At 72.7% G+C, this 114,284-nt stretch carries 108 protein-coding genes, 1 pseudogene and 1 riboswitch (2 of these 110 only partly in view); of the genes and pseudogenes, 70 read left to right on the plus strand and 39 right to left on the minus strand.

The features are described 5' to 3' along the window. Positions 1–797: the 5' portion of a BTAD domain-containing putative transcriptional regulator gene (locus AB0B14_RS12855; protein ID WP_357079809.1), read on the minus strand. The gene continues 1 nt to the left of window position 1, outside the view; 797 of the gene's 798 nt are visible here — the first part of the coding sequence; it begins with the start codon at positions 795–797; its stop codon straddles the left edge of the window (only 2 of its three bases are visible, at positions 1–2). A gap of 431 nt (positions 798–1,228) precedes the next feature. Between AB0B14_RS12855 and AB0B14_RS12860 the strand changes: the two genes are divergently transcribed. From AB0B14_RS12860 to AB0B14_RS12910, 11 genes are all read left to right on the plus strand, one after another. Further along, positions 1,229–1,567 (plus strand): TcmI family type II polyketide cyclase, encoded by a 339-nt coding sequence (locus AB0B14_RS12860; protein WP_357522515.1) that lies wholly within the window; start codon positions 1,229–1,231, stop codon positions 1,565–1,567. Beyond that, positions 1,564–3,315 carry an acetyl-CoA carboxylase carboxyltransferase subunit alpha gene (locus tag AB0B14_RS12865; RefSeq protein ID WP_357522516.1) on the plus strand — a complete coding sequence of 584 codons (1,752 nt, stop codon included), beginning with the start codon at positions 1,564–1,566 and terminating at the stop codon, positions 3,313–3,315. The genes AB0B14_RS12860 and AB0B14_RS12865 overlap by 4 nt, the downstream gene beginning before the upstream one ends. Positions 3,316–3,365: 50 nt before the next feature. Then, positions 3,366–3,827, plus strand: coding sequence for an acetyl-CoA carboxylase biotin carboxyl carrier protein (accB, locus tag AB0B14_RS12870; RefSeq protein ID WP_357522572.1), 462 nt, complete (start codon positions 3,366–3,368; stop codon positions 3,825–3,827). 19 nt (positions 3,828–3,846) lie between these two features. Then, entirely contained in the window at positions 3,847–5,277 is a 1,431-nt protein-coding gene (locus AB0B14_RS12875; protein WP_357079817.1) for an acetyl-CoA carboxylase biotin carboxylase subunit, read from the plus strand. Then, positions 5,274–6,029, plus strand: coding sequence for an SRPBCC family protein (locus AB0B14_RS12880; protein WP_357079820.1), 756 nt, complete (start codon positions 5,274–5,276; stop codon positions 6,027–6,029). The genes AB0B14_RS12875 and AB0B14_RS12880 overlap by 4 nt, the downstream gene beginning before the upstream one ends. Further along, positions 6,022–6,426 carry a cupin domain-containing protein gene (locus AB0B14_RS12885; protein ID WP_272611493.1) on the plus strand — a complete coding sequence of 135 codons (405 nt, stop codon included), beginning with the start codon at positions 6,022–6,024 and terminating at the stop codon, positions 6,424–6,426. The genes AB0B14_RS12880 and AB0B14_RS12885 overlap by 8 nt, the downstream gene beginning before the upstream one ends. Before the next feature lie 115 nt (positions 6,427–6,541). Further along, positions 6,542–7,834 carry a beta-ketoacyl-[acyl-carrier-protein] synthase family protein gene (locus AB0B14_RS12890; protein ID WP_357522517.1) on the plus strand — a complete coding sequence of 431 codons (1,293 nt, stop codon included), beginning with the start codon at positions 6,542–6,544 and terminating at the stop codon, positions 7,832–7,834. 20 nt (positions 7,835–7,854) lie between these two features. Continuing rightward, a complete protein-coding gene (locus tag AB0B14_RS12895) occupies positions 7,855–9,105 on the plus strand; it encodes a beta-ketoacyl synthase N-terminal-like domain-containing protein (protein ID WP_357079834.1) in 1,251 nt (416 codons plus the stop codon). Beyond that, positions 9,102–9,419, plus strand: coding sequence for an antibiotic biosynthesis monooxygenase family protein (locus AB0B14_RS12900; protein WP_357079828.1), 318 nt, complete (start codon positions 9,102–9,104; stop codon positions 9,417–9,419). Before AB0B14_RS12895 ends, AB0B14_RS12900 begins: the two co-directional genes overlap by 4 nt. 280 nt (positions 9,420–9,699) lie before the next feature. Continuing rightward, entirely contained in the window at positions 9,700–10,431 is a 732-nt protein-coding gene (locus AB0B14_RS12905) for a M55 family metallopeptidase (RefSeq protein ID WP_357522518.1), read from the plus strand. A 295-nt stretch (positions 10,432–10,726) separates the two neighbouring features. Beyond that, on the plus strand, positions 10,727–12,076 hold the full coding sequence (locus tag AB0B14_RS12910) for a class I adenylate-forming enzyme family protein (protein ID WP_357522519.1): 1,350 nt from the start codon (positions 10,727–10,729) through the stop codon (positions 12,074–12,076). Here the strand turns inward: AB0B14_RS12910 and AB0B14_RS12915 are convergent. Beyond that, positions 12,004–12,201 carry a hypothetical protein gene (locus AB0B14_RS12915; protein ID WP_357522520.1) on the minus strand — a complete coding sequence of 66 codons (198 nt, stop codon included), beginning with the start codon at positions 12,199–12,201 and terminating at the stop codon, positions 12,004–12,006. The two genes, AB0B14_RS12910 and AB0B14_RS12915, sit on opposite strands and share 73 nt — an antisense overlap. A gap of 14 nt (positions 12,202–12,215) precedes the next feature. On the opposite strand from AB0B14_RS12915, the gene AB0B14_RS12920 reads away from it, so the two are divergent. From AB0B14_RS12920 to AB0B14_RS12960, 9 genes are all read left to right on the plus strand, one after another. Beyond that, positions 12,216–12,482, plus strand: coding sequence for an acyl carrier protein (locus AB0B14_RS12920; protein ID WP_357076620.1), 267 nt, complete (start codon positions 12,216–12,218; stop codon positions 12,480–12,482). Next, a complete protein-coding gene (locus AB0B14_RS12925; RefSeq protein ID WP_357076623.1) occupies positions 12,482–12,727 on the plus strand; it encodes an acyl carrier protein in 246 nt (81 codons plus the stop codon). Before AB0B14_RS12920 ends, AB0B14_RS12925 begins: the two co-directional genes overlap by 1 nt. Beyond that, complete coding sequence (locus AB0B14_RS12930) at positions 12,720–13,829, plus strand: beta-ketoacyl synthase N-terminal-like domain-containing protein (protein WP_357522521.1); 1,110 nt, start codon at positions 12,720–12,722, stop codon at positions 13,827–13,829. The genes AB0B14_RS12925 and AB0B14_RS12930 overlap by 8 nt, the downstream gene beginning before the upstream one ends. A gap of 89 nt (positions 13,830–13,918) precedes the next feature. Beyond that, on the plus strand, positions 13,919–14,416 hold the full coding sequence (locus AB0B14_RS12935; protein ID WP_357522522.1) for a beta-ketoacyl synthase chain length factor: 498 nt from the start codon (positions 13,919–13,921) through the stop codon (positions 14,414–14,416). After that, positions 14,413–16,029, plus strand: coding sequence for a class I adenylate-forming enzyme family protein (locus AB0B14_RS12940; protein WP_357522523.1), 1,617 nt, complete (start codon positions 14,413–14,415; stop codon positions 16,027–16,029). The genes AB0B14_RS12935 and AB0B14_RS12940 overlap by 4 nt, the downstream gene beginning before the upstream one ends. 156 nt (positions 16,030–16,185) lie before the next feature. Further along, positions 16,186–17,424 carry a beta-ketoacyl-[acyl-carrier-protein] synthase family protein gene (locus AB0B14_RS12945; protein ID WP_357076636.1) on the plus strand — a complete coding sequence of 413 codons (1,239 nt, stop codon included), beginning with the start codon at positions 16,186–16,188 and terminating at the stop codon, positions 17,422–17,424. A 149-nt stretch (positions 17,425–17,573) separates the two neighbouring features. Beyond that, positions 17,574–18,545, plus strand: a complete 972-nt coding sequence (locus AB0B14_RS12950) for a thiamine pyrophosphate-dependent dehydrogenase E1 component subunit alpha (RefSeq protein ID WP_357522524.1) — start codon at positions 17,574–17,576, stop codon at positions 18,543–18,545. Between the two features lies 1 nt (position 18,546). Beyond that, positions 18,547–19,515: a transketolase C-terminal domain-containing protein gene (locus tag AB0B14_RS12955; RefSeq protein ID WP_357076642.1), complete on the plus strand. Its 969-nt coding sequence runs from the start codon at positions 18,547–18,549 to the stop codon at positions 19,513–19,515. Further along, positions 19,512–20,870 (plus strand): hypothetical protein, encoded by a 1,359-nt coding sequence (locus AB0B14_RS12960; protein ID WP_357076645.1) that lies wholly within the window; start codon positions 19,512–19,514, stop codon positions 20,868–20,870. Before AB0B14_RS12955 ends, AB0B14_RS12960 begins: the two co-directional genes overlap by 4 nt. Before the next feature lie 144 nt (positions 20,871–21,014). On the opposite strand, the pseudogene AB0B14_RS12965 reads toward AB0B14_RS12960, so the two are convergent. Continuing rightward, a pseudogene (locus AB0B14_RS12965) lies at positions 21,015–21,674 on the minus strand (SGNH/GDSL hydrolase family protein); the annotation flags it as partial. Positions 21,675–22,065: 391 nt separating this feature from the next. On the opposite strand from AB0B14_RS12965, the gene AB0B14_RS12970 reads away from it, so the two are divergent. Beyond that, entirely contained in the window at positions 22,066–23,037 is a 972-nt protein-coding gene (locus AB0B14_RS12970; RefSeq protein ID WP_357076648.1) for a pentapeptide repeat-containing protein, read from the plus strand. Between the two features lie 24 nt (positions 23,038–23,061). Here AB0B14_RS12970 and AB0B14_RS12975 read toward each other — a convergent pair whose 3' ends face one another. Then, the gene (locus AB0B14_RS12975) at positions 23,062–24,285 is read right to left on the minus strand and encodes an MFS transporter (protein WP_357522525.1); all 1,224 of its coding nucleotides are present in this window, start codon (positions 24,283–24,285) and stop codon (positions 23,062–23,064) included. After that, positions 24,282–25,847, minus strand: a complete 1,566-nt coding sequence (locus AB0B14_RS12980; protein ID WP_357522526.1) for an AMP-binding protein — start codon at positions 25,845–25,847, stop codon at positions 24,282–24,284. The genes AB0B14_RS12975 and AB0B14_RS12980 overlap by 4 nt, the downstream gene beginning before the upstream one ends. A gap of 313 nt (positions 25,848–26,160) precedes the next feature. On the opposite strand from AB0B14_RS12980, the gene AB0B14_RS12985 reads away from it, so the two are divergent. The 6 genes from AB0B14_RS12985 (at position 26,161) to AB0B14_RS13010 (ending at position 31,634) form a co-directional block, all read left to right on the plus strand. Beyond that, complete coding sequence (locus AB0B14_RS12985; RefSeq protein ID WP_357076897.1) at positions 26,161–27,438, plus strand: SGNH/GDSL hydrolase family protein; 1,278 nt, start codon at positions 26,161–26,163, stop codon at positions 27,436–27,438. Between the two features lie 68 nt (positions 27,439–27,506). Next, entirely contained in the window at positions 27,507–28,718 is a 1,212-nt protein-coding gene (locus AB0B14_RS12990; protein WP_357076900.1) for a cytochrome P450, read from the plus strand. Between the two features lie 7 nt (positions 28,719–28,725). Then, a complete protein-coding gene (locus AB0B14_RS12995; protein ID WP_357076657.1) occupies positions 28,726–28,878 on the plus strand; it encodes a hypothetical protein in 153 nt (50 codons plus the stop codon). Continuing rightward, complete coding sequence (locus AB0B14_RS13000) at positions 28,871–29,974, plus strand: alpha-hydroxy acid oxidase (protein ID WP_357076660.1); 1,104 nt, start codon at positions 28,871–28,873, stop codon at positions 29,972–29,974. Before AB0B14_RS12995 ends, AB0B14_RS13000 begins: the two co-directional genes overlap by 8 nt. Positions 29,975–29,977: 3 nt before the next feature. After that, a complete protein-coding gene (locus AB0B14_RS13005) occupies positions 29,978–31,306 on the plus strand; it encodes a PLP-dependent aminotransferase family protein (protein ID WP_357522527.1) in 1,329 nt (442 codons plus the stop codon). A gap of 67 nt (positions 31,307–31,373) precedes the next feature. After that, the gene (locus AB0B14_RS13010; RefSeq protein ID WP_110566555.1) at positions 31,374–31,634 is read left to right on the plus strand and encodes a hypothetical protein; all 261 of its coding nucleotides are present in this window, start codon (positions 31,374–31,376) and stop codon (positions 31,632–31,634) included. Positions 31,635–31,694: 60 nt separating this feature from the next. On the opposite strand, the gene AB0B14_RS13015 is transcribed toward AB0B14_RS13010, so the two are convergent. The 5 genes from AB0B14_RS13015 to AB0B14_RS13035 form a co-directional block, all read right to left on the minus strand. After that, a complete protein-coding gene (locus tag AB0B14_RS13015) occupies positions 31,695–33,131 on the minus strand; it encodes a glycine hydroxymethyltransferase (protein WP_357076667.1) in 1,437 nt (478 codons plus the stop codon). A gap of 19 nt (positions 33,132–33,150) precedes the next feature. Next, a riboswitch (ZMP/ZTP riboswitch) is annotated at positions 33,151–33,240 on the minus strand. Positions 33,241–33,343: 103 nt separating this feature from the next. Beyond that, positions 33,344–33,844, minus strand: a complete 501-nt coding sequence (locus tag AB0B14_RS13020; protein WP_357076670.1) for a hemerythrin domain-containing protein — start codon at positions 33,842–33,844, stop codon at positions 33,344–33,346. Between the two features lie 80 nt (positions 33,845–33,924). Further along, the gene (locus AB0B14_RS13025) at positions 33,925–34,794 is read right to left on the minus strand and encodes an NAD(P)H-hydrate dehydratase (RefSeq protein WP_357076673.1); all 870 of its coding nucleotides are present in this window, start codon (positions 34,792–34,794) and stop codon (positions 33,925–33,927) included. Further along, complete coding sequence (locus AB0B14_RS13030; protein ID WP_357076676.1) at positions 34,778–35,509, minus strand: histidine phosphatase family protein; 732 nt, start codon at positions 35,507–35,509, stop codon at positions 34,778–34,780. The genes AB0B14_RS13025 and AB0B14_RS13030 overlap by 17 nt, the downstream gene beginning before the upstream one ends. A 43-nt stretch (positions 35,510–35,552) precedes the next feature. Then, positions 35,553–37,112 (minus strand): glycosyltransferase family 39 protein, encoded by a 1,560-nt coding sequence (locus AB0B14_RS13035; protein ID WP_357522528.1) that lies wholly within the window; start codon positions 37,110–37,112, stop codon positions 35,553–35,555. A 209-nt stretch (positions 37,113–37,321) separates the two neighbouring features. On the opposite strand from AB0B14_RS13035, the gene AB0B14_RS13040 reads away from it, so the two are divergent. From AB0B14_RS13040 to AB0B14_RS13055, 4 genes are read left to right on the plus strand one after another with little or no spacing between them, the layout of a single operon-like run. After that, positions 37,322–38,197, plus strand: coding sequence for a glycosyltransferase (locus AB0B14_RS13040; protein WP_357522573.1), 876 nt, complete (start codon positions 37,322–37,324; stop codon positions 38,195–38,197). 23 nt (positions 38,198–38,220) lie between these two features. Further along, a complete protein-coding gene (locus AB0B14_RS13045; protein WP_357522529.1) occupies positions 38,221–39,198 on the plus strand; it encodes an NAD(P)-dependent oxidoreductase in 978 nt (325 codons plus the stop codon). A 22-nt stretch (positions 39,199–39,220) separates the two neighbouring features. Beyond that, positions 39,221–40,525, plus strand: a complete 1,305-nt coding sequence (locus AB0B14_RS13050; protein WP_357522530.1) for an acyltransferase — start codon at positions 39,221–39,223, stop codon at positions 40,523–40,525. A gap of 38 nt (positions 40,526–40,563) precedes the next feature. Further along, on the plus strand, positions 40,564–41,535 hold the full coding sequence (locus tag AB0B14_RS13055; RefSeq protein ID WP_357522531.1) for a DNA primase small subunit domain-containing protein: 972 nt from the start codon (positions 40,564–40,566) through the stop codon (positions 41,533–41,535). Positions 41,536–41,554: 19 nt separating this feature from the next. On the opposite strand, the gene AB0B14_RS13060 is transcribed toward AB0B14_RS13055, so the two are convergent. Both AB0B14_RS13060 and AB0B14_RS13065 read right to left on the minus strand, forming a co-directional pair. Continuing rightward, positions 41,555–43,726 carry an acyltransferase family protein gene (locus AB0B14_RS13060; RefSeq protein ID WP_357522532.1) on the minus strand — a complete coding sequence of 724 codons (2,172 nt, stop codon included), beginning with the start codon at positions 43,724–43,726 and terminating at the stop codon, positions 41,555–41,557. A 73-nt stretch (positions 43,727–43,799) separates the two neighbouring features. Beyond that, positions 43,800–44,273 (minus strand): Lrp/AsnC family transcriptional regulator, encoded by a 474-nt coding sequence (locus AB0B14_RS13065; RefSeq protein WP_357076906.1) that lies wholly within the window; start codon positions 44,271–44,273, stop codon positions 43,800–43,802. Positions 44,274–44,379: 106 nt separating this feature from the next. Between AB0B14_RS13065 and pdhA the strand changes: the two genes are divergently transcribed. The 4 genes from pdhA to AB0B14_RS13085 all read left to right on the plus strand — a co-directional run bounded on the left by pdhA (position 44,380) and on the right by AB0B14_RS13085 (position 49,949). Next, a complete protein-coding gene (pdhA, locus tag AB0B14_RS13070) occupies positions 44,380–45,579 on the plus strand; it encodes a pyruvate dehydrogenase (acetyl-transferring) E1 component subunit alpha (RefSeq protein WP_357522574.1) in 1,200 nt (399 codons plus the stop codon). Beyond that, a complete protein-coding gene (locus AB0B14_RS13075; RefSeq protein WP_357076912.1) occupies positions 45,576–46,580 on the plus strand; it encodes an alpha-ketoacid dehydrogenase subunit beta in 1,005 nt (334 codons plus the stop codon). The genes pdhA and AB0B14_RS13075 overlap by 4 nt, the downstream gene beginning before the upstream one ends. Continuing rightward, on the plus strand, positions 46,577–48,052 hold the full coding sequence (locus tag AB0B14_RS13080) for a dihydrolipoamide acetyltransferase family protein (RefSeq protein ID WP_357522533.1): 1,476 nt from the start codon (positions 46,577–46,579) through the stop codon (positions 48,050–48,052). The genes AB0B14_RS13075 and AB0B14_RS13080 overlap by 4 nt, the downstream gene beginning before the upstream one ends. Positions 48,053–48,269: 217 nt before the next feature. Further along, positions 48,270–49,949 carry a right-handed parallel beta-helix repeat-containing protein gene (locus AB0B14_RS13085; RefSeq protein WP_357522575.1) on the plus strand — a complete coding sequence of 560 codons (1,680 nt, stop codon included), beginning with the start codon at positions 48,270–48,272 and terminating at the stop codon, positions 49,947–49,949. Between the two features lie 165 nt (positions 49,950–50,114). Here AB0B14_RS13085 and AB0B14_RS13090 read toward each other — a convergent pair whose 3' ends face one another. Continuing rightward, positions 50,115–52,202: a PQQ-dependent sugar dehydrogenase gene (locus AB0B14_RS13090; RefSeq protein WP_357522534.1), complete on the minus strand. Its 2,088-nt coding sequence runs from the start codon at positions 52,200–52,202 to the stop codon at positions 50,115–50,117. A gap of 20 nt (positions 52,203–52,222) precedes the next feature. Beyond that, positions 52,223–53,173, minus strand: a complete 951-nt coding sequence (locus AB0B14_RS13095) for a sugar phosphate isomerase/epimerase (protein WP_357522535.1) — start codon at positions 53,171–53,173, stop codon at positions 52,223–52,225. A 662-nt stretch (positions 53,174–53,835) separates the two neighbouring features. Between AB0B14_RS13095 and AB0B14_RS13100 the strand changes: the two genes are divergently transcribed. Further along, the gene (locus AB0B14_RS13100; protein ID WP_357522536.1) at positions 53,836–55,104 is read left to right on the plus strand and encodes an Ig-like domain-containing protein; all 1,269 of its coding nucleotides are present in this window, start codon (positions 53,836–53,838) and stop codon (positions 55,102–55,104) included. Between the two features lie 52 nt (positions 55,105–55,156). Here AB0B14_RS13100 and AB0B14_RS13105 read toward each other — a convergent pair whose 3' ends face one another. Further along, positions 55,157–56,173, minus strand: a complete 1,017-nt coding sequence (locus AB0B14_RS13105) for an SMP-30/gluconolactonase/LRE family protein (protein WP_357522537.1) — start codon at positions 56,171–56,173, stop codon at positions 55,157–55,159. 268 nt (positions 56,174–56,441) lie between these two features. On the opposite strand from AB0B14_RS13105, the gene AB0B14_RS13110 reads away from it, so the two are divergent. Beyond that, complete coding sequence (locus AB0B14_RS13110; protein ID WP_357076709.1) at positions 56,442–56,828, plus strand: STAS domain-containing protein; 387 nt, start codon at positions 56,442–56,444, stop codon at positions 56,826–56,828. Between the two features lie 122 nt (positions 56,829–56,950). Here the strand turns inward: AB0B14_RS13110 and AB0B14_RS13115 are convergent, their stop codons facing one another. After that, complete coding sequence (locus AB0B14_RS13115) at positions 56,951–57,343, minus strand: FKBP-type peptidyl-prolyl cis-trans isomerase (protein ID WP_357076712.1); 393 nt, start codon at positions 57,341–57,343, stop codon at positions 56,951–56,953. A 297-nt stretch (positions 57,344–57,640) separates the two neighbouring features. Between AB0B14_RS13115 and AB0B14_RS13120 the strand changes: the two genes are divergently transcribed. Beyond that, on the plus strand, positions 57,641–58,585 hold the full coding sequence (locus tag AB0B14_RS13120) for a TerC/Alx family metal homeostasis membrane protein (protein ID WP_357076715.1): 945 nt from the start codon (positions 57,641–57,643) through the stop codon (positions 58,583–58,585). A gap of 19 nt (positions 58,586–58,604) precedes the next feature. Here the strand turns inward: AB0B14_RS13120 and AB0B14_RS13125 are convergent, their stop codons facing one another. From AB0B14_RS13125 to AB0B14_RS13145, 5 genes are all read right to left on the minus strand, one after another. Then, the gene (locus AB0B14_RS13125; RefSeq protein WP_357076718.1) at positions 58,605–59,330 is read right to left on the minus strand and encodes a helical backbone metal receptor; all 726 of its coding nucleotides are present in this window, start codon (positions 59,328–59,330) and stop codon (positions 58,605–58,607) included. A gap of 65 nt (positions 59,331–59,395) precedes the next feature. Continuing rightward, entirely contained in the window at positions 59,396–59,956 is a 561-nt protein-coding gene (locus AB0B14_RS13130) for a hypothetical protein (RefSeq protein WP_357522538.1), read from the minus strand. Further along, a complete protein-coding gene (locus tag AB0B14_RS13135) occupies positions 59,953–60,474 on the minus strand; it encodes a DUF6286 domain-containing protein (protein ID WP_357522539.1) in 522 nt (173 codons plus the stop codon). Before AB0B14_RS13135 ends, AB0B14_RS13130 begins: the two co-directional genes overlap by 4 nt. A 1-nt stretch (position 60,475) precedes the next feature. Beyond that, positions 60,476–60,796, minus strand: coding sequence for an Asp23/Gls24 family envelope stress response protein (locus tag AB0B14_RS13140; protein WP_357522540.1), 321 nt, complete (start codon positions 60,794–60,796; stop codon positions 60,476–60,478). Continuing rightward, entirely contained in the window at positions 60,793–60,984 is a 192-nt protein-coding gene (locus AB0B14_RS13145) for a hypothetical protein (protein WP_357522541.1), read from the minus strand. Before AB0B14_RS13145 ends, AB0B14_RS13140 begins: the two co-directional genes overlap by 4 nt. Positions 60,985–61,146: 162 nt before the next feature. Here AB0B14_RS13145 and AB0B14_RS13150 point away from each other — a divergent pair, with 162 nt between their 5' ends. Continuing rightward, on the plus strand, positions 61,147–62,028 hold the full coding sequence (locus tag AB0B14_RS13150; protein ID WP_357076733.1) for a DUF2726 domain-containing protein: 882 nt from the start codon (positions 61,147–61,149) through the stop codon (positions 62,026–62,028). A gap of 293 nt (positions 62,029–62,321) precedes the next feature. Then, entirely contained in the window at positions 62,322–63,587 is a 1,266-nt protein-coding gene (locus AB0B14_RS13155) for a hypothetical protein (RefSeq protein WP_357522542.1), read from the plus strand. 132 nt (positions 63,588–63,719) lie between these two features. Here AB0B14_RS13155 and AB0B14_RS13160 read toward each other — a convergent pair whose 3' ends face one another. Then, positions 63,720–64,067, minus strand: coding sequence for an Lsr2 family protein (locus AB0B14_RS13160; protein WP_357076739.1), 348 nt, complete (start codon positions 64,065–64,067; stop codon positions 63,720–63,722). Between the two features lie 105 nt (positions 64,068–64,172). Then, positions 64,173–64,583, minus strand: a complete 411-nt coding sequence (locus AB0B14_RS13165) for a LuxR C-terminal-related transcriptional regulator (RefSeq protein WP_357522543.1) — start codon at positions 64,581–64,583, stop codon at positions 64,173–64,175. Positions 64,584–64,723: 140 nt separating this feature from the next. Here AB0B14_RS13165 and lon point away from each other — a divergent pair, with 140 nt between their 5' ends. Together lon and AB0B14_RS13175 are read left to right on the plus strand one after the other, a co-directional pair. Continuing rightward, positions 64,724–67,054 (plus strand): endopeptidase La, encoded by a 2,331-nt coding sequence (lon, locus tag AB0B14_RS13170; RefSeq protein ID WP_357076741.1) that lies wholly within the window; start codon positions 64,724–64,726, stop codon positions 67,052–67,054. Between the two features lie 132 nt (positions 67,055–67,186). After that, positions 67,187–67,591, plus strand: coding sequence for a DoxX family protein (locus tag AB0B14_RS13175; RefSeq protein WP_357076744.1), 405 nt, complete (start codon positions 67,187–67,189; stop codon positions 67,589–67,591). A gap of 48 nt (positions 67,592–67,639) precedes the next feature. Here AB0B14_RS13175 and AB0B14_RS13180 read toward each other — a convergent pair whose 3' ends face one another. After that, positions 67,640–69,385, minus strand: a complete 1,746-nt coding sequence (locus AB0B14_RS13180) for a DEAD/DEAH box helicase (protein ID WP_357522544.1) — start codon at positions 69,383–69,385, stop codon at positions 67,640–67,642. 73 nt (positions 69,386–69,458) lie between these two features. After that, positions 69,459–70,373, minus strand: coding sequence for a DUF6010 family protein (locus AB0B14_RS13185; RefSeq protein ID WP_357522545.1), 915 nt, complete (start codon positions 70,371–70,373; stop codon positions 69,459–69,461). Positions 70,374–70,503: 130 nt separating this feature from the next. Between AB0B14_RS13185 and AB0B14_RS13190 the strand changes: the two genes are divergently transcribed. From AB0B14_RS13190 to AB0B14_RS13200, 3 genes are all read left to right on the plus strand, one after another. Then, a complete protein-coding gene (locus tag AB0B14_RS13190) occupies positions 70,504–71,658 on the plus strand; it encodes a histidine kinase (RefSeq protein WP_357522546.1) in 1,155 nt (384 codons plus the stop codon). Beyond that, complete coding sequence (locus tag AB0B14_RS13195) at positions 71,655–72,260, plus strand: response regulator transcription factor (RefSeq protein ID WP_357076756.1); 606 nt, start codon at positions 71,655–71,657, stop codon at positions 72,258–72,260. The genes AB0B14_RS13190 and AB0B14_RS13195 overlap by 4 nt, the downstream gene beginning before the upstream one ends. A 503-nt stretch (positions 72,261–72,763) precedes the next feature. Next, on the plus strand, positions 72,764–73,282 hold the full coding sequence (locus tag AB0B14_RS13200) for a 2'-5' RNA ligase family protein (protein ID WP_357522547.1): 519 nt from the start codon (positions 72,764–72,766) through the stop codon (positions 73,280–73,282). An 80-nt stretch (positions 73,283–73,362) separates the two neighbouring features. Here the strand turns inward: AB0B14_RS13200 and AB0B14_RS13205 are convergent, their stop codons facing one another. Continuing rightward, on the minus strand, positions 73,363–73,680 hold the full coding sequence (locus AB0B14_RS13205) for an adenylyltransferase/cytidyltransferase family protein (protein WP_357076761.1): 318 nt from the start codon (positions 73,678–73,680) through the stop codon (positions 73,363–73,365). 301 nt (positions 73,681–73,981) lie between these two features. Between AB0B14_RS13205 and AB0B14_RS13210 the strand changes: the two genes are divergently transcribed. Next, positions 73,982–74,440: a hypothetical protein gene (locus AB0B14_RS13210; protein ID WP_357522548.1), complete on the plus strand. Its 459-nt coding sequence runs from the start codon at positions 73,982–73,984 to the stop codon at positions 74,438–74,440. On the opposite strand, the gene AB0B14_RS13215 is transcribed toward AB0B14_RS13210, so the two are convergent. Continuing rightward, positions 74,437–75,126, minus strand: coding sequence for a hypothetical protein (locus AB0B14_RS13215; RefSeq protein ID WP_357522549.1), 690 nt, complete (start codon positions 75,124–75,126; stop codon positions 74,437–74,439). The genes AB0B14_RS13210 and AB0B14_RS13215 overlap by 4 nt on opposite strands. 160 nt (positions 75,127–75,286) lie before the next feature. Next, positions 75,287–76,000 (minus strand): PIG-L deacetylase family protein, encoded by a 714-nt coding sequence (locus AB0B14_RS13220; RefSeq protein ID WP_357522550.1) that lies wholly within the window; start codon positions 75,998–76,000, stop codon positions 75,287–75,289. 190 nt (positions 76,001–76,190) lie between these two features. On the opposite strand from AB0B14_RS13220, the gene AB0B14_RS13225 reads away from it, so the two are divergent. The 6 genes from AB0B14_RS13225 (at position 76,191) to AB0B14_RS13250 (ending at position 84,502) form a co-directional block, all read left to right on the plus strand. Further along, positions 76,191–77,159 (plus strand): DUF5715 family protein, encoded by a 969-nt coding sequence (locus tag AB0B14_RS13225; RefSeq protein WP_357076773.1) that lies wholly within the window; start codon positions 76,191–76,193, stop codon positions 77,157–77,159. Between the two features lie 4 nt (positions 77,160–77,163). Beyond that, on the plus strand, positions 77,164–78,765 hold the full coding sequence (locus AB0B14_RS13230) for an asparagine synthase-related protein (RefSeq protein ID WP_357522551.1): 1,602 nt from the start codon (positions 77,164–77,166) through the stop codon (positions 78,763–78,765). A 48-nt stretch (positions 78,766–78,813) separates the two neighbouring features. Then, complete coding sequence (locus AB0B14_RS13235) at positions 78,814–79,638, plus strand: MerR family transcriptional regulator (protein ID WP_357522552.1); 825 nt, start codon at positions 78,814–78,816, stop codon at positions 79,636–79,638. Positions 79,639–79,944: 306 nt separating this feature from the next. Next, positions 79,945–82,635 carry a fibronectin type III domain-containing protein gene (locus tag AB0B14_RS13240; protein WP_357522553.1) on the plus strand — a complete coding sequence of 897 codons (2,691 nt, stop codon included), beginning with the start codon at positions 79,945–79,947 and terminating at the stop codon, positions 82,633–82,635. 65 nt (positions 82,636–82,700) lie between these two features. Beyond that, complete coding sequence (locus tag AB0B14_RS13245; protein WP_357522554.1) at positions 82,701–83,579, plus strand: hypothetical protein; 879 nt, start codon at positions 82,701–82,703, stop codon at positions 83,577–83,579. Continuing rightward, positions 83,576–84,502 carry a nucleotidyltransferase family protein gene (locus tag AB0B14_RS13250; protein WP_357522555.1) on the plus strand — a complete coding sequence of 309 codons (927 nt, stop codon included), beginning with the start codon at positions 83,576–83,578 and terminating at the stop codon, positions 84,500–84,502. Before AB0B14_RS13245 ends, AB0B14_RS13250 begins: the two co-directional genes overlap by 4 nt. Positions 84,503–84,568: 66 nt before the next feature. Here AB0B14_RS13250 and AB0B14_RS13255 read toward each other — a convergent pair whose 3' ends face one another. The 7 genes from AB0B14_RS13255 to AB0B14_RS13285 all read right to left on the minus strand — a co-directional run bounded on the left by AB0B14_RS13255 (position 84,569) and on the right by AB0B14_RS13285 (position 90,581). Next, on the minus strand, positions 84,569–84,850 hold the full coding sequence (locus AB0B14_RS13255) for a PqqD family protein (RefSeq protein WP_357076792.1): 282 nt from the start codon (positions 84,848–84,850) through the stop codon (positions 84,569–84,571). Beyond that, positions 84,847–85,992, minus strand: a complete 1,146-nt coding sequence (locus tag AB0B14_RS13260) for an asparagine synthase-related protein (RefSeq protein ID WP_357522556.1) — start codon at positions 85,990–85,992, stop codon at positions 84,847–84,849. Before AB0B14_RS13260 ends, AB0B14_RS13255 begins: the two co-directional genes overlap by 4 nt. Positions 85,993–86,001: 9 nt before the next feature. Further along, positions 86,002–86,844, minus strand: a complete 843-nt coding sequence (locus AB0B14_RS13265; protein WP_357522557.1) for an ABC transporter permease — start codon at positions 86,842–86,844, stop codon at positions 86,002–86,004. Further along, positions 86,841–87,485, minus strand: a complete 645-nt coding sequence (locus AB0B14_RS13270) for an ATP-binding cassette domain-containing protein (RefSeq protein ID WP_357522558.1) — start codon at positions 87,483–87,485, stop codon at positions 86,841–86,843. The genes AB0B14_RS13265 and AB0B14_RS13270 overlap by 4 nt, the downstream gene beginning before the upstream one ends. Positions 87,486–87,519: 34 nt before the next feature. Next, a complete protein-coding gene (locus tag AB0B14_RS13275; protein WP_357076804.1) occupies positions 87,520–87,675 on the minus strand; it encodes a lasso RiPP family leader peptide-containing protein in 156 nt (51 codons plus the stop codon). 128 nt (positions 87,676–87,803) lie between these two features. Further along, a complete protein-coding gene (locus AB0B14_RS13280; protein ID WP_357522559.1) occupies positions 87,804–89,015 on the minus strand; it encodes an SLC13 family permease in 1,212 nt (403 codons plus the stop codon). Between the two features lie 129 nt (positions 89,016–89,144). Beyond that, positions 89,145–90,581: a hypothetical protein gene (locus tag AB0B14_RS13285; RefSeq protein WP_357522560.1), complete on the minus strand. Its 1,437-nt coding sequence runs from the start codon at positions 90,579–90,581 to the stop codon at positions 89,145–89,147. A 138-nt stretch (positions 90,582–90,719) separates the two neighbouring features. Between AB0B14_RS13285 and AB0B14_RS13290 the strand changes: the two genes are divergently transcribed. From AB0B14_RS13290 to AB0B14_RS13305, 4 genes are all read left to right on the plus strand, one after another. Continuing rightward, the gene (locus AB0B14_RS13290) at positions 90,720–91,415 is read left to right on the plus strand and encodes a DUF305 domain-containing protein (protein WP_357076812.1); all 696 of its coding nucleotides are present in this window, start codon (positions 90,720–90,722) and stop codon (positions 91,413–91,415) included. A 67-nt stretch (positions 91,416–91,482) separates the two neighbouring features. Next, entirely contained in the window at positions 91,483–92,694 is a 1,212-nt protein-coding gene (locus tag AB0B14_RS13295; RefSeq protein ID WP_357522561.1) for a sensor histidine kinase, read from the plus strand. Further along, the gene (locus AB0B14_RS13300) at positions 92,691–93,356 is read left to right on the plus strand and encodes a response regulator transcription factor (RefSeq protein ID WP_357076817.1); all 666 of its coding nucleotides are present in this window, start codon (positions 92,691–92,693) and stop codon (positions 93,354–93,356) included. The genes AB0B14_RS13295 and AB0B14_RS13300 overlap by 4 nt, the downstream gene beginning before the upstream one ends. Positions 93,357–93,503: 147 nt before the next feature. Next, complete coding sequence (locus AB0B14_RS13305; protein WP_357522562.1) at positions 93,504–95,975, plus strand: ABC transporter permease; 2,472 nt, start codon at positions 93,504–93,506, stop codon at positions 95,973–95,975. Between the two features lie 126 nt (positions 95,976–96,101). Here AB0B14_RS13305 and AB0B14_RS13310 read toward each other — a convergent pair whose 3' ends face one another. Next, complete coding sequence (locus tag AB0B14_RS13310; RefSeq protein WP_357076823.1) at positions 96,102–97,364, minus strand: nucleotide sugar dehydrogenase; 1,263 nt, start codon at positions 97,362–97,364, stop codon at positions 96,102–96,104. 123 nt (positions 97,365–97,487) lie between these two features. Continuing rightward, entirely contained in the window at positions 97,488–98,864 is a 1,377-nt protein-coding gene (locus AB0B14_RS13315) for a serine/threonine-protein kinase (protein ID WP_357522563.1), read from the minus strand. Positions 98,865–99,389: 525 nt separating this feature from the next. On the opposite strand from AB0B14_RS13315, the gene AB0B14_RS13320 reads away from it, so the two are divergent. From AB0B14_RS13320 to AB0B14_RS13365, 10 genes are all read left to right on the plus strand, one after another. Further along, entirely contained in the window at positions 99,390–100,022 is a 633-nt protein-coding gene (locus AB0B14_RS13320) for an RNA polymerase sigma factor (RefSeq protein ID WP_357522564.1), read from the plus strand. A gap of 16 nt (positions 100,023–100,038) precedes the next feature. After that, on the plus strand, positions 100,039–100,827 hold the full coding sequence (locus tag AB0B14_RS13325) for a hypothetical protein (RefSeq protein WP_357076829.1): 789 nt from the start codon (positions 100,039–100,041) through the stop codon (positions 100,825–100,827). Positions 100,828–100,985: 158 nt separating this feature from the next. Further along, positions 100,986–102,224, plus strand: coding sequence for an ergothioneine biosynthesis glutamate--cysteine ligase EgtA (egtA, locus tag AB0B14_RS13330; protein ID WP_357076832.1), 1,239 nt, complete (start codon positions 100,986–100,988; stop codon positions 102,222–102,224). Continuing rightward, positions 102,221–103,558 carry an ergothioneine biosynthesis protein EgtB gene (gene egtB / locus AB0B14_RS13335; protein WP_357076835.1) on the plus strand — a complete coding sequence of 446 codons (1,338 nt, stop codon included), beginning with the start codon at positions 102,221–102,223 and terminating at the stop codon, positions 103,556–103,558. The genes egtA and egtB overlap by 4 nt, the downstream gene beginning before the upstream one ends. Positions 103,559–103,598: 40 nt before the next feature. Beyond that, positions 103,599–104,345, plus strand: a complete 747-nt coding sequence (egtC, locus tag AB0B14_RS13340; protein ID WP_357076838.1) for an ergothioneine biosynthesis protein EgtC — start codon at positions 103,599–103,601, stop codon at positions 104,343–104,345. 50 nt (positions 104,346–104,395) lie between these two features. Further along, on the plus strand, positions 104,396–105,361 hold the full coding sequence (egtD, locus tag AB0B14_RS13345) for an L-histidine N(alpha)-methyltransferase (protein ID WP_357522565.1): 966 nt from the start codon (positions 104,396–104,398) through the stop codon (positions 105,359–105,361). Between the two features lie 217 nt (positions 105,362–105,578). Further along, positions 105,579–106,166, plus strand: a complete 588-nt coding sequence (locus tag AB0B14_RS13350) for a TMEM165/GDT1 family protein (RefSeq protein ID WP_357076844.1) — start codon at positions 105,579–105,581, stop codon at positions 106,164–106,166. A gap of 39 nt (positions 106,167–106,205) precedes the next feature. Then, positions 106,206–106,568, plus strand: a complete 363-nt coding sequence (locus tag AB0B14_RS13355) for a DUF1622 domain-containing protein (RefSeq protein ID WP_357076847.1) — start codon at positions 106,206–106,208, stop codon at positions 106,566–106,568. Further along, the gene (locus tag AB0B14_RS13360) at positions 106,565–106,897 is read left to right on the plus strand and encodes a hypothetical protein (protein WP_357522566.1); all 333 of its coding nucleotides are present in this window, start codon (positions 106,565–106,567) and stop codon (positions 106,895–106,897) included. Before AB0B14_RS13355 ends, AB0B14_RS13360 begins: the two co-directional genes overlap by 4 nt. After that, on the plus strand, positions 106,894–107,091 hold the full coding sequence (locus AB0B14_RS13365) for a hypothetical protein (RefSeq protein ID WP_357076853.1): 198 nt from the start codon (positions 106,894–106,896) through the stop codon (positions 107,089–107,091). Before AB0B14_RS13360 ends, AB0B14_RS13365 begins: the two co-directional genes overlap by 4 nt. A 29-nt stretch (positions 107,092–107,120) precedes the next feature. Here the strand turns inward: AB0B14_RS13365 and nhaA are convergent, their stop codons facing one another. After that, entirely contained in the window at positions 107,121–108,482 is a 1,362-nt protein-coding gene (gene nhaA / locus AB0B14_RS13370; RefSeq protein WP_357522567.1) for a Na+/H+ antiporter NhaA, read from the minus strand. Positions 108,483–108,810: 328 nt separating this feature from the next. Between nhaA and AB0B14_RS13375 the strand changes: the two genes are divergently transcribed. Next, positions 108,811–110,274, plus strand: coding sequence for a polysaccharide biosynthesis tyrosine autokinase (locus AB0B14_RS13375; RefSeq protein WP_357522568.1), 1,464 nt, complete (start codon positions 108,811–108,813; stop codon positions 110,272–110,274). Here the strand turns inward: AB0B14_RS13375 and AB0B14_RS13380 are convergent. Continuing rightward, on the minus strand, positions 110,255–110,809 hold the full coding sequence (locus AB0B14_RS13380) for a low molecular weight phosphatase family protein (RefSeq protein WP_357522569.1): 555 nt from the start codon (positions 110,807–110,809) through the stop codon (positions 110,255–110,257). The two genes, AB0B14_RS13375 and AB0B14_RS13380, sit on opposite strands and share 20 nt — an antisense overlap. 168 nt (positions 110,810–110,977) lie before the next feature. On the opposite strand from AB0B14_RS13380, the gene AB0B14_RS13385 reads away from it, so the two are divergent. The 3 genes from AB0B14_RS13385 to AB0B14_RS13395 all read left to right on the plus strand — a co-directional run. Beyond that, entirely contained in the window at positions 110,978–112,225 is a 1,248-nt protein-coding gene (locus AB0B14_RS13385; protein ID WP_357522570.1) for a glycosyltransferase family 4 protein, read from the plus strand. 97 nt (positions 112,226–112,322) lie between these two features. Next, positions 112,323–114,107: a DUF4012 domain-containing protein gene (locus tag AB0B14_RS13390; protein ID WP_357522571.1), complete on the plus strand. Its 1,785-nt coding sequence runs from the start codon at positions 112,323–112,325 to the stop codon at positions 114,105–114,107. A gap of 13 nt (positions 114,108–114,120) precedes the next feature. Further along, positions 114,121–114,284: the 5' portion of a hypothetical protein gene (locus AB0B14_RS13395; protein WP_357076871.1), read on the plus strand. The gene runs 466 nt beyond the window's last position; 164 of the gene's 630 nt are visible here — the first part of the coding sequence; its start codon is at positions 114,121–114,123; its stop codon lies off the right edge, out of view.

Raw genomic sequence — 114,284 nt, forward strand, 5'->3', positions numbered from 1 at the left:
CACGTACGCCGGCCCGCCGGTGACGGGCGGTCGGTGACGGCGTCGCGGGTGGCCTGCCGGATCGGGGCGAGCGTGTCGTCGAGCAGGGCGCTCATCGCGGGGCTCGGCTCCAGACTCAGCTCCCTGCGCAGCAGGTCCCGGTAGACGTAGAAGGCGTGGACGGCCTCGAAGGCGTTGCCCTCGGCCAGGTGGATGCGGACCACCAGCCGGTGCGGTGTCTCCCGTAACGGCTCGGCGGCCATCGCCTCCAGCGCGGCTTCCAGGGCCTCGCCGTGTCGCCCCGCGGTGAGGTGTTGCCCGGCGACCTGTTCCAGCATGTGCAGGCGGAGTTGGCGCAGTCTCTCCCGGTCCAGCAGCACCCAGTCGTCGTACCAGCCGGGCAGGAGGTCGTGTCGGCCGGCGGCGAGTGCTCCCGCGGCGATGCCGGGGTCGTCGCCGTCGCGGACCCGGGCCGCGGTGCCGACCAGGTCGTCCACGTCGAGCCGGACCGTCGGGTCGAGCCGTACGGTGTCGCTGGCCACGGTCATCGGGCAGCACGGGTCCTGCCGGAGTCGCCACAGCGCGGTGCGCAGTGAGGACAGCGCTCGTTCCTCCGAGGCATCGGGCCAGAGCAGGCCGGCGAGTTGGCTGCGGGTGGCGCCCGGGCGCAGCCCGATCAGCGCGATCACCCGTTGCAGCCCGCGGGGCACCACGACCGGCATCGCCTCGCGCAACAGCCGGAAACCGCCGAGCAGGTGGAGTGCGACGCCCTCTCCGGGTGGGCCCCCGGCGGTCGGCACGGACGGGTCAGCGGTCACGGCGGCACCCCCTGCGGAACGCTCGTCCCGACTGTCTGCTGTGGCCCGGATCGGTTGCCCGTGACGCCACTGTCGGCCCCACCGGTGCAGGCGCGGCCCTCGGCTGCCGGGCGCGGCCCCGCCCGCCGAGGCTGCCGGGCTGACCACGGTGAAGATTATCAATAACAGTCACGTTGAGTCAACGGCGCGGTGGGCCTGCTGTTGGCGACAGTCAACCTGAGATCGCTTCCGAACTGCGCAAACGCTGTGAGGGGATACAACGCTCGCATAGCTGATACACAGGTTGCGTCAACGCAGCGTCACCAAGGGGCGTCGCTGATCGGTGTGGCCCGGTGACGCCGCCGTGACGAGGACTGCCGCATCGTGTCGGCAGTCGTCCAGCGTCCGGGGGCGACCCGTCGCCGGCCGGACGCCGTGGGGGGAGGCCCAGCATGGACCGATCGCTGATCGTCGCGAAGGTGGATCCGACCGCCGAGGAGCGGGTCGCCGAGATCTTCGCCGAGTCGGACGCGACGGAACTGCCGCGTCTGGTCGGTGTCCGGCACCGCTCGCTGTACCGGCTGCACGACCTCTACGTGCACCTGCTCGAGACCGAGCAACCGGCGGAGAGCGCGGTGGAGGGTGCCCGGGGCCACCCCGAGTTCATCCGGGTCAGCGACCGTCTGCGCCCGTACGTGTCGCCGTACCTGTCCACCTGGCGCTCACCGCGCGATGCGATGGCGCGGTGCTTCTACCGGTTCGACGCCCCGGACACCCGGCGGCGGCCGTGACCGCCACCGCACCCCGCGAGGAACAGCTCTGGTCCCGCTGCGCCGGCTGCGCCAGCCTGCTCTACCGCAAACGGCTACGCCGCAACCTGGACGTCTGCCCGGAGTGTGGCGAGCACGCCCGCCTCGGCGCTCCGGAACGCCTGCGCCAACTCGTCGACCCGGGGTCGCTGCGCCTGCTGCCCGACCAGCTTCCCGAGGCGGACCCGATCGACTTCGTCGACGTGCTGCCGTACCCGCACCGGCTCAGCGCCGCCCGCGCCAGCACCGGCCTCTCCGAGGCGGTGGTCTGCGCCACCGCCACCATCGGTGGTCACCCGGCCGTGTTGGCGGTGATGGACTTCCGCTTCCTCGGCGGCAGCCTGGGCTGCGCGGTGGGCGAGCTGATCACCCGGGCCGCCGAACGGGCGCTGGACGACCGGATCCCGCTCATCCTGGTCACCGCCTCCGGCGGGGCACGGATGCAGGAGGGCGTGCTGTCGTTGATGCAGATGGCCACCGTCAGCCAGGCCATCGCCGCGTTGCGCGAGGCGGGCCTGCTCACCGTGAGCGTCCTCACCGACCCGACCTACGGCGGGGTGGCCGCGTCGTTCGCCACCAACACCGACCTGGTGCTCGCGGAGAGCGGCGCGCGGATGGGCTTCGCCGGCCCCCGGGTGATCCGTCAGGTCACCGGCCGGGCCCTGCCGGAGGGTTTCCAGACCGCCGACGTCCTGCTCCGGCACGGGCAGGTCGACATGGTGGTGCAGCGCCGGTCCCTGCGCCCTCGGCTGGGGGCGCTGCTCGCCGCCACCCGCGCCACCCGCCCGAGTCGTCCGCCCGTACCCCGGCAGGAGCCGGCGCCGCGTCGCGAGCGCCTCGCCGAGACCGGCCCGACGCCCGCGCGCCCGGCCGACCCGACGACCGTCGGGGTCGAGCCGACCAACCCGGCGGTACGCGACGCGTGGGACACCGTCCGGATGGCCCGGCACCCCGGGCGACCCACCACACTGGACTACCTCGACTCCGTCTTCGACGGGTTCCTGCAGCTGCACGGCGATCGGCTGGGCGCGGACTGCCCGGCCGTCGTGGGCGGGGTGGCGCGGCTGGCCGACCGGCACGTGATGGTCATCGGCCACCAGAAGGGGCACACCACCGCCGAGTTGGTGGCCCGCAACTTCGGCATGGCCAGCCCGGCCGGGCATCGCAAGGCGCTGCGGTTGATGCGCCTCGCCGCCCGCCTCGGCCTGCCCGTGGTCACGCTCGTGGACACCCCCGGCGCCGACCCCGGGGTGAGCGCCGAGGAACAGGGCCAGGCGGCGGCCATCGCGGAGAACATCCTCACCCTCACCGTACTGCCCACCCCCGTGCTCGCGGTGATCACCGGAGAGGGCGGCAGCGGCGGTGCCCTGGCCCTCGCCGTCGCCGACCGGGTGCTGATGCTGGAGAACGCCGTCTACTCGGTGATCAGTCCGGAGGGCTGTGCCGCGATCCTCTGGCCGGACCGGTCCGCCGCACCACAGGCCGCCCGCGCGCTCCGACTGACCGCGCCGGACCTGTGCCGGCTCGGGGTTGTCGACGAGGTCGTACCGGAGCCGTCCGGTGCCGCCCACGACGACCCGGCGGAGACCGCGCGCCGGCTGCGTGCGGCCCTGCTGACCAATCTGCTGCCGCTGCTGGACGTGCCGCCCGCCATGCTGGTACGCCTGCGCCGACAGCGCTTCCGACGCTTCGGCACGACCCGTGCCGGCTCCCGGGCGGGTGCCCGGTGACCGCCGGTGAGGCGACGGTGTCGACGGTCGGGACGCCCCACGACACCGGGATGGGTGACGAGGAGGCGCTGGCCGGGCTGCGCCGGCAGGCGCACCACCTGATCGCCGAACTGGCCGGGCCGGTGCGCCGGATCCGGCTGCGCAGCGGCCCGGCGGTGCTGGAGGTCGAGTGGCACCCGGAGGAGCCGGCCCGTGCCGACACACCTTCGGGGCCGGCCGATTCGGCGGCACCGGGCGCCGGCCGGTCCACGGCACCGGACCGGCCGCCGGTGGCCGCGGCGGTCCGGGCACCGCTGGTCGGCACCTTCTACCGGGCGCCGGAGCCCGGCGCGAAGCCCTTCGTCGCGGTGGGCGACCTGGTCCGCCCGGGCCAGCCGGTCGCCATCGTCGAGGCGATGAAGCTGATGAACGAGGTGACCGCCGACCGCGCCGGCCGGGTGGTCGCGATCCTCGTCGAGGACGGCCACCCGGTGGAGTACGACCAGCCGCTTGTCGAGCTGGACCCGGCATGACCGCACAGGGTGGTTGACCATGTTCGAGACCGTGCTGATCGCCAATCGGGGCGAGATCGCGCTGCGGGTGCTGCGCGCCTGCAAGGAGCTGGGCGTGCGGACGGCGGTGGTCTACTCCGCCGCGGACGCCGACTCGCCGGTGGTCCGCCTCGCCGACCAGGCCGTCCGGATCGGGCCGGCGTCGAGCCGGCGCAGCTACCTCAACGCCGCCGCGATCGTGGAGGCGGCCCGACAGGTGGGCGCGCAGGCCGTCCATCCCGGCTACGGATTCCTCTCCGAGGACGCCGACTTCGCCGAGATCTGCGCGGACAACGGACTGATCTTCATCGGCCCGCCACCCGCGGTGATGGCCGCGCTGGCCGACAAGTCCTCGGCGCGGGCGCTGCTGAGCCGCGCCGGCCTGCCCCTGTCGCCGGGCAGCGTCGCGCCGGTGCCGACCGCCGCCGCGGCGGCCGAGGTGGCCGAGGCCGTCGGCTACCCGGTGATCGTGAAGGCCGCCGCCGGGGGAGGGGGCCGGGGGATGACGGTGGTGCGCAGCCCGGGCGAGCTGCGCCGGGCGTACGCCCGCACCCGGGCCGCCGCGCAGGCCGCCTTCGGCGACGACCGGGTGTACGTCGAGCGCTACCTCACCGAGGCGCGCCACGTCGAGGTGCAGGTGCTCTGCGACTCCCACGGAAACGGGGTGCACCTGGGCACCCGGGACTGCTCGGTGCAGCGCCGGCACCAGAAGCTGGTCGAGGAGGCACCCGCCCCGGCCCTGTCCGCCGCCGTCCTCGACACCATCGCCGAGGCCGCCCTGCGCGGCGCGCTGCGTGTCGGTTTCGTCGGCGCCGGCACGCTGGAGTTCCTGGTCGACGCCGAGGAGCAGTTCCACTTCCTGGAAATCAACTGCCGGATCCAGGTGGAGCATCCGGTCACCGAGATGGTCACCGGGATCGACCTGGTGCACGAGCAACTGCACATCGCCGCCGGGGTGCCGCTGCGCTGGCGGCAGGAGGAGATCCGCCTGCACGGCGTCGCGATCGAGTGCCGGGTCAACACCGAGGACCCCGAACGGGACTTCGCACCGACCCCCGGCCGGTTGGCGCGGTTCACCCCACCCGGCGGCCCGTTCACCCGGGTCGACACCCACGCCAGCGCCGGCTACCTGGTCGGCCCCTGGTACGACTCGCTCCTGGCCAAGGTGATCGTCTGGGCGCCGGACCGGGAGCTGGCCCTCAACCGGCTGGAGCGGGCCCTGGACGAGTTCGACATCGCCGGGCCGGGCGTGCACACCACCATCCCGTTCGTCCGGCGGGTGCTCGACGACGCCGCGTTCCGCAAGGGCCGCTACACCACCGGCCTGGTCGACCGTCTGCTCGGCGCGTCCGCGCAGCGGCCCACGGCCACCCCCGCACCGCGCCCCGCGTCCGCCGCGGAGCCCGACATAACCCTCAGGAGGACCCGATGACCGTCACTCATGGTCGAGGAATGACCGCCGAGATCACCGACATCCTGGTGGCGCACTGCGGGCTGGACGCCGACGCGGCGGCCCGGTCACCCGCCGCGTCGCTGGAAGAGCTGGGGATGGACTCCCTCGCCCTGCTGGAACTCTCCGCGGTCGTCGCCGACCGGTGGCAGGTGAGCATCCCCGAGCAGGCCAGCGAGCTGAGCATCCCGGCGGTGGCCGACCTGATCGCCCGCCGCGCCGACCCACCCGGGCACACCGAGAACAGCGTGTTCCTCGACGCGCCGCTCGCGCTGGTCTGGGACGTCACCAACGACGTGGCGAACTGGACCGAACTGTTCACCGAGTACGCCGTGGTGGAGATCCTGCACCGCGAGGGGTACACCGTGCGGTTCCGACTCACCATGTACCCCGATGAGAACGGGGTGGCCTGGAGCTGGGTCAGCGAGCGCACCTCCGACCCGGTGAGCAGGCAGGTCCGGGCGCACCGGGTGGAGACCGGGCCGTTCGAGTACATGCGGATCCACTGGCGCTACACCGAGGAGGCCGGTGGTACTCGGATGACCTGGACGCAGGACTTCGCGATGAAGCCGACCGCGCCGCTGGACAACGCCGGGATGACCGAGCGGATCAACACCAACAGCGTCATCCAACTCGCGGTGATCAAGGATCGGGTGGAGCGGATCGCCCGGCAGCGCGCCGACCAGGACGCCCCGGCGGCCGGCGCCGACCCGACGGAGGCCGACGATGAGTGACCTGAGCACCCGGCCGATCGCCGCCGGGGACGTACCCGCCGACCGGCGACGCGGCGGTGAGCTGCGGGTGTTGCTCGGCCCCCGCACCGTCGGCAGCACCTCGGGCTTCCTCGGGGTCGCCGCCCTCGCGCCGGGCGAGCGTATCGCCGAGCACTACCATCCGTACAGCGAGGAGTTCCTGTACGTGGTGCGCGGCGCGATCACCGTCGACCTGGACGACCAACCGACACTCCTGGCCGCCGGTGAGGCGCTATTCGTACCGGTGAACGTGCGCCACCGACTGCGCAACACCGGCGTCGAACCGGCCGAGGTGGTCTTCCACCTGGGCCCGCTCGCCCCCCGCCCGGAGCTGGGGCACGTCGACACCGAGTTGGCCGAACAGCGCGGTGGGTCGTGAGCGCGAGGAGTGCGCCGGGGTTGCGAGCCCCGCAGTCGCGAACCGAGGTGGCGTGGGTGAGCGCGAGGAGTGCGCCGGGGTTGCGAGCCCCGCAGTCGCGAACAGAGGTGGCGTCGTGAGCGGACGCCGCACGGTGGTGACCGGGATCGGGGTGGTCGCCCCCGGGGGTGCCAGTCGGGACCGGTTCTGGAAGACCATCACCGAGGGGCGGACCGCCACCCGGCGGATCAGCTTCTTCGACCCGTCGGCGTTCCGGTCGCAGATCGCCGCCGAGTGCGACTTCGACCCCGTCGCCGCGGGGCTCACCGACGCCGAACGACGCCGGGCCGACCGGTACGTGCAGTTCGCACTGGCCTGCTCCGCGGAGGCCGTCGCCGATGCCGGGTTGGTGCTCACCGACGTCGAACGGGACCGGGCCGGCGTGGTGCTCGGCACCGCCGTGGGCGGCACGATGGCGTTGGAGCAGGAGTACGTCACGGTCAGCGAGCACGGCCAGCGCTGGCTTGTCGACGCGACGCGCGGTGGCCCGTACCTCTATCAGGCGCTGGTGCCCAGCAGCCTCGCCGCCGACGTGGCCTGCCGGCACGGGCTGCACGGCCCGGCGCAGGTGGTGTCCACCGGCTGCACCTCCGGCATCGACGCCATCGGCTACGCCCACCAGATGATCGTGGACGGTGAGGCGGACGTGATGCTGGCCGGCGCGGCGGACTCGCCGATCTCGCCGGTCACCGTGGCCTCCTTCGACGCGATCAAGGCGACCAGCCCGGACAACGACGACCCGGCGCACGCCTCCCGTCCGTTCGACGCCGACCGGCACGGGTTCGTGCTGGCCGAGGGTGGGGCGGTGCTGGTGTTGGAGGAGCTCGAGCGTGCCCGCCGGCGGGGTGCGCACATCTACTGTGAGGTGGCTGGCTATGCCAGCCGCAGCAACGGTTACCACATGACCGGGCTGCGTCCGGACGGCCTGGAGATGAGCCTCGCCGTCACCGACGCGTTGAAGCAGGGGCGGATCCTCCCCGAGCAGGTGTCCTACATCAGCGCCCACGGCTCGGGTACCAAGCAGAACGACAGGCACGAGACGGCCGCGTTCAAACGGGCGTTGGGTCAGGCCGCGTACCGGGTGCCGATCAGTTCGATCAAGTCGATGGTCGGGCACTCGCTGGGTGCGATCGGGTCGATCGAGATGGCGGCGTGCGCCCTCGCGATCGAGTTCGGTGTGGTGCCGCCGACGGCCAACTGGAGCACCCGGGACCCGGAGTGCGACCTGGACTACGTACCGAACGAGGCCCGGGAGGTCCCGGTGGACGTGGCGTTGTCGGTGGGCAGCGGGTTCGGCGGCTTCCAGTCGGCGATGGTGTTCCGCCGGCTGCGCGGCCCGGCGGCGGCGTCCGGCCCGGTGGCGGCGTGAGCGCCACCCGGCCCGGCGGTGTGAGCGCCGCCCGGGCGGTGGTGACCGGCATCGGGGTGGTCGCGCCGAGTGGCATCGGCGCGGACGCGCACTGGCGAACGGTGCTGGCCGGCACCCGCCGGACCGGGCCGATCACCCTGTTCGACCCGGCCGGCTATCCGACCCGCCTCGGCGGGGAGGTGCCCGGCTTCACCGCCGACTCCTACGCCGACAGTCGGCAGGTGGTGCAGACCGACAGGTGGACGCACCTCGGCTTCGCCGCGACCCGGCTGGCGTTGGCCGACGCCGGCTTGCCCGACCGGGCCCCCGACCCGTACGGCTACGCGGTGACCCTGGCCAGCTCGTCCGGGGGCAACCTGTTCGGCCAACGGGAGCTGCAACGGCTGTGGGGTGGCACGTCGCGCACGGTCGGGGCGTACCAGTCGATCGCCTGGTTCTACGCGGCCAGCGTCGGGCAGCTCTCCATCCACCACCAGTTCAAGGGCCCCAGCGGGGTGCTCGTCGCGGAGGCGGCCGGCGGGCTGGACAGTCTCGCGCACGCCGCCCGCGCGGTACGCCGGGGCACCCCCGTGGTGATCGCCGGGGCCACCGAGTGCCCCCTGAGCCCGTACGCGCTGGCCTGCCAGCTGCGCTCCGGGCTGCTCAGCGACGTCTCCGACCCGCAGCGGGCGTACCGGCCGTTCGACGCCTCGGCCAGCGGCTACCTGCCGGCCGAGGGGGGTGCGGTCTTCGTGGTGGAGGAGCTGGGGCACGCCCTCGCCCGGGGCGCCCGGGTCTACGGCGAGGTGAGCGGGTGGGGCTCCACCCACGACGCCGCGCACACCACGGCGGACAGCGCCGGCGACCCGATCCAGTACGCGCGGGCGATGCGGCTGGCCCTGGACCGGGCCGGCGTCACGGCGGCCGGGATCGACGTGGTGCTGCCCGACGCCCTCGGCGTACGCCGTTACGACCGCAGCGAGGCCGAGGCGCTGCGCGCCGTGTTCGCCGACCGGCCGGTCCCGGTGACGACGCAGAAACCGTTGACCGGGCGGGCGTACCAGGGCGGCTCGGCGTTGGACGTGGCCACCGCGCTGCTCGCCTTCGCGCACGACACGCTGCCCGCGTCGGCCGGCCCGCAGGAGGTCGCCGAGGGGTGCGAGCTGGACTTCCTGCGCGAACACCGCCAGCCGCGCAGCAGGCTCGCGCTGGTCTGCGCGCGGGGCTTCGACGGGTTCAACAGTGCGCTGGTCCTGCGCGGGGCGGTGCCGATGAGGGGAGAGACGCCATGAGCGGACAGCGGGCGCGGGTGGTTTTTCTGGTGCGGGTGCCGGTGCCGCGCACCGAGGAGTTCCTCGCCGCCTACGAGGACGTGCGGCACCTGGTCGCCGGTGGGGTGCCGGGGCACCTGGTCGACCAGGTGTGCCGCTCGTCGACCGACCCGGAACAGTGGTTGATCACCAGCGAGTGGGCGAGCCTGGCCGACTTCGAGGCCTGGGAGCGCAGCCCCGAGCACCGGGAGCTGGTGCGCCCGATGCGGGAGTGCTTCACCGACGCCCGCTCGCTGCGCTTCCAGATCCACGCCCAAACCCCGGCCCTGACCTGAGGTCCACCGCCCCCCACCCCGCCCTGCCGCGCCCCGCCCCGCCGCCCCCCTGTCGATCATGGAGTTGTGGTGGGCGACAAAGTGCCCGAATAGCACCAAGCTAGGCACCACAACTCCATGATCGACGGACCCCCCCGCGATCTTGCACTTACTGTCGCGATATCGGGGGCACTTCACGCATCTCGACGACCGAAAGTGCAAGATCGGCGCGGCGGGACGACGCCTTGGCTGCGCCGCGCGGGGTCGACATCGGGTCGGGAGCGCGTAGGGTCCGGTAGCCATGAAGGTGCTGATCTCGGTGGACCTCGAAGGCGGCGCGGGGTTCGTGCATCCCACCGAGACGAATCCGGATCGGTACGACTACGAGCGCGGCCGGGCGTTGATGACGGCCGAGGCGAACGCGGTGATCGCCGGTGTTCTCGATGCCGAACCCGACGCCGTGGTCCGGGTCGCCGACGCGCACGGAACGTTCCGGAATCTCCTGCCGGAGGACCTCGACCGCCGTGCCCACCTCGTGCGGGGCACACCCCGCCCGCTGGGCATGCTCGCCGGGCTGGACGGGCACACCGACGCCCTTCTGCCCGTCGGCTATCACGCTCGGGCCGGTGCCGGGCCTGCCGTGCTGGCGCACCCGATGAGTGATGCCATCCTCGACGTGCGGGTGGCCGGACGATCGGTGGGCGAGATCGGCCTCAACGTCGCCACGGCCGGGCACCTGGACGTGCCCGTCGTCCTGCTCAGCGGGGACGACACCGCCTGCGCGGAATTCAGTGAGCTGGTGCCTTCGGCAGTCACCGACGCCGTCAAGCAGACCCTGGGTCAGGCCGCTGCGGTCACGCTGCATCCGCAGGAGGCACGGGAGCGGCTGCGCCACGCTGCCGCCGACGCCATCGCGCCCGACGAGGTCCGCTACCGGCCTGCTGCTCGTACCCTCGTCGCCGAGATCGCGCACAGTTGCCGCGCGGCCGCCAGCGTGGCGCGACTGGCCACCCTCGTCGGGCTCAGCCGGTGACCGCGACACCATCGGCCGTCCGGGTGGGGCCGCGCGACGGTTGTACGAGGCGTCATGTCTCGGTGACGTTCCGCCGTATCGCCTGCCCGATCCTGCCCGCCGAACGGGCTGTCGGCAATCCGGCTTGCCGCTTCTTCTGATCCATCCATTCGCATCTGGCGATGGTGTGGTGGGAGTCGTATGGTTCCCCGCAGCACCCCGACAAGCGTTCGTGATGGGCGGTTTCGCCCCTTTTGATGCTGGGCGGTGAACGGCAGTGACGGCAGAAGATCCTACGGCGACAGACCCCGGATGGGTGGACGAAGTCCTGTTCGCAGGCCAGCCGACGGACGTTTGTCTCCGTTTGCCCGAGCCTGTCGACCGGGCCACCCTGCACCGGTTGGTCACCGCCGCGCAGGAGCGGCTCACCGCCGTCGGACTGCGCCCCGGTGGCGCTGCGGCGCTGCGGCTGCCGCCGTCCCTGGCGTACGTGGTGAACCTGCTGGCCACCTGGCGGGCCGGGGCGCAGGCCATCCTGCTCGACCACCGGCTGACCGAGCACGAGGTGGACCGCGCGTTGCTCCGGTTGACCCCGCAGGTGGTCATCGCCCCGGTGCGTACCGGTGGCGGCGCGCTGAAGATCTTCGTCGACGTCACCGAGGGCGTCACCCGGTACGCCGACCGTCCGGCGGTCAGCGGCCACGCCGTGATCCAGCTCAGCTCCGGCTCCACCGGCCCGTCCAAGGTGATCGGTCGCACCGCGGCGGACCTGGTCGCCGAGGTGCATCGCTACACCCGGATCGACGGGGTGGCGTTGCCCGGCGAGCGGATCATCCTGCTGCCCTCGATGGTGCACGTGCTCGGTCTGGTCGGCGGCCTGCTCTACGGACTGCACGCCGGTGTCGAGCTGGTCCCGCCCCAGCGGCTCAGCGGTGACGCCGTGCTGGCCGCGATCAGCGCCGGCACCACACCGGCCACCGTGCTGGGTGTTCCGTTCCACATCGGACTGCTCGCCTCCACCCGACCGACCGGGCCACTGCCGCAGCTACGGCGGATGACCACCGGGGGCGAGCTGGTGCCGGCCGCCGTCGCCCGGGCGTTCACCGACCGGTACGGAGTGCCGCTGGGCAACATGTACGGGATGACCGAGGTCGGAGTGATCGGCACCGACCTGTACGGCGTACACCGGTCGTCGATCGCCCCGGCGCCCGGCATCGAGGTCCGCGAGACCGGCGGTGAGCTGTGGGTCTCCTGCCCGGCGTCGCCGTACGTCGGACCGCACGACCCGACCCGGTGGTCCGACGGTTGGCTGCACACCCGCGACGCCGGCACCGTCGATGCGGACACCGGCCTGGTCACGGTGCGCGGTCGGCTCGATTCGCAGGTCTCCGTCGGCGGGATGAAGGTCGACCTGACCGAGGTGGAGGCCACCGTCGCCGAGCTGACCGGGGTGGCCGCGGCCGTGGTGGTCTGGGACGGCGGCATCACCGCGTACGTCCAGCCGGACGGCCCGCTGTCGGAGGAGACGCTGGACAAGCTCCTCGCGGAGCGGTTGGCCGGCTACAAGCGCCCGCGCGTCCTGCACCTGGTCGATCAGTTGCCCCGCACCACCACCGGCAAGCTGGTGCGCGCGACCGACGCGCTGCGCTCGGCGGTCACCCGGTGACCGGGACCGAGCAGCAGGGCACCCGCCCGCCGCAGCGGCACCGCGGCCGGATCCGGCTGACCGCCGGTGTCCTGGCCGACCCACACGTAGGCGGTGTCCCGACCGGACACCGTCAGCTGACCCACCAGAGAGGGTATCCATGAGAGCCGAGGTCCGCGCCTTCGTCGTCGAGCAGCTCGTCGACATGAACTACGACATCGAGGGGCTCGACGACGACACCACGCTCGGCCCGTCCGGCGTCGACCTGGAATCTCTCGCCCTGGCCGACCTGTCCAGCCGGGTCGAGGACCGGTACGGCCTGACGTTCGCCGACGACGAGTCGGAGCAACTGGCCCTGATGACCGTCGGTGAGTTCACCACCATGGTCGCCAGTCGCGTCACCGCGGCGACGAGCGACAAAGCCTGATGAGCGGTCAGCCCGATCTGGGGCGAGCTGACCTGATGACCATGCTCGCCGAACTCACCGCGACACCGGCTGCCGAGGTGTCCGACCGGATCGGCTCGATGGAGCTTGCCTGGCTGGTGCACCTCGTCGAGCAGCGCTACGAATGCCGGCTCGACCTCACCGACGACGAACTGTCCGGTATCCGTACCGTCGACGACGCCCTGGTGGTGTTCCGGGCGTCGCTGAGCGCCTCCGCAGATGGTTGAGGCGCGCGTCGCCCAGCTCACCGGCGTGTACGCGGTCAGCGCCCTGGGCCGGGGCGCCGACGCGCAGCTCGCCGGTGCGCTGGCCGGGGTGCCGGCGTTCGGGCCGGTGGACCGGTTCGACACCGCCGCCCGCCGGGTCACCGTGGCGGCCACGGTGCCCGAGGTCGGCACGCTCCCCGACGAGTTGGCCGCCGCGATCGACGCGGCCTGCCGGGCGGCCGGCCTGGACCGGGTGCGGCGCGCGGGGTGCGCCCTGCTGCTCGCCGTGCACGGCGGGCCAGCCCTCGATGCCGGCCCGGCGCCGGCCGTACTCGCCGACCGGCTCGCCGCCCGCTGTGGACTGTCCGGCCACACCCGGGTCTACACCAGCGCCTGCGTGTCGGCGAGCACGGCGGTGGCCGACGCCGCCGCCCGGATCACCCGCGGTGACGTCGATCGGGTGGTCGTCGCGGCCGGCTACCTGGTGGAGTCGGACCAGTTCGCGCTCTTCGACGCCGGTCGTGCCCTCGCGGTCGACGGGGCGGTGCGCCCGTTCAGCGCCGGCCGCCGGGGGCTGCTGCTGGGCGACGGCGTGGCCGCGGTCGTGCTGGAATCGAGCACCGGCCGGCGGCGCGGCGTCGATCCGGTGGCCACGGTGGCCGGTTGGGGACGGGCCGGTGACGCGTTCCATCCCTGTCAGCCGGAGCCCGGCGGCACCGGGCTGGCCCGCGCGGTCGATGCCGCGCTGCGCCGGGCCGGGCTGCCCGCACAGGCTGTCGGCTACGTCAACGCCAACGCCACCGGTACCGCGCGCAGCGACGCCGCCGAAGCGGCGGCGCTGCGTCGGGCCCTCGGCGCGCACGGCACGCGCGTCCCGGTCAGCTCCACCAAGTCGGTGCACGGGCACGCGTTGGAGGCGTCCGGGTTGCTCGAACTGGTGGTCACCGCGCTCGCGCTGCGACACGGCGAGCTACCGGTCAACGCCGGCTGGCTGGCCCCCGACGAGGCCTGCCCCCTCAACGTGATCAAGCACCGTCCCGAAAAGTCGGAAGCCACCCACGCCCTGACCCTCAACGCCGCCTTCGGCGGCGCCAACACCGCTCTCCTGGTCGGCGTCGGATGACCACCCCCAACCTCCCGCGATCTTGCACTGTCTGCCCCGACGAATCCCACCAAGCACTTCAAACGGCGACCGAAACCGCACGATCGCCGGTGGAGCGGGCTCGGGCTTCCTGGCCCGAGGGTGGGGACGTCGGGGTCAGCGCGGCGGGGGTGCCGGGGTTCGTGCACTCGGACTTCGCGCCGGTGGTGGTGGCCGTCGCGGAGCGGTGTCTGCGGCGGGGATACGGGTCGGCGGCGGCGCCCGCCGAGGTGCGCACGGGGATCGTGCTGGTCAGCGCCAGTGGCGATCTCGCCAGCGCCGAGCACGTACGGGCGACCGTCGAGGCCGGCGGGCGGATCGGTCCGCTGTTCTTCTTCCAGTCCGTGCCGAACAGCGTCGCCGGACACATCGCGGCCCGCTGGGACCTGCGCGGCCCGGTGGTCTGTCTCAGCCCGACCGGTGACCCGTACGCCGACGGCGTCGCCGAGGCGGACCTGCTGCGCGACGACGGCGACGCCGACGAGGTGTTGCTGATCCTGATCGAACAGGCACCCGACGGGCCGACCGAGCCGGTCGCGGTGCTGCTGGGGGGAGGAGCACGACCATGAGGACACGGGGACTGCGCGGCACACTGGCCGTCGACACCGAGGTGGGTGCGGGCAACGTCCTGGCCCGGGTACTGGCGCACGGCGCGGACCCGGACGGGCCGGGCCTGACCTTCGACACCGCCGTCGACGGGCACCCCGCCGAGACACCCCTGACGCTGGGGCAGCTCAACGAGCGGGTCGCCGCCCGCGCCGCCTGGCTGCACGAGCGCGGGGTACGCCCCCGCGACCCGGTCGCCGTCTGGGCCACCGCCGCCGCCGACATGGTGCTCAGCTTCCTGGCACTGACCCGGCTCGGGGCGATCCCGGCGCTGATGAACGGCAAACTCCGCCCGGAGATCGCCGCCGAGTACATCCGCCGCCTGCGAGGCGTCGGTGTGCTCGCCGACGACGCGCACACCGCCCTGCTGGCCGGGCACGACCTGGGCGTACCGCTGCTTGGCACCCTCGCGCGGACCGGCGCGGGCGACCCGGCGGCGGCCCCGGCGCACTACCGGCACCACCCGGACGACCCGATCGTGATCACGCACACCTCCGGGACGACCGGGGTGCCCAAGGCGGTGCTGCACTCGCACGCCAGCCTCTTCGCGGCCACCCGGCACCTGCTCAGCATGCCGCAGGCGCAGGGCACCAGCCGGATCCTCAACGCGCTGCCCGCCCCGCACACCGCCACGGTGCTGATGGTCAACCAGGCGCTGGGCAACCGCGCCCAGATGCTCCTGCTGTCGGAGCAGGACGGCGAACGGGTGCTGGACGCGATCCAACGCTGGCGCCCCGACGGGGTGTTCGGTTTCTCGGTCACCTGGGCGGAGCTGGCCCGCTTCGACCTGTCCGGGTACGACCTGGACTCGGTGCGGTTGTGGTTCAACACCGGCGACGCCTCGCACGAGCCGCACATCCGCCGCCTCGTCGCGGTCGGCTGGCACGACATCGTCACCCGCGACGGGGTGGCGAGGGTGCCCGGCTCGGTCTTCATCGACGGGCTCGGTTCCAGCGAGATGGGGCACTCGATGTTCCACGTCACCCATCGCGCCGACACCGACTGGTACGGCCGCTGCATCGGTCGCCCGTACCAGTTCACCAGGGTCGCGGTGCTCGACGCCGACGGCGAGCCGGTGCCGGTCGGCGAGGTGGGTTTCCTGGGCATCGACTCGCCGTCACTGTTCCGGGGCTACTGGAACGACTCCATCACCACCTACCGCTTCCGCCAGCGCGGCTGGTACCTGACCGGTGACCTGGTGCGCGTCGACGCCGACGGCCGCTACTACCACGTGGACCGGGCGGTGGACTCGGTCGACGCCGGTGACGGGCGACGCTTCTACACCGCGCTGTCCGAGGAACGGGTCCTCGCCGCCTGCCCGGACGTCACCGACTGCACGGTGGTGATCGTCGCCAAGGCCGGCGGGGTGGTCACCGACGTGCTGCTGGAGTTGGCCGCCGGCGCCGACGCGGCAGAGGACCGCACCGAGCGGGTCCGTGCCGCCCTCGGCCCGGACGTCGGCGCCACGCTGCGCCGGGTGGTGCCGGTGGCCTCCGCCGACATCCCGGTCACCGTGACCGGGAAGGTCCGCAAGGTGGTCCTGCGCGAGCGCTACCTCGCCGAGGCGTCGTCGTGAGCGAGCGGAGCGAGCGAACCAGGCAGCTCAGTGGGGTTGCGGCTCGCGCCGCCGTGGAGCGAAGCGGAGCGGTGGCGTGAGCGAGCGGAGCGAGCGAACCAGGCAGCTCAGTGGGGTTGCGGCTCGCGCCGCCGTGGAGCGAAGCGGAGCGGTGGCGTGACCGCCCTGATCACCGGGATGGGTCTGTTCACCCCGGTCGGGCGGGGCGTCGAGGAGACCTTCGACGCGCTGACCACCGGCCGGTCCGGGCTGACCCGTCCACCCCAGGGGCACCCGGCGAGCGAGTCGCTGCACGTCGCCGGCCTGCTGCCCGACATCGACCCGCGCACCGTCACGTCCGGGCCGGAGACCCGGGTGCTGGACCGGATCGTCGTGCTCGCCCTCCTCACCGCCGCCGACGCGCTCGCCGACGCCGGCATCGAGGTGGGCCGCGACGTCGACCCCGACCGGATCGGTGTGATCGTCGGTGGGGTCGGGGGGATGGCCACCCTGGAGTCACAGGTGCTGGCCCGGGCGGCCCGGGGTCGGGCGGCGGTCAGCCCGTACCTGCTCACCGGGATCCTGCCGAACATGCCGGCGGCGCGGATCGCCATCGCGCACGGCATCCGGGGCTACAGCTCGTCGGTCGGCACCGCCTGCGCCTCCGGCGCGCAGGCGGTCGCCGACGGCGTCCGGCTCATCGCGACCGGGGAGGCCGACGTGGTGCTCTGCGGGGCCAGCGAGGCGCCGCTCTTCCCGACCTTCGCCGACACCTTCGGCAACGCGCGGGCGTTGGCGCGCGCCGGCACCGACCCGAGCCGGGCGAGTCGGCCGTTCGACACCTCCCGCACCGGGTTCGTCCTGTCCGAGGGTGCCGCGCTGCTGGTCCTGGAGAACGCCGAGCACGCCGCGGCGCGCGGCGTCGCCGGGTACGCCGAGGTGGCCGGGCACGGTGCGACGACGGACGCGTACCACCTGACCGCCCCCCGCCCGGACGGCGCCGGCGCGGCGGCGTGCATCCGCCGGGCGCTGCGCAGCGCCGGTGTCCCGGCGGCGGCGGTCGGTTACGTCAACGCGCACGGCACCGGCACGAAACTCGGTGACATCGCGGAGACCACCGCCCTGGCCGACGTCTTCGGTGTCGGCGGTGTGCCGGTCAGCTCCACCAAGGCGCTCACCGGTCACCTGCTCGGCGCCTCCGGGGTGCTGGAGGCGGCGGTCACCGCGTTGGCGCTCGGTCGGGGGCTGCTGCCCCCGACGTACCACCTCGACGACCCGGATCCGGCCTGCCCGGCGGACCACATCCGTGGCACGCCCCGCAAGGCCGACCCGGAGTACGCGGTCACCAACTCGTTCGGGTTCGGCGGCCAGAACGTGAGCCTGCTGCTGGCGCGGGTCGCCGAGCCGAGGGGGTGATCGACGCGGCGTCCCGGGCGGGGCGCGTCCGGACGGGCGGGGAACCGGGTGGGAAGGGCTTCAGGAGACATGGACATCCGTGGTATCGACCACATCGAACTCTACGTGGGGGACGCCCGACCGGCGGCCTTCTCCTTCAAGGTGCCTGCGTGACCGCCGCCGACCCGGTCCGGCTCTACCGCACGGTCCGGCTGATCCGCCGATTCGAACAACGGGCGGTGGAACTGGTCCACGGCGGGCAGATCGTCGGCGGCATCCACCCGTACCTCGGTCAGGAGGGGATCGCCGCCGGCGTCTGCGCGGCGCTGGGTGCCGACGACGTGCTCGCCGGCACCCACCGTGGGCACGGGCACGTCCTGGCCCGGGGCGCCGATCCGGCGCGAATGATGGCCGAGCTGTGCGGCCGGGTCACTGGCCTCAACGCCGGCCGGGGCGGTTCGATGCACGCCGCCGACCTGAGCATCGGCGTGCTCGGCGCGAACGCGATCGTCGGCGCCTCCGGGGCGATCATCACCGGCGCGGTCTGGGCGCACCGCCGCCGGGGCCGCGACACCGTCGGGGTGAGCTTCTTCGGCGACGGTGCGGTCAACGAGGGGATGCTGCTGGAGGCGTTCAACCTGGCCGCGCTCTGGCGGGTGCCGGTGCTGTTCGTCTGCGAGAACAACGGCTACGCCACCACCATGCCGGTCGCCGGCGCGGTGGCCGGCAGCATCGCCGGCCGGGCCGCCGCGTTCGGCATTCCGGCCGTCCAGGTCGACGGCCAGGACCCCGAGAGGGTACGCGCCGCCGCGGCCGAGGCCGTCGACCGGATGCGCTCCGGCGGCGGCCCCGAGCTGATCGAGGCCCGGACCTACCGCTTCGACGCCCATCACACCTTCGAACACGCGGTACGCCTCGACTACCGCCCACCCGACGAGGTGACCCGGGGTCGGGCCCGAGACCCGGTCCGCATCCAGGGCGAACGCCTCTCCGACGTCGACCGCGCCGCAGTGGACGCCGAGGTCGAGGAAACCCTCGACGCGGCCGTGCGGTTCGCCCTGCACAGCCCGGAACCCGACCCGGCCGACGCCCTGGCGTACCTGTACGCCAGCGGCCTGACCGCCCGCACCGGAGGTGGTTGAGGTGCCCCGACTGTCGTACCGCCGGGCGCTGACCCGGGCCCTCGCCGACGAGTTGGCCCGCGACGAGGCGGTGTTCCTGCTCGGTGAGGACGTCCAGGTCGGGGCGTCGCTGGTGACCACCGGGCTGGCCAAACGGTTCGGCACCGATCGGGTCCGCGACACCCCCCTGTCGGAGCAGGCCTTCACCAGCTTCGCCACCGGGGCGGCGCTGGCCGGGCTGCGGCCGGTGATCGAGTTCCAGATCCCGTCGCTGCTGTTCCTGGTCTTCGAGCAGATCGTCAACCACGCGCACAAGTTCCCGCTGATGACCGGCGGGCAGTGCAGCGTCCCCGTCACCTACCTGGTGCCCGGCTCCGGCTCGCGTACCGGGTGGGCGGGGCAGCACTCCGACCACCCGTACAGCCTCTTCGCCCACGTCGGCGTGGTCACCGTCGTGCCGGCCACCCCGGCCGACGCGTACGGGCTGCTGGTCACCGCCATCCGCCACGACGACCCGGTGGTGGTGTTCGCGCCGGCCGCGGCGATGGACGTGCGCGAAAACGTCGAGGACCCGGCACCGGTGCCGCTGGGCCAGGGCCGGATCCACCGCTCCGGCGACGACGTGACGGTGGTCGCGATCGGGCACCTGGTGCACGACGCGCTCGCCGTCGCCGCGGAGCTGGCCGACCAGGTATCGGTGGAGGTGTTCGACCCCCGCACCCTGTACCCGTTCGACATCGACGGCCTCACCGAGTCGGTCGCCCGCACCGGGCGACTCGTGGTGCTCGACGACGCCAACCGCTCCTGCGGAATGGCCGCCGAGATCATCGCCTCGGTGGTGGAGCGGGTCCGGCTGCTCGCCCCACCCCGCCGGGTCACCCGCCCGGACGGGGCGGTGCTCCCGTTCGCCCCGGCACTGGACCGGGCCGTCCAGCCCGGCCGGGACCAGCTCGCCACCGCCATCCACCTGACCATGAAGGACGGATCATGATCGACCCGAACTACGCGTGGCCGACGGCTGACCGGGCCTGGACCGACCTGCCGGAGCCGGCCCGTTCGGCCATGGTGGCCGGTGGGGCGGCAGCCTGGGAGCAGGTCTTCCACGGCCGGGCCACCTACAACAAGCAGTGGCGGTTGGCCCGCCCCCCGGTGCTCACCGCCGACGCCTGGCGGGAGCTCAACGAGGTCTGCGACCGGCTCGCCCAGCTCATCCTCGACGCCTGCCGTCGGCGGACCGGCACCGCCGGTGAGCTGCGCCGGCTGCTCGGCGTACCGGCGGGGGAGACCCGCCTGCTGGACGAGGCCGAGCCGCTGACCGAGGCGCTGCTGGCCGCGTACCGCCCAGATGTGATCTTCTCCGGCGGGGTGCCGAAGTTCGTCGAGTACAACATCGACAGCAGCCTCGGCGGCGGGTTCGACGCCGACACCGTCATCCAGCGGTTCGCGCGCCTGTACCGGGAGCGGGGCATCCTCGACGACCTGCCGGTGCGGGCCGCCCCGTCGCTGCTCGACCAGCGGTTCGTGGCGATCCGCGAGGAGCTGCGGCTGCCCGACGGCGCCCGGGTGGCGCTGCTGATGGACTTCGACGCCGACTACCCGGGCCTCGACGACCCGCAGACGTTCATCCGGATCCTCGACCCCCTCGCCGTACGGGCCCGGGACTTCGGCATCGACCTGGTCATCGCGCCGGTGTCCAGCGCCACCCTGGACGCCTCCGCGCGGTTGGTGGTCGACGGCGCGCCGGTCGACGCGCTGTTCCGGTTGTTCGTGCCCAACCGGGTCACCCCGACCGCCGGCCTGGACGCGGTGGCCGGGGCCCTCGCCGCCGGCACCCTCCCGATGTTCGTGTCGGCGGCGGCGTGGCTGCTCGGCAACAAGACCATTTTCGCCTGGCTGTGGGAGGACGTGGACGGGCTACCCGCCGACGACCAGGCGCTGATCCGCCGGCACGTGCCGTACACGGTGCCGTTGACCGCCGCGGTGCTCGACCGGGCCATCGCCGAACAGGCCGAGCTGGTGGCGAAACCCGCCGACGGCTCCGCCGGTCACGGCGTGCTGCTCGGCCCGGAGCTGAGCGCGGCGGACTGGGCCGAGGGTGTGCGGGCCGCCGTCGATCGGGGCGGCGCGATCCTGCAGGAGTACCTGCCGACCGACCGGGTGTCGATGGACTTCGTTCAGATCGAGACCGGCGAGACGGTCACCGCCGACGTCCCGTTCTCGCTGGCCCCGTACCTCTTCGGCCGCCACGCCTCCGGCGGCCTGGCGAGAGTCGGCTACCCCGGCTGCGACGGAGTCCTCAACCTGGCCCACGGAGTTCTCCTAACCGGAGTCCTCCTAAAGCACTAACCCACCCCCGCTTTGCCCTGGTTGATCATGGAGTTATTGCTCCCCGCATCGGCGTGTCGGGGCAATAACCTCATGATCAACGGGGGCTGGGCGGAGGGGAGGGGGTGGGGGCTGGGAGGGGGCTTCGGGGCGGGAGAGGGAGAGGGAGAGGGTGCGGAGGGTTTGGGCTGTTGCTATGGCGTCGCTGCGGGCGCTGCCGTGGCGGCCGTCGGTGCTGTAGAGGGTGGGGTCGGCCGTCAGGGGGTGGTCGGTCAGGTGCACGTGGATTGTGTTCAGGCTCTCGGCCAGGTTGGCGCTGTGTGCCGACAGGCGGCGCATTCGTTCGCCCAGGCCGGGCCGGAGGTGCTCGGGCACCGCGGGGCTGTGCGAGACGTCGAACATGCCCACGGTGATCACGTCGGCCCCCACGGCGCGCAGCGCGGTGATCATCGTGGTCAGCTCGGCGTCCACCGCCTCCGCGTCGTACGCCGGGTGGAAGGCGTCGTTGCCCCCGCAGACGACCAACGCCAGGTCCGGTGCGAAGGCGAGTGCCGGGGCGAGCTGGGTGGCCCGCACCTGGTGCGCGCGCAGCCCGCGTCGACCCAGATTTTGGTACGCCAGCCCGGGGCGCACGGCGGTCAGCTCGGCGGCGACCCGGTCGACCCACTGCACGTCCGGGTAGCCCGGCGTCGGCTCACACATGCCCTCCACGACGCTGTCGCCGAGCGCCACGAACCGCCGCCACGGGTGCCCACGCAGCAGTTCGGTGGCCTCTCCGGGGCGCAGACAGTACGGGTCCGTCGATTCGGTGAGCGTCGATGGCATGTCGGCACGCTAGCCGACCGCCGGACCGTCGGGCCAGGCTCAGTCGGTCACGCTGGCCTCGGCCAGGCCGTCGCTCTGCTCGGCGAGGAGTTCGCCGAGCACCGACGTCCGGAGGTGCGAGCAGGAGTGGCACAGGTCGGGTCAAATGGAGGTCGTGGCGACCATCCGCGCTCGACTAGCCGCCGTCCGCGCCGCCTGGCGTGCCGGCACCCCCACCGCGGCCCCCGGCCGCCCGACGCGGGAGAGACGGCCTCGGCCGACTACCGTCGCGTCGCGCGCCCTACGCCCTGGCCGACCGTCGACAACCCGGTTGGAGCTGGCTCCGGGCGCCCCCCTGGAACTCAAACCGGACCCCTGGCAACGGTTACTCGGCCTGGGGAGCATCCTGTCGGTGATCGTCCTCGCGATCGGGCTGTACGTCACCAACGCCGCCAACCGTGCGCAACAGGAGGCCAACCGCGAGCAGCAACGCCTCACCGCGCAGGGGCAGATCACCGACCGCTTCACCGCGTCGATCGAACAGTTGGGGCAGCCCGGCGCCGACAAGGTGGACGTGCGCCTGGGCGCCATCCACGCCCTGCGACGGATCATGCGCGATTCTACGGCCGATCGTCCTGCCGTCGTGGAGATCCTGTCGGCGTTCGTCCGCGTCCACTCGGTCGGCGGGGCGGCCGCTCCCACCCCCGCTCCTACCGACGAGGCCACGGCAGCAGCCTCGTTCGAGGACACCCGGGTACCGCCCCCGGTCGACATCCACGCTGCTCTGGCCGCGCTCGGCGACAGGGACTCCCGCAGCGGCCGGCCAGACCTGACCCGCGTCGACCTGTCCCGTACCGACCTGCGCGGGATGGACCTGGCCGGAATGAGCCTGGGCCTGGCGAATCTGGAAGGGGCGAACCTCTCCGACGCCGACCTGACCGACGCGGACCTGGCGGGCGCCAACCTGACCGACGTCGACCTGACCGACGCGGACCTGCGCCGCGCCAACCTCCGCTCGGTGGACCTACAGCGCGCGCAGCTGAACCGGGCGCGACTGGACCACGCCACCCTCGCCGGCACGAGGCTGGTCGAGGCGACCCTGCGTTTTGCCGTGCTGACCGACGTGAACCTGTCCAACACCGATCTGACCAACGCGGACCTGACGGGCGCGGACCTCACCAACACGATCCTGTTCGGCGTCGACCTGTTCGGCGTCGGCCTGAACGGGGCTAACCTCGAACGGGCGAGACTGCTCGCGAGTGTGAACCTCCGCTGCGCTTTCGTGGACGACCAGACGCGCCTGCCGGCCGAAGTGGCCCGGCCGGCGACTGACGCGCACGCCGACGACCCCGAGTGTCGCGCCCGCCGGGCACGGCTGCGGTAGGGCCTCGCGAGGCAGCCGGGCCGGTCAGGGTGTGGTGACGGGGGCGGACCGGGCCGGTGTCTCCGGGCCGGAGGCCCTGCTCAGCAACGGGTACGCGGTGATCACCAGGCACGCCGCCGCCATGGTCAGCAGGGCCGGGGTGAGCCCCAGAGCGTCCACCGACCAGCCGCCGAGCAGTGCGCCGACCGGCAACCCGACGAAGGCCAACGAACCGGCGATGCCGATCACCCGGGTCTGCAACTCCGGCGGTATCCGCTCGTAGAGCGCCACCCCGAGCAGCGGGTTGACCGCCGCGATGCCGATTCCGGACAGGAACGTCACCACCAGCACCACCGGCAGCTCGTCGCTGATCGCCAGCGCCACCAGCCGGGGTGTGCCGGCGACCAGCGCGCCGAGCAGGAACGTCAGCCGCCGGGGCAGCCGGGGCCCGAGCATGGTGAACACCAGGTTGCCCAGCAGCGCGCCCGCCGAGAACGCCGCCAGCACCAGACCGAGGCCGCTCGGGCCGTGCAGCTCCCGGGCGACCCAGACCGGGATGTAGACGGCCACGCTGGCGTTGGCCACCATGTTCAGCGCCGAGACGACGGCGAGCATGCCGAGCAGCGGCCGGTCCCGACCCAGGTAGCGGAAACCGGCCCGCAGCGCGCGCAGGTAACTCTCCGGCTGGGCGGGTTGCGCCGGGGCGGCCGGCGGGCGGACCAGGACACCGATCAGCAGCGCGCAGACGCCGAAGCTGGCCGCGTCGATGAGGAGCGCCTCGGTGACCCCGAACGCGGCGATCAGCAGGCCGCCGACGGCGGCGCCGAACAGGGTCACCACCCGGCTGAGCCCGTCGTACGCGGAGGTCAGCCGGATCAGCGGTACTCCGGCGGCCTCCGCGACCGGGCGGAACATCACGTGCTTCACCCGGTCCCCGATGCCCCGCAGCGCGCCGGCCACCGCGACGAGCGCCACCAACGGGGCGAAGCCCAACCACGGGGTCAGTGCGACGACGACCATCGCCACGGCGCTGCCCACGTCGCAGAGGATCGAGGTACGGCGCAGGCCGATCCGGTCCGCCCAGGGCGTGCCCAACGCGCTGGACAGGAGGTACGGCAGGGTCTCGGCGAACGCGACCAGGCCCATCTTGGTGGGGCTGCCGGTGGTGACCAGCACCAGCCACGGAATGGTCACCACCGAGATGCGGGTGCCCAGGTTGGAGATCAGGTCCGCGCTGACCAGGATGACCAGTTGCCGGCGGGGAGTCACGCCCCGACCGCCGCCGCCCGACGCGCCGCGTACCGCGCGCGCAGGGCCCGCTTGTCCACCTTCATCGACCGGTTCACCGGCAGCCGGTCGACGAACTCCACGGCGGCCGGCGCCCACATCTCGTTCAGCTCGGCGGTCACCAGGTCGATCAGCTCCGCCCCGGCGACCGTCGCGCCCGGGGCGAGCACCACGTACGCGTACGGGACCTCACCGGCCGTCTCGTCCGGTACGCCGATCACGGCGGCGGCCCGTACCCGGGGATGCCCGGCCAGCACGTCCTCGATGGGGCGGCAGAAGATCGGCCAGCTCCGTCGTTGCGTGAGGATCGCGTCGTCTGCCCGGTCGACCAGGTAGAGGTAGCCGTCGTCGTCGAGGTGACCGATGTCGCGGGTCCGCACCCAGCCGTCCACGAGCGTCTGCGCGGTCAGCTCCGGCTGGCCGTGGTAGCCGGCGAAGCGCAGCCGGGTGTGCACCCACACCACGCCGTCGCGGCCGGTCGGCAGCACGGTGCCGTCGTCGCCGCGGATCTCGATGCGGACGTCGCCGTAGGGCCGCCCGCAGGAGCCCAACCGCTGCGGGTGCTCCGGATCGTCAGTCAGGCCGGGCAGGGCGGTGACCACGACGGCCTCGCTGAGGCCGTACACGATGCGCAGCACCGGGCCGAACCGCGCGATGGCCTGGCGCAGCCGGGCGGGCGCGGCGGGCCCGGCGCCCACGTTGAACATGAACATGGCGGAGAAGTCCGCGCCGACAAGCGCCGGATGGTCCAACACCTCGTAGAGCATCGGCGGGGTGACGAAGGTCGAGTTGATCCGCTCCCGCTGCACGGTGTCCGCGAAGGCCACCGGGTCCCAGTCGTCGCGCAGGAACAGCACCCCGCCGGTGAACAGGTTGAACAGGGTGGTGATCTGCCCGCTGGCCAGCCACATCGGTGAGTGCGACAGGTGCCGCAGCAGCGGAAAACCGGCGGCGCGGAAGTCGGCGGCCAGGGCGAGGATCTGGGCGTAGAAGCTGGCCCGGTGGTGCACCAGCTTGGGGCTGCCGGTGGTGCCGCTGGTCTGCAGGAACGACTCGGGCGTCGGCACGGCCGCCGGCAGGTTCGTCACGTCGGCGTCGGTGTCGGCGGTGAGGTCGGGGCCGGTGCCGCCCGCGCCGAGACAGCACACCGGTGTGCCGGGCAGCGCCGCGGCCAGCTCCGGGCCCAGACCGGCCCGGTCCCGGGCGTCGTAGACCAGGGCGTCCGGGCGGGCCAACCGGATGAACTCGTCGACCTCCCGGCGCGCGGTCACCGGGGCGACCCACATCGTCCGGCAGCCCAGCAGGTGCAGGGCGAGCTGCAGCAGCGGAACCTCCACCGCGTTCGCGACGGTCACCAGCACCGCCGACCCGGGCCGTACGCCGTGCCGGGTCAACGTCGCGGCCATCGCCCGGACCCGGGCGGCAGCGTCGGTGTAGGTGAGGCGGCGACCGGCGCCGACGAGCGCCTCCCGGTCGCCGAACTCGGCGAAGAGGTCCAACACCCTGTGCACGTAGGTCGTGTCGTGCCCGGGTCCGTCAGTCATCCGGCAGCCCCCATCCCCAGAAAGCGGCGGTCCCGGGCAGCTCCCGGTGACGACGCGACGGTGGCGCGCTCGGGCGACCGCACCGCCGCCGCCTGGAAGCCTAGGCGCGAAACGGCTGGTCGGAACCGTGCCGACGGGCGATCCGACGGGCCCGCCGGACATTTGATGGCGTCGATCAGGTCGATTGACGCCCGTCAGCGGCGGCGGCTAGGTTTCTGGACCATCGTCCAGGCGGGCGCCGTCAGCGGACGGCCCCGGGCTGCCACACGATGGAGGTTCCATGGCAACGGCAACCCCGAAGAGATGGCCCGTCATCGCCGCCGCGGCCGCGCTGTTGGTCGTCGGCGCACCCGCCGTCGTCGCCAGCGCCGGTCCGTCCGGCACCGCCGCCGGCCGACCCGACCGCGCCGAGTGGGCGGGCAGTTGGGCCACCGCGGTCACCCGGGGCAACTCGGTCGGACTGACCAACACCGGCCTCAACGACCAGAGCGTCCGGATGATCGTGCACGTGTCGGTGGGCGGACCGGCGCTGCGGGTACGCCTCAGCAACCTGTACGGCGAGCAGGCGGTCCGGGTTGGCCGCGCCACCGTCGCCCGGCCGAACACCGCGACCCCCGACGACCTCTCCGACATCGAGGCGACGTCGGTACGCTCGCTGAGCTTCACCGGCGCCACCACGGCGACCATGAACCGGGGCGCCGAACTCCTCAGCGACCCGCTGGCCTTCCCGGTCGCGGACGACAGCGACCTGGTGGTCACCCTGCACTTCCCGACGCCGACCGGCCCGACCACGTTCCACGGGCAGTCCCAGCAGGCCAACTTCATCGGCGCGGGGGATCTGACCGGGGTGGCCGAGGGCACCGGGTTCACCACCCGTCCCACCTGCTGCTGGTTCTTCCTCTCCGGCATCGACGTGCAGCGCAGGGGCAGTCCCGGCGCGCTCGTCGTGCTCAGCGACTCCATCGGTGACGGCAACGGCAGCACCGTCAACGCCAACCGGCGCTGGCCCGACCTGCTCTCCGACCGGCTGCTCGCCGACCGGCCGGACAAGCGCACCCCGGGCGTGCTCAACCTGAGCCTGGCCGGCAACCGGCTCAACCACGAGGGCACCGAGCCGGGCGACGGGAACTACCCGGGCTATTACCAGCTCGGCCCGAACGCCGCCGCCCGGCTCAACGAGGACGTCTTCGGCCAGACCGGGGTGCGCACCGTCGTCACCCACCTGGGCATCAACGACATCTGGATGTCGAACGACGCACCCGAGGCGATCATCGCCACCCTGCGGCAGATCAACCAGCAGCTCCAGCAGCGCGGACTGACCAGCCTGGTGGCCACGCTGACGCCGTACGAGGGGCACGGCGCACCGGGCGTGTGGACGCCGCAGAAGGAGGCCACCCGCCAGGCGGTGAACGCGTACCTGCGCGGCAGCCGGGAGTTCGACGGGCTGCTCGACTTCGACCGCGTGGTGCGCGACCCGGCGCGACCCAGCCAACTGCTGCCCGCGTACGACTCGGGGGACCACATCCACCCGAACGATGCCGGCAACCAGGCGCTGGCCGACGCCGTGCCGCTGCGGCTGCTCGATCTGTGACCCGGGCCGGGGGCGGCGGGTCATCCCCGCTGTCCCCGGCCACCGACATCGGCGGGAAGGAGTTGGCCGTGGACGTGGAGGAGATACTCACCGGCCTGTACAGCGAACCGGGCAGACAGGATCCCTACCCGTGGTACGCCGACCTGCACCGGCTCGGCCCGATCAGCGCGGTGCCGGCGCGCGCCGAGCACCGGACGGTGGCCGCGGTCGCGGTCGGCTACGACCTCGTCGACGGGTTGCTGCGCGATCCGGAGTGGACGAAACAGCCGCCGCCGGGGTGGGAGGAGCAGGAGATTCTGCGTACCTTCCAGACCTCGATGATGTTCGTCAACCCGCCCGATCACACCCGGATGCGGCAGGTCTTCTCCCGCACCTTCACGCCGCGCCGGCTCGGCGCGCTGGAACCGGTGATCCTGCGGGTGGTCGACGAGCTGCTGGACCGGATGGCGGACGCCGGGGAGGGCGTGGTCGACTTCGTGGCCGACTTCGCGTACCCGATTCCGGCCCTGGTGATGGCCGAGTTCATCGGCATCCCGGCCGCGGAGTTGCCGTGGTACCGCGAGCGGGTGGGCTGGATCGACGAGTTCCTGGATGTGGCGGGGAAGACCCCGGAGCGGCTGGCCGCGGCCAACACCGCCGCGCGGGATCTGCGGGTCTTCTACCGGGATCTGCTCGGGCATCGCCGCCGGGTGCCCGGGGAAGACCTGCTCAGCGGGTTGGTCGAGGCGCTCGACTCCGGTGAGGTGGCGCTGACCGAGGACGAGCTGGTCAGCAACCTGATCGTGCTGTTCAACGCCAGCTTCGTCACCACCGTCTACATGTTCAGCAACGGGTTGCCGTTGCTGTTGACCCAGCCGGGGACGGTCGCGGCGCTGCCCACCGACGCCACACTGGCCCAGGGCTGCGTGGACGAGGTGCTGCGGTTGGCGAGCCCGGTGCACTTCCTGGCCCGAGCCGCGCCGGCCGACACCGTGCTGAACGGCGTGCCGGTCGCCGAGGACGACAACGTGCTGATCCTGATCGGGGCCGCCAACCGGGACCCGGCCCGCTTTCCCGACCCGGACACCTTCGACCCGACCCGTTCCGGCCCCCCGTCGCTGTCCTTCGGCGTGGGCCTGCACTTCTGCCTCGGCGCGGCGGTGGCGCGGTTGGAGGGACGCCTCGCGCTGCCCCGGCTGTTCGCCCGGTTCCCCGCCCTGACGATCACCGAGACGCCGACGTACAGCGGCAGCCTGTTCCTGCGCGGCATCGACAAGCTGTTGGTCAGCACCGGAGGATAGGAGCGACATGGCCCTACATCCGGAGGTGGCCGCGTACCGGGCGGCCCGTGCCGCGGCTGGCGCGGCGGCGTTCCGCCGTGCGCGCTTCGGCCGGTCGGACGGGCCCGCCGGGTGCGACGTGGCTGCCGCACCGACGGGCACGGCGGCGGACGATGGGTGAGCGGGTGCTGGCCGACCTGCCGGCCGTGTCGCTCGCCGACTACGCCGAGCGGGCCCGCGCCGTGCTGCCACCGGATGTCTGGGACTACGTGGCCGGCGGCAGCGCGTCCGAGGTGACCCTCGCCGCGAACCGTCGCGCGCTGGACCGGGTCGCGGTGCTGCCCCGGGTGCTGCGCGGGGTGGGCACCGTCGACCTCGGCACCCACCTGCTCGGTCGTCGGTACGCCATGCCGGTCGGGGTGGCGCCGATGGCGTACCAGCGGCTGCTGCACCCGGACGGGGAGCTGGGTCTGGCCGCGGCGGCCGGTGCGGCCGGCATCCCGTACCTGGCGAGCACGCTGGGCAGCACACCCATCGAACAGGTCACCGGGGCGGGCGTGGACGTCTGGTTCCAGCTCTACTGGCTGCGCGATCGGGCTCTCGTCCGGGACCTGCTGGACCGGGTCGTCACGGCCGGGTGTCGGGCGCTGGTGGTCACCGTGGACGTGCCGGTGCTCGGCAGGCGTCCCCGGGACCTGCGCAACGCGTTCCGGCTGCCGGCCGAGGTGGTCGCCGCGAACCTCCCCGACGGTCGGGACGCGCTGGCGCACTCCGGTGCGCCCGGGGTGTCCGCGATCGCCGCGCACACCGCGGCGTCGTTCGCGCCGGCGCTGCGCTGGGCGGACCTGGCGTGGCTGCGCGAGCAGGTCGACCTGCCGCTGGTGGTCAAGGGGCTGCTGGATCCGCGCGACGCGATCGAGGCGGTACGGATCGGCGCGGACGCGATCGTCGTCTCCAACCACGGCGGGCGGCAACTGGACGGCTCGCCAGCGAGCGTCACCATGCTGCCGGAGGTCGTCGACGCGGTCGGGGACGGCTGCCAGGTGCTGCTGGACAGCGGCATCCGGGGCGGCACCGACGTGCTGCGGGCGCTGGCGTTGGGCGCGGCCGGGGTGCTGGTCGGCAGGCCACTGCTCTGGGCCCTCGCAGCCGGTGGCGAACCGGCCGCCCGGCACGCGTTGGCGCTGCTGGCCACCGAGCTGACCGACGCGCTCACCCTGGCCGGCTGTGCCGACGTGGCGGCAGCCGGCGAGCTGCGGACCCTCGGGGTGGGCTGAGGGGTGAGCGCCGCCGAACCGGTCGACCTGACCGTCGCCGACCTGCACCCCGCGCTGGGTGATCCGGCGTTGACGTCGATGAACTTCCTCAACGAGGTGTCCGAGCGCTACCCGGCGGCGGTGTCCCTCGCGGCCGGCCGGCCGTACGAGGAGTACTTCGACCTGGCGGCGGTGCACCGGCACCTGGACACCTTCCACCGGCACCTCGTCGACGACCTCGGGCACCGACCGGAGCAGGCCCGGCGACTGCTGCTGCAGTACGGCCGGACCAAGGGCATCGTGCACCACCTGATCGCCCGCAACCTCGCCGTCGACGAGGGGATCACCGTCGACCCGGAGGACGTCGTGGTGACGGTCGGCTGCCAGGAGGCGATGTTCCTGGTGCTGCGGGCGTTACGGGCCGGGCCGATGGATGTGCTGCTCGCGGTCGCACCGACCTACGTCGGGCTGACCGGGGCGGCCCGGCTGGTGGACCTGCCGGTGTGGCCGGTCGCCGGTGGGTCGTCCGGGGTCGATCTGGCCGACCTGGCCGCCCAGGCACGCCGCGCACGGGCGGCCGGGCTGCGGCCGCGCGCCTGCTACCTGATGCCGGACTTCGCCAACCCCTCCGGGGTCAGCATCGACACCGCGCACCGGCGGCGGCTGCTGGACCTGGCCGTCGAGGAGGACCTGCTGCTGTTGGAGGACAATCCGTACGGGCTCTTCCACCTCGACGACGGGCCCCGCCCGCCCACCCTCAAGGCGTTGGACACCGGACGGCGGGTCGTCTACCTCGGCTCGTTCGCCAAGACCGTGCTCCCCGGCGCGCGGGTCGGGTACGTGGTCGCCGACCAGCGGGTGGCCGGTGCGGACGGACGGGTCGGCCCGCTCGCCGACCAGCTTGCCATGATCAAGAGCATGGTCACGGTGAACACGTCGCCGATCGCGCAGGCGGTGATCGGCGGTCGGCTGCTGGAGCACGGATGCAGCCTGGTGGCCGCGAACATTCGGGAGCGGGCCGCGTACACCCGGAATCTGCGTCACCTGGTGGCCGGCCTGACCCGGCGCTTTCCGGCCGTGCCGGACCGGCCGGCGGCGGTGCGCTGGACGGTGCCGGCCGGAGGGTTCTTCGTGGTGGTGACCGTGCCGTTCCCGGTCGACGACGCGTTGCTGGACCGCTCGGCGCGCGACTACGGGGTGCTGTGGACGCCGATGGCGCACTTCTACGACGACACCGCGCCGGTACGCGCGTTGCGATTGTCGGTCAGCGCGGTGACACCCGAGCAGATCGACGTCGGGCTGGATCGCCTCGCGGAGCTGATCACCGACGAGTTGGCCCGTCGAGCGGGCTGACACACCGCGTTCACCGGATGGCAATGCGCGACGGCCGGCGTGCCGTCGTCCTGGGTGGACGGTCATAATGGGCCGCATGGTTGCCTGGGAGTACGCCCTGCTCGTCCGCCGTTATCAGGGACAGGGCCGCAATTTTCATGTCTCGTTCGTCTGGTACGCCCCGGACGGGTCCCGCAAGGACATCACCGCCTTCGGTGACACCGCCATCGCGCACCTCAACCGTGCCGGCCGGGAGGGGTGGGAGTTGGTCTCCGCGGCCGAAGACGTGAACAACGTCCAGGGCAGCACCGAAGTGCACCGCTACCACCTCAAGCGCCCCCTGGCCTGACGCCCGCCTCCGGACGCGGACCCGGCCTGGGCCTGGTCCGCGTCCGACGAGCGGGTCGGGTCAGGTCAGGTCGATGGCCGGGTAGAGGGGGTGCGGGGCCAGCAGGTCGGTCGCCTGCTGGGCGATCTTGTCGGCCAGGTCGGCGTCGAGGTTGTACTTCGCCTTGGACGGGGTGCCGTCGGCGTTGGCGCCGGCCGTGGTCTGGGCCAGCACGGTGTGGATCAGCTCCGCGGTCTGGTCCATCTCGGCGGTGCCGAGGCCCCGGGTGGTCAGCGCCGGGGTGCCGATCCGGATGCCGGACGTGTACCAGGCGCCGTTCGGGTCCTGCGGGACCGAGTTGCGGTTGGTGACGATGCCCGAGTCGAGCAGCGCCTGCTCGGCCTGCCGGCCGGTGAGCCCGTAGCCGGACACGTCGATCAGCACCAGGTGGTTGTCGGTGCCGCCGGTGACCAGCTTGGCGCCCCGGCGCAGCAGCCCCTCGGCGAGAGCCTGGGCGTTGTCCACGATCCGCTGGGCGTAGTCGGCGAAGTCGGGCCGGCGGGCCTCGGCGAGGGCGACGGCCTTGGCGGCCATCACGTGCGGCAGCGGACCACCGAGCACCATCGGGCAGCCCCGGTCCACCTGGTCGGCCAGCTCCGGCTGGCAGAGCACCATGCCGCCGCGCGGGCCGCGCAGCGACTTGTGGGTGGTGGTGGTGACGATGTGCGCGTGCGGCACCGGGTCGAAGTCGCCGGTGAACACCTTGCCGGCCACCAGGCCGGCGAAGTGCGCCATGTCGACCATGAAGGTGGCGCCGACCGAGTCGGCGATCTCCCGCAGGATCCGGAAGTTCACCTTCCGGGGGTACGCCGAGTACCCGCCGACCAGGATCAGCGGCTTGAACTCGCGGGCCGCCTCGGCGACCCGGTCGTAGTCGATCAGGCCGGTCGCCGGGTCGGTGCCGTAGCTGCGCTGGTCGAACATCTTGCCGGAGATGTTCGGCCGGAAGCCGTGGGTGAGGTGGCCGCCGGCGTCCAGCGACATGCCGAGCATCCGCTGGTTGCCCAGCTCGCGGCGCAGCGCGAACCAGTCGGCCTCGGTGAGGTCGTTGACCTGGCGGACCTGCGCCTTCTTCAGCGCGGGGGACTCCACCCGGTCGGCCAGCACCGCCCAGAAGGCGACCAGGTTGGCGTCGATGCCCGAGTGCGGCTGCACGTAGGCGTGTGGGGCGCCGAACAGCTCCCGGGCGTGCTCGGCGGCGAGCGCCTCGACGGTGTCGACGTTCTGGCAGCCGGCGTAGAAACGGCGGCCGACGGTGCCCTCGGCGTACTTGTCGCTGAACCAGTTGCCCATGGCCAGCAGCGTCGCCGGGGAGGCGTAGTTTTCGCTGGCGATGAGCTTGAGCGACTCCCGCTGGTCGGTCAGCTCGGCGCCGATGGCGTCGGCCACCCGCGGCTCGACAGCCCGGATCACCTCGAGGGCGCTCCGGAATGCGGTGGACTCGGCGTTGTGCGACATGCGACCTCCAACAGACGTGCGGGAAGGCCCAGGCGCTCGGCAAACGTCCTCGTGACGGGGCCGCTCCCCGATGGTTGTCCATCCCCACGCGCCAGTAACGGCCCGCGCCGATCCTACCGGGCCGTCCGGGGCCGTCCCACGCGGTCCCCGGGAGATTGGCGCACGACGAGGGGCCCGGCAGCACGCCGGGCCCCTCGGTGTATGCGACCGACTCAGGCGGTCATCGCGTCCATCGCCTTCTTGATCGCCTTCGGCGCGGTGGGGGTACGCGGCGCGTCGGCCCGCAGCGCGATCATCCGCTCGCCGATCTCCTGGAGTTGCTTGCGGCCCAGCGCGTCGCGGACCTTGGGGAACCACTCCTCCTCTTCCTCCTCCACGTGGTGCGTGACGTTCTCGATCAGCACCGTCGTCTTGGCGTTGAAGCGTTCGTCGTCGGCGTCCATGCTGGCCAGCTCGGCGCAGAGCACGTCGGCCACGTGATGCTCCTCGTACGACTCGAGGATGTCGTCCTCCAGGTCGGGCAGCAGGCGGCGGACTTCCGGGTACATCACCTCGTTCTCGAGGTACGTGTGCACGGTGAGGGCCTCCAGGATTTCCTCCACCAGCTTCTGCCGCTTGCTCGCCGGACCCTCCTCGGCATCCTGGAAGGCCTTGAACAGTCGGCGCATCTCCTTGTGGTCCTCTTTGAGCAGGACGATGGCATCTGTCGACACGGGTGTGACCTCCCTGGATCTCGTCTGGTGGGGTGATCGGTACCCAGGTGGTCGACGCGGAAACAGCGGATATGGCGGGATCACACCATCGCCAACGTGCGGGGGATCTCGTCGAGCAGCTCCCGGGCGAGGAAGCCGATCCGGCCGTACCGGGGGATCAGCCGCTGGCCGCTCACCGCGTGCGCGAACGAACCCCAGCAGGCGGCCTGGGCCGGGTCGGCGCCCCGGGACAGCAGCCCCGCCAGCAACCCGGCGAGCACGTCCCCGCTGCCGGAGGTGCCTAACCCGGCGTCGCCGCTCTCCTCCCGCCACCCTCGGCCGTCCGGTGCGGCCACGTGCCCGTAAAGCGAGACGACCGCCTCGTACCGGCCGGCCAACTCGGCCGCCTCGGCGTCCAGGTCGTCGCCCGGGTCCCGCCCGAGCAGGTGCCTGGCCTCGGTGAGGTTCGGGGTGAGCACCACCGGCCGCCCCGAGCCGACCAGCAGGTCAGGTGCGTGACTGAGCGCACCGAGGGCGTACGCGTCGAGCACCAGCGACGTCTGCGGCCGGGCGGCCTCCAGGACCAGACTCAGCAACCGGTTGGTCTCGTCGATCGCCTTCAGCCCTGGCCCGACGGCCACCACGTCGGCCTGGGCGACCAGCTCGTCGAGCTGCCCGTCCCGGTCGGCGGCGACCGCGCCGTCGGGGGTCTCCGGCAGCCCGACCACCAGCGCCTCGGGCACCTGGATGCTCAGCGTGGCGGCGGTGGACTCGGCGGCGGCGAGCTGGAGCACCCCGGCGCCGGCGCGCAGCGCGGCCACCCCGGCGAGCAGCACCGCACCGGGGGTGAAGCGGGACCCGCCGACGACCAGCACGGTGCCCCGGCTCTCCTTGCCACCGACCGGAACCGGTAGCGCCCAGTCGCGCAGCAACGCCGGCGTGATCACCTTCACCTCAGACCGGTTCGGCATGGATCTCGTCCTCCCTGGTCGGCTGGGCGCCCTGCCGGTGCAGGTGGCCGACCTCGTTGAATCCGCCCAGGGCCAGCCGGTCCCGCGCGTCGGCGGACCAGTCGGTGATCGAGCAGTTGGCGATCACGTGTTCGCGGGTCAGTGCCATCAGGTCCGCCTCGGTCAGCCCCTCCACCAGATAGCGCAGCAGAAAGACCAGCGCGTCGTGGCCGAAGAGCAGGACTCGCTGGCCCTCGTGGTCCCGGCGCAGGTCACCGAGGAGCGTGCGCAGCCGCAGCGCCACGTCGGTCCAGGACTCCCCGCCGGGCGGACGGTAGTAGAACTTGCCGAGCCGGGCCCGCCGCTCGGCCTCGTCGGGGTAGCGCCGACGGACCCCGTGCCCGGTCAGGCCGTCGAGGATGCCCAGCTCCCGGTCGCGCAGCCGCTCGTCGCGGCTCACCGGCACCCCGGTGCCGTGCAGCGCCAACTCGGCGGTGGAGACCGCCCGCAGGTACGGCGAGACCACCGCGACGTCCGGCCGGCGGTCCGCGGGCAGCCCGGCCAGCCAGCGGCCGGTGGCCCGCGCCTGCTCCTCGCCGGTGGGGGACAGCGGCACGTCGGCGTCGCGGTGACTGAGCCCGATCAGCTCCTCGCCGGACGCCTCGGCGTGCGTCGCCGCCACGTTCGCGGTGCTCTCACCGTGCCGGATGATCCAGAGCGTTGCCAGTTCCGCCATGCCGACCCCCTACCCGGGTGCCGGCGGCGGTAATCGCGCCCGCTCAGCCGCGCCGTTGCAGCAGGGCGACGGTCATCCCGGTCACGTGGGTCAGCTGGGCCAGCTGGTACCGCTCGCCGAGGACGGCGGCCGCCTTTTTCGACAGCCCGGTCATCGGTGTGTCGGTGACCGTCGGCTGCACCAGCCACAGCCGTGGCTCGTCCCGCAGGCAGCTCGCCGGGTCGGCGCAGTCCGCGGCGAACAGCTCGTTGCGCTGGGCCGCGGTCCGCGCCTGGAACACGGTGCGCGGGGAGATGTCCGCCGGGAGGTAGTACCGGACGCCGGGCTCGGTCAGCCACCACCAGACGTCGCCCACGACGAGGCCGTCACCGGGCTGGTAGCCCGCCTCGATGACCCGTGCCGCCTGGGAGTAGGACAGTGGCTCGAAGGCCCTCGCCTGGGGGTAGGTGTACCAGCCGTGCGAGTACTCCCCGCGCATCGCGAGCTGACCGGGCACGGACAGCGCGGCCACGACCACCAGCCCGGCCGCCACCAGCGGGGTACGGCGTAGCACGGCGAGCCCCGAGCCGGCCAGCACCGCCCAGGCCGGCAGCAGGAACAGCAGGTACTTGGAGAAGAAGTAGTTGATCTCGCCGGTCGAGGCCACCAGGATCACCGGCACCGGCAGCACGGCGACAAGCGTCGCGCTCACCGTCCGGGCCACGGCGTCGCGGCGCAGGTGGGTCAGCAGACCGATGGTGGCCAGCGCGGTCACCGCGGCGGCGAGCAGCACCGAGCCGTACGCCTGCTCCCAGACCGTCCAGGGCGAGCTGTCCGGGATCCAGCTGATCTGCCGCCCCGCCTGCTTCATCCCCCGCAGGATCACCGGCGCGGCGAGCGCCACCCCGCCGAGGGCGGCGAGCGGGAACCAGGCCAGCGACCACCAGGCGCGCTTGCGCCAGCAGTGGATCAGGACGGCGGTGCCGTGCCCCACCAGGAGGGTCAGCGCCACCACGTTGACCAGGCCGATGCCGGCCACCGCGAGGGTGTACGCCGCCCAGCGCAGCAGGCCGGGCCGCTCCAGCGCGCGGAGCAGGAACAGGGTGGCCGCCGCCGCGGCGAGGACGACGAAGGCGTACGAGCGGGTCTCCTGCCCGAACCGGGTGACCGTGGGCACCAGGGCGAAGACGAACCCGGCGGCGACACCCGTCCGGTGGTCGAAGAGCCTCCGCCCCGCCAGCGCCACGCAGGCGGTGGCCAGGGTCATCGCCAGCGCCGACGGCAGACGCACCGCGATCGGGCCGGTGCCGAACAGCGTCGTCCAGGCGTGCATGAACAGGTAGTAGGCACCGTGTACGGCGTCGACGTTGGCCAGCATGCCCCGGATCTGCCCGGTGGAGCGGGTCGCCACCTCGATGGTGACCAGCTCGTCGTGCCACATCTCCGGGCTGCCCAGCCGCCACCCGACCGCGACCGCGGCGAACGCCGTCGGCCAGAACCAGACGCTGAGCGCCAGCCGGCGGGCGAGCGGGACCGGCCGGCGGTCCGGCCCGGTGGGCGGGGGAGGACTCCCCGCATCGGTCTGCGCGGGCTGCGCGTCCGTGGCAACGGCGCGGTTCGACATCGGCGTCCGATCGGGGGGGGCGGTTACGGGGCGCGCCGATGATAGCGCCCGCGACGGCCGGCCCCCGCGCGTGATCGGCCCGATCCGGGTGCGCGTCAGCTCGGTTCGGCGATGGCCGATCGCGGAGACGGGCCTGATAATGTGGCCGCGCCCGTCGAGCATTTCCACCACGCACAGTGAGGCCAACCGACCCAATGATTGTCGACATTATGCTGCCGTACTACGGAAGCGTGCCCCTCATGCAGGCGGCGGTGCGCAGCGTGATGGCGCAGAGTGACCCGGGTTGGCGTCTCACCGTGGTCGACGACGGCACCGAGCCGGGCGTGCCGGAGTGGTTCGCGGGCATCGACGACGAGCGGGTCCGCTACCAGCGCAACGAGCGCAATCTCGGGATCACCGCCAACTACCGCAAGTGCGTCGGTCTCGCCGAGCACGAGTACCTGGTGATGATGGGCACGGACGACATCATGCACCCCAACTACGTCGCCACCGTGCGATCGGTGATCGAGCAGTACCCGGGCGTCGGCATGGTCCAGCCGGGGGTCGAGATCATCGACGCCGACGGCACCGTGGTCAACACCATCGTCGACGAGGCGAAGCGGCGGATCTACGCCCCCCGGATCGACTCCCGTGAGCTGATGGGCGGCGAGGACCTGGCGGCCAGCCTGCTGCGGGGCTGCTGGTTCTACTTCCCGTCGATCTGCTGGCGGACGGACGCGCTCAAGGCCGTCGACTTCCGCGAGGAGTTCCAGGTCATCCAGGACCTGGCCCTGGTGATCGACCTGATCCAGCGCGGTGAGCAGATGGCCGTCGACACCACCCTCTGCTTCCAGTACCGGCGGCACGCGGTCAGCAAGTCCGCCGCCGACGCGGCCAACGGCTCTCGGTTCACCGAGGCGCGGGCGTTCTTCGTCGATGTCGCCCGCCGGATGGACGAGCAGGGCTGGCCCCGGGCGGCCCGCGCGGCCCGCAGCTACACCTCGTCCCGCCTCCACGCCATCACCCTGCTGCCGGCGGCTGTCCTCTCGGGCAGGATGGCCGGCGTGCGCAGCCTGTCCCGGCACGCGTTCGGGCCGGGCCGATGACCGACGACAGCCAGGGGGACGCCATGACCGTCAGACCACGACCTCCGGTGGAGGACGCGGCACAGCAGCCGATGCGGGTGGTGGTGCTCGGCGGCACCGGCTTCCTCGGCCGCCCGATCTGCCGCGCGCTGGCCGACCAGGGCCACACCGTGGTCGCCGTCGCGCGTACCCCGAAGACGATCGGCCCGGGTGTCGAGGTCCGTGCACTGGACCTGGCCGCCGCCGACGTCGACGAGATCACCGCGGTGCTGCGTGACCTCGACCCGGCCGTGGTGATCAACGCGGCGGGCGGGATGTGGGGCCTGTCCGAGGCCCAGATGCTCGCGGTCAACGTCACACTGGTCGAGCGGCTGGTGCAGGCCGCGGGCCGACTGCCCGGGCGGGTCCGGGTGGTCCAGATGGGCAGCGTGCACGAGTACGGGCTGGTCCCGGTGGACTCGTCGATGTCCGAGCAGCTGACCCCCGCGCCGGTGATGCCGTACGGCGAGTTCAAGCTGCGCTGCACCGAGGCGATCACCGCGGCGGACCGGCAGGGCCTGATCGAGGGCGTCACGCTGCGGGTCGGCAACGTCATCGGCGCCGGCCAGCCCGGGCACAGCCTGCTCGGAGTGGTCGCGGGCCGGCTGCGCGACGCCCAGCGGGCCGGTAGCCGGGCCCGGCTGGAGCTCGCTCCGCTCGGCTCCCGGCGTGACTTCATCGGCCTCAGCGACGTGGTCGCCGCCGTACTGCTGGCCGCGACCCGCCCCGACGCGCCCGGCCGCGTGATCAACATTGGTCGGGGGGTGGCGGCCAGCGCGCGTGATATGGTCCGGCTCCTCATCGACGTGAGTGAGGTGCCGACCGATCTGGTCGAGGCCGAGCAGACCGGCCCCGCCGAGACCAGCTGGCAGCGACTGGACGTCGGATTGGCCGCCGAGGTGCTCGGCTGGTCGCCGAGCGACGACCTGCACACCGAGATGAAGCAATTGTGGGAGCACGCCGGCGCCGAGGTGCCCGCCTGATGCCGAGAGGTTTCCTGACCGTATGACAACCCCCGCCCTCATTCGGTCCCGTGGCACGTTGGCCGACCTGCTTTCCGGCCGCAGCAACGGCATCGGGCTGATCCGGCTCTGCCTCGCCGTCGGCGTCGTACTGTCGCACTCCAAGCCGCTCGGCTTCGGTGCCGCCGACCTCGGCTACAGCCTGACCGGTCGGCAGACCAACGTCGGCACCATGGCCGTGTACGGCTTCTTCGTGCTCTCCGGCCTGCTGATCACCCGCAGCGCTCGGCGTACCGGCGTGATCCGCTACGCCTGGCACCGGGCCCTGCGGATCCTGCCCGGTCTCTGGGTCTGCCTGCTGATCACCGCGCTGGTGATCGCTCCGCTCGTCGCGTTGCGCGAGCACGGCACCACCGCCGGCTACTTCGACAATCCCGGGGAGCCGGGCGGCCCGCTGGCCTACCTGCGCGGCAACTGGTGGACCGGTGTCGAGCAGTACGGCATCCACGACCTGTTCATCCAGTCCACCCCGTGGGGTCGCAAGACCAGCACCAGCGTCTTCAACGGCGCGCTGTGGTCGCTGAAGTACGAGATGTTCTGCTACGTCGTGGTGGGCGTGCTGGCGGCGACCGCCGTGCTGCGCCACGCCCGCCGGTTCGTGCTGGTCCTGACCGTCGTGCTCTACCTGAGCATCCTGCAGGACTGGGTGGCCACCGGGCGGATCAGCGGCCCGGCGTCGACGGCGGGCTGGACCTTCGATGCGCCACTGGTCGGCCCGATGGGCTTCCACTACATCGTCTACCTGGGCTTCCTCTTCGCCCTCGGCGCGACCTTCGACCTCTACCGGGAGCGGGTGCCGATCAGCGACGTGCTGGGCATCGGCGCGGCGGTGGCGCTCGGGTTGTCGCTGCTCGTCGGCGGGTTCTTTGTCATCGGGCTGCCGGCGTTCGCGTACCTGCTGGTGTGGCTGTCGGTGCGGCTGCCGCGCCAGGTGCACTGGGTGGGCCGTAAGAACGACTACTCGTACGGCATCTACATCTACGGGTTCATCTTCCAGCAGTTGATGGCCAGCCTCGGCTGGAACCGTTGGGGTTACGTGCCGTTCGCGGCCATGTCGGTCGCGGTCGCCTTCGTCGCCGCGTTCCTGTCCTGGAAGCTTGTCGAGCAGCCGGCGCTGCGGTTGAAGGACTGGACGCCGGGCTTCGTGGCCCGCCGGTCGTCGCAGCGGGTGCCCGTCGAGCAGCAGACCGCGGTGGCCGAGGAGCCGCCCGCGACGCCGCCGGTGCAGGTCGGCGGTCCGACCGAGGAGCTGCCACAACAATCCGCCACGCTGGTCCCCGGCCGGTAGCGCCTACGTGCCCGCCCCCGAGCCGTACGCTCGGGGGCGTGGCCACGGCGGCGGAGGAGATCCAGGTGGGGGAGCGGCTGGTCCGCGTCTCCAGTCCCGACAAGCCCTACTTCCCGGAGCTCGGGCTCACCAAGGTGGACGTGGTCCGCTACTTCCTCTCGGTGGGTGACGGGGTCCTGCGCGCGTTGCGGGACCGGCCGACGATGCTGGAACGTTGGCCGCGTGGCGTCTTTGAGGGCGCGACGATCGCCACCCGGCAGACCAACCGGGGCGACGCGTTCTACCAGAAGCGGCTGCCGGCGGGTGCGCCCGAGTGGGTGCGCACCGCGCACATCACCTTCCCCAGTGGCCGCACCGCCGACGAGGTCGCGCCCAGCGAGTTGGCCGTGGTGATCTGGGCGGCCAACCTGGGCACCCTGCGGTTTCACCCCTGGCCGGTCACCGCCGCCGACGTGGAACGACCCGACCAGTTGCGTATCGACCTCGACCCGATGCCCGGCGTCGGGTTCGAGCAGGTGCTGCCGGTGGCCCGCGAGGTCAACGCGTTCCTGGCCGAGCTGGGCATGACCGGCTACCCGAAGACCACAGGTGGGCGGGGCCTGCACGTCTATCTGTCGATCGAGCCGCGGTGGAGCTTCGGCGAGTGCCGTCGGGCGGTGCTCGCGTTGGGCCGGGAGATGCAGCGCCGGCTGCCGGAGTTGGTCACCACCACGTGGTGGCGTGACAAGCGGGACCGGCCGGTCTTCGTCGACTACAACCAGATGTCGCGGGACCACACGATGGCCTCGGCGTACTCGATTCGACCGACGCCCCGGGCCCTGGTGTCGGCACCGCTGACCTGGGCGGAGCTGGACGACGCCCGTCCGGAGGACTTCGACGTGCGGTCCGTGCCGGCCCGCTTCGCCGAGCGCGGCGACCCGCACGCCGGCCTGGACGGCGACCGGCACTCGTTGGAGCCGCTGCTGGAGTTGGCCGACCGGGAGGGGCTGGAGGCCCCGCCCGAACGGTGAGGTCCCGGACCAGCCCGGGTCACAGGTCGGCGAGCACGGGCTTGAGCGCGGCGGCCACCTGGGGTGCGAGGGTCGTCGAGTAGGTGGCGCTCAGGTGGTGCGCGTCGCGCCAGACGAGCACGCCGCCGATGACGGGGGCGCACCGGTCCGCGGGGCAGATCCAGTCGTTCAGGTCGACCAGGTGGGCACCGGCGAGGCCATCGGCCGCCTCCTCCTGCGCGGGACCGCCCCCGCGGCCCAGGGCCTCGGCCCGGGGCATGGCGCACTTCGTCAGGCGGTTCGGATTCTTCGACACGCACTCGGCGATGTCCTTCTCATGCAGCGGTGTGTCCCGCAGCACCACCACCGGAATCTTCTCCGCGATCATGCCGCTCCACGTCTCGCGCAGTTCACGGGCCAGCGCGGACCGCCATTTCGCGGGCGGCTCGCCACTGACCGGGTACTCGGCGTTCGTCACGACCAGCAGGTCGGGGCGGCCCGCGCCGAGCAGGGTCTCGCGTACCTTCCGGTTCCATTCCGTGCAGGAGGTGTAGGGGCGGTCGTTCAGGGAGATCTCCGCGGTCAGGAACGGGCAACCACCCTTGGTGTACGTGGCGAGGCGCCAGCCGTTCGTCTCCGCCGCTCCCCGCATGGCCGGGACCCAGTGGTCGGCATGGGAGTCGCCGACCAGCGCGATGGTGGTCGCCGAGTTCATCTTTCCGTAGACGCACACCTCCGGCGTCGCGGACTCCAACGACACGTGGCAACTCTTCGTCGCCTGCAACAGCGGCGCGTCCCGGGCCGCCCGTGCCGGCTCGGGCGTGATCGAGTCGACCTTGTCGACGGGCACCCCGGCCCGGCTGGTGCGGGGGGATCCGCCGAGCGCCGCGGCACCCGGCGCGGCCGGTGGCGCCGCCTGCGTGGAGCCGCCGGGCACCTGGCCCATGATGACCGAGGACGGGGGCGTCGTACCCGCCGTCGACGGAATGGCCAGTTGGAAGGCGAGGCCGGCCAGCGCGGCCGCGCCGGTGCAGACGGCGCCGATGCGCAGGGCGGAGGTTGGCCGGTCGGCGAGGACCGGTGACCGGCGCACCGGGTTCTCGACGAAGTGGTACGTGAGCGCGGCGGGGATCGCCGAGGCGGCCACGACGGCGAGCGCCGGGCCGACGCCGAGGTCACCGAAGTGCGCCTGCGCGGCGATCAGTACCGGCCAGTGCCACAGGTACAGCGAGTAGGAGATTCCGCCGACGTAGCGCAGCGGCTGTTGGCCCAGCAGCAGGACCGGCCCGGCCCGGCCGGCGGCCGGCCCGAACGCGATCACCGTGGCGGTGCCGAGGGTGGGGCCGAGCGCGGCGTACCCGGGGAAGCCGGCCTCCGTGGTGATCAGCGCGGCCGAGGCGCCGACGGCGATCAGCCCGGCCCAGGCCAGCGGCACGGCCACCAGGCGCGGCGACCGGCGCAACCAGATCGCCGTGACGGCGACGGCGCCGCCGAGGGCCAGCTCCCACATCCGGGTGGTGGTGACGAAGTACGCCGATGGTTCGGTCGGCGAGACGTACAGCGCCCAGGCGAACGAGGGGACCGCGATCAGCGCCAACCCGAGCAGGTAGAGGCCGCGGCCACCATGCCCCCGGCGGCGGGCGAACCACCCGAGGGCGATCAGCAGCAGGGGCCACACCAGGTAGAACTGCTCCTCGACGGCGAGGGACCAGAAGTGCTGGGCGATGCTCGCGGCGTCGTTGGCGGCGACGTAGTCGGCGGACTGCTCGGCCAACCGCCAGTTCATGGCGTAGCAGGCGCTGGCGATGACGTCCCAGGCGGTGGCCGACCAGCGGCCGCGGGGCAGGAAGACGTAGGTGAGCACCAGGGTCGCGAGGAGGACTGTCGCGGCGGCCGGGAGCAGACGCTTCGCTCGTCGGGCGTAGAAGTCGGTGAGCGAGAGCCGTCCGTATTTGTCGAGTTCCTCGAGTAGCAGACCGGTGATGAGGAAGCCGGAGATCACGAAGAACACGTCGACACCGACGAAACCGCCGGGCAGGTACGGCACTCCGGCGTGACCGAGGAGCACCAGCAGCACGGCCACCGCCCGCAGGCCCTCGATGTCGCCGCGGAAGGACCGCGCGCCGGCCGACGTCGGCCTTGTCGACGTCGGCCTGGTCGGTGGCGGGGCGGCTACCCTGGCCTGCGCCCACAACTCATTCGATATAGCCACGTCGCGGATAGTAGCGGCGTTCCGCGGTTATTCGGCTATTTCGTCATCGTGCTAATGAATTCGTGTTATGGCCCTACTGCCAGGGGCTCTGCGTTCCGCCGAACTCTTCGAAGACGAGCCAGGACCGCGTCGACAACACCCCGGCGATGCGCTGCACCCGGTCCAGCACCACGTCCCGCAGTGCGGCGTTGTCCGGCGCCCGGACCAGGGCCAGCACGTCATGCTCGCCGCTGAGCAACGCCACGTGCTCGACATAGCGCACCTGGGCCAGCTCGGCAGACACCTCCCGCCAGGTGTTCTGCTCGATCGTCAACGCCATGTACGCCGAGGTGCCCAACCCGGCCGCCTCGGGCGCCACCTGGGCGTGGAACCCGGTGATCACCCCGTCGCGCAGCAACCGCTCCACCCGCGCGTACGCGTTGGTGCGAGAGATGTGGATCCGTTCGGCGAGGGTACGCACCGACGTCCGCCCGTCCCGGACCAGCTCGTCGAGGATCCGCCGGTCCACCTCGTCGAGGGCTCGTACCGATCGTCCCGATCCCGCCACCCGGTCTGCTTCGTCGCCGGTCTCCTGGCTCACTGATAGTCCCTCCGCATGCCAACCGTCCCGCCTTCTGCGTGGATCTTGAGTCAATCATCCGACAAGCGGAAGCATAGGGTCACCACACGTCCCAGGAGGTTCCGCCGTGACGACCACTCCCCAGGCGGTCCGCAGGGCATCCCCGCGTACGCGTCGAGCGGCCACCCCGCCCGACCCGGCGCGCCCGCTGCTGCCGAACACCGAACCCGTCCGCCTGCTCGACCCGACCGGCACGCCGCTGCCCGCCCGCGGCGACTACCCGGAGCCACCCGTCGAGCTGCTGCGCGAGCTGTACCGGCGCATGGTGCTCGGCCGCCGGTTCGACACCCAGGCGACCGCCCTGACCAAGCAGGGCCGGCTGGCCGTCTACCCGTCCTCGCGGGGCCAGGAGGCGTGCCAGGTCGGCGCGACGCTCGCGGTCCGCGACACCGACTGGGTCTTCCCCACCTACCGTGAATCGATGGCGCTGGTTGCCCGGGGCATCGACCCGGTCGAGGTGCTCACCCTGCTGCGCGGCGACTGGCACTGCGGCTACGACCCGACCGAGGTACGCACCGCGCCACAGTGCACCCCGCTCGCCACCCAGTGCGTGCACGCCGCCGGTCTGGCGCACGGCGAGGCGTACCAGGGTCGCGACACCGTGGCGCTGGCCTTCATCGGCGACGGCGCCACCAGCGAGGGCGACTTCCACGAGGGGGTCAACTTCGCCGCCGTGTTCAAGGCGCCGGTCGTCTACTTCGTACAGAACAACCGCTACGCCATCAGCGTCCCGCTGTCCCGGCAGACCGCCGCGCCGTCGCTGGCCTACAAGGGCGTCGGCTACGGCGTGCCCAGCGAACAGGTCGACGGCAACGACCCGGTGGCGGTGCTCGCCGTGCTCACCCGCGCGGTCGCGCACGCCCGCGCCGGCAACGGGCCGTTCCTCGTCGAGGCGCACACGTACCGGATGGAGCCGCACACCAACGCCGACGACGCCAGCCGCTACCGCGACGGCGCCGAGGTCGACGCCTGGCGCGACCGCGACCCGATCGCCCGGCTGGAAACCTACCTGCGGGCCCGCGGGGTGCTCGACGACGCGGCGATCGCCGAGGTCGCCGAGCAGGCCGAGGCGTACGCGGCGGACCTGCGGACCCGGATGAACGAGCAGCCCAACGTCGACCCGTTGAGCCTGTTCGACCACGTCTACGCCGAGCCCACCCCGCAACTCGTCGAACAGCGTGAGCTGGTCCGCGCCGAGCTGGCCGCCGCTCGCGACGAGGAGGGGAACGCCTGATGGCCACCACCATGGCGAAGGCGCTCAACACCGCGCTCGCCGACGCGCTCGCCGCCGACGACCGGGTCGTCGTCTTCGGTGAGGACGTCGGCGCGCTCGGCGGCGTCTTCCGGATCACCGACGGCCTCCAGGCCCGCTTCGGCGAGGACCGCTGCTTCGACACCCCGCTCGCCGAGGCCGGCATCGTCGGGTTCGCCGTCGGCCTGGCCATGTCCGGTCTACGGCCGGTGGTCGAGATGCAGTTCGACGCGTTCGCGTACCCGGCGTTCGAGCAGATCGCCTCGCACGTGGCGAAGCTGCGCAACCGGACCCGGGGCGCGCTCAGCGTGCCGATCGTGATCCGGGTGCCGTACGCGGGCGGCATCGGCGGGGTCGAGCACCACTGCGACTCGTCCGAGGCGTACTACGCGCACACCCCCGGCCTGAAGGTGGTCACCCCGGCGACCGTCGAGGACGCGTACTCGCTGCTGCGTGAGGCGATCGACGACCCCGACCCGGTGGTCTTCATGGAGCCCAAGAAGCTCTACTTCGGCAGCGCCGACGCGGCCCTGCCGACGCGGACCGAGCCGTTCGGCCGGGCCGTCGTGCGCCGTCCGGGACGCGACGCCACCCTGGTGGCGTACGGGCCGGCGGTGCCCGTCGCGTTGGAGGCCGCCGAGGCCGCCCGCGAGGAGGGCTGGGACCTGGAGGTGGTGGACGTGCGCACCATCGTGCCGTTCGACGACGACACCATCGCCGCCTCGGTCCGCCGCACCGGCCGCTGCGTGGTGATCCAGGAGGCGCAGGGCTTCGCCGGGGTCGGCGCCGAGATCGCCGCCCGGGTGCAGGAGCGCTGCTTCCACGCGTTGCACGCCCCGGTGCTGCGGGTCGCCGGCCTGGACATCCCGTACCCGGCGCCGATGCTGGAGCACACCCACCTGCCCGGCGTGGACCGGGTGCTCGACGCGGTGGCCCGACTCCAGTGGGACGACCAGCCGGACGCACGTTGGGCGGCGGCATGACCACCGTCGAACGGACGCAGGTCTTCCTCCTGCCCGATCTGGGCGAGGGGCTGAGCGAGGCCGAGATCGTCGAGTGGCGGGTCGCCGTGGGCGACGTGGTCACCGTCGACCAGAGCGTGGTCGAGGTGGAGACCGCGAAGGCGGTCGTGGACGTGCCCTGCCCGTACGCCGGCCGGGTCGTCACCCTGCACGGCGCGGCCGGTGAGGTACGCCCGGTCGGCCAGCCGTTGATCACCATCGCGCCGCTGGACGGCGGCGACGAGCCCGCCGGGCACGCCACCTACCGCGAGGAGGAGCGGGCCGGCTCCGGCAACGTGCTGATCGGCTACGGCACCGGCCACGGCGGCGCCACTCGCCGTCGGCGCCGACCTCGGCTGACGCTCGCCCCCGAACCGGCCGACACCGCGCGGACCGATGGTGCTGCCGCCCCGACCGGTGCCGCCCCGACCGGTGCTGCTCCGACCGGTGCTGCTCCGACCGGTGCTGCTCCGACCGGTGCTGCTCCGACCGGTGGTGTTGCCCCGACCGGGGTGGCCCGCCCGGCTGGCGGCGGTGCCGCGGGCGACGCGCCAGGTCACCCGGCGCGGCCGACCGCCCTGGTCATCTCGCCGATCGTGCGGCGGCTGGCCCGGGAGCGCGGCGTCGACCTGAACGCGGTGCGGGGCACCGGGCCCGGCGGCGTGATCCGCCGTGCCGACGTGGAGGCGGCGCTGACCGTGCCCGCCGCCCGGCTCACCGCCGTGCCGGACGCGCCCGTCGCGCCGGTGCCGTCCGGGGACGACGACGTGATCGTCCCGCTCACCGGTGTCCGCAAGGTCATCGCCGACAAGCTCTCCCGCAGCCGGCGGGAGATCCCCGAGGTGACCATCTGGGTCGACGTGGACGCCACCGGGCTGCTGGAGACCCGGGCCGCGATCAACGCGGCGACGCCCGACGCGCCGGTGAGCATCCTGGCCCTGCTGGCCCGGATCTGCCTCAGTGGGCTGCGCCGGTTCCCGCAGCTCAACGCCCGGGTCGACACCGAGGCGCAGCGGATCGTCCAGTCCGCGGGGGTGCACCTCGGCATCGCCGCGCAGACCGACCGGGGCCTGCTGGTGCCGGTGCTGCGCGACGCCCAGCGACTCACCACCGCCGAGCTGGCCGCCGAACTGGCGGCCACCACCGCCGCCGCGCGGGCGGGCAGCCTGCCGCCGGCCCGGCTGACCGGCGGCACGTTCACCCTCAACAACTACGGGGTGTTCGGCGTCGACGGCTCCACACCGATCATCAACCACCCCGAGGCGGCGCTGCTCGGGGCCGGGCGGATCGTGGACAAGCCGTGGGTGGTCGACGGGCAACTCGCGGTTCGCAAGGTGACCCAGCTGAGCCTCACCTTCGACCACCGGGTCTGTGACGGCGGGGTGGCCGGCGGCTTCCTGCGGCACGTCGCCGACTGCGTGGAGCGCCCCGCGCTGCTGATCGCCGCCGTCTGAGCGCGTACCCCGGCCCCGGCGCTGCCCCCTGCGGCGCGCCGGGGCCGGCGCGCGTCCCGGCTCTCCCGGCGGCGTGCTCGTGCCGGGGTTTCCCGGCGGCGTGCTCGTGCCGGGGTTTCCCGGCGGCGTGCTCGTGCCGGGGTTTCCCGGCGGTGCGATCGGGAAGTCGGCCCCGCCGAAGCGCACCGAACGCGTCGAAGGGAGCCGGCCTGTGGCCGTGGCGAACGAGCTGCTACTGAACTCGGTCCGGGTACGGCGGCCCGCCTCGGCCGGCGCTCCCCTCTACTGCGACGCGCTGGAGTACGGGCTGACCGGCGACGGCGCGACGAACGACCAGCCGGCGCTGGCCGCCCTCGTGGACCGGCTGGGCGCCGGGTACGCCTCGGACGGGCGCGCCCGGGTCATCTACTGCCCGCCGGGCATCTACTCGATCCGGGACGCGGGCACGGTGTGGCGCAGTGGAGTGTCGCTGGTGGGGGCCGGCCCGGCGGCGACCCGGTTCATGCTCAGCAACGAGGGCAACCGGGCCGATCCGACTCCGTTGGCCTTCTGGACCACCGTGCAGCACGGTGCCGACCGGGACCGGCACATCGCCGACTGCACCTTCTCCGACTTCCAGATCGACGGCTCCGGCGTGGCGATGGCCGAGTACAACTACCTGGCCAAGGGTCTCGGTCTGCAGTACGTGGTGCGGGGGGTGTTCCGCAACCTCTACATCCACCACACCGCGGCCACCGGGCTGGGCTGCGACTTCCTCCAGGACTCGCTGATCGACGGCGTGGTGGTGGTCGGCTGTGGCCGCCTGGACAACGGCGAGCAGATGGGCGGCGCCGGCATCGGGGTCGGCATCGGCGGCTGGGGCACGGTGGAGCGGCTGACCATCGCCAACTGCACCACGCTTGCCAACGGCACCAACGGAATCTTCCTGGAGTTGCAGAAGGAGTACTGGGCGCCGCCGCGCGGCTACCGCATCATCGGCTGCCACAGCCAGGGCAACCGGTTCGGCATCTCCGACTGGGGCGCCGACGGTCTGATCGTCTCGGCCTGCACCATGACCGGCAACCTGGAGACCGGCTTCGACGTGTCGGCGCAGGGCACCTCGTCGGTGGCCGGCCGGGGTGGGCTGCTCACCGACTGCGTCATCGACGGCAACATGCGCGACGGAGTCAGCATCGGCAACAGCCCCGGCCCGTACACCGTGCGGGGCAACCGGATCAGCGGCAACGGGCGACACGGCTACCACGCGCACAACCTCGGACGCGGCTACCAGGGCTCGATCCGGGACGTGGTCATCGAGAGCAACGAGCTCTGGGGCAACGGCCTGGACGCGGTCCGGATCGACCACCAGATGACCGACGCGGTGCTGCTCAACAACCGGATCCGCAACAACGGGCGGCAGTGTGCCCGGGGCGCCGGCGGCACCGGCGACGCGGTCCGCTACAGCGAACGGTGCCTGGTGGACCGGTCGGCCAACTGGCCGCACGACGGGCACCGGGGCAAGGTGCTGCGGGTCGGACGCGCCGTGGCCATGGTCGCCTCCAACACCGGCGACGAACTCACCCTCGCCCCGGTACGCCCCGACGGGTTCACCGCCTGGAGCGGCGACGTGCCGCCGCCCGGCTGCGGATACGAACTGTCTCCGGCACCCCAGCGGCGAGCCGGGATTACGATCGACGCGGCGTTCGACTCGGCCACGGTGCGCGGCAACCGGATCTGGGACAACCACGACGACCAGACCCAGACACACGGGCTGTGGATCACCGAGCGGGGCAGTTGTGTGGACTGCCGGGTCGAGGACAACGACCTGGCCGGCAACGCCGGCGACGGGATGCTGCTGGACACCCCGCCGGTGGGCGGGCGCTGGCGGGACAACCACGTCGACAGCGACTGGAGCTGAGCGGCGACCGGACGGCCGCTCGCACGCCGCGCCGGTCCGTGCCCCGCGCCGGCCGGAGGGCCGCTCGCACGCCGCGCCGGTCCGTGGCCCGCGCCGCCCGCGGGAGGGACGACGAACGGCGGCGACCGGAGTGCTCCGGTCGCCGCCGCTGTCATCGTGCGGTGGTCAGCCGGCCAGGCCGGCCACCGGGGTCGGGTCCAGCACGACGGTGGCCGAGCCCGACTGCGCGGGGTTGCCCGCGTCGGTGTACTCCGCGACGAACACGGCGGTCAGGTTGTCCGCACCGCTGTGCCCACCGTCGAGGAAGGTGGGAATGGTCCCGGAGCAACCCGTCGAGGTGGAGAGCGGGTGCCCGTGCTCGTCGTGCCCGAGCACGTAGGTGACCTTCACCTTGGAGCAGTCCACCGGCAGGTCGTCGGTGACCTTCACCTCGTACGCGACGGTCTGCCCGAACTGGAAGGGCTGCCCGGCCTCCGGGGTGACGAACTCGACGACCGGCGCGGTCGGCCCGACCACCAGCGGCAGGGATGCCGAGGCGGACCGTCCGGTGCGGTCGGTGACCTTCAGCGTCGGCGTGTACGAGCCGTTCTCCGGGAACGTCCAGGACGCGTTCGGAGCGGTGCTGTCCACCGAACCGTCGGCGTTGAAGTCCCACGCGTAGCTGAGCTTGTCACCGTCCGGGTCGGTGGTGCCGGCGCTGGAGAACGCGACGGTCAGCGGGGCCTGCCCGACGGTCGGCGTACCGCTGATCTTCGGGATCGGCGTCCGGTTGCCGCGGACGAAGTCGATCCGGGACAGCTGGGCGTCCGGGTTCTCGGCGAAGTAGCCGTCACCGTACTCCAGCACGTAGAGCGCGCCGTCCGGGCCGAACTCCATGTCCATCGGGTTGTCCACCACCAGCGACGGCGCCACCGGACGGATGTCCGTCACGTCACCGTCGGAGTCGAGACGGAACTCCTTGATGTAGTCGCGGGACCACTCGTAGAACAGCGGCACCCCGTCGTAGTAGGCCGGCCAGCGGGTACGCGACGTGCTGGTCCCGTCGTAGTCGTACGCCGGGCCGCCCATCGGAGAGATGCCGCCGGTGCCCAGCTGCGGGAACTCCGCGGACGGGGCGGCCGCGTACCAGACCTGCGGCTGCTCGACCGGCGGCAGCACGCGCTTGCCGGTGTTGTGTGGTGAGTCGTTGACCGGGCGCTTGCAGTTGAACGTGGCGCCGGACTGGCCGGTGGCGAAGTCGTAGTCGCGGTAGGCGATCGTCGGCGTCACGCAGTACGGCCAGCCGTAGTTCGCCGGCTTGTCGATGACCATCCACCGGCCGTGCCCGGCCGGGCCACGGTCCGGGTTCGGGTTGGAGGCGTCCGGCGAGTAGTCGCCCACGTACACGTTGTCGGTACGCCGGTCCACGGAGAACCGGAACGCGTTGCGCAGCCCCATCGCGTAGATCTCCGGGCGGGTCTGCGCCGTGCCCGGCTTGAACAGGTTGCCGGACGGCACGGTGTAACCGCCACCGTTCTTCACCTTGATGCGCAGCAGCTTGCCGCGCAGGTCGTTGGTGTTGGCCGCCGAGCGCTGGGCGTCGAACGCCGGGTGGCGGTCGGCCCGCTCGTCGATCGGGATGTAGCCGTCGGAGGCGAACGGGTTGGTGTCGTCACCCGTCGACAGGTACAGGTTGCCCAAGCTGTCGAAGTCGATCTGACCGCCGACGTGGCAGCAGATGCCCCGGTCGGTGGGCACGTCGATGATCTGCTGCTCGCTGGCGAGGTTGAGCTTCATCCCGTCCAGCTTGAACCGGGACAGCCGCAGCGCGCCCTTGAACGGCTGCCAGTCGGCCTCGGTGCCGGTCTCCGGCGCGTCCCCCTCGTTGACGCCGGGGGTCGCCGGGTCGTCCACCGGCGTGTCCATGGGCGGCGAGTAGTAGAGGTACACCCACTTGTTCTGGGCGAAGTTCGGGTCGATGGCGACCCCCTGCAACCCCTCCTCGTCGTGCTCGTACACCGGGATGTCCGCGGCGAGGGTGTTCAGCCCGGTGCGCGGGTCGTGGATGCGGACCTCGCCGGTGCGGGAGGTGTGCAGCACCCGCAGGTCGGGCAGGACGGCGAGGCTCATCGGCTCGCCCGGGAAGTCGTTGAGTGTCACTTTCTGGAAGCTGCTGTCCGGAGGCGCGGCCGGCGCCGCGGCCGCTGCCGACGGTGGTACGGCCAGACCGGCCGTCACCAGCAGCAGGGCGGACACGAATGCGGTTCTGTTCATCAATTGTCCCCCGAGGTGTTTCAGTACCGAAGTGAGGCGAGAAAGTCGAAGCCGACGCGAGCGGTGTCCAGGGCGTCGGCGGGGGAGCGTGGCGTGGTGCCGGCGTCGTCGCGCTCCACGATGTACTCCTCGATGCCGGCCTCCCGCTCGTGGGCGAAGATGCGACCGAAGTCGATGACGCCGTCGCCGAGGTCGGCGAAACCGCCCTCGACGTCGAGATCCTTGACGTGCACCTGGCGGATCCGGCCGCGGTTGGCCCGGATCACGTCGACCGGGTCGTGCGCGCCCCGCCACGTCCAGTAGAGGTCGAGCTCGAAGTGGACCAGGCGCGGGTCGGTCTGCCCGGTGAGGATCTCGAAGCCGGTCGAGCCATCGGTCAACGGCACGAACTCCAGCTGGTGGTTGTGGTAGCCGAAGTCGAGCCCGGCGCGTTCGGCCAGCCGGCCGGCCTTGTTCAGGTCGCGCGCCAGGGCCCGGTAGACGTTGGGGTCCCGGATCGCCTGACCGTTGGCGTCCCGACCGAAGTACGGGTGGACGATCTTCTTGCAGCCCACGACGTTGGCGTCGGCGAGCGCCTGCTCCCAGGTGGCGGCATCGAAGGGCTGCGGGATGCCGGTGTGCCCGGAGGTGGACCGCAACCCGGCCTCGTCGAGCGCCGCCCGGAACTGTGCGGCGGTGCGTCCGACGAATCCGGCGTGCTCCACCCGCCGGTAGCCGATCCGGCGCAGCGCGTCCAGGGTGCCGGGCAGGTCGGCGGCGAGCTGGTCGCGCAGCGTGTAGAGCTGGATGCTGATCCGGTCGACCGGGACCCGACGTCGGCCCTGGGACTGCCCGGCGGGCGCGGCGGTGGCCGGGCTGGCGAGCAGACCGGCGGCGCCGACGGCGGCGGCGGAGACGGTCGCGGCGCGGAGTACTCCGCGCCGGCTGATCGACTCGGACGCCGATATTGGACGGTTGAGCTGTTGATCCATGGTGGTGGTCCCTTCCTGACGGCAGGTACGCCGTCGGCGGCGGTCGACCTGGCTGCCGTCACCCGGGCACGCCGAACCGGCCGGAGGCGGGCTCCGGCTGGACGGTGAGGACGGTGCGCCGGTGCGGCTCAGCCCCCGTGGGGGCGGAACACAGCGAACCCGGCAGGGTGGCGGCAAGCTGATCGACTAATGGGCAACCCTCTATCTGGAAAGTGACCTTACCCTTGCCCCCGGACGAAGGCAAAGCTTCGTCGCGTTCGGCAGAAGTTTCACTTCAGGCGACAAAAGTCCGCCCTCGACGTGCGCCACCCGCCGTCACCTCCTACTTCCCGCGTCGGCCGGGCCGGATGGACAGAGTGCTGCGGGCCTGATCCGTATCCGTGATGTCCCGATGACCCCATGTCACCGGGCCGGTGCGACCGATCGCACGCCCCGTTCGCGCCACATCCTCCGCAGACGCCGTCATCCGGACAGCCGGTCCGGGGTCGCGCAAGCAGAGCAAAGGGCCCGACAAGGGTCGCCTGTGTCGCTGTTCCAACAAGCGGAACATTGTCGGAAAATGCGTCGGTAAATGCGCCGCCGATTATTTCCGAATGCCGTGGACGTCCCTGCCGAGCGGGCGAGAATGGGGCGGAGGGAAGTCGAAAACGGGGGGACTGAACATGACGTCTAGGCGGCGATTGACGCTGTTGGCGGTAACCATCGCAGCCGCACCGCTCGTCCTGGGTGGGTGCACCGCCGACCGGGAGACGGCGAATGGTTCGACCAAGCACCACGTCGCCGCACCGGAACTCGCCGTGACACCGGGGGACAAGGCCCGGGACGTTCCGGTCAGCGCCGAGGTGGGCACCGTGGTCAAGGGCGGACGGGTCACCGGCGTGCGCCTCACCGACGACAAGGGCAAGCCGGTCGACGCCGAGCCGCGCGAGGACGGCTCGGGGTGGGTGCCGAAGGGGCCGCTGCAACCACGGCGGACGTACACCGCCGAGGTGACCGCGACCGGGGACTCCGGTGCCACCACCACCCGCACCACCACGTTCACCACCATGGCCAGGTCGACCAAACCGCAGATCACCAGCACCCTCTATTTTGTGGGTAATCGGACGTACGGCACGGCGATGCCGGTAACCGTCGCGTTTGACCCGGCAATTCCGAAAGAGGCCAGAGCGGATGTCCAGCGACGGTTGTTCGTGAAGACGAATCCTCCGCAGCCGGGCACCTGGTCGTGGCTCGAGGACGGAAGTCAGGTCTATTACCGGGCGCCCGACTTCTGGAAACCGGGGACCTCGATCAGTGTCCGGGCCGGCCTGGAGGGCCTGCCGATCGGCAAGGACCGGGTCGGCGACGCCGAGCGGACCGCGACCTCCAAGATCGGACGCCAGCTCGCGTTGGAGGTCGACAACGCCACCAAGCAGATGACGGTGCTGCGCGACGGCAAGCAGATCCGCCGGATCCCGGTCAGCCTGGGCAAACCGAGCACACCGAGTTCCAGCGGCAAGATGGTGATCATGGAGAAGCACGAGCGGACCACCTTCGACACCCGGGGTGACCCGAACGGCGGCTATGTGGTCGACGTCGACGACGCCCAGCGCTACACCTGGGGTGGTGAGTTCATCCACTCCGCGCCATGGTCGGAGGGAGACCAGGGCAACACCAACGTCTCGCACGGCTGCGCCAACGTCTCCGCCACCGCGGCCGACTGGTTGATGGGGGTGACGCAGGTCGGTGACCTCATCACCGTCAAGGGCACCGAGGTGGACCTGCAGCCGGGCAACGGCTGGACGGCGTGGAACGTGAGCTGGGACGAGTTCGTGCGGGGCAGCGCACTGCCGGTGCCGCCCGGGCTCAAGCCCGCGCCGGTCGCCCCGGCGCACCCGGGCGCGGTGGCCGGCGGTTCGCCCGCCCCGGCGCCCTCGGTCAGCGGCCGCTGAGACACCGGCACCCGGGGTCGGCCCGCCGCCACGGCGGGTCGGCCCGGGCGTGTCAATCCAGGGGTACGCGGGCCACCCCGGGCCCGGTCAGGCTGCCCAACCAGAGGTGTTCGCCGTGCTGGCGTACCCCGGTGATCATCCGGTACCGCCCGGTCGGACCGTGCAGCGTCCGGCGGACCGCGCCCGCGCCGTCGACGAGCGCGACCAGCCCGTAGCGGCGCGGCTGCGGTTGCAACGCGTCGGGCAGCAACGCGGCGATCTGACGCAGCCGCGGGTGCGGCAGCAGCCGCTCGGCGATCGGCACCCGCGGGCTGGGCAACGCGATCCAGTACGTCCCGTCGCCGACGGCGCAGAGATTGTCCGGGTACGCGGGCAGGTCGGCGAGCACCCGGACGCCACCGCCCAGGTCGACGCGGAGCAGGCGGTGGGTGCTGGTCTCCACGAGCATCAACGCCGACTCGTCCGGGGTCAGCGCGATCCCGTTGGGGAAGTACAGCCCCTCGGCCACCACGTCGGTGCGGCCGCTGCCCGGGTGGTGGGCCAGCACCCGACCGTTGGGGCGATGCTCCAGCAGGTCCCGTTTCCAGTGCGAGACCGGGAACCGGTCGGAGGAGTCGGTGAAGTAGATGGTGCCGTCGCGTGCCACCGTCGCGTTGTTGGCCAGGTGCACCAGGGGTGCGGCCCCGGTCAGTTCGCGTACCGCGCCGTCGGGCGTCACCCGCAGCAACCCGCGGTACGCGTCGCAGACGACCAGAGCCTCACCCGACGCGTCCACCTCGATGCCGAGCGGTCGGCCACCGGTCTCGGCCAGCAGCCGGGGGCGGGTGCCGACCGGCGCGTCGACAGGCCACCACCACAGCCGGCCGTCCTCGTCGCCACTGACCACCCGGCCGGCGTCGTCGACAAGCACGTCCTCCGGGCCGACGGCGCCGTCCGGGAGGGGCAGCACCTCGGCTCGGTCGAGCCGTCGGTCCGTCGGAGCCCAGGCCCCGGCCAACGGCGGAGGCACGGTGGCCGGCTCGCGGACGGGCCGGATCAACCGTGGCGGCCGGGGCCGAGGGAGCAGCATCGGCCCATTCTGCACCGCCGGCGCCGCCCGCCGCCCATGATCGACACGGTTTCCGGGGTGTCGCGGTGTCCCGCTGCTGCGGATATCCCGGTTTCCGTGAACCGGAGTCGATCAACGCACGGCCCGGCGGTCGGGGCACGGTGCGGAGCTGGGCCACGGCCTCTACCCCGAGGGGGACGAGGGGCGCCTCGGGGTAAGACCCTGGGCGTACCCGGAATCACTCCCGCGCAGGCCGAAACTGTCGGTGGGGGAGGCTAGATTTCTCGGCATGGGAGAACGGATCGACCGGCTCGACGTGCAGGTCAGCGTGGGTGACCAAGTGGTCCTCGTGCGGGTGGCCGGTGAGGTCGACATCGCCACGGTGGCCGCGTTCCGGTCCGCGCTGTGGTCCGTGCCGGCCCGTCCGGTGATCCAGGTGGAGCTGTCCGGGTTGCGGCTGCTCTCCGCCGCCGGCGTCCGCACGCTGCTCGCCGCGCACCTGCGGGTCCGGGCGTGTGGAGGTGAGCTGGTCCTGGTCGACCCGAGCCCGGTCGTGGCCCGGGTGCTGCGCGCCACCGGCCTGCACCGGGTGATGCCGATCCTGGAGCCGGCCCGGGTCGTCGAGGCCGCCCGTCGCCCGGCGGTCGAGCCGGCCAACCTGCGACTGGCCGCCTGACCCCGAGCCCATCGCTGTTCGAGGGCCGTTGCCGGCGCGCGCTGGCGACCCTGAGCCGCCGTCGCTTGTCCGAGGGCCGCGCCGGGGGCCGTCGGCGCGCGCCGACGGCCCCTGAGCGTCGGTCAGCGCACGTCGAGCAGGTCGACGACGAAGACGAGCGTCTCGCCCGGCTTGATGACGCCGCCCGCACCGCGGTCGCCGTACCCCAGGTGTGGCGGGATGGTGAGACGGCGGCGGCCGCCGACGCGCATGCCGACGACGCCCCGGTCCCAGCCGGCGATGACCTGACCGCCGCCGAGCGGGAACTCGAACGCCTCGCCCCGGTTCCAGGACGAGTCGAACTCGGCACCGGTGGAGTGCGACACGCCGACGTAGTGCACGCTGGCCAGCTGGCCCGGCTCGGCCTGCGGCCCCTCGCCCACGGTGATGTCCTCGATCACGAGGTCGGCCGGCGGCGCACCCTCGATCGGACCCACCTCGGGCTTGCCGGATCGGGCGCCTGCTGCCTGGTTCATGCGGGGATCTCCTGCCGTGTCGATTGATGTGTCCGGTCACCCTCGATCCTGCCGGATCACCCCCCACCAATGTCCGGCAGACCCGCCCACCCAGGCCCCAACCCACCCCCACCAGGTGTCGATCTCGCACTTTCGGTCGCCGGTATACGCCTGTTCGACGCCTCTTGTCGCGGCTGAAAGTGCAAGATCGGCGGGCGGGGCCGACTTCCGCGGAGCCCGGGTGCGGGCCGGGGCGCTCGCCTAGGCTCGGAAGCGGCCCGCGGGGTTGGTGGCGGGCGGTCGATGCGGAGGGCGTCGGTGGCTGAGGCGACGGTCGCGGTGCCCCTGTGGGCCTGGGCGGCCGTGGGCGCGGTGATCGCCGTACTGCTCGCCGTGGACGTGCTCCTGCACCGGGACAACCACGTCATCGGGCTCCGCGAGGCGCTGCTGTGGAGCGCCGTCTGGGTCGGCGCGGGTCTGCTGTTCGGGTTGGTCCTGTGGTGGGGCCTCGGCGGCGACCCGGCCATCGCGTACTTCTCCGGCTACCTGTTGGAGAAGGCGCTCTCGGTGGACAACGTGTTCGTCTTCGCCCTGCTCTTCGGCTACTTCCAGGTGCCGTCGGGCTATCAGCACAAGGTGCTGTTCTGGGGTGTCGTCGGGGCGCTCGTCTTCCGCCTGCTGTTCATCTTGGCCGGCGCCGAGCTGCTGGACCGGCTCACCTGGGCCGGGTTCGCGCTGGGCGCCTTCCTGATCTGGACCGGCTGGCGGCTGGCCGTACGCGGAAAGCCGGACGTCGACCCGGAACGCAACGTCGTGGTCCGGTTGTTCCGAAGGCTGGTGCCCACCGACGCCCGGTACCACGGGGACCGGTTCACCGCCCGGGTGGCCGGCCGACGTGTGGCGACACTGCTGCTGGTGGCACTCGTCGCCATCGAGGCCACCGACGTGGTCTTCGCCATCGACTCGGTGGCGGCGATCCTCGCCATCACCACCAACACCTTCCTGGTCTGGACGGCGACCGCGTTCGCCGTACTGGGGTTGCGCAGCCTCTACTTCTGCCTCGCCGGCCTGCTGCGACAGTTCGGCTATCTGCGGTACGGGCTGGCGCTGCTGCTCGGCTTCGCCGGACTGAAGCTCATCCTGGCCGAGACACCGGTGGGCAAGCTGCCGGTCTGGTCGACCCTGGCGGTGGTGGTGCTGACCCTGGTGGTCTCCATCGGGGCCAGCGTCGTGGCCGCGCGCCGACCCGACGTCGGCACCTGACCCGCCGGGGCCGCCCGCGTCAGTCGGTCAGCACCGGCCGGGACAGCTGCGCGGCCAGGAGCGCGGGCGCCTCGGCCAGGGACGGGCCGTACCAGGTGAGGTGTCGGCCGGAGAGCAGGGCACACGGTACGCCGGGAAACGCCTCCGGCCCGTCCTCGGCGGTGAACCGGTACGGCTCGTCGGGGAGCACCACCAGGTCGGGCTCCCGTTCGCGCAGCTCGGCGAGGGGTGGGCGGGGATAGCGCTCGGGGTGTTCGTCGTAGGTGTTGACCACGCCGAGCAGGCGCAGCACGTCACCGGCGAACGTGTCGCTGCCGAGCACCACCCACGGCCGACGCCAGACCGGCACCACCGCCCGGCGGGGTGGGGCCAGCCGGGGTGGCGCGGCCCACGACCGCCGAGCGGCCCGCAGCCAGTCCGGCTCGGCCGGCGCGCCCAACTCGGCCAGCAGGTCACCCAGTTCGGTCAACGCGCCCTCGACGGTACGCGGGTAGGTGACCCGCACCGGCACGCCGGCTGCCCGCAGCGCCTCGGCGTCGGCCCGGCTGTTCTCCTCGACGTTCAGCAGCACCAGATCCGGCCGCAACGCGCGGACCCGGTCCAGGTCGGGATACTTGCTGCCGCCGACGCGGGCGACGTCGAGCCCGGCCGGGTGGCTGCACCAGTCAGTGGCCCCGACCAGCAGCCCCGGCAGGGTCAGCGCCACCGCCTCGGTCAGCGACGGCACCAGTGACACCACCCGCATCCGCGCACCTCCGTCCGCCACCGGTCCCGACACCGATCATGCCCGCCGGGTCGGCGCGGCACGGCTCAGGGTCGGCCTGGCTCGATGCGGGCGGTCACGTCGAGGTGTGCCGGCTGGCAGTCGGTCGTCGCCGCGAACCGGCGGACGGCGGCGCGGACGTGTTCGCGTACACCGGCGGTCGCCGCGTCGGCCGTCAGGTCCACCCGGATCCACACGTCGGGGTGCGGCGGTTCGCCGGTGAGCACCACGCGGGCTCGGCGTACCTCGGGGTTGGCGGTCAGGTCGCGGACCAGCGCGTCGGTGAGGACGTCGGTGGCCAGCCGGGTGCGGCCCGGTCGTCGCCCGGGGTGGCTCAGGGTGCCGCGCAGCGTACCGGCGGGTCGCCGCACCTCCCGGGCCAGGAGACGCTGCCCGGCCAGGGCGAGGAGTGCCCCGCCGACCGCCGCGGCCAGGGTGCTCCACGGTGTGGCCGTCCGCCACCGGTCCAGCAGCCCGGCGCTGAGCAACACCGCCTGCGGATCGGCGCCGGGCAGGGTGCCGTTGCCGGCCGCCAACGCCGCCGCGCCGCCCGCCACCAGCAGCAGCGCGACGATCGTCCACAGGAGGCGGTGGCCGGCGTTGCTCATGCCGGGCGCCGACGGGGCTGTAGCCGGATGTCGATGCGTCCGGGGCGGGGCGCGGTGAGCCGGTGCAGTTCCTGGTGCACGGCGTACTCGATCTCCGCCCGGGCCGCCGGGTCACCTGTCGCGCGCACCCGGGGGCGCCACTGGCCGCCACGGCGTCGAACGCGGACCCGGGCGCGACGTACGCCCGGCACCGCGCTGGCCGCGTCGGCCAGCCGCCGTTCCACACTGCGACGGTGCAGGTGCCAGCCGTCGTGGTCGTCGGTGCGCAACCGCACCGGTGCCCAGCGACGCAGTTGGGCGACCAGGATGACCAGACCCAGCAGTACGGCGCTTCCGGCCACCGCCCGGACCGTCGGGTCACGCCACCGGGTGCCGGTCAGGGCGTCGAACCAGCCGGTGGTGTCCAGCGGCGCCGACCGGTCCAGGGCGAGCAGGAGCGCCTGGACGGCTGCCAGTGCCCCGCCGACGAGCAGGCCGGTGGCCAGCAGCAGCGAGGCGACCCGGTTGGCGTTGCGCATCTCAGCGGCCCTCGGGTGAAACGGTCGCGGGGGTCGCGGAGACGTCGACGCCCGGGACGAGCAGGTCGTCCACGGTGACCGTCACCGCCGCCACGCTGAGGCCGGTGGTGGCGCCCACCCGGTCGGCGACCACCGCCCGGACGGTCTCGGCGATGGTGGGCACGCTGTGCCCGTACCAGGTGATGAGGTGCAGGTCGAGTCCGACGGACCGGTCGTCGAGGCGGACCGCCGCCGGACGGACGACGGAGACGCCCGGCACCAGGCCGGCGGCCTGGACCGCGATCCGCGCGACGTCCGCGGCGTCGGACGGGCGGCCGGTCATCGGCGTCGCCGTGGCTCGGTGCGGCGGTCGCCGAGGCCGGTCACGGAGAGGTCTCCGTCGAGCACCCGGACCACCAGCCAGCCGAGCAGGCCGGCGAGCACGGCGATGGCGGTCACGCCGACGCCGGCGAGTGCCCAGAGCGCCACGGCGAGAAACCCGGCGAGGAAGCCGAACTGCTGACGCGACATGGTCACCTCCGGCCGGTCCGGTACCGGCGGTCGCTGGATACACCCGCCGGCCGCTCCTGGAACGTCACCCGCCTGTGATCCCGGTCACATCCCGAGCCGGTGTCCGTTGATCGACCACCTAGACTCGGCCCGGCTCGACCGACCGGCGGATGGATCAGGCAGATGACGAGCATCGGCAGCGAGGACCCCGGCTGGCTGCGGGCGCTGCCCACCGACGGTGGGCGCGAGACGACGCTCAGCCGCGCCGGCCTCCGGGTCCATCCGGCCCGTCGGCTCAGCGATCTGGTCCAGGGTCGCCCGCCCGGGGTCACCGGCAGCCAGTGGAGTTCGGCCAGCCGTGCCAGCTTCGACTTCGTGGTCTGCGCCGCCGACACCGGCCGGGCGGTCGTCGCCGTGGAGATCGGCCCGGTGGCGTCCGCCGGCTCCGCCCAGCAGCGCCTCGAGCGCCTCAAGGACGCGGTGAGCGCGGCTGTCGGGCTGCCCGTGCTGCGGATCGGATCGTCGACGTTGCGTGCCGCCGAGCACGGCCGGCGCCTGGTGGAGTACGTGATCGACGCGCGCGCCTGGGCGGCCGGCGCCGCCGGGGTGACCGCCGGTGGCGACGACCCGGCCCCGGTGGGTTTCCGGGACATCCTCGGTCGGCTGCCGGACGGCCGTACCGGGCCGGTCAACGACCTCGGCGCGCTGACCCGGGCGGCGGCGGTCGAGGCGTACGTGGCGGGTCGGGTGGCCGACCCGATCGTGCGCGGGCTGCACGTGCGCTGGGCCGACGGACCGGCGCAGGGGTGGAGTTGGGTGCAGGTCCGCCCCGACGCCTGCCTCGTCGAGGAGGTTTCGGTGACCGAGCAGCGTTTCTCGTGCGGCATCGACGCGGCCCGACTGGCCGAGGATCTCGCCACCGTCGCGGTGGGGGAGCGGCTGCGGGTGGACGCCGGCACGGACCTGCTGCCGCGTGCCGAACTGACCGCGCGGATCGCCGCGCTGAGTCGGCGCCGCCACGAACTCGTCGGCGGATTCGGCTTCGACCACCTCTGCGCCGACTGACCGGCGTCCGTTCTACCTGCTGATTCCTGCCCCGGATCGGCTACGTCTCCGGTCCCGGCAATTTCCTTCGCGACGGTTGAACCTTCCCGGTCGGCGGCCCGTACTCCTGCGCGAATGAACAGGATCTCCCCATCCGCGTCCACGGGCGCGGGAGACGGTGCGGAAAGGGCATCGTCGGCCATCGACGCATTACCGGGTAGGTCGCGGTGCTCACCACCGTGGCGTGCGATCTCACATCCGTCGGTCCGCCGAGGGCAGGAATCCACTACCGGATCGAGAAGGAGAGCAATTCGATGCGCAGGTCCACACGGGCGCGCCGGTCATCCGGCAACGCGCGGAGCAAGCGTCTGCTGGCCGTTGTCGGCACGCTCGTGGTCTTCGGCGGAGTCGTCGCCGTGACCCAGATTTCGTCGGCCCAGGACCGGCGGACAAATAAGCCCCGTCCGGTTGCCGGGCAGTGCGTGGAGCCGAGCCCCGGTTCGACCGCGCCGGCTGGCGGCGCCTCGACCAGCCGGACCTGGCAGAACGGCCGCTGGGTGCGTAACCACTGGGGTGACGGGCAGCAGTCGGTCCCCGAGTGTGAGGACGGCAAGGACGGCACGGTGGGCACCGGCACGGCCATCGCCTGTCCGGACGTGACGGCGAAGTTGCCGCAGGTGCCGGCCCAGGCACGGGTCGAGGTGGATCGCAGTCTCGCCCAGTTGCAGGCCCAGATCGCCGAGGCGGACCGCCGGTTGGCCGCCGAGGGAAACAAGGGTGAGGCTTTCATCCGCAACGCGATCCTGCAGCCGCTGGCCGGAAAGCGGCGCGCGGTGCTGGACCGGATCACGACCGCGATCGACCGGGTCGGGCCTCGACCGCAGGGTCTGGCGCAGCTCGCCGAGTGCCAGGTGCAGCCGACCGGCAACACGGGCGGTAACAACGGTGGCGGCAACAACAACGGTGGCGGCAACAACAACGGTGGCGGCAACAACGGTGGTGGCAACAACAACGGTGGCAATGCCCCCGGCGCCGGGCTCGGCGTGCTGGCCAACGACTGCGACGAGAGCCGACTCCAGCCGCACGACGGTTTCCAGATCGGCAACCGCTGCGTCAGCACCGAGTTCGGTGAGGTCGGCGCCGCCGCCAACAACCCGTCCTTGTTGATCACCCAGTTCCCCGACCAGATCGGCCGCAACCAGGCGTTCACCCTGCGGGTGAGCACGCGCAACCTGGTCCGCGACCGCTTCCTGGCCGCCGGCCAGGGTGGCTACTACGTGGAGAGCTCGCTGCTCAACGCCCAGGGCCTGGTCCGGGGTCACTTCCATACCGCGTGTCGGATGCTGGACAGTCTGACCGCCCCGCCGGAGCCGCAGGAGGTGCCCGCCTTCTTCGTCGCGACCGAGGACGGCCGCGGTGGCGCCCAGCCCGACGAGGTGACGATCCAGATTCCGGGCCTGCCGGAGTCGGGTACCGCGCAGTGCTCCGTCTGGGCCGGTGACGGTTCGCACCGACTGCCGATGATGGAGCGGGCCAACCAGACCCCCGCGTTCGACTCGGTACGCATCGACGTCAACTGACCCAGTACGACCGACGGTGGCCGGTCACCCGGGGCGACAAACCCTGGGTGGCCGGCCACCGTCATGTCGTGTGCCGAGACAATCCGACGGGGCCTCGCCGTGTCCGGCGCAACCCCGTCGGCGACCCGCGTGTCAGCGCGCCTTGTACGCCTCGACGACCTCAACCGGGATCCGGCCCCGCTCGGAAATTTTGTAGCCGTTCTTGACGGCCCATTCCCGGATGGCCCGGTTCTGCTCCCGATCCATTCCGGCACCGGTGGGTCGCCCCGGCCTGCGGATCGATCGGGCGCTCTCCACCGGGCCGCGGCCGATCCGCCGACCCGCATTGATGTACGGATCCAGTGCCTTACGCAAGACGCCGGCATTTTCGTCCGAGACGTCGATCGTGTAGGCCACGCCGTCGAGACTGAACTCGACCGTCCGGTCGGCCTTGCCGCCGTCCAGGTCGTCGGTCAGGACCGTGATTACTTTTCTCGCCATTGCCGATTACTCCCTGTGTGCGGCGGGATGTGTCCAAAGTCTGACCTATCAGCCCGGTAATCCGCAACAATACGCGTCCCATTCGGCGCGTCGTGATTCCGTTCGTTACCGAGAAAAACCGAGAATCGGTGGGTCGCAATCGTCGAGGAGGCCGGTGTGCCCGGCCACGGCGGCCGCCTCGGCTCGGTTGGACACCCGCAGCCGGCGCAGCAGCGCGGCGGTCAACCGTTTCACCGCCCGTTCCGAGACGTGCAGTTCTTCGGCGATGTCGACGGTCGTGCGGCCGGCGGAGATGGCCCGCAGCAGCCGCCGTTCCTCGTCGTCCAGGTCGACCGATCTGGCGTGCGTGGGCCGCAGCAGGACACGCGGCAACTCGGCCGGCAGCACCGCCCAGCCATCGAGAACGGCCAGCAGCGGGGGCAGCAGCTGTTCCGGTTCGCCGGTCTTCGGCAGGAACCCCTCGGCGCCGGCCCGCAGCGCCTCCAGCGCCGGGGTGGGCTCGACGGAACCGGACATCGCGACCACCCGTACCCGCACCGAACGAGGGAGTTGGGCGGATCCCCTCGTCGGAGTGGCCTGGGTCACAAGCCGGAACAAGGGGAACGCTTTGTTACTTGAGTGAGACACGCTCAACTCAACGCGATAGCAGGTGTTCGATGGCAACTCTTCCGGTACTTCCCCTGACCGACGCCGTGCTGCTGCCCGGCATGGTCATCCCGGTGACCCTCGACCCGACCACCCAGGCCGCGATCGACGCGGCGCGGGCGACCGGCGACCGCAAGCTGCTGGCCGTGCCGCGCATCGACGGCGAGTACGGCCCGGTCGGCGTCGTCGCCACCATCGAGAAGGTCGGCCGGCTGCCCGAGGGTGAGCCCGCCGCCGTCATCCGTGGCCTGTCCCGGGCCCGGATCGGCTCCGGCGTGCCCGGCCCCGGCGCCGCACTCTGGGTCGAGGCGACCGAACTCGACGAACCCGCCCCCGCCGGCCGCGCCCGGGAACTCGCCCGCGAGTACCGCGCCCTGGTGACCTCCGTGCTCCAGCAGCGGGGCGCCTGGCAGGTCATCGACGCGGTGGAGCGGATGACCGACCTGTCCGAGCTGGCCGACTCGGCCGGTTACGCGCCCTGGTTGACCCTGGACCAGAAGAACGAACTGCTCGCCGCACCGGACGTCACCGCCCGGTTGGAGCTGCTTGTCGGCTGGGTGAAGGACTACCTGGCCGAGCAGGAGGTCACCGAGCAGATCAACAGTGACGTCCGGGAGGGGCTGGAGAAGTCCCAGCGGGAGTTCCTGCTGCGTCAGCAGCTCGCCGCGATCCGCAAGGAGCTGGGCGAGGACGAGCCGGACGGCTCCGCCGACTACCGGTCCCGCGTCGAGTCCGCCGAGCTGCCGGAGAAGGTCCGCGAGGCGGCCATGCGCGAGGTCGGCAAGCTGGAGCGGGCCAGTGACGCCTCACCGGAGGCGGGCTGGATCCGCACCTGGCTCGACACGGTGCTGGAGATGCCGTGGGGCACGCGTACCGAGGACAACACCGACCTGGCCGCGGCCCGGGCGGTGCTCGACGCCGACCACGCCGGCCTGGCCGACGTGAAGGACCGCATCCTGGAGTACCTGGCCGTGCGCAACCGGCGGGCCGAGCGCAACCTCGGCGTCGTCGGCGGTCGCGGCTCGGGCGCGGTGCTCGCCCTCGCCGGTCCGCCCGGAGTGGGCAAGACCAGCCTCGGCGAGTCCGTGGCGCGGGCACTCGGGCGCAACTTCGTCCGGGTCTCGCTCGGCGGCGTCCGCGACGAGGCGGAGATCCGCGGTCACCGGCGCACCTACGTGGGCGCGCTGCCCGGCCGGATCGTCCGCGCGCTGCGCGAGGCCGGCTCGATGAACCCGGTCGTGCTCCTCGACGAGGTGGACAAGGTCTCCGCCGGCTACGCCGGCGACCCGGCCGCCGCCCTGCTGGAGGTGCTCGACCCGGCGCAGAACCACACCTTCCGGGACCACTACCTGGAGGTCGACCTCGACCTGTCCGACGTGCTGTTCCTGGCCACCGCCAACGTGGTGGAGTCGATCCCCGGCCCGCTGCTGGACCGGATGGAGCTGGTCACGCTGGACGGCTACACCGAGGACGAGAAGGTCGCCATCGCCCGCGACCACCTGCTGCCCCGGCAGCGGGATCGGGCCGGGTTGACCGCCGACGAGGTCGGCGTCGCCGACGAGGCGCTCGCGCTGATCGCGGGGGAGTACACCCGGGAGGCCGGCGTCCGGCAGCTCGAGCGTGCCCTGGCCAAGATCCTGCGCAAGGTGGCGGTGACGCTGGCGACCGACCCGACCCCGGTACGCGTCGACACCGACAACCTCACCGGCTACCTGGGCCGACCGAAGTTCACCCCGGAGTCGGCCGAGCGCACGGCGGTGCCCGGTGTGGCGACCGGCCTCGCCGTCACCGGTGCCGGTGGGGACGTGCTCTTCATCGAGGCGACGAGCATGGAGGGCGAGCCGGGGCTGACCCTGACCGGCCAGCTCGGCGACGTGATGAAGGAGTCGGCGCACATCGCCCTGTCGTACCTGCGCTCCAACGGGCGCCGGCTCGGCATCGACCCGAACGCCCTGGCGGGACGGCGGATCCACCTGCACGTCCCGGCGGGCGCGGTGCCCAAGGACGGCCCGAGCGCCGGCATCACCATGGTCACGGCCCTGGCGTCGCTGGTCACCGGCCGCCCGGTCCGCCCCGAGTTCGGGATGACCGGCGAGGTGACGCTCTCCGGTCGGGTGCTGCCGATCGGTGGGGTGAAGCAGAAGCTGCTCGCCGCACACCGGGCCGGCCTCACCGAGGTGATCATCCCGGCGCGCAACGAGCCCGACCTGGACGACCTGCCGACCGAGGTGCGCGAGGCGCTGACCGTGCACACCCTGGCCGACGTGGCCGACGTGCTCGCCCTGGCGCTGCGCCCGGCCGAGGTCGAGACGCTGGACGGTCCGGCACTCTTCACGGTCTGACGCCGCAACCCACAGGACCCCCGCCGTCATCGGAGACGGCGGGGGTCCTTTGGTACGCGGAAAGAGGTCTACTGTCCCGCGTGAACCCTCAACTGCCTCTCCGCCGCGAGGCGGTCCCCTGGAGGAATCCCCGTGAACCTGGTGCTCTGGATCATCCAGATCCTGCTCGCCGCCGTCTTCGCCGGCGCCGGCTTCGCCAAGCTGACCCAATCCAAGGACAAGCTGCGTGAGCTGATGCGGTGGGTGGACCCGGTCCCACCGACCCAGGTCAAGGCACTCGGCGCCGTCGAGCTGCTGGCCGCCGTCGGGCTGGTGCTGCCCCCGCTCACCGGCATCGCCACCGTGCTCACCCCGCTCGCCGCCGTCGGGCTGGTCGTCGTCATGATCGGCGGCATCTCCGTGCACCTGCGCGACCGCAAGCAGCGCGACACGGCGGCCGAGCGTCGTACCGAGATCCAGGGCGCGATCACCTGTGCGGTGCTGCTCGTGCTGGCCGCCGTGGTGGCCTGGGGCCGCTTCGGCCCGTACTCCTTCTGATCCACCGCGCCGGCGACCGTCGTACCCCGGCGGTCGCCGGCGGCGTGCTCAGCGCTCGTCGCCCCCGCGGTCGCGGCGCACGGTGGCCTTGCGGCCCTTGATCGTGCTCTGCCGCAACCCGGAGATCACCTCGTCGGCCACCCCCTGCGGCACCTCCACCAGCGAGAACCGGTCGGCGATCTCGATCGACCCGATGTCGCGGCCACGGATCCCGGTCTCCCCGGTGATCGCACCCACCAGATCCTGCGGACGGACCCCGGCCCGTCGACCCAGGCCGACGAAGACCTGCACGGTGTTGCCGCCGCCCGAGCGCGGCCGGCCGCCGCCCCGCCGGTCGCCGCCCCGGCCGACGGTCTCCGGTCGACCCTCGCGGGGAGCGCGCACCGGCACCTGCGGGATCTCCTCCTCGTCGTCGGCGCCCGGCGAGGTCACCTCGTGCGCGAGCTTCACGGCGGCGAGGGCGACCTCCATCAGGTCGAACTCGTCGGTCAGCGTCTCCACGATCACCCGGTACGGGTCGAGGTCGTCCTCCAGCAGGCTCTCCCGCAGCGCCGCCTGGGTCAGCTCCAACCGGCGGGTGCGCATGTCGGCCACGGTGGGGATCTTGTCGATGGTGATCCGCTGGCCGGTCACCCGCTCGATGGTCTTGAGCATCCGGTGCTCACGCGGCTCGGCGAGGGTGATCGCCACACCCTCGCGGCCGGCCCGCCCGACCCGGCCGATCCGGTGCACGTACGACTCCGGCGCGGACGGCACGTCGTAGTTGACCACGTGGGTGAGCTGCTCGACGTCCAGCCCACGGGCGGCCACGTCGGTGGCCACCAGCAGGTCGGCGGTGCCCGCCCGCAGCCGGCCCATCACCCGGTCGCGCTGCTCCTGGCTCATCCCGCCGTGCAGGGCCTCGGAGCGGTAGCCCCGGCCGTTCATGGTCTCGGTCAGCCGGTCCACCTCCTCGCGGCTGCGGCAGAACACGATCGCGGCGGTGGGCGACTCCACGTCCAGCACCCGGCCCAACGCGGCCGGTTTGTGGGCCCGCGTCACGATGTACGCGCTCTGCCGCACCCGGGGCGCCTCACCCGCGACGGTCTGCTCCCGGCCGATCTCGATGCGGACCGGCTCACGCAGGTGCTGCCGGGCCATCCCGTCGATGCGCGACGGCATGGTGGCCGAGAACAGCACCGTCTGACGCTGCGCCGGAGCGTGCTCCAGGATCGCCTCGATGTCCTCGGCGAAGCCCATGTCGAGCATCTCGTCGGCCTCGTCGAGCACCACCGTGGCCAGCCCGCCCAGGCGCAGGGTGCCCCGGGCGATGTGGTCGAGCGCCCGCCCCGGGGTGGCCACCACGACGTCCACGCCGCTGTCCAGTGCCCGCAACTGCCGCCCGATCGGCTGCCCACCGTAGATGGGCAGCACCCGCGCGCCGAGGTCCTTGCCGTAGCGGTGGAAGGCCTCGGAGACCTGCACCGCCAACTCCCGGGTCGGCACCAGCACCAGCGCCACCGGGTCGCCGTCGCGGCGGTGGGGCGTCATGAGGTTCAGCAGCGGCAGCGCGAACGCCGCCGTCTTGCCGGTGCCGGTGGCCGCCTGACCCAGCAAGTCGCGCCCTTCCAGCAGCGGCGGGATCGCCTCCCGCTGGATGGGGGTCGGCTCCTCGTACCCGAGGGCGGCGAGCGCGCCCAGCAGTTCGGCGCGCAGCCCGAGATCGGTGAAGGCGCTCACCTCGTCGGTGCCGCCGGGGCTGGCGTCAATCGGTGCGTCGGTCGGTGCGTCGTGCTGTGCAGGTGCGGAACTCATGTGCCAAGCCTTTCATTACGCCGTCCGGGCCGCTGCGCCGACCGGCATAAGAGCGGTTGAGGCCGGGGCGGGGTCAGTTGCCGGTGGTCAGGATGGCCAGCACCATCACCGCGGCGACGGCCACGTCGAGCACCACGCAGAACTCGGCGTAGCCGCGCGGCACCACCCGGCGCTTGCGGTGGTGCACCACGTCCCAGCCGGCGTGCACCAACCACCCGATCGCCACCAGCCAGTCGGCGGTCCGCCCGCCGACCGTCACCGCGACCAGGATCAGGGCGACCCAGACGGCCAGACCGGCGAGTTGGGTGGCGAGCACGCCCCGCCCGCCCAGCGTGCGGCGGGCCATGCCGATCACCAGGTAGCCGCCGGGCAGCACCAGCATCGTCCACGGGCTGAGCACGCTCGGGTCGACCCACATGTCCACGGTCAGCAGCAGCGCCAACCCGGCCGGCCAGCGGTGGGCGAGCGCCACCACGACCCGGTTTCGGCGTACCGGTGCCGGTGCCTCGTGTCGGTGTCGGACCGCCACCAGCACCATCGCGGGAATCATCAGCAGGTGACCGCCGAGCAGCAGCGCGTCGGCGTCGACCAGACCGGCCCGAAACGGCACGATCAGCAGCAGGAACGGGACGTACATCGCGGCGGCCATCTCGCCGACCGCGCGCCAGTGGTGCGCCCGGTAGCGCATCCACACCGTCATCCCGACTGTCATGTTCGTCGCCATCACCAGCGCGGCGACGTCCGGCCGGCGCAGCGCTCCGGCGAGACCCGACACGGCGCCGGCCGCGTCCCACAGTGAGCCGAGCAGCAGCATCCCGGCCAGCATCGCCAGCGCCATCTCGCCGAGATGCCACAGCAGCCGCCGCGCACCGGCGGCCGGCGCCGCGTCCGGGAGCGCCGCGTCCGAGGCCGCCGGCTGGGCGGTGGGCGCCGTCGCGGGCGGGGGTACGGCGGCGGCGGTGTCCGCGTACAACTCTGTCTTTTCCATGCCCTGACCCTGCCGGCGGCGCGGCGCGGTGGGCAGAACCGTTCGTCATCGGAAAACCGTGCGCGACGCACGGTTCAACCGTGACGGTCGCGGGGGTGGGCCGGGTGTCGGGCGGTCCTAGGATCGACGGGTGGCGAGCGAGGCGGTGACATCCCGGTCGGATCGCCGGCTGCACCGGGCCCGGCAGGCGACGCTGTTGTCGTTGGTCACCGGCGTCTGGGTGAGCGTCCTGCTCCCGGCGGTCGGTCTGACCCACGAGCCAGCCCCGGGCCGGGTGGTGCTCGGCGCGGTCGGCATCCTCGCCTTCGTGACCGCCCAGACCGTCGTGCTGTACGCGGCCGTGACGCCGTGGCTCGACTCGCGCTGGCGACGCCGCGCCCAGGTGAGCCTGGCGGGGACGGCGGTGCTGACGGTTCCGCTGGTGGGCCCGGTGGCGGCCGGCAGGTGGCCGACCTGGGCCTGGCTGGGCGCGGCGCTGATCGGCATGGCGCCGCTGCTGCTGCGACTGCGCGCCGCGCTCGCGATGGCCACCGGCGTCCTGCTGGTGGCGGTGGCGGTCGCCGTGTGGACCGGAGGGTCCATCGCGCGTCACCTGGCCGTGACCGGCGGGATCGGGGCGGCCGTGGCGGCCGTCAACGGGTTGCAGATCTGGTTCTGGGGCCTGCTCGTGGACGCCCGGCAGGGCCAGGCCGCGCAGGTGCGGCTGGCCGCCGCCGAGGAGCGGCTGCGCTTCGCCCGCGACGTGCACGACGTGCTGGGGCACCACCTCACCGTGATTGCGCTGAAGGCCGAACTCGCCGCCCGGATCGCGCCGGTCGACCCGGAACGGGCCGGTCGGGAAGCCGCCGAGGTGCAACGGCTTGCCGCGTCCGCGCTGACCGAGGTCCGCGAGACCGTGCACGGTTACCGGGCGGTCGACCTCGGTGAGCAGTTGGCCGCCGTGGCGGGGGTCCTGCGGTCCTGCGGGGTGCGCTGCACGGTGTCGCCGCCGCCTGCCGAGCTGCCCCAGTCGGCCGCCACCGAACTGGCGGCGGTGCTGCGTGAGGCGAGCACGAACGTGCTGCGGCACAGTCGGGCCGACTGGTGCCGGATCCACATCGACCGGGACGACAACGGGGCCAGGATGACCATCGCCAACGACGGTGCCGACGACAGCGGCCCGGACGAGCACAGCCACGGCCTGCGCGGCCTGGCCGACCGGCTGGCCGCGGCTGGGGGAGAGCTGCGGGTCCGTCGGGAGGACAGCGTGTTCACCCTCGAGGCGACTGTGCCGGTGGCGTCGTGATCCGCGTCCTGCTCGCCGACGACGAGGATCTGATGCGGGTCGCGGTCGCCGCGCTGCTCGGCCTCGAACCGGACATCGACGTGGTGGCCCAGGCCGCCGACGGACCCACGGCGGTGACCGCGACGCTCGCGCACCGCCCGGATGTGGCGGTGGTGGACCTGGAGATGCCCGGTCTGGACGGCATCGCGGTGGCCGCCGAGCTGACCCGGGTTCGCCCCGAGTGCGCGGTGGTCGTGCTGACCGGGCACGGCCGCCCGGGGCACCTGCGGCAGGCGCTGACCGCCGGTGCCCGCGGGTTCCTGCCCAAGGGCTCGCCCGGTGGTGCGCTCGCCGACGTGATCCGCCGGGTGCACGCCGGCGGCCGGTACGTCGACCCGTCGCTGGCCGCCGACGCGTTGACCCTGCCCGCGTGCCCGCTGACGCCCCGTGAGCTGGAGACGTTGCGGCTGGCCGAGTTCGGCGCCCCGGTCGCGGTGATTGCCCGCCGGGTGCACCTGTCCACCGGCACCGTCCGCAACCACCTGTCCGCCGCCGTGCAGAAGCTCGGCGCGGCCGACCGGGCCGCGGCGATCCGCGCCGCCCGGGACAACGGCTGGCTCTAAGGCGCGTCCTTCGCGGAGGACGATCTGACTGCGGACCGGGGTATCCCCAACGAGCGTGATGCCTGTGAGTCATCAAGATGACTCACAGGCATCAGCGTGTCGGACGGGGAGGCGGTGGACCGGTTCACGTTCGACGCTCGCCGGCGTTACGCCGCGCGGGTGGGCCGTTGGGACGGCGGTCTGCTGGGTCGGCGGCGGTGACTGCAGCAGCACCGGCAAGCCGGTGTCCACCGTCGACCCGGAGGTGTTTGGGAGGGGCCAGTGGCCGGGCAATCAGGAGCGAACTCCCGGGGTCTGCCGGGCGTCCTGGATCGGAGGCCGAGATGCGCTGGCTGCTCCTCCTGGTGATCGTGGTGCTGGTGGTGGGCGGGCTCTGGCTGCCCCGCCGCGCGAGGCGGGCGGGCAGATCGGTGCGGCGACAGGTGGACGAGTGACGAGAGAGTGAGCGGCGCGCTCGGCCCGATCCGCGTGGACGGTGCCGGCCGTCGGGCTAGCGTGGGCGCGTGCGTACCGTGGAACTGGTCTGCTCGCCCGGGTTGGACGTCGCGGTCCGGGTGGTCTGGGGCCGGTTGGCGGCGGCGGGGTTGCCCAGCCTGGCCCGCAACATCCACCCGACCAACCGGCCGCACCTCACGCTCGCGGCGGTGGACGACTTCCCGCCCGGCGTCGCGCACCGTCTGGCCGAGCTGTTCGACGCCGCGCTACCGGTGCCGGTCACCCTCGACCGTGTCGTCGTCCTCGACGGCAGTGCCCCGCTGGTCTGGCTCGTGCGACCGACGCCCGCCCTGACCGCGCTGCACGCGGCCGTCTGGGACGTGCTCGCCGAGGCCGACGGGCAGCGGCCGTGGCACGCGCCGGGGGAGTGGGTGCCACACCTGAGCCTGGCCCTGCGGTTCCGCGACGCGGACCTGCGCCGGGCCCGTGCCGTGAGCGGTGGGCAGCGCCCGGCAGGCGACTTCGTCGGCGCGCGCAGCTATGACGGTACGGATCGGACGGTGACCCCGTTGACCCGGCTCGGCTGAGGTCGTCGTGGGACCGGGCCCCACGTACGGCGGATCGCGGCGACGGTCACCGGCCCGAGCCCGCTCGCCCTGGGGCTGCGCTACGAGCGCGGTGGCGACGGCAGTGTGCCCAGCGCGCGTACCGCCGTCGAGGACACCGCGGCCAGGTCGGGCCGCGCGGGCAGGAACACCGTGGCGACACCCAGCGACTCGTTCATCGCGGCGAGCTTGTACTCGGCCCGCAGGTCGGTGGTGTTACGCAGGCCGCGGACGATCACCGCTATCTCGTGGCGACGGCAGTAGGTGGAGGTCAACCCGACAAGCACGACCAGGTGATCGAAGAGAGCGCGTGCCCGGTCCACCACGTTCAGATGCCCGGGAGTGAGGGGAGCGAAGCTGCCGGGGTAGACGGCTCGCACGCGGCCCGCACGTGTTCGTCGACGCTCATGGCCCGACTGTAGGTATCGGCTCTCGGGTTCGGTGACCCTCGGGGTGGGCGATGTGTCACAGCGCCAGGGGTACGTGTCGACGAGGTCGCCGAGCCGATTCCACCGCCGAGTGGCAGCCGCGACGTGGATCGTCGCTGTCGTATATGTGCTTTGACCTGGCCTTTTGTTCGCTGTCGGGCTTAGGGTGGGCCTGCCTCAGCCCTCCTGCTGTCAGCGGTGACGAGCGGCGGGCAGGACCGTGGCGGCACCGGCAGGGGAGGAGCTGTGACAAGTGGGCAGCGAACAACCAGCCCCGAGAAGCCGCGAGCCGGCCGACGACGCCCGCCAGTTGCTGGAGTGGCGGGTGGAGCAGCGCCTTAACGCCCTCGAGCGGCTGATCGACGCCAAGCTGGCGAACCTCGCCACCAAGATCGACGGGCAGGCCGCGCAGGTCGGGCTGGCCCTCGCGGCGGCCGACAAGGCGGTGACGAAGGCGGAGATCGCCACCGAGAAACGGTTCGAGAGCGTCAACGAGTTCCGGCAGACCCTCTCCGACCAGACCAAGACGTTCATCGCCAGGGTCGAGTTCGAGGTGGTGCGGGACAGCCACGCCAAGCACCTCGCCGATCTGGGCAGCCGGATGGACAAGATCGAGGGCAGGGGGGTCGGGCTCAACGCCGGGTGGCTCTATCTGGTCGGTGGGATCACGGTCGTCGCCACGTTGACGGGCCTTGTCCTGGCGTTCGCCTAGTTGCTGCTCCCGCCGCCGTCGCCCCCGCCGTCGCTACCGCCACTGAACTCGCCACCACCCACCCCACCTGAGCCGCCGGCGTAGCCGTGGCGGCCGTCCAGGAAGGGCAGATTGCCGCGGATGCCGCGGGGCTTGGGTCGTTTGCCCGGCCCGCCGAGGTGTTGCAGGCAGACCCGCTCGGCAACCGGGAAACACTCGCCACGGCCGCCGCAGTCGGCCAGGTAGCGCTTGCCGTCGGGGATGCGTAGCTCCTGGTCGACCCGGAACAGCAGGGGAAGGCTGGTCGGGTCGCCACCCTCGTCCCGGCGGGCGTGACTCAGCGTGGCGAGCAGCAGCGAACCGCGCTCGGCGTTGGGCGGGTCGCCGCCGGTCGCGGGCCCCGGCTGGTGGTGCAGGAGGCGCCCGAACGCGGCGTCGCAGAAGGCGGCGTAGTCCCGCGTGTGCAGGGTCAGTGCCTGCCACAGGTCGTCCACCACCACCGACGGCACGGACAGCTTCGCACCGGGATGGCGGACGACGAGCCGGAACCACTGCCGGGTCGCGGTCTCGACGAGGACGATGTCGTCGGCACCGAGATGGGGGTACCGATTTCGGAGGCGTTCCCGCCCGCTGGCCGGGAACTGCAGATCGGCGACGGCGCGGAGTCGGCGAGGGGTGCGGTCGCTTCTGAACTTCGTCCAGTTCATGCGGCTACTTCTATCCGCCCGGGCTGCGGGCGCTCGTGCCTCGACTTGCCGAAGTGGCGCCGTGGCTCCTTCAGAGTAGGGGCAGCAGGCAAGCGCGGCACCGGACGCGCCGGTCCGCTGTCGACCGCGCGGGGCGCGGGGTGTCGGGGCGCGCGGGGGGTTACGCCGGGGCGGGACGCCACAGGCCTATCTCGAAGGCTTCGCACAGCCCTCGTTCGCGGCCCGCCACCTGTGCCCACCACCGGCTCTTGACCCGCAGGTACTCCTCGCTCATGTAGTCCCGGTCGAGAATCTGCCGGTACGCGGCGAGCGCCTCGATCTTGGCGTACCAGACGTTCGTGACGTCGACGAAGAAGGTCGGGCGGAAGTCGGTCGTGGCGAAGGTCGGGTGGCCGAGGAGGAGCATCGTCGGATGACGGCTGCGGCTGACGGTGATCCGTACGGCGTGACAGATCGCGTTGTGGTCCTGGTTCTGCCCGGCACCGGGGCCGTGGGTGATCACGACATCCGGGCGGCGCGCGTCGATCAACGCATCCGTGATGGTGACCAGATCCCCGTCGATGCGCAGGTCGTTGGACTCCAGGTCGCCGACCTCGCCGGTTGCGCCGAGGATCTCGCAGCAGGCGTCGAACGCCTTGTCCCTGCCCTGGCTCCCGCGCGACAGGGAGGCGACGTGGACGTCCATCCCGGCCTGGGTCATGCGGGCGATGGTGCCGCCACAGAGGAGAGCCTCGTCGTCCGGGTGCGCGACGATCACCAGGGCGGTCCGCAGTGCGGTCGTCGCGAAGGGATTCGCCCCGCCGACCGGGTCGTCCGCCGCCATCGAGGTGGAAGCCGCCCCCGCCCATCGTGTCGTTGCGATGTCGTCAGCCATTCACGAAGTATGGCGGCAATCCGTCAGCGTCTGATCACGCGCTGGTACGACGCGTTCCGCCGTTCGGCGCATAGCGGGGCGCGACGTCCGGCTCTTTTCGGGGTGAATCGGAGGATTGTTCGATCTGGTCCGGTCCGGCTGATTACGGTGTGTTCAGGGCGATCCACCCAGTGCCAGAAGGGACCCCGTCATGCGAGTGCCCAGCCGTAGTCCGGGTCAGCAACCGGGGTCGCCCGTCTCGCCCACCGCGCCGGCCCGCCGCCGACCCTCCGGCACGACCCCCCGTCGCCGGTCCACCGCCGAGCCCGACCTCGCCGCCTACCGGGCCGCCGTCGCCGACCTGCTCGTCGAGGTGGGTGCCCTGGCCGACGCGCCGAGCACCCGGGCCCGCCAGGTGCTCATCGACGAGCGACTGCGGGAGCCGGCGCTCGCCGCCGTCCTCGACGCCACCCCGCAGGGGCTGCTCGGGGCGCGCGAGACGTTGCTGCTGGAGATGGCCCGCTACCAGCCGAACGAGCGCACCTCGGCGCGTGACCTCAGTGCGCTGGTGCGGATCTACCTGCTGTCCCGCATCGACGTGCTGTGGTGGCAGGACGCCCCGACGTTCGTCACCGACGACCAGGTCAACGGCAGCGCGGAGCTGGTCGACCTGGAGTGGCTGCGTCGCCGCGACCTGCTGCGGTTCCGCTACCAGGAGCAGCCCGCCACCCTGCTGGGCCGCGCCGCCCGCGGGTTGCGACGTCGGCTGCGCCCGGACGCCGCCCCGCAGACCGCCGGCCTGCTGTTTCGGCGCGCCCGCCGGGAGGTCGTGGCGCTGCTCAACGACCTGGCGCGGGAGTTCGCCGCCGCCGCGCCGCCGCACACCCCGCCGCTGTGGGTGACCAGCCTGGTCCGCAGCACCGAGCACCAGTACCGGCTGCGGCGCCTCGGTTACGCCGCGATGCTGCCCAGCGGGCACTGTCTGGGCTACTCGGTGGACGTCGAGCTGAGCTGGTTCGAGCGGTTCGGTGCGCGCCAGGCGCTGGCCGGGCTGCTGCTGGCCCGGCAGGAGGCCGGCGAGGTCAACGTGATCGACGAGGGGCAGGCGTGGCACCTGTGCCTCGCGCCCGCCGCCCGACGCCGCCTACGCCAGGCGTACGAGGCCGAGATGGGGGTCTGACCCGGTGTGCGGCATCGCCCTGAGCATCGGCCCCGAGGCCGACCCGACGACCTTCCGACGGATGCTGGCCGTCCTGGCCCCGCGCGGTGAGGTCACCGAAACCCGTTCCGAGAGCGGGCTGCTCGCCGGCACCCGCCGCCTGCGCGTCGTCGACCGGGACCGGGCGGTGCAGCCGTGGACGTCGACCGACGAGGGCTGGCTGCTCTGCTTCAACGGCGAGATCTTCAACTACCGGGAGCTGCGGGCGCAGTTGACACGCCTCGGTCAGGCGTTCCGCACCGAGAGCGACACCGAGGTGCTGCTCGCCGCGTTCCAGCAGTGGGGCGAGGCGGCGGTGACCCGGCTGCGCGGCGAGTACGCGTTCGCCGTCGTGCAGCGGGCCACCGGCCGGGCCTACCTGGCCCGCGATCCGCTCGGGGTCAAACCGTTGTACTGGTCCCGTCGGCCGGGCTGTCTGCATCTCGCCTCCGAGGTCAAGGCGCTCGTCGGGCACGGCGCCCCGATCGTCGAGGTGCCACCCGGTCACCACGGCTGGGCCGACGCCGACGGGCACGTCCGACTGGACCCGTACGTCGACCTGCTCACCATCGGCGCGGGTCTGCCGGTCGTCGACGACCCGGACGAGGCCCGCCTGCTCGTTCGTGCCGCGCTCAGCGACGCCATCCGGATGCGGGTGGAGACCGACCTGACCGTCGGGGTGGTGCTCTCCGGTGGGTTGGACAGCTCGCTGATCCTGCGCCAGGTGCGCGACATCCACCCGGACTGCGTCGCGGTGACGGTGGGTGTCGCGGACAGCCCCGACGTCGCGTACGCGCGGCGGCTCGCCGCCGATCTCGACGTGCCGCACGTCGTGGTCGAGCTGCGTCCGCGCGACATCCGGCTCGCCGACGTGCGCGAGGCGATCCGGATCTGCGAGCTGACCGAGTACGGCGACATCATCAACGCGGTCGTCTCGGTGCCGATCTTCCGCCGCCTGCGTGACCTGGGGATCAAGGTGGTGCTGACCGGCGACGGCTCCGACGAGCTGTTCGGTGGGTATCCGATGTACCGCCAGGTCGGCCCGGCCGCGGCGCGCCGGCTGTTCCTGCACCGGATCCGCAACCTGTGTCGGACCGAGTTGCAGCGGGTCGACCGGGCCGCCATGGCCCACGGGGTGGAGGCGCGGGTGCCGTTTCTCGACCTCAGCGTGGTGGAGCTGGCGATGCGGCTGCCGCTGAGCCTGAAGGTGCGCGACGGGCAGGAGAAGTGGATCGTCCGGCGGGCGTTCGCCGACGTGCTGCCCGACTACGTCCTGCGCCGGCCGAAGAACCCGATGTCGTACTCGTCGGGTCTGCACGAGCGGGTCCGGCTGTACAAGCCGCTCTTCGCCCGGCTGCACCGCTCCTTCGGCTACGACCTGCAGCAGCCGGTGCGCCGCGACTTCGACACCGTGCTGAGCCGGTGTGGCAACGACCTCGACCGGGCCATCGCCGACGGGCTCGACCGGCCCGACTACACGGTGCTGGAGCACGCCCGCGACCTGGTCGGCGCCGCCCGGTGGAACGCCGCGCCGATGGTCCGCCGGCTGGTCGGCCCGCGCCCGGCCCGCCGCTCGCCAACCGGTTGACCCGACGCTTGACTCTGACACCGTGTCAGGGACGAGCGTGAGGGGACCATGTTCACCATCGGAGACTTCGCCCGACTGGGCCGGGTGTCGGTGCGGATGCTGCGCCACTACGACAGCATCGGCCTGCTCCGGCCGGCCGCCGTCGACAGGCACACCGGATACCGGTTCTACCGCGCGGACCAACTGCGCCGGCTCAACCGGGTGATCGCCCTGAAGGAGTTGGGCCTCACCCTGGAGCAGGTGCGGGTCATCGTCGACGACGCCGTCGACGTGGTCGAGCTGCGCGGCATGCTGCGGCTGCGGCGTACCCAGTTGGAAGAGCAACTGGCCGCGGACGCCGCCCGGCTGGCGGCGGTCGAGGCGAGGCTCCGGATGATCGAGTCGGAGGGCACGATGAGTACGCAGGACGTCGTTCTGAAGGAGATCGCACCGGTGCGGGTCGCGGAGCTGACCGCTGTCGCGTCGAGTTACCAGAGTCAGGACATCGGCCCGGTGATCGGGCCGCTCTACCCGGAGTTGTTCCGCCGGCTGGCCGACGCCGGGATCGCCCCGGTGGGGCCGACCATCGCCTGGTACGAGCCCGACGGCGACGGCGACGCGGTGTTGGTGCACGCCGGGGTGACCGTCGCCGTCGGCGCGTCGACAGTTGCCGATGTCGAGGTACGCGACCTGCCCGCGCTGGGCGCCGCCGCGACGATCGTCCATCATGGCGCGATGGACGACGTCGACCAGAGTATGCAGGTGCTCGCCCGCTGGATCGACGACAACGGCTACCGTGCCGACGGTTTCGCCCGCGAGGTGTATCTGGACTACTGCCCGGACCAGCCGGAGAAGGGCGTCACCGAGCTCCAGCTCGCGGTGCACCGGGACTGACCCCGACCCTGCCGTCGCGTCCGCCGCGGGAAAGGACGCGACGGCAGTCGGAATCCGGACAGCCTCCGCCCATGGCAGTACACTTTCCCCGCCCGAACATGGCCTGACCTGGGAAAACTGGTAGGAGTGAATAGAGATCCGTCACTCAGTACGCGAAAGCCATTCCGTGAGTGACGGTCGGATTTCCGCCAGTCGCCCTGCGGCCGGGGGCAGCAGGCGCGTGGCCGCCGAGGACTATCAGTCGGCCGCCTGCCTCCTTCCCCCGTCCGCGGTGGCCCTCATCCCCGGGAGAGGGAGAAAACATCCATGTCCCCAGTGCTCCGTGCCCGTCCACGGGCCGTCACGGCATGCGCCGCAATCGTGGCGCTGATCGTCAGTCTGCTCGTCGCCCCCACCGCGGCCTCGGCTCGCGCCCCGAGTCGCACCCCCACACCAGTAACGGCGGTGGCGGCGCCGGCCGCCGCCACGCAGCGGATCGCCGAGCTGGCCGCCCCGGCGCAGCCACCGGCCGCGCCGGCGCGGCCCACCGCGTCCTGGCGTGCCGGGACGGCAACGGTCAACTGGAAGGCGCCGGCTGACGGCGGCTCGGCCCTCAGCGGGTACGTGGTCACCGCGTACCGCAACGGCAAGAAGGCGAAGACCGTCACCTTCGACGAGTCGAAGACCACCCGGAAGATCGAGGGTCTGACCGCCAGGGCCACCTACACCTTCACCGTCGCCGCGAAGAACGCCGAGGGCACCGGTCCGGCCAGTAAGCGCTCCGCCGGTGCCAAGATCATGGCGCTACCCGGTGCGCCGACAATCGTCGCGGTCACCGCCGACACCGCCACGGCCCTGGTGAGCTGGACCCCCGGTTCCACCGGCGGCTCACCGATCACCAACTACATCGTCACGCCCTGGGTGAACGGCGTGCGCCAGCCCGCCCAGACCTTCGGACCGTCCACCACCAACACCGTCACCGGGCTGGTTCCCACCACCCCCTACCGGTTCACCGTGGCCTCCCGCACCGCCGAGGGCACCGGCCCCGACTCGCCGCTGTCCGACCAGGTGATCGCGAACGTGTCGCCGACACTGCTGTTCGACCACCCGACCGAGGCGACAGTCGGCATCGCCTACGTGGCCACCCTCAACATCACCCACGGTGTGCCGCCGTTCACCTGGTCGATCGCCTCGGGCACACTGCCACCGGGGATGCTGCTCAACCCGCAGACCAACGGCATCTCCGGCGTACCGACCACTCCCGGGGAATACCCGGTGGTGATCCGCGTCAACGACTCGGCCGGCCAGACCGGCACCCGACTGATCGTGCTGGTGGTCAACCAGGCGCCGACACTGACCTTCCCGCCGCCGCCGCTGGGTGAGGTGGACGCGCCCTACGCCGACCAGCTCAACGTCGTCGGCGGCAGCGCGCCGTTCGTCTGGAGCCTGGCCTCCGGTGCCCTGCCGCCCGGGCTCACCCTCGACGCGGCGACCGGCCTGCTGTCCGGCCGGCCGACTGCGGTCGGCGCGTTCCCGTCGACGGTCCGGGTGACCGACGCCAACGGCCAGACCGCCACCCGGGCCATCCGAATCCTGGTTCAGGCCGAGAGCGTGGCCACGCTTACCGCGTCCACGAACGCCACCACCTTCGGCACGGCGGTGCACTTCGAGGTCATCGTCGGCCCCGGCGTCGCCGAGGGCAGTGTCACGCTCATCGACGAGCTGCCCAACGGGGTGGAGACCCCGCTGGGAACCTTCCCGCTGGCCCTCAACGTGGCCAGCTTCGACGTCCAGGTGCCGGCGTTCGGGCACAACCAGTTCCGGGCGCAGTACGACGGAACCGGCCCACTGGGCGAGGCGGTGTCCAACGAGGTCGCCATCGAGGTCTCGGCGCTGCCCCGCCAGGTGGTCATCGACCAGTTCGCGCAGTCCGGCATCAGCGGGCTCGCCGACCAGTTCGTCTCTGTCGTCAACTCCACAGCGATCAACCTGCCGATCGCCGGCTTCAAGGTCGAGGCCCCCGGCGGGGTGTCCGTCACCATCCCGGGCAGCGCCCGGCCGTTGGCGCCTCGACGCGGCTTCCTGATCGCGGCAGCCGACTATTCCCTGTTCAACATCCAGGCCGACCTCGTCGTGCCCAGCCTCGGCCAGGGCGGGCTGCGGCTTGTCGCCCCGGACGCGGCAAGCACGGTCACCGACCGGGCGGGCTCGACGCCTGGCTTCTCCGAAGGTCCGCCACTGCCCGCCTTCAACGCGCCACCGTTCGTGCCGCACGCCTGGAACCGGCTCCGGGTCGCCGGCAACCTCCAGGACACCGCCAACAACCAGGCCGACTTCCGGCTGGTCGCCACGGTGCTCGGCCCGATCAACGGGGTTCCGTCCACACTCGGTAGCCCGTCTCCGCAGAACACCCTCGGCACCTACCAACAGAACGCCTCCATCCAGTCGACGTTGTTCGACCCGAACGTGGCCGTGTCGGCCGTTCCCAACCGGGTTCGCACCGGAAACAGCCTGGTGATCCGGCGGACCCTGACCAACCGGTCCAGCGCCGCGATCACCCAGGCCCGGGTCCGGATCACGTCACTGAGCGCGGCGAACGGGGCGCCGTACCCCGGTGGACCGTCACCGGCGGTGCACTCCAACCTCCGGCTGGTCAACCCGGCCAACCCCACGACGTCCATCACCATCAGTGACGGCCGGACGCTGCTGGTCCGGAACCTGCACATGGACTCGCCAGCGACAAGCCCACCGGGTGGTGGGTTGGGCACCACCCTGACGATCCCGTTCGACCTCGGTGGTCTGGCGCCGGGTGCGTCGGTGCACATCGCGTTGACCTTCGCGGTGGACACCCCCGGATCGTGGTGGGTGGCGTACGACGTGGACGCGATCGGCGGGGGCGTGGTCCCGACGGTGGCGCCATCGGCGAAGGCCACCAAGACGGCCAAGCAGCGCGAGGCGGACGCCAAGCGGTTGAAGGAGTCGCAGAAGCTGACAGTCGACAGCGGCACCATCCGCTGACGCTCAGCGAACAGGGGTGCGGGTGGCGCGTCACGACGAGCGCCACCCGCACCGTGCCGTTACGCATGATCGTTGAGCAGACGATGAGCGGGGAGATCATGCCGACACCCGGCCGCGGTGTCTACGGGCTGCGGGTGCACGGGCTGGACGAGGCGTCCGAGCTGCCGCCGGCCGAGGGGGCTGCCCTCGGTTGGCCCGCCGTGCGGGTGGGCCAGCTCGACACACCGCCACCACCGCCGGTGACGTTGGACGGCCGGCGGGGCACGCGGATCCTCGCCGACGGGCGGACCCTCTCGGTGGACCGACCGCGGGGCACCGCCACCTTCTACGGGCCACCGCTCGCTGCGGACGTGCTGGCCCACCCGTACCTCGCGCCGGTGGCGACCACGGTCAACCGGTGGGCGGGTCGGGAGACGTTCCACAGTGGCGCGTTCGTGCTCGCCGGTCGCGCCTGGGCGCTGCTCGGCCCGCGTACCGCCGGCAAGAGCAGCCTGCTTGCGGCCCTGGCCGCCCGGGGGGTGTCGATCCTGACCGACGACATCCTGGTCGTCGACGGCGGCGACGCCTTCGCCGGCCCGCGCTGCGTCGACCTGCGGCGGCCGGTGCCGGGGGTGGCGCTGCCCACCCGGCCGGTCCGGGCCGGCGACCTGCTGCGGGTGCGGCTGCCGGCGATCGCGCCGCACGTCCCCCTGGGTGGCTGGCTGTTCCTGCGCTGGGGCGACGAGGTCACCCTGACCCGGCTGCCCGGCGCCACCCTGCTGGCTCGCCTCGCCAGCCGGCGGTCGTTCGGGCAGTTGCCCTCCGACCCGGGCGCGCTGCTGTCGCTCGCCGCCCTGCCGGCGTGGGAGCTGACCCGGCCGCGTGACTGGGCCGCCCTCGACGACACCCACCGGCTGGTGGTCGACGCCGTGGCCGCCACCTCGGCCGTGGGAGCGACCCGGTGACCGACCTGCCGTCGGCGGTCCGCTGCCTGAGCCTCGACACGGCCGCGGTCCGGGTCAGCGCGGCGCTGGCCGCCCGGGGCGTGGAGGCCATCCTGCTCAAGGGGGCCGGGCTGGCCCGCCGGTTGGGCCAGGAGCGGCACCGGCTCTACACCGACGTCGACCTGCTGGTCGCCCCCGCCTCGTTCGACCTCGCGCAGACCACGCTCGCCGACCTCGGCTGTGTCAGCGCGCTCCCGGAGGGTCGCCCCGACCACCGGTCGCACTGGTACGAGCGACCGTGGCGGATGCCCGGCCCGCTGTCGCTCACCATCGACCTGCACCGCGGTTTCCACGGGGTGGCCGATCCCGAGGCACTGTGGGCCGGGCTGTCTGCCTCGGCGCAACGGATCGGGTTGGCCGGCGGCCTGGTCGCCGTGCCGGACGAGGCAGGCGCCGCCCTGCTGGTGGCACTGCACGCCGCCGCGCCGGGCCGTTCCGACCGGCCGGGTGCCGACCTGCGGCGGGCGCTTACGGTCTTTCCCGTCGCCACCTGGCGATCGGCGGCCGACCTCGCCACACTGACCGGGGCACTGCCGTCGTTCGCGCTCGGCCTGCGCCTGACACCGGCGGGCGCGGCCCTGGCCACCACGTTGGCCCTGCCCCGACAGGGCACGCCGGCGCTGTGGCTGCGGGCCCACCGGTCCTCACCCGCCGCGCTGACGATCGCGCAGCTCGCCGAGCTGCCCGGTGTCGTCGACCGGCTGCGGCACCTCGGCCCGCGGCTGTTTCCGACACCGGCGTCCATGCGGCACGCCAGCCCGCTGGCCCGCCGAGGCCCGGTCGGTCTGCTGCTGGCGCACCTGGCCCGGCTGGCCCGCAACACGGGGCGGCTCCCGGCCGCACTGAACGAGGTACGCGCGGCGCACCGCAGCGATCGCGGCTGACCGCTGGCCGGTGCGGCGTCAACCCGCCCGCCGTGACCTGTCGTCGCGTCCGGCCGACGGAGTCGGTCAGGGGCGTTGGACCAGCAGCCCGTGCCCGCGCAGGTCCGCCAGGAACGCGGCCACGTCGGCGCGGGCCCGCTCCCGGTCCACCGGGGCGGTCTGCACGAGTGCCGTGACCAACTCGGTGCTGGTGGCGCCGGTCACCAGTCGCTGCCACAGCAGCGCACCGGTGGCGTCCAGTCCGAAGTAGACCGAGTTGCTGGTGTCCAGCACGACCACCTCCTCGCCGGCGACCCGCCAGGCCACCCGGTCCGGGTCGACCCGGTGCACGATCTCCTGCTCTGTCACGGCGTGACCTCCATGTCGATCTCGGAACGCTCCGGCCGGCCGGCGGAGTCGGGCGGGTTCGCGGCCAGCCAGAGCTGTTGGACCAGGCTGGCGGTGCCGCCGGGGATCGGCCAGTGCGACCAGATCTCCCGGAGGGCCTCCGGGTCGACCAACCCCTCGTCGGCTCCGGAGCCGTCCCAGGAGCTGACGAACTCCCGGGTCGGCGTCCGGAAGAACACCTCGAGAAAACGGGCCTTGCGGCGGGGCGCGGTGACCTCGGCCGGTAGGGCTCCCCGGGCCATCTCCGCGAGCAGCCAATCCCGGCCGATTCCCCGGTGGTCGCCGAACCGCAGCGCCAACGCGGCCAGAAAGCCCTCGTCGAGCAGCGGCTGGATCGCGGTCGCCCGGTGCTCGGCGGCCAACGCGGCAAGCGCCGAGCAGGTCGTCCGCAGGTCCCGCCGGCGGGTGTGCCAGGCGATCCGCTGCCGCAGGCGGCGCGGTTCGGCACGCTGCTCCGCGCGGTGCGCGCGGTGCGCCTCGCGGGCGACCTCCGCGCGCAGCCACGGGAACGACTCCGCCGGCCCCTGCCGGGTACGCGCGGCGTGCCGCAGCCACCACAGTCGGGCGCGCAGCGAGGCCGCCGGTGGACGACGCCACCCGGCCAGGATCTGGTCGCCGCCGGCACCGGTGAGCAGTGTGCCGCCGGTGGCCAGTTCGGCGATGGGCAGGTGCAGGTGCAGGTTGACCGGATGGACCACGCCGTGGCGGTGCAGCAGCCGGCGGGCCACCGGCCCGACGAGGTCCAGATCGTCGGCGGCCCGCAGGATCTGCCACGAACCGCCGAGCCCCAGTGCCGTGATCACCCGCTGTTGCCAGTCCGACTCGTCGGCCCGGGGGGCCTCGGCGAACCGCCAGGTGACCGGCACCGGGTCGGGCAGCCCCTCCCGGCGGGCCGCCCGGGCGGCCACCGCCAGGATCAGCGACGAGTCCAACCCGCCCGAGAAGCTGACCACGCACGGTGGGCGGGTCAGGCCGGGCAGGACGGCGGCGTCGAGCGCGCCCAACGGGTCCGGTACGCCGGCCGGAACGAGCCGACGTGGTGGCGGCTCGTCGACACCAAGAAGCGTTCCGGTGGCGAGGTCGAACGGGGTCGGACGGAGCATGTCGTACCCTCAATCGCGTTTCAGGGTGCCGCGGCTGGCGGCGACCCGCAGCGCCCCCGCGAAGGCCCAGCTCGACACCGGCAGCAGGAGCGCGGTGGCACCCAGCAGCGCCAGGGCCGACCAGGCCCAGTCGCCGCCGGCCAGCGCGGCGCGCAGCCCGTCCAGGGCGATCCGGCTGGGCAGCACCGCGGTCAGCTCCGGCAGGGGACCGGGGAGTTCGGAGACCGGGAAGTACGTGCCGGACACGAAGGTGAGCCCGACGACGAACAGTCGGGCGGCGGCGTCGCCGTGCCCGACGGCCACGGTGAACGCCGCGAGGGCGATGCCGATGCCCAGCACCGACGCGGTGCCGGCGATCAGCAGCACCGCGACTCCCCACCAGTCGGCGCGACCGGTGTGCAGGCCGAGCACGGTGCCGAGGATCGCCAGGTAGACGCAGGAGCGCAGCAGGGCGAACAGGAACGGGTAGCCGGCGGTCCCGATGGTCAGCGCGGTGACCGGCATGGGCTGGGCGGCCAACACCTCAAGCGTCCCGCTGCGCTGTTCCCGGATCACCCGACCGGTCAGTTGCGTCGTGGCGGCCTGCAGGACGAGCAGGAAGGTGATGCCGACCGCCACGAAGTCGAAGTAGCTGGCCGAGTGGGCGAGGTCGGTGCCCGAGGAGGGGGTGAGCACCCGGGAGATGAACAGGAAGACGACCAGGTTCACCACCCCGAAGGCGAGGTCCAGCAGCAGCGGCAACCGGAACTGCCGCGGGTCGCCCAGGTCGCGGCGGACCAGGGCGAGGATCATCGCGAGCGGACTGGCGCCCGCGGCCCGGCTGGTGGTCGCGGCGGAGCTGGTCGAGGTCACGACACGGCCGCCGTGCTCGGCGTCGTCGTCGGCTGCCCGGTGAGGGTCAGGGCGGACTGGCACCGGTCCCGGTCGTCGGCGAGGTGCGACGCGATCACGCAGGTCAGCTCGGGTCGCCGGTCGAGCGCCTGCCACAACAGCTCCCGCGACGTCTCGTCGAGGGAGCGGCCCGGCTCGTCGAGCAGCAGCAGCGCGGGAGCGGCGACGAGAGCCCGCGCGATGCTGACCCGGGCTCGCATGCCCGCCGAGCACCGCTGCACCGGGACTGTCGCGTAGCCGGCCAGGTCCAGTTCGGCTTCGACCCGGGCGACGGCCGCGCGGACGGCTCGCCGGGGCAGCCGGAGTCGGGCGACGAGGGCCACGTTCTCCCGTGCCGACAGTGTCTCGTACAGGCCCTGTTCCGGGGCGAGGCACACGCTGGTCAGGTGCCGGGCGGGCCGTGAGCCGACCGGGTGGCCGCCGACGGTGGCCTGTCCGGCGCTGAGGGTCAGCGTGCCGGACAGGCACCGCAGCAGCGTGGTCTTGCCGGATCCGTTGCTGCCGCCCAGGAACACCCGGGCACCCACCGGAACGTCGAGGTCCAGGTCGGTGAAGATCACCCGACGACCGAACCGACGCTGTGCCCGGCGGATCGTCAGCAACGGCGGTCCTCCCACGATCTCGGGCGGCGACGGGTCAGAGCGAACCGTCGCCGCCGCCACCCAGGCCGTCGTCCGGACCTACGGTGCCGCCCTTGGTCAGCTCGGCGAGGGTGCCCAGGCGCTGGATCGTCGGCGGCCGGTAGTCCGAGGCGGCTGTCGGGACTGTGTCCAGTTCGCGGTGCGATGTCATCGGTTCTCCTACTCGAATCGGTGTCGACCCAGCATAAACGGTCATCTCGCGCTTCAGGTAGATAACACGACGTGGGCAGTCATACGTCGCAACAGGGCGAGAATCATTCAATGGTGGCCCGAGCGAGCTCAGCTCACCAGCAGCAACGCGCCGACCGCGGCGAGCGTGCCGGTCACCGCGAGCAGGGTGCTGGTCAGCACGAACCGGGTCGACGGCACCGCCACCCCGGCCGCCCGGCACCGCTCGAACCACAGCAGGGTGGCCAGCGACGCCCAGGGGGCGGCAAGCGGGCCGACGTTGGTGCCGATCAGCAAGGCCAGCAGACGGGTGTGGTCGGCGCTCGGCAGCACCGCCTCGCCGGCCAGATAGGCCGGCAGGTTGTTCACGGCGTTCGACAACACCGCCCCCGTGCTGCCGGCCCGCAACGCGCCGAGCGCACCGCCGTCGGCGCCGAGCAGGCCGGCGACCAGGTCGTCCAGCCCGTGCTGGCCGAGGGTCTGCACCACCAGGAACAGGCCGACGACGAACAGCAGCAGCCGCACCGGCACCAGGTGCGGACGCAGCGTGGCGGGGGAGCGGACGACGAACCCGACGAGCACCAGCGCGAGCGCGACGGTGGAGGCGAGACCGATCTCCACCCCGGCGAGGATGCCGGCGATGAAGAGCAGGCAGCCGGCGAGCGCGACGCGGTGCAGCACCGGGTCGGCCGGCACGTGCCGGCTCGGCGGAACGAACCGTCCGCCGACCGGTCCATCCCGCCGCCACCACGCGTACCAGAGCAGCGCCATGGTGACCGCCACCGCGGCGAGCTGCGGCAGCGCCATCCGCTCGGCGTACGCCAACGGGGTCAAACCGACCCGGTCGGCGGCCAGCAGGTTGGTCAGGTTCGACACCGGCAGCAGCAGGCTGGCGGTGTTCGCCAGCCAGACGGTGGTGACCGCGAGCGGGGCGGCCGGGACGCGCAGGTTGCGGGCCAACGCGAGCAGCACCGGGGTGAGCAGCACGGCGGTGGTGTCCAGGTTGAGCACCAGGGTGGTCAGCGTGGCCAGGCCACCACAGAGCAGGAACAGCGCCGCCCACCTGCCCCGGGAGGCGATGGCCAGCCGGCTGGCCAGCACGTCGAAGACGCCGGCCACGGCGGTCAGCTCGGCGAGCACGATCACGGTGCCGAGGAAGAGCAACAGCGGCAGGATCCGGTGCAGGGTGGCGGTGGTCTCCGCCGGTGGCAGCAGCCCGCTCAGCGCGCAGCCCGCGCCGGCCACCGCCAGGACGACAGCCACCAGGTCGAGCGGGTGCGGGCGCCAACGCACGGACGGCTCGGGCGGGGCTGCGGGTTTCACGTCTGCTCACGTTGGCACAGCTGCCGCCCGGTGGGCCGGCAACCCCCGCCGAGGTGACCGGTCCCACCCGCGCGGCCGGGCCCGGCCCCCATTGGATCGGGGGACCGGGCCCGGTGTGCTGCGCGGTGCCTACCAGCCCAGGTAGCTGGGCTGGGTCTGCACGTTGAGCTCGTTGTAGCGGGTCAGCTTCGCCGACCAGGTACGCCAGTCGTTCAGCTCCAGGACGTCCAGGCCCTTGACCATGTCATTGGAGTAGATGTGGCCGTTGTAGTAGTACGCCGACCAGGTGCCACCGCCGACGAACGTGTCCGCCGAGAGCGGGCCGCGCTCCCAGAAGGCGATCTCCTTCGGGTGGGCCGAGTCGGTGAAGTCCCAGACCGAGATGCCACCCTGATACCACGCCTGGACCATGATGTCCCGGCCGAGCACCGGCACCAACGAGCCGTTGTGCGCTACGCAGTTCTCGGTGGCCGCGTTGACGCGCGGGATCTTGTAGTAGCTGCGGAACGTCATCGTCCGGGCGTCACCGCGGCCGGCGATGTCGTAGATGGCGTCCGCACCCCGGTTGGGGCCGATGGCCTCGTTGCAGGTCGCCGCCCCGCCACCACCCAGCTCGTCGGTGAAGACCACCTTGGTGCCGGAGTTGTTGAAGGTGGCCGAGTGCCAGAACGCGAAGTTGACGGTGTCCCGGACCCGGTTGATGACCCGGGGCGCCTCCCGGTTCTTGATGTCGAGCAGGAGGCCGTCACCCATGCAGGCGCCGGCGGCCAGGTCCTTCGACGGGTAGACGGTGATGTCGTGGCAACCGGCCGTCGCCGAGCCGGTCTCGCTGCCGGGGAAGCCGCCGTCCGGGAAGAGGTTCGGAGTGGCGACCACCGCCGCGTCGGTGGGCTTCTTCAGCGGCACCTTGACGATCGAGATGGAGTCGTGCGGCGGCTGGCAGTCCGGGAATTCGGCTCGCGGGCTGTACGACGAGATGTACAGGTAGACGGCCTTGCGGTCCTTGCCCGGCACCAGGGTGTGGGTGTGCGAGCCGCAGGCCGTCTCGACGGACTTGATGTAGCGCGGGTTGGCCTTGTCCTTGATGTCGAAGACCTTGATGCCCTCCCAGGACCCCTTCACGTCCGCCCCCTGCGGGGTGCTGGTGCAGGAGTCGTCGCTGCGCGACGAGTCGGTGGAGAGGAAGAGCAGGTCCCCGTGGACGGAGATGTCGTTCTGCGACCCCGGGCAGAGCACCCGGGCGGTGACCGTCGGCGCGCTGGGCCGCGAGATGTCGTAGATGACGAAGCCGTTGTAGTTGCCGGCGAACGCGTACCTGCCCTGGAAGGCGATGTCGCTGTTTGTCGCGTCCAGTGGGGCGACCTTGGGCACGTTGGCGATCTGTCGCAGGTTGGGGCTGCTCAGGATCTCGTCGACGCCGGGGATCGTGTTGGTGGGCGGGGCCGACGGCGGCGCCACCTGGGCGTTGCTCGCCGGGGCGACGAGCGCGCTGGCGACGAGGAGGCCGGTCGTGGCGAGCGCCACGATGCGCAGGTGGCGTGGCCGTGGCATGTGAGGTCTGATCATCGGCGAGGCCCTTCGCAAGGGGAAGATGATTGTCGACACCTTACCGTCCGGCGATGAACGTCGATGTGACCCGGGTCACATCAAAGTGCCTGCGTCAATGGATAGCATCGCGGTGACCTCGACTCCAGGGAGTGGCCCATGACCAACCGGCGCGCACGAACCCTGGCGATCGTCACACTCGCGCTCATGCTCACGCTCGTGGCTGTCGTCGTGCACCGCTCCGGCGGCGATACCGACAAGGGCGCCGCGCCGGCCACCTCCACATCACCCACACCGACGGTCAGCCCGGTCCCCACCGACCTGACCGTCATCGCGCCCGGCCGCCCCGGTGAGGCGGCGGCCACCCGCGCCGCCCACGAGGTCCGCGACGCCGGCCCCGCGCCGCACAACTCGTTGGACGTCCTGTTCGTCCGGATGATGATCCCGCACCACGCGCAGGCCCTCGCCATGGCCGAGCTCGCCGCCGACCGCGCGGCCGATCCCGACGTGCGCGCCCTCGCCGAGCGCATCCGGGCCAGCCAGGGGCCGGAGATGGGCATGATGCGGGGCTGGTTGCAGACTCGCGGCCTCCCGGCGCAGGCCGAGGGGCACGACCACGGCACCATGCGCGGCATGCAGACACCCGAGGCGATGCGGCAGCTCGCCGCCACCCGGGGCCCGGACTTCGACCGGCTGTTCGTCCGGATGATGACCGCGCATCACGAGGGCGCCATCGAGATGGCCACCAACCTGCTCACGGTCGGCTCCGACCTGACGCTCAACGAGTTCGCCACCTCGCTCGCCACCGAGCAGACCGTCGAGATCGACCGGATGCGCGAGGTTCTCGCCCACTGAGCCGCGCCGACCGGGATCGTCCGACCCGGCCGACGCGCGGGGCCCCGCCCCGCGGCACGTACGCTGGGTGACCGTGAGACGCACGATGGTCGGTCGCCCGCTGCGCAGCGTCGCCTTCGACGTGGCCGTCTCCGCGGCGGTGGCCCTCATCGGCCTGGCCGGCGCGGCGAACCTGGCCGGCGGTTGGGCGGCCGCGCTGGTCTGTGTCGGGATGGCCGTGGCGCTGCTGTTCCGCCGCGCGCACCCGGGCGCGGTGACCGTGGTGATCGCGGCGCTCGGCCTGGTGCAGGTGATCGCCCAGTGGGGCCCGCTGCCCTTCGACGTCGCCGTCCTCATCGCGCTCTACAGCGTGGTGAAGTACGGCGAGCGGCTGCGCGCCGCGGTGCTCGCCGGCGCGGCCGCCGCCGTGGGCGTGGTGCTCGCCGCCGTGCAGACCCCCGGCGTCATCAGCTGGTGGGTCACCGCGCTGTGGTACGCGTTGGTCACCGGCGCGGTGTGGTTGGTCGCGCTGAACGTGCGGACCCGCCGGCTCTACGTGCTCAGCCTGGAGGAGCGGGCCGCCACTCTGGAACGCGAACGGGAGGCCGAGTCCCGGGCGGCGGTCGCCGAGGAGCGCACCCGGATCGCTCGCGAACTGCACGACGTGGTCGCCCACAGCCTGGCGGTGATGATCGTCCAGGCCGACGGCGCCCGGTTCATGCTCGACCGTGACCCCGCCCAGGCCCGCACCGCCGTGAAGGTGGTCGCGGACACCGGCCGGGCGGCGCTGGAGGAGATGCGCCGGCTGGTCGGCGTCCTGCGCGACGCCGGCCCGACCGGCGGCGACGAGCTCGCGGTGGCCGCCGACCCCGAGCACCGGCGGCTGGCGCTTGCCGAGTTGCCCGACCTGCTGGCCCGGTTCGGCGACGCCGGGCTGCACATCCGCAGCACGGTCACCGGCGACCAGCCGTCCCTGCCTCCGGGGCTGGAGCTGACCGTCTACCGGGTGGTGCAGGAGGCGCTGACCAACGCCCTCAAACACGCCGGCGTCGGCGCCGTCGTCGAGACTGCCCTCACGTACACCGCCGAGGCCGTCGTGGTCCGGGTGCGCGACGACGGCCGAGGTCGCCCGCTGGTCAGCCCGGCGCCGTCCGGCGGTCACGGTCTGCTCGGGATGCGGGAGCGGGTGACGGTGTACGACGGCAGCCTCACCGCCGGTCCTCGACCGGCCGGGGGTTGGCAGCTCGAAGTCCGGCTACCGCTACCGTCGGAGCCGGCGACGGAGGTGATCGCGGCATGACGGTCCGGGTGGTGATCGTGGACGACCAGGCGCTGGTGCGCGCCGGGTTCCGGATGGTGCTGGGCTCCCAGCCCGACCTGGAGGTGGTCGGGGAGGCGATCGACGGCGCCGACGCCCTGCGGGTGCTCGCCCGCACCGAGGCCGACGTGGTGGTGATGGACATCCGGATGCCCACCATGGACGGGGTGGAGGCGACCCGGCGGCTCTGCGCCGACCGACCCGCCGGCGGGCCCCGGGTGCTGGTGCTGACCACCTTCGACACCGAGGCGGACGCGTTCGCCGCACTCCAGGCTGGGGCGAGCGGGTTCCTGCTCAAGAACGTCCCGCCGGAGGAGCTGCTGGCCGCGATCCGGGTGGTGGCCCAGGGCGACTCGGTGGTGGCACCGTCGATCACCCGGCGCCTGCTGGACCGCTTCGCCGGGCAACTCGGTGCCGCCCCGAGCGCCGACCCGCGCCTCACGCAGCTCACCGACCGGGAACGGGAGGTGCTGCTGCTTGTCGCACAGGGCCTGTCCAACGCGGAGATCGCCGCCCGGGTGCACGTTGCCGAGGCGACGGTGAAGACCCACGTCGGTCGGATCCTGGCGAAGCTCCAACTGCGCGACCGGGTTCAGGCGGTGGTCCTGGCGTACGAGAGTGGGCTGGTGACACCCGGCGGATGACGCCGCGTACGACCTGGGTCGTAGCCGGCGGTGGGCGCGGCGCGACCCGGGGCGCACGCAGGTCGAGCACTCCGGTGGAGATCAACCGACCGGCTCCGGCCATAGCGTCGGAAGGGTCCGATCCGCCACCTGCACCGGGAGCCCCGCATGATCCGCCTGACCCTGCGCTCGTTGCGTGCCGAGGCGCTGCGCATGCTGCTCTCCGCACTGGCCGTCGTGCTCGGTGTCGCGTTCGTCGCCGGCACGATGATCTTCGTCGACGGGATGCGCGACGGCGCGTACGAGCGGGCCGGCACCTTCGACCGACACACCGACCTGGGCGTCTACGCGACCGGCGCGGAGCTGTTGTCCCCGGCTCTGGTCGACCGGGTGCGTGCGGTCGACGGGGTGGCCGCCGCCGACGGCGAGCTGACCAACACCGGCGGGCTCCTCGGCTCTGACGGTCGTCCGGTGCTCGGCTTCACCATGCTCGTGGCCATCCCCACCGAGCAGGCCCTGCGCTCGTACGACGTGGTCGCCGGGCGGCTGCCCGACCGGGCCGGAGAGGTGGTGCTGGACGCGCCGACGGTCGCCGAGGAGGGCTTTCCGCTCGGCTCCGAGGTCCGCGTCGGCGGCAGCGGCGGTGCGGCCCGCGCGTACACCCTGGTGGGGACCGTCGACGTGGCGGGCACCGTCCGCGACGTCGGCGGCCCGTTCGTCGGCCTGGTCGGGCCGGACGCGTTGGCCCTCACCGGCCAGCGAGGCTACGGCCGCATCATGGTGGCGGCCCGCCCGGGTGTCTCCGTCGCGGCGGTGACCGAGCGGGTGCGTGCCGTGGCCGGCGGCGACGCCACCGTGAAGAGTCGCCAGCGGATCCTCGACGAGGCCGTCGAGGAGGCGGTCCGCAACGCGGACCAGTTCCGGATGCTGCTGCTGATCTTCGTGGGGGTCGCCGTGGTGGTGGCCGGCTTCGTGATCGCCAACACCTTCGCGATCGTGCTGGCCCAGCGCACCCGGCGCACCGCGCTGCTGCGCCTGATCGGTGCCACCCGGGGGCAGGTCTTCCGGGCCGCCCTGCTGGAGTCGGCGGTGCTCGGGCTGGTCGCCTCCGCGCTCGGGGTGCTGCTCGGGGTGGGCCTCGCCGGTGGGATGCGGCTGCTGATGTCGCACCTGGACGTGCCGGGCACCAGTGGCCTGAGCGTGACCGGTTCGACGGTGCTGACCGGTCTGCTGCTGGGCACCGCGCTCACCGTGTGCGCCGCCCTGCTCCCGGCCTGGCGGGGCACCCGGATCGCACCGGTGGCCGCGCTTACCGACGCCGCCGTGCAGCCGAGCCGGAGCGCCGGTCGGGTTCGGTTGGCCTTCGGCGCGGTGCTGCTGGCCGTTGGTGTCGCCGCGCTGGCCGGTGCCGCCAGCGCCGGCCAGTTGGTGCTGGTGGCGGCCGGCGGGGTGCTGACCTTCTTCGGGATCGTGCTGTTCGGGCCGGTGCTCGTCCCGGCGCTGGCCCGGGTGTTCGGCTGGCCGGCCCGCCGCGTCCTCGGGGCGACCGGCGCGCTGGCGGTGGCCAACACGGTCCGCAACCCACGGCGGGTCGCCGCGACCGCCACCGCCCTGGTGATCGGGATCGGACTGGTGTCGGCCTTCATGGTCGGCGCGCGCAGCACCAAGGACGGCATCGAACGCAGCGTGGACGCCCAGATCGGGACGGACTTCGTGGTCAGCGGAATCGGCCAGAACCTTCCCGCCGCCCTCACCGGTGAGCTGGCCGCCCGCCCCGAGCTGGGTGTGGTGCACGAGCAGCGCCACACGGTCGTCGCCGGTGTGGAGATCCGGGCGGCCCACCCGGCGCTGGTGAGCCGGACCCTGAGCGAGGTGGTGGCCGGCGACGCCACCCGGGTCGGGCCCGGGCAGGTGCTGGTGCACCGGGAGTTGGCGCAGGCACGCGGCCTGCGGGTCGGCTCCCCGGTGACCGTCGCGGACCGGTCGTTCCAGGTGGCGGCCGTGGTCACCGACGACACGTCCGCCGACGCGCCCGCGGGCCACGTCATCGACATGTCCGACGCGGACTTCGCCGCGCTCTTCGGAGGTCAGCGGGGCTTCCTGGCCGAGATCGACCCCGCCGCCGGAGTGAGCGTCGAGCGGGCCCGGGACGCGATCGAGACGGTGCTGGGCAGCTACCCGACGGTCAACCTGATGGATCAGGGCGCGTACAAGAAGATGCTCACCGGCACGGTGGACATGCTGCTCGCCTTCGTCACCGCGCTGCTCGGCCTGGCCGTGGTGATCGCCCTGGTCGGCGTGGCGAACACGCTGAGCCTGTCGGTGGTCGAGCGGACCAGGGAGAACGCCGTGCTGCGGGCGGTCGGGCTCACCCGGGGACGGATGCGGGCGGTGCTCGCCGTCGAGGCGGTGCTGATGGCGTTGGTCGGCGCGGTGCTCGGCGTCGGGCTGGGCACCGGCGTCAGCGCCTCCGCGATGGCGCTGCTGACCCGCCTCGGCGGTGACTTCCACCTGGTGCTGCCGCTCGGCCAGCTCGCGCTGATCCTCGGCGTCGCGGTGGTGGCCGCCCTGCTGGCCTCGGTCCTGCCGGCGCGCCGGGCGCTGTCCCGCCCGGTCGTCGAGGCGCTCGCCGACCAGTGACCGGTCCCGCTGCCGGCGGGCGCGGCCCTGCCGCCGGTGGGTGCGGCCGGCAGGGAGTGCGGACGGACATCCGCCGGCCGGTCCCGCCGTCTTTCCCGGCGGCGGGACCGGCCAGCGGTGCCGGGTCTACAGGCGCTCGACCATCGGGCCGACGCACCGGTTGCGGGTGTCGAAGACGTAGCGGGCGTGCCGAACTACCAGGTCGTAGTCGAAGCTGTCGTGGTCGGTGACCACCACCACCGCGTCGGCGGCGCGGACCTCCTGCGCGGTGAGCTCGACCACGGTGACGCCATCCGGGATGTGGTGCGCCTCGGCGTACGGCTCGACCGCGTGCACCTCGGCGCCCATGGCCCGCAGCCGGCGGGCCACGTCGACCGCGGGGGAGTCCCGCATGTCGCCGGTGTTCTTCTTGTACGCCAGGCCGAGCAGCAGCAGGCGGGCACCGCTGACGGCCCGGCCGTCCCGGTTCAGGCCCGCCATGATCCGCTGCGCGACGTGTTCGGGCATCTCGTGGTTGATGTCGTTGGCCAACTCGATGAACCGGAACTGCCGGCCGAGGCGGCGCTTGACCTGCCAGGACAGGTAACACGGGTCAATCGGCAGGCAGTGCCCGCCGACGCCGGGCCCGGGCCGGAACGGCAGGAAGCCGAACGGCTTGGTCTCGGCGGCGTCGATCGCCTGCCAGACGTCGATGTCGAGGTGGTGCGAGAGCATGGTCAGCTCGTTGATCAGCGCGATGTTGACCTGTCGGAACGTGTTCTCGATCAGCTTGGTCAGCTCGGCCACCCGGGTCGAGTCCACCGGCACGGTGCGTTCCACCAGGCGCCTGTAGAACTCGTCCACCCGGGCCAGCGACGCCGCGTCCACGCCGGAGACCACCTTCGGCGTGTTCTCCAACCGCCACGTCGGGTTGCCCGGGTCGATGCGCTCCGGGCTGTAGCCGAGGTGGAAGTCGCCGGGGCTGCGCAGCCCGCTGGCCGACTCCAACAGCGGGCGCAGCAACTCCTCGGTGGTGCCCGGGTATGTCGTCGACTCCAGGATCACCGTGCACCCCGGGCGCACGTACGGGCCGAGGCTGACACCTGCCTGTTCGACGAAGCTGAGGTCGGGGGTGCCGTCGCGCAGCGGGGTCGGCACGGTGATGACGCAGATGTCGAAGCCCTCGGCGTCGGTGTATTCGGTGCTGGGGTTGTACCGGCCGCTGCCCAACGCCCGGCCCAGCCGGTCGGTCGGGATGTCCTCGACGAACGACTCCCCGGAGGCGAGACGCTTCACGCGGTCGGCGTCGACGTCCAGGCCGACCACGTCCAGCCCGGCCTCGACGGCGCGCATGGCCAGCGGCAGCCCGACGTATCCCTGACCGATCACGACCAGCTTTTCAGCTCTCACCCAGGCTCCCGCGGCAGATGGTGGATATGGCCTGCGGAGAGCCTAGAGGGGTGTTCGTCGACGCACGTCCGTTTTGGGGATATCGGTGCTGGTGGGACTATCGGCGCTGGGCGAAACCGACGCTCAGTTGCCCGGCGCTCCCTCCGGCTCGGTCGGCGTGCTCTCCGTCGCGCTCGGCGTGGGCGCCGGCGGCGGGGTCGTCGCGGGACCCGTCGGGCCGGTGGTCGGCCCCGTCGTCGCCGTCGGCGTCACCACCGGCGCTGTCGGGCTCGTCGTCTGGCTGGGTCGCGTGCTCGGCGTGGCGGAGACCGACGCCGACGGGGAGACGCCGGGCGACGCCGACCGGTCGGGCCGGGTCGGGCCACCGGTGGCGACCTGCTCGTTGCCCGCCGGCAGGTCCAACGGGCCGCTCGGCCCCACCGTCGGCGAGGTGCTCGGCAGCTTCACCGCCGGGTTCTCGCTGGTCTTGTGCGTCGTGGCCAGGGCCACCCCGAGCCCGATCAGCGCGACGAGCACGGCCACCGCCGCGCCGACCAGCGGGCCCCGCCGTCGGTCCCGCCCGGCCTGGGCCCCACCCGCCACCGCCGCACCGGCCGCCGCCTCGGTACGGCCGCCCGGCCCGGCGTCGCGCAACGGAACGGCTGCCGCCAGCGCGGTGGGCGGCTCGCCGCCGGTGACCGCGGTCCGGGCGGCCTCGGCCATGGCGGCGCCACTGCTGAACCGATCCTGCGGGTCCTTGGCCAGGGCCCGGGACACCAGGGCGCGAACCGCCTCGGGAATCTCGTGCGGCAGCTCCGGCGGCTCGTCGTCGAGGTGTCGGACGGCGACCTGGAGCGGGTTGTCGCCGGTGAACGGCGGATTGCCGGTGAGGCAGCAGTAGGTGACCGCGCCCAACGCGTAGATGTCCGTCGCACCGCTGACCGGTCGCCCGGCGGCCTGCTCGGGGGCCATGTAGAGGGCGGTGCCGGGCACCGCGTTGGTGCTGGTGATGCTGGTGATGTCGAGCGAACGCGCCACGCCGAAGTCCACCAGGACGACCGAGCCGTCCTCGAGCACGAGCAGGTTGCTGGGCTTGACGTCGCGGTGCACGATGCCGCCGCGGTGCGCCGCGTTCAGCGCGGAGGCGGCCTGGGCCACGATCGACATCGTCTCGGCCACGTCGAGGCGGCCGGCCGTCTCGATCCGCTTGGACAACGGCTCGCCGGCGACGAACTCCATGACCAGGTAGTCCGCCCGACCTGCGCCGTCGGGCAGGTCCTCCGCACCGCAGTCGAAGACCTGCACGATGCCGGGGTGCCGCAGCGCCGCCATGATCCGGGCCTCGGCCCGGAACCGGGCGATGAAGTCGGGGTCGGAGACCAGTGTCGGCAGCAGCACCTTGACCGCGACCTGCCGGCCGAGGATCAGGTCCACGCCACGCCAGACGTCGCCCATACCGCCGGTAGCGACACGTTCGTCCAGGCGGTACCGACCGCTGAGCACGACCTCCGATGACAACACCGCAATACCGTACCCAGAGTCGCGCGCCCAGGCGTGACACGGGCTGTCGGCCGAACGGGTGCCCGGAGCCGGTATACCTGGCTGACCTGTGTGGACGCTGCGTCTCTGTGACGGCACGACGACGTGCCGTGACGAAAGCCGACATATTTCGATGAGCGGGCGCGCGACGGTGGCCGAAAGGCGAGTCGAGGCCTGGTTTGCACCCTCTGGTCACGGGCAGTGACGGCGACACGCCCGAGCCGTGGGTTGATAATTGTCACTCTTCCGTGACAAGGTGCCAACTTGTCGCGCCGCTGGCCCCGTCCTAGCGTTAGCCCGGCTCGGGCCGCCCCGGCGATCTCGACGGTCGGCGCACCGAGCGGACGACCCAGGCGTTGGCCCACCAGACACCCCGGCCCGACGACCTCGGTCACGGGTGGGTCCGGATTGGCGGAGGGCGGGGCGGGTGCTTGTCGGGCGGACGATTCGTACCGCGTGCTCTGCCGTGCCACGGCGGACCACGCCGGCACGATCCATGGGCCGCGGATGACCGGCGAGTTGGCGGAGGCGGTCAGCGCGGCGCAGGCCGGGGACGAGGACGCGTTCCGCCTGCTCTACCGCAGCCTCCAGCCGAGCCTGCTGCGCTATCTGACCGCCCTGGTCGGCGCGGACGCGGAGGACGTCGCATCGGAGACCTGGCTCCAGATCTCCCGCGACCTGCCCAGCTTCACCGGCGGCGAGTTCCGCGCCTGGACCGTCACGATCGCCCGCAACCGGGCGATGGACCACCTGCGCAGGCTGCGCCGCCGGCCGTCGCTGCCGGTGCCGGTGCACGCGCTCGTCGACCTGGCCAGCGAGGCGGACACCGCCGAGGGCGCCAGCGAGACGATCGGCACCGAGACCGCCCTGGCGCTGATCGCCACCCTGCCGCCCCGCGAGGCCGAAGCGGTCCTGCTGAGGGCCGTGATCGGGCTGGACGCGGGGTCCGCGGGCCGGGTGCTGGGCCGCCGGGCCGGTGCCGTCCGGACCGCCGCGCACCGCGGTCTGCGCCGGCTCGCAGCCCTGCTGGAGCGGCAGAACGCCGTCGAGTCGTCCGTCCAGGTCGACGGTGGGTCGCCGCCCCGGGCGGGCAGCGGCCCATCCCTGCGGGCACCGCACGCCGAGCCGGCGGACGGCTGACGTGAGGGGATTCTGGATGAACCCGTTCCGGCGGGTCGACCACGCCGAGACCGAACGGCTGCTCGACGCGGCCCGCGCCGACCTGCACGCCCGGTCGGACCAGGCCGGTCGGGGAGGGGACGCGGCGTCGCCGCAGGCCCGCGTACCCGTGTCGCCCACCCCCTCGGCGGACCCGGTGGCGGGGTTGCTCGCCGCGGCCGCCGGCCCGGCCCGGCCCGGTGAGCTGGCCGGCGAGGAGGCCGCGCTTACCGCCTTCCGGGCCGCGCGGGCCGACCCGGCGCCATCCGTGCCCCACCGGCCGCGCCGCCGCCGCCTCACCACCGGCGCGGTGGCCTGGATCGGCGCGGTGGCGGCCACCGCCACGGCCGGGGCCGCCTTCGCCGCGGTCACCCGGGACCGGGCACCGGACCCGGTCGCACCGGAGCCGTCCCGGACGTCGCCGAGCCCCGACCGGAGCGCGTCCACGTCCGGCGATCCGAGTCGCTCGGCGCCGCACGGCCCACCGTCGCCGAGCCACCCGTCCCCCGGCGCACCGTCTCCAGGCCCACCGTCTCCGGGCACACCGTCGGCCCCGAGCACTCCCGTCGGGAACCTGCACGGCCTGTGCCGCGCCTGGCAGGCCAAGAAGCCCGAGGAGCGGGAGAAGGCGTTGCGGACGCCGGCCTTCGAGAGGCTGGTCGCCGCCGCCGGCGGCCCCGCCGAGGTCGAGGCGTACTGCCAGCGGTTGACGCCCGAGCGCAAGCCGTCCGAGCCGACGAAGCCCCAGCCACCGTCGCCGCCGACGGGCCGCCTCACCCCCCGGTAACCAGCCCCTGCTGACGCGTTTCCGTTCCGCCCTGCACGGGAAATTCGTCTGTTAGACAGAGGTTGGTGGTGCCGTGCACGCCCCCGGCGGGTGTCGGTGGGTGGGGTTACGGTGGCATCGTGTCCCGGAGTCGGCACACGGAGAGGGGATCCCGACCGTTGGTGACGTCACCCGAGTTGGACCGCGGAGCCATCCTGCGCGAGTCCGCAGCCGCAGTCCGGCACCTCGCCCGGATCTGCTTCAAGACCGGCCCACCCACACTCACCGGCGTCGAACTGGAATGGACCGTGCACGACGCCGCCGATCCCGCCCGACCCGTCGACCTGGCGCGGCTCCGGGCGGCGCTGGGGCGGCACAGCCCCACCACGCTGGATGCCACCAGCCCGGCCGAGCCGCTGCGACACGGCGGCATGGTGACCCTCGAGCCGGGTGGCCAGGTGGAGATCTCCACCCCGCCCCGCCCCTCGGTCACCGCGTTGATCCAGGCCACCGAGGCCGACATCGCCCAGGTCACCGACCTGCTGGCCGCCGCCGGGTTGATCCTCGGCCGCAGCGGCATCGACCCACACCGACGGCCCCGCCCGGTGCTGGAAACTCCCCGCTACCGCGCGATGCGCGGCGCCTTCGACAGGCATGGTCCGGCCGGCCGCACGATGATGTACAGCACCGCCGGCCTGCAGGTCTGCCTCGACGCCGGTGAGCCGGACCAGGTCGCGGCACGCTGGGCCGCCGCACACGCCGTCGGGCCGCCGCTGCTCGCGGTGTTCGCGTCGGCCAACCGGCACGCCGGGCGGCGCACCGGATGGGCCTCCGCGCGGATGGCCGCCTGGCTGGCCATCGACCCGGCCCGCACCCGCCCGGCCTGGACGCCCGGCCGCGTCGACGAGGACCCGACCGCCACCTGGATCCGGTACGTGCTGGCCGCGCCCCTGCTCTGCCTGCGTCGGGACGGCACGGACTGGGCCGCGCCACCGGGCGTGACCTTCGCCGACTGGCTCGACGGCGCGTTGCCCCGCCCACCCACCACCGACGACCTCGACTACCACGTCAGCACCCTCTTCCCGCCGGTGCGGCCACGCGGCTACCTGGAGCTGCGCTACCTGGACACCCAGCCCGGCCGGGACTGGCGGCTCCCGCTGGCGGTGCTGAGTGCCCTCTTCACCGATCCGGGCACGGTGCGCGTGGCGCACGCGATCGCCGCGCCGGTGGCGGACCGCTGGTCGGCCGCCGCCCGGCAGGGCCTGGCCGATCCGGCGCTGGCCGCCGCCGCGGCGGCGCTGCTCGACCTGGCGCTGCGCACGCTGCCCCGGCTGGACCTGCCGACGGGTGTCCACGACGAGATCGAGCGCGGAGTACGACGGCGGCTCGCCGCCGCGACGGAAGGACGAGACAGATGAGCGTGCGCACGACGGGGCACACCGACGGTGAGCGGTTGCGCGACCGGATCGCGGGGGAGCTGGCCCGCGCCCGCGCCCGCACCACACTGCTGACCGAGGCGGTCGACGAGGGAGATCTGCTGCGCCAACACTCGCCGCTGATGTCGCCACTGGTCTGGGACCTCGCCCACGTGGGCAACCAGGAGGAGCTCTGGCTGGTCCGCGATGTCGGGGGCCGCGAGCCGGTCCGGTGCGACATCGACGAGCTGTACGACGCGTTCAAGCAGCCGCGCCGGGACCGCCCGGCGCTGCCGCTGCTGCCGCCCGCCGAGGCCCGCGCCTACCTGGCCACCGTCCGGGACAAGGTGTACGACCTGCTCGACTCGGTGGTGTTCACGGAGCGGCCGTTGGTCGCCGACGGGTTCGCCTTCGGCATGCTGGTGCAGCACGAGCAGCAGCACGACGAAACCATGCTCGCCACCCACCAGTTGCGGTCGGGGCCGGCGGTGCTGCACGCCCCGCCGCCGCCCGAGCCGTCCGCCCGGGTCGGTGGGGAGGTGCTGGTGCCGGCCGGCGAGTTCACCATGGGCACCGACACCGACCCGTGGGCGCTGGACAACGAGCGCCCGGCGCACCGCGTCGACCTGCCGGCGTACGTCATCGACGCGGCTCCGGTCACCAACGGCCAGTACGCGGCCTTCATCGCCGACGGTGGCTACACCGATCAGCGCTGGTGGAGCGCGGCCGGCTGGGCCCACCGGGTGCGGGAGCGGCTCAGTGCGCCGATGCACTGGCGTCGGGACGGCGACGACTGGTCGTACCAGCGCTTTGGCCGGTGGAGCCGGGTCCGCGCCGACGAGCCGGTGGTGCACGTGTGCTTCTACGAGGCGCAGGCGTACGCGGCGTGGGCCGGCAAGCGGCTGCCGACCGAGGCGGAGTGGGAGAAGGCGGCCCGGTGGGACCCGGCGAGTGGGCGGTCCCGCCGCTATCCCTGGGGCGATGACGACCCGACCGAGGCGCACGCCAACCTCGGCCAACGTCATCTGCGGCCGGCGGCGGTGGGCGCGTACCCGGCCGGCGCCTCGCCGTTGGGTGTGCACCAGCTCATCGGTGACGTCTGGGAGTGGACCTCGACCACGTTCAACGGGCATCCCGGCTTCACGGCGTTCCCCTACCGCGAATACTCGGAGGTGTTCTTCGGCGACGACTACCGGGTGTTGCGTGGTGGTTCGTTCGGCACCGACCGTTCGGCCTGTCGGGGCACCTTCCGCAACTGGGACTACCCGATCCGGCGGCAGATCTTCAGCGGTTTCCGCTGCGCCCGCGACGTCCGGCCGGACGAGTCGTCCCGGTGATCCACCGCCCGATCGGCGGCCCGGCGGGGGCGGTCCGCTGATGTGTCGTCACCTGGCCTACCTGGGGCCGCCGGTCACCCTGGCCGAGGTGCTGTTCGACCCCGCGCACTCGCTGGTGCGGCAGTCCTGGGCGCCGCGCGACATGCGTGGCGGCGGCACCATCAACGCCGACGGGTTCGGGGTCGGCTGGTATCCGGGCGACGGTGAGCCGGTGCGGTACCGCCGGGCGCAGCCGATCTGGAGCGACCCGACCATCGCGCAGCTCGCGGCGGTGACCCGCACCGGCGCGTTGCTCGCGGCCGTGCGTTCGGCCACCGTCGGGATGGCGGTGCTCGACAACGCCGCCGCGCCGTTCGCCGAGGGGCGGTGGCTGTTCAGCCACAACGGTGTGGTCCGCGGCTGGCCGGACGCGGTGGTGCCGCTCGCCGCCGGGCTGCCGGTGCGTGACCTGCTCACCCTGGACGCCGCCACCGACTCGGCGTTGCTCTGGGCGCTGGTGCGGCATCGGCTGCGCGCCGGCGAGGACGCGGAGACGGCGGTCGGGCGGACGGTGGCCGACGTGGCCGCGGCGGCCCCGGGGTCGCGGCTCAACCTGCTGCTCACCGACGGACGACGGGCGGTCGCCAGCGTGGCCGGGCACGCGTTGTCGGTCCGCGAGTCGCCGGGTGCGGTGCTGCTGGCCTCCGAGCCGCACGACGACGATCCGGGATGGCGGGCGGTGCCGGAGGGGCACCTGGTCGTGGCCACCCCGGGCGAGGTGCGGGTACGTCCGCTGCCGGTCCGGTGAGCGACACCGGTCGGGGCACCACCTGATTTGTTCGAACAGAGAGGCGAATCATGACCGCGGAACCGTTGGAGATCTACCTCGAGGAGCACGACCTGGAGCGCGGCCTGCGCGACGACGTTCGCGCCGGGCTGAGCGCCGAGCCGAAGTGGCTGCCACCGAAGTGGTTCTACGACGCTCGGGGCAGCGAGTTGTTCGAGGAGATCACCCGGTTACCCGAGTACTACCCGACCCGGGCCGAGCGGGCCGTGCTGGCCGAGCGCGCTCCCGCCATCGCGGCGCTGACCGGGGCCAAGACCCTCATCGAGTTGGGTTCCGGCTCGTCGGAGAAGACCCGGCTGCTGCTGGACGCCTTCACCCGGCAGGGCGGCCTGGGCACGTTCGTCCCGCTCGACGTGTCGGTCAGCGCGCTGCGCGGGTCCACCGCCCAGATCGCCGCCGACTATCCGGGCCTGCGGGTCCGGGGCATCGTCGGTGATTTCACCCGGCAACTGGACCGGCTGCCCACCGGCGGCCGTCGGCTGGTGGTGTTCCTCGGCGGCACCATCGGCAACCTGCCGCCCGCCGAGCGGGCCGAGTTCCTGACGGCGATGCGCGGCGCGCTGGAGGTCGGCGACTGGCTGCTGCTCGGCACCGACCTGGTGAAGGACCCGTCGGTGATCGTGCCGGCGTACGACGACGCCGCCGGGGTCACCGCCGAGTTCAACCGCAACGTGTTGCAGGTGATCAATCGGGAGTTGGGCGCGGACTTCGACCCGGGGGCGTTCGCGCACGTGGCCCTCTGGGACCCGACCCACGAGTGGATCGAGATGCGGTTGCGGGCGACCCGGCCGATGCGGGTGCGGGTGTTGGACCTGACCGTGGACTTCGCCGCGGGGGAGGAGCTGCGTACCGAGGTCTCGGCGAAGTTCCGCCCGGAGGGGATCGCCGGTGAGTTGGCCTCGGCCGGCTTCGCCGCGACGGAGTTCTGGACCGACCCGGACGGGCTCTTCGGGGTCACGCTGGCGCGGGCGCGGTGAACGGTGCACCCATCCCGGCGCGGCCCCGCGGTGATCCGATAGGCTGGGTCCGCGAAGGGGAGTAGCCCCCAATGTCGTGGTCGACATACTGGTGCGTTCCGCACCCGGCCACGCGGCCCCGGTTCTCCCGGGGCGGGCGAGACCTTCGACTCAGGCTGTTGCAGCCGGGTCGAGGGCGCCCCTGTCACCTCTTCCCGGCGTGAACGGGAAGGATGTCATGGAGGGATTTTTCGCCGCGCTGGTCATCAGCTTCGGCGTCATCTTCGTCGCCGAGCTGGGGGACAAGTCCCAGTTGATGGCGCTGACCTTCGCCACGCGGTTCAAACCGATCCCGGTGCTGATCGGCATCACGGTCGCCACGGCGGTGGTGCACCTGGCGTCGGTGGCCATCGGCGTGGGTCTCGGGGCGGTGTTGCCGACCGACTGGATCTCCCTGGTGGCCGGCGTGGCGTTCCTCGGCTTCGGTGCGTGGACGCTGCGCGGTGACAAGCTCACCGAGGAAGAGCGGCGCAAGGCGGAGAAGACCAGCAAGACCGCGATCGTGGCGGTGTCGGTGGCGTTCTTCCTGGCGGAACTGGGCGACAAGACCATGCTCGCCACGATCACGTTGGCCACCAAGTACGGCTGGTTCGGCACCTGGCTCGGCTCCACCATCGGCATGGTGGCCGCGGACGCGTTGGCCATCCTGGTCGGGCGGATGCTCGGTCGCCGGCTGCCGGAGAAGGCCATCAAGTACGGCGCCGCGATCCTGTTCGCCATCTCCGGCCTCTGGCTGATCCTGGAGGCGGTCAACGAGCTGACCTGAGTGCCGACTAGCCGGCCCGTGTTCGGGTAACGGCCTCCGGTGGAACCGGCCGAGCTGTTGCGCCAGGGCGACCAGGTGCTGGTCGCCGTGGTGGAGGTGGCCGGCGCGCTCGTCATCTTCGTGGGGGCGGTCTGGGCGGCGGTGCGGTTCGTGGTCGAAGGGCTGCGGCACCGCACCGCCGCCGTCTTCACGCCGATCCGGCTCTCGCTGGGCCGGTTCCTGACTCTCGGCCTCGAATTCCAGTTGGCCGCCGACGTGCTGCGCACGGCGGTGTCCCCGTCGTTCGACCAGATCGGCCAGTTGGCGGCGATCGCGACGATCCGGACGGCGCTGAACTACTTCCTGGGTCGGGAGATCCGTCAGGAGCAGCGGCAGGTGACCGAGGGGGAGCGTCGGCCGTGACCGGCGTCCTGATCATGGTGGTCACCGCGCTGGCGCTCGTCGTCGGGGTGGTCACCGCGCTGAGCACCGGGGCGCTGCGGACCGCCGTACGGGTGTTACTGGACCTGCTGACCGCGGCCGGCCTGCTCCGGCTCGTCGGGGAGCCGGGGTGGAACGGTTTGGCCGGCGCGGTGGCGATCATTGCCCTGCGTCAGCTGCTCGGGAAGGCGCTGAGCAGCTCACCGCCGTGGTCCGGGCGACAATCCCCGGCGCGCTGCGCGGGCGACGATCAGCACCTACGGTTGGCGGTGAGAGGCGAAACCGGGGACAGCGGGAGGATGACCACATGAGCCGGCACGACGAACCGAACGAGTACGGCTTCGCCGGCAGCGGCACCGCTCCCGAGCCGCCGTCCGGGGGCAAGCCGGACGAGCAGGACCGTGCCGAGGAGGTGGCGGTGCCGGGCGACGACCTCACCGCACCGGCGGCGGAGGCGTTGGTCGAGGAGACCGAGGAGCCGCCGCCAGCCGAGCGTCGCCGCTGACGCCCGGCCACCGCCCGCCCGGCCACCGCTCAACGGTCGGCGGGCCGCTGGTAGACGTCGGGCACCCCGTCGCCGTCGGCGTCGAGCTGTTCCCGCTGCGCCACCCGGCGGTACGTGGCGTTGCGGCGCAGGAGCACCATGGCGGCCAGCCCCGCGGAGAGCACCGACCCGAGCAGCACGGCCACCTTGACCCGGTCGTCGGCCGGGCTGCCGGCGCCGAAGGCCAGGTCGCCGATGAGCAGCGACACGGTGAATCCGACGCCGGCCAGCAGGGCGATCCCGAGCAGGTCCGACCAGGTGATGTCCTCGTCCAGTTCGGCCCGGGTGAACCGGGCCAGCAGGTAGGTCGAGCCGAAGACGCCGATGCCCTTGCCGAGCACGAGTCCGGCGACGACGGCGATGACGATCGGGTCGGTCAGCAGGTCGCCCAGGTCGGTGCCGCGCAGGGTGACGCCGGCCGCGAACAGGGCGAAGATCGGCACCGCGATGCCGGCCGACACCGGTCGCCAGCGGTGCTCCAGGCGCGCGGCGAGCCCGTCCTCGTCCGTCCCCGCACCGGTGCTGCCCCGCCGGCCGCCGGCCGCCCGGTGGCGGGCGAGCACCGGCACCGTGAAGCCGAGCAGGACGCCGGCCACCGTGGCGTGCACACCGGAGGCGTGCACGAGGGCCCAGGCCGCTGTCGCGAGCGGGATCAGCGCCCACCACCAGGTACGGCCGCGTTGTACCAGCACCGCGAAGAGCCCGATCGGCGCCAGCGCCGCGAGCAGCGGCACGGGGTGGAAGTCGGCGGTGTAGAAGACCGCGATGATGGTGATGGCGAACAGGTCGTCGACCACGGCGAGGGTGAGCAGGAAGGCCCGTAGCCCCTGGGGTAGGTGCGAGCTGACCAGCGCGAGCACGGCGAGCGCGAAGGCGATGTCGGTGGCGGTCGGAATGGCCCAGCCGCGCAGCCCCGGCCCGTCCGCGGCCACGACGACCGCCACGTAGATCAGCGCCGGCAGCAGCATCCCGCCGAGCGCGGCCACCACGGGCAGCGCCGCCCGGCGCGGGTCGCGCAGGTCACCGGCGACGAACTCCCGCTTGAGCTCCAGGCCCACCACGAAGAAGAAGACGGCCAGCAGGCCGTCCGCCGCCCAGGTGGCCACGTCCAGGTCGAGGTGCCAGGGCGCGCCGCCGGGCCAGGGCACCCAGTCGCCGACCCGGGTGTACGAGTCGGCCCAGGGCGAGTTGGCCCAGACCAGCGCTGTCACGGCACCGAGCAGCAGCAGCGCGCCACCGACCGTCTCGGTGCGCAGCACGTCGGCCAGGCGCCGGGCCTCGGGCCAGGACGATCGGGCGAACAGTCGGGCCGTGCGCCGCTGCTCGGACGGTGGCGGGGAGGGGGCGGTCATCTGCGGGGTCACCTCGGGACATCAGGACGGCGGGGATCCACTCGCCGACCAGACTTCCCGGCACACCGCTGTCGACCTTATCCGGGCTCGTGTGCGGTGGCGACCACCGGGGGCCGTTCGGTCGGTCGCCGACTTTTTCCCCGGGTCGCGCCGCAGCCGAATGCACCTTTGTCCGGTTGGTTATGCGGGCGCATGAGTCAGAGTCAGAACCACCTAACTCCGGACATAAGCCGTATGAGCCGCTTTAATGGTTTCACGAGTTTAAGACGACCTTGGGGGTTTTCGTGAAGTTTTTTGGCGTAACCGGACCGACGCGGAGGCGCTCCTGATGGACCTGCTCCGCCAATTGCGCCACGTGCGTCGGCACTGGTGGGTCGTGCTGGTCACGGTCATGGTGGCCCTGGGCGCCTCGGCGTTCCTGACCGTACGGGCACAACCCCGGTACGTCGCCTCGGTGACCTTCTTCGTCACCACCCCCAACTCCGGCGTCAGCGACGCCTACCAGGGTGGGCTCTTCCTCCAACAGCGCGTCAAGTCGTACGCCGATCTGCTCACCAGCGACCGGCTGGCGCAGAGCGTGGTGGCCGACACCCCGGTGGGCCTCACCGCGGACGAGGTGCGTAGCCGGGTGACCACCTCCACCGAGACCGGTACCGTGCTGCTGCGCGCCTCGGTCAACGACACCGACCAGACCCGGGCGTTGCGGGTGACCGAGTCGCTCGCCGCGAAGTTCGTCGACCTGGTGCAGAAGGTCGAGACGACGTCCGAGGGCAAGGCGCCGATCAAGATCGAGGTGGTCAGCGGCCCACGGGTCAGCGCCAGTCCGGTCTCGCCGCAGCCGACCCGCAACCTCACCCTCGGCGGGCTGATCGGCCTGATGCTCGGCGTCGGCCTGGCGATCCTGCGCGGCGTCGCCGACGTCCGGCTGCGGGACTCCGCCGGCCTGCAACGCGCCACCGGCAGTCCGCTGCTCGGCGAGATCCCCTACGAGAGCAGCGCCCGCTCCGAGCCGCTCATCATCGGCGACGCGGCGACCTCGGCCCGAGCCGAGGCGGTGCGCAAGCTGCGTACGAACCTGCGTTTCGTGGACGTCCACGAGCCGGCCCGGGTCATCGCCGTGACCAGCGCGTTGCAGGGCGAGGGCAAGACCACGCTCTCCTGCAACCTGGCCATCGCGCTGGCCGAGGCGGGTTGGCGGGTGCTGCTCGTCGACGCCGACCTGCGCCGCCCGAAGGTCGACGAGTACCTGGGCCTGGACGCCGGGGTCGGCCTCACCGACGTGCTCGTCGGCGACGTGAAGGTCGGCGACGTCGTGCAGCGCTGGGGCGACAAGTCGATGCTGGTGCTACCCAGCGGTTCCGCCCCGCCGAACCCGAGCGAGCTGCTCGGGTCCAAGGCGATGTCGGATCTGCTGCTGTCACTGCGGGAGTCGGCGGACATCGTGATCATCGACACCGCTCCGCTGCTCGCGGTGACCGACGGCGTGGTCGTGGCCGTGCAGGCCGACGGTGCGCTGCTGGTGAGCCAGCAGGGCCGTACCTCGCGGACCCAGGTGGCCGCGGCGGCCCGCGCGCTGCACTCGGTCTCGGTCCGCCTGCTCGGCTGCGTGCTGAACATGGCCAAGGTGGCCAAGGCCGAGGCGTACCAGTACGAGGCCTACCGCGTGGTCGCCTCGACCCTGCCGGCGTCGGTGCCGGCAGACCGGGTGATGTCCGGCCGGCACAGCGAGGCCACCACCGGGGTCAACGGCGTCGCCGACCACACCCAGGAGCTCACCCGGCTGCCCCGATGAGCGCGGCGAGGGGTCGCAGCGACCGTTCGATCTCCTCGGCGCAGCGTCGGAAGTCGGCGGAGGTGCCGCCGATCGGGTCCCGAAGGTCGTCCGCGTCCGGGGCGGCGGGTTGCAGCCGTCCCCGGGCCTGGGCGACGGCGGCGATCGCCGCCCGCAACGGGTCGCCGGCCGGCTCGGCGGGCGCCTCGGCCGCCGCCGCCAGCCGGCCGAACTGGCGCAGGGTGAACGTCCGGTGCAGGGCGCTCGGCGCCAGCGCGGTGCAGATCGAGCGCTGGCGCCGGGTGGCGGTCAGCACCAGCGTCGCGTCCACCAGGTATTCGGGCCGCAGGCCTCGGGTCCGGAACGCCGCGGCGTCCGCGCCGCTCTCCGTCGCGACCTCCAGGGCGTACGGATGCATGGACAGCCCGTCGACCGCGTCGGTGCCGGCGCTGGCCACGGTGACCGGCCGCTCGGCCAGCAGGCGGCGGGCCAGATGCTCGGCCATCGGTGATCGGCACAGGTTGGCGTGGCAGACGAACAACACGCGATCAGTCATCGGTGCCCCTCTCGTCGGTGCGGACGCGAGCGGCCACACCGCGAGGACGGTGTGTCAGTGCCGGCGGCCGCGCAGGGAGGGGTTGTCGGCATCGTACGCGGGCCGTCCACCCGGCGGCCGAGGTGCCGCGCCGGCCGTCGCCGATTCGCAGTGGATGGGGGCGCAGCAGTGAAGATCGGCATCCTGTCCTACCACTTCCCGCCCGAGCCCGCGTTCATCCCCGGCAGCCTCGCCGAGGAGTTGGCCGCGCGGGGGCACGAGGTCCGGGTGCTCACCGGGTTTCCGGACTACCCCGGCGGACACGTCTATCCCGGCTGGCGACAGCGTTGGCACCACGAGACGCACAGCGAGCGGCTGACCGTACGGAGGGTGCCCCGCTATCCGGGAGGCGCCACGTCCACCGGCGCCCGGATGGCCAGCTACCTCTCCTTCGCCGGCAGCGCGACGCTTGCCGCGCGCCGCTACCTCAGGGACGTGGACGCGCTGTACGTCTTCCAACTCCCGGCCACGACGTTCGCCGCCGCGGGGGTGCTCCGGCTGCTCGGGCAGGTGCCCACGGTGCTGCACGTCCAGGACGTCTGGAGCCGCGACGGCGTCGACGAGGCGGGCGAGGCGCGCTGGGTGGCGCGGATGGGCAGCGCGATGACCCGGATCTACCGGTCCGCCGCGCGGATCGCGGTCGCCGCGCCGTCGATGCGGGATCTGGTCGTCGCGGCCGGCGCCGAACCGGACCGGGTCCGGCTGGTCCTCAACTGGACCGACGAGCGGATCTTCTATCCGGCGACGCCCGGCGCGGCGGCGCGCCAGTTGGTCCGCCGAGACGGTCGGTGCGTGGTGATGCACGCCGGCACGATCGGCGCACGGCAGGGTCTGGAGACCGCGGTCCGGGCGGCTGCGGCGCTGGACCAGACGATGGACCTGGTGCTGGTCGGCTCGGGCTCGGCCGAGCGTAAGGTCCGGGGGCTCGCCGCCGAGTTGGGCGCGGCCAACGTCCGCTTCGTGGAGCGGCGGTCGCCTGTCGACATGCCCGAGCTGTACGCCGCCGCCGACTATCAGCTGGTCATGCTGCGCGACCTTCCGGAACTGCGCGGCACGGTGCCGGGCAAGCTCCAGGCGGCGCTCTCCTGTGCCGCCCCGGTGATCGCGTCGGCCGGCGGGGACACCGCGGACCTGGTCGAGCGGGTCCGGGCCGGGCTGTCCTGCCCCCCGGAGGACTGGGCCGCGTTGGCCGACCGGTTCTGGCTGGCCGCCACCATCCCGCCGCCGACACGTACCGAGATGGGTCGCCGGGGGCGCACGGCGTACCTGCGGGAGATGTCGCTGCCCGCCGGGGTGGACCGGATCGAGCGGCTGCTGCACGAGGCGGCAGGCCGGGTCACGGAGCCGGCCGGCGATCTGCGAAGGAAACTCGCTTAAAGGGCGAAGAGCTCAATAACGGTACGAAGTTCCCCAGCGCGTGCTAAGAACGTCAGGGAACCGGCCATCTGTCCGGTTCCGCGAACGGGAGTGTGGTGTGACGGAAAGCGAACGGCCGACCCGGCGACGGAGCCGGTCCCGGCGCCGTCGGCGTGCCCGACTGCGACGTGCGCTCCTCGGTGCCCTGGTCGTCGGCTCGCTACTACTGGCGACCGGCGGGTGGATCGGCTTCCGTGGCTGGCAGGCGCGTGCACACCTGCTCAACGCCGCCGGCCTGGCCCGGGAGCTGAGCGCCCAGGTGGTGGGTGGGGACACCGACCGTGCCCTGCGCACGCTCGCCGCCCTGCAGGAGCAGTCCGGCGCCGCCCGGGCGACGACGGCCGATCCGAGTTGGCGACTCGCTCGGCGCACGCCGGTCGCGGGTGACGATCTCGACGCCGTACGGCGGATCGCCATCGCCATCGACGAACTGGCCCGGGAGGCGTTCCCGACCCTGCTGCGCACCGACCTGACCAGGTTGGTGCCGACCGGCGGTCGGTTGGATCTCGCTCAGCTCACCGCTGTCTCCACCGAGCTGACCGGCGTCAACGAGTCGGTGCAGCGGACGCGCCGAAACCTGGAGGCGGTGCCCACCGACAGGCTGGTCAGCCAGGTCCGGCAGGCCCTGACGGACCTACGCGACGAGATCGACCGACTGGCCAGCCTCACCACGGCCGCCGATCAGGGAGCCCGCCTGCTGCCGCCGCTGCTCGGCGCGAACGGGCCGCGAAAGTACCTGCTGGTCTCGCAGAACCTCGCCGAGTTGCGCGCCACCGGCGGCATGTTCGGCGCGTACGCGATGATCGAGGCGGAGAACGGCGCGGTGAAGATGGGCAAGCAGGGCAGCAGTGCCTCGCTCGGCCGGTTCACCCCGGCGCTGAAGGTGCCCGCCGAGATCCGGGCACTCTGGACCGACCTGCCCGGCATCTATCCCGCCGACGTCAATCTGTCCCCGCACTTTCCCAGCGCCGCCACGCTGTACCGCGAGATGTTCCGGCGCTCGACCGGCACCACTGTCGACGGTGTGCTCGCCGTCGACCCGGTGGTGTTGTCGTACCTGCTCAAGGCGACAGGCCCGGTGCTGGTGCCCGGTGGGGTCCCGCTGGCCAGCGAGAAGGTCGTGCAGACCCTGCTCAACGACAGCTACCAACGGCTGAACGTCCGGCAGCAGGACGAGTTCTTCGCGGCGTCGGCGGCTTCGGTATTCGACGCCTTCTTCAAGAAGAATGTCAACCCTCGTGTGTTGTTGTCCGCATTTGACCGTGCTATCACCGAACGACGGATATTGTTCTGGAGTGCCCGACCTGAGGAACAGCGGACATTCGGTGCGAGCCGGATGGCCGGGACGCTTCCGGATCAGGACACCGTGCCGACCGTCGGCGTCTTTCTCAACGACGGCAGCGGCGCGAAGCTCGGCTACTACCTGCGGCCGACGGCGAACCTCACGGTCGGCGAATGCCGGCCCGACGGCCGCCGCGAGCTCCGGCTGCGGGTGACCCTGCGCTCGACCGCGCCGAAGTCCGGACTTAGCGAATCCGTCCTCGGGCTTGGTCTGGCTGGCGACCCGTACACCGCTCGCACGTTGGTGTCGATCTTCAGCCCGGCTGGCGGGGCGGTGATCGAGGCCCGGCTCGACGGGGCCGAGACGGCGCTTGGCAGTGGCACGGAACGCCGCCGCCAGGTGGCGACCGCCAGCGTCGACGTCGGCCCCGGCGCCGAGAAGGTGCTGGAGGTCAGCGTGCTGACGGCCAAGACCGGCGTCGGGCAGGCCGAGCTGTGGCTGACCCCCACCGCCAGCCCATGGACCACCCAAGTTCATTCCGCACCAAGCTGTGACCAGTAGGAGGGAACCAATCATGCGGCTATCCCGCATCATCATGGCGCTCACGGTCGGCCTGGCCGTGGTGGCCGTGCCGACGGCAGCGGGGGCGGCACAGCCGCAGCCGACGCCCAGCGCGACCACCGACCCGCCGCAACCGCCGCCGTACCCGCCAGCCGCAGCCTCGTTGACCGTCAACCG

The organism is Micromonospora sp. NPDC049171, from assembly GCF_040648275.1.
In the GTDB taxonomy this organism is placed as follows: Bacteria; Actinomycetota; Actinomycetes; order Mycobacteriales; family Micromonosporaceae; genus Micromonospora.

Coding starts and splice junctions, on each gene's coding strand:
- AB0B14_RS13090 (WP_357522534.1), bottom strand. CDS start 52,202: ATGAACAGAACCGCATTCGTGTCCGCCCTGCTGCTGGTGACGGCCGGT.
- AB0B14_RS13380 (WP_357522569.1), bottom strand. CDS start 110,809: ATGACTGATCGCGTGTTGTTCGTCTGCCACGCCAACCTGTGCCGATCA.
- AB0B14_RS13225 (WP_357076773.1), top strand. CDS start 76,191: ATGCGAGTGCCCAGCCGTAGTCCGGGTCAGCAACCGGGGTCGCCCGTC.
- AB0B14_RS12920 (WP_357076620.1), top strand. CDS start 12,216: ATGAGAGCCGAGGTCCGCGCCTTCGTCGTCGAGCAGCTCGTCGACATG.
- AB0B14_RS13110 (WP_357076709.1), top strand. CDS start 56,442: ATGGGAGAACGGATCGACCGGCTCGACGTGCAGGTCAGCGTGGGTGAC.
- AB0B14_RS13035 (WP_357522528.1), bottom strand. CDS start 37,112: ATGTCGAACCGCGCCGTTGCCACGGACGCGCAGCCCGCGCAGACCGAT.
- AB0B14_RS13365 (WP_357076853.1), top strand. CDS start 106,894: ATGAGCCGGCACGACGAACCGAACGAGTACGGCTTCGCCGGCAGCGGC.
- AB0B14_RS13290 (WP_357076812.1), top strand. CDS start 90,720: ATGACCAACCGGCGCGCACGAACCCTGGCGATCGTCACACTCGCGCTC.
- AB0B14_RS13305 (WP_357522562.1), top strand. CDS start 93,504: ATGATCCGCCTGACCCTGCGCTCGTTGCGTGCCGAGGCGCTGCGCATG.
- AB0B14_RS13150 (WP_357076733.1), top strand. CDS start 61,147: ATGACGAGCATCGGCAGCGAGGACCCCGGCTGGCTGCGGGCGCTGCCC.
- AB0B14_RS13115 (WP_357076712.1), bottom strand. CDS start 57,343: ATGAACCAGGCAGCAGGCGCCCGATCCGGCAAGCCCGAGGTGGGTCCG.
- accB (WP_357522572.1), top strand. CDS start 3,366: ATGGGTGACGAGGAGGCGCTGGCCGGGCTGCGCCGGCAGGCGCACCAC.
- AB0B14_RS13100 (WP_357522536.1), top strand. CDS start 53,836: ATGACGTCTAGGCGGCGATTGACGCTGTTGGCGGTAACCATCGCAGCC.
- AB0B14_RS13000 (WP_357076660.1), top strand. CDS start 28,871: ATGGGTGAGCGGGTGCTGGCCGACCTGCCGGCCGTGTCGCTCGCCGAC.
- AB0B14_RS13240 (WP_357522553.1), top strand. CDS start 79,945: ATGTCCCCAGTGCTCCGTGCCCGTCCACGGGCCGTCACGGCATGCGCC.
- egtD (WP_357522565.1), top strand. CDS start 104,396: ATGACCGCGGAACCGTTGGAGATCTACCTCGAGGAGCACGACCTGGAG.
- AB0B14_RS13025 (WP_357076673.1), bottom strand. CDS start 34,794: ATGCCGAACCGGTCTGAGGTGAAGGTGATCACGCCGGCGTTGCTGCGC.
- egtC (WP_357076838.1), top strand. CDS start 103,599: ATGTGTCGTCACCTGGCCTACCTGGGGCCGCCGGTCACCCTGGCCGAG.
- AB0B14_RS13145 (WP_357522541.1), bottom strand. CDS start 60,984: ATGTCGCGTCAGCAGTTCGGCTTCCTCGCCGGGTTTCTCGCCGTGGCG.
- AB0B14_RS13105 (WP_357522537.1), bottom strand. CDS start 56,173: ATGCTGCTCCCTCGGCCCCGGCCGCCACGGTTGATCCGGCCCGTCCGC.
- AB0B14_RS13300 (WP_357076817.1), top strand. CDS start 92,691: ATGACGGTCCGGGTGGTGATCGTGGACGACCAGGCGCTGGTGCGCGCC.
- AB0B14_RS12960 (WP_357076645.1), top strand. CDS start 19,512: ATGATCGACCCGAACTACGCGTGGCCGACGGCTGACCGGGCCTGGACC.
- AB0B14_RS12980 (WP_357522526.1), bottom strand. CDS start 25,847: ATGACTGACGGACCCGGGCACGACACGACCTACGTGCACAGGGTGTTG.
- AB0B14_RS13040 (WP_357522573.1), top strand. CDS start 37,322: ATGCTGCCGTACTACGGAAGCGTGCCCCTCATGCAGGCGGCGGTGCGC.
- AB0B14_RS13185 (WP_357522545.1), bottom strand. CDS start 70,373: ATGGAAAAGACAGAGTTGTACGCGGACACCGCCGCCGCCGTACCCCCG.
- AB0B14_RS13155 (WP_357522542.1), top strand. CDS start 62,322: ATGCGCAGGTCCACACGGGCGCGCCGGTCATCCGGCAACGCGCGGAGC.
- AB0B14_RS13160 (WP_357076739.1), bottom strand. CDS start 64,067: ATGGCGAGAAAAGTAATCACGGTCCTGACCGACGACCTGGACGGCGGC.
- AB0B14_RS13015 (WP_357076667.1), bottom strand. CDS start 33,131: ATGTCGCACAACGCCGAGTCCACCGCATTCCGGAGCGCCCTCGAGGTG.
- AB0B14_RS13235 (WP_357522552.1), top strand. CDS start 78,814: ATGTTCACCATCGGAGACTTCGCCCGACTGGGCCGGGTGTCGGTGCGG.
- AB0B14_RS13010 (WP_110566555.1), top strand. CDS start 31,374: ATGGGCCGCATGGTTGCCTGGGAGTACGCCCTGCTCGTCCGCCGTTAT.
- AB0B14_RS13245 (WP_357522554.1), top strand. CDS start 82,701: ATGATCGTTGAGCAGACGATGAGCGGGGAGATCATGCCGACACCCGGC.
- AB0B14_RS12875 (WP_357079817.1), top strand. CDS start 3,847: ATGTTCGAGACCGTGCTGATCGCCAATCGGGGCGAGATCGCGCTGCGG.
- AB0B14_RS13125 (WP_357076718.1), bottom strand. CDS start 59,330: ATGCGGGTGGTGTCACTGGTGCCGTCGCTGACCGAGGCGGTGGCGCTG.
- AB0B14_RS13095 (WP_357522535.1), bottom strand. CDS start 53,173: ATGGATCAACAGCTCAACCGTCCAATATCGGCGTCCGAGTCGATCAGC.
- AB0B14_RS13045 (WP_357522529.1), top strand. CDS start 38,221: ATGACCGTCAGACCACGACCTCCGGTGGAGGACGCGGCACAGCAGCCG.
- AB0B14_RS13140 (WP_357522540.1), bottom strand. CDS start 60,796: ATGACCGGCCGCCCGTCCGACGCCGCGGACGTCGCGCGGATCGCGGTC.
- lon (WP_357076741.1), top strand. CDS start 64,724: ATGGCAACTCTTCCGGTACTTCCCCTGACCGACGCCGTGCTGCTGCCC.
- AB0B14_RS13220 (WP_357522550.1), bottom strand. CDS start 76,000: ATGGCTGACGACATCGCAACGACACGATGGGCGGGGGCGGCTTCCACC.
- AB0B14_RS12900 (WP_357079828.1), top strand. CDS start 9,102: ATGAGCGGACAGCGGGCGCGGGTGGTTTTTCTGGTGCGGGTGCCGGTG.
- AB0B14_RS12860 (WP_357522515.1), top strand. CDS start 1,229: ATGGACCGATCGCTGATCGTCGCGAAGGTGGATCCGACCGCCGAGGAG.
- AB0B14_RS13130 (WP_357522538.1), bottom strand. CDS start 59,956: ATGAGCAACGCCGGCCACCGCCTCCTGTGGACGATCGTCGCGCTGCTG.
- AB0B14_RS13080 (WP_357522533.1), top strand. CDS start 46,577: ATGACCACCGTCGAACGGACGCAGGTCTTCCTCCTGCCCGATCTGGGC.
- AB0B14_RS13215 (WP_357522549.1), bottom strand. CDS start 75,126: ATGAACTGGACGAAGTTCAGAAGCGACCGCACCCCTCGCCGACTCCGC.
- AB0B14_RS13260 (WP_357522556.1), bottom strand. CDS start 85,992: ATGCTCCGTCCGACCCCGTTCGACCTCGCCACCGGAACGCTTCTTGGT.
- AB0B14_RS13285 (WP_357522560.1), bottom strand. CDS start 90,581: ATGATCAGACCTCACATGCCACGGCCACGCCACCTGCGCATCGTGGCG.
- AB0B14_RS13135 (WP_357522539.1), bottom strand. CDS start 60,474: ATGCGCAACGCCAACCGGGTCGCCTCGCTGCTGCTGGCCACCGGCCTG.
- AB0B14_RS12885 (WP_272611493.1), top strand. CDS start 6,022: ATGAGTGACCTGAGCACCCGGCCGATCGCCGCCGGGGACGTACCCGCC.
- egtB (WP_357076835.1), top strand. CDS start 102,221: ATGAGCGTGCGCACGACGGGGCACACCGACGGTGAGCGGTTGCGCGAC.
- AB0B14_RS13030 (WP_357076676.1), bottom strand. CDS start 35,509: ATGGCGGAACTGGCAACGCTCTGGATCATCCGGCACGGTGAGAGCACC.
- AB0B14_RS12995 (WP_357076657.1), top strand. CDS start 28,726: ATGGCCCTACATCCGGAGGTGGCCGCGTACCGGGCGGCCCGTGCCGCG.
- AB0B14_RS13165 (WP_357522543.1), bottom strand. CDS start 64,583: ATGTCCGGTTCCGTCGAGCCCACCCCGGCGCTGGAGGCGCTGCGGGCC.
- AB0B14_RS13275 (WP_357076804.1), bottom strand. CDS start 87,675: ATGACATCGCACCGCGAACTGGACACAGTCCCGACAGCCGCCTCGGAC.
- AB0B14_RS13375 (WP_357522568.1), top strand. CDS start 108,811: ATGGACCTGCTCCGCCAATTGCGCCACGTGCGTCGGCACTGGTGGGTC.
- AB0B14_RS12940 (WP_357522523.1), top strand. CDS start 14,413: ATGAGGACACGGGGACTGCGCGGCACACTGGCCGTCGACACCGAGGTG.
- AB0B14_RS13350 (WP_357076844.1), top strand. CDS start 105,579: ATGGAGGGATTTTTCGCCGCGCTGGTCATCAGCTTCGGCGTCATCTTC.
- AB0B14_RS12880 (WP_357079820.1), top strand. CDS start 5,274: ATGACCGTCACTCATGGTCGAGGAATGACCGCCGAGATCACCGACATC.
- AB0B14_RS13050 (WP_357522530.1), top strand. CDS start 39,221: ATGACAACCCCCGCCCTCATTCGGTCCCGTGGCACGTTGGCCGACCTG.
- AB0B14_RS12925 (WP_357076623.1), top strand. CDS start 12,482: ATGAGCGGTCAGCCCGATCTGGGGCGAGCTGACCTGATGACCATGCTC.
- nhaA (WP_357522567.1), bottom strand. CDS start 108,482: ATGACCGCCCCCTCCCCGCCACCGTCCGAGCAGCGGCGCACGGCCCGA.
- AB0B14_RS13320 (WP_357522564.1), top strand. CDS start 99,390: ATGACCGGCGAGTTGGCGGAGGCGGTCAGCGCGGCGCAGGCCGGGGAC.
- AB0B14_RS13180 (WP_357522544.1), bottom strand. CDS start 69,385: ATGAGTTCCGCACCTGCACAGCACGACGCACCGACCGACGCACCGATT.
- AB0B14_RS12905 (WP_357522518.1), top strand. CDS start 9,700: ATGAAGGTGCTGATCTCGGTGGACCTCGAAGGCGGCGCGGGGTTCGTG.
- AB0B14_RS12930 (WP_357522521.1), top strand. CDS start 12,720: ATGGTTGAGGCGCGCGTCGCCCAGCTCACCGGCGTGTACGCGGTCAGC.
- AB0B14_RS13325 (WP_357076829.1), top strand. CDS start 100,039: ATGAACCCGTTCCGGCGGGTCGACCACGCCGAGACCGAACGGCTGCTC.